Genomic DNA, 115,343 nt, shown 5'->3' with positions numbered 1-115,343 from the left:
CGGCGCGTGGCCGTCTCGCACACGCCGGCCAGGACGGGCACGGATCCGCCCGCGAGGTGCACGGCTGCGCGGAGCACGGTGTCGCGCTGCGCGGCGTCGAGGTAGCCGACCTCGCCGGACGAGCCGAGCACGAACAGGCCGTGGACGCCGCCCTCGAGCTGGCGGGTGACGAGCCGTTCGAACGAGGCGAGGTCGAGCTCGCCGTCCTGCGTCAGGGGCGTGACGAGGGGCGGGACGATGCCGTGGAAGGTGGGTGTGGACACAGGGGATCTCCAGGTGCGGTTCGGACTGCGGACTGCGGACTGCGGACTGCGGGGTGCGGGTGCGGGGGATGTCGTGGGTGGTCGGGCAGCTCTAGAGCAGGCTCGGAGCGGCTCCCAGGAGGGTGCGGGTGTACTCGTGGCGCGGACTCTCGAAGACCTGGGCCGACGGACCCTCCTCGACGATCTGGCCGTAGTACATGACGACGATCCGGTCGGACACGTAGCGGACCGTCTGGATGTCGTGCGAGATGAACACCAGGCCCAGGCCGAGGCTCGCCTTGAGGTCGGTGAGCAGGTTGAGGATCTGCGCGCGCACCGAGACGTCGAGGGCGGACGTGGGCTCGTCCGCGACGATCACGTCGGGGTCGAGCGCGAGGGCCCGCGCGATGGCGACACGCTGACGCTGTCCGCCCGAGATCTGGCTGGGCAGCACCTCGAGGGCCGACTCCGGGAGCCCGACGAGGCGGATCAGCTCGCGGACCCGCTCCCGGCGCTGGGCCGGGGTGCCGATGCCGTGCACGTCGAGCGGGTCCCGCAGCGCGTCCTTGACGAGCATCCGCGCGTTGAGCGCCGTCGCCGGGTCCTGGAACACGACCGAGACGGCGCGGCCCATGATCTTGCGGGCGGCGGGCGACCGGCGCGTGACGACCTTCCCCTTGAACAGGACGTCGCCGCTCGTGGGCTTCTGCAGGCCGACCATGACCTTGGCGAGGGTCGACTTGCCGCAGCCCGACTCGCCGACGATCCCGACGGTCTCGCCACGGCTGATCTGGAAGTCCACGCCGTTGACGGCGTGCACCCGGTCCGGGCGGAACAGCGTCCCGGTGCGCGCCTTGTGCACGACGTGCACGCCGCGCAGCTCGATGACGGGCGTCTCGGCGCTCATCGGGTTCCCCCGCTCATGAGGGCGGACCGCTCGGCGGCGGCAGCCGCCCCCTGGTCCGCATAGAGGTGGTCGGTCCCGGGCAGGTTGCGCATGACCGGCCGGACGTCGGGCCGGGCGCCGGGTCGGGTCGAGCGGGCCGCGAACCGGTCACCGGTCGCGAAGTCACGCGGCGAGGGGACGGTGCCCGGGATCTGGTGCAGCCGGCCCGAGCCGCTCTCGATCGAGAGCACGGATCCGAGCAGCCCCTGCGTGTACTCGTGCTGAGGCTCGGTCAGGAGGCTCGACGTGCTCGCCTGCTCGACGACCTGCCCGGCGTACATCACCGTGACCCGGTGGGCGAGCTCCGCGACGAGCGCGAGGTCGTGGCTCACGAAGACCATCGCGAAGCCCAGCTTCTCGCGCAGGTCGTTGAGCAGGTCGATGACCTGGGCCTGCACGGTGACGTCGAGGGCCGTGGTCGGCTCGTCCGCGACGACGAGGCGCGGGTTGCGCGTCAGGGCCATCGCGATGAGCACGCGCTGGCGCTGGCCGCCCGACAGCTCGTGCGGGTAGCTCTTGAGCGTGCGGTCGGGGTCGAGCCCGACGAGCCCCATGAGCTCCTCCGCCGTGCGCGTCCCACCCCGACGGGTGAGCTGCTTCAGCTGGCTGCGGATCAGCATCGACGGGTTCAGGGAGCTGAGCGCGTCCTGGTAGACCATCGCCATGTCGTGACCGCGCAGCGCGTTGCGCTCCCGGGGTGACATCCGGAGCAGGTCGCGGCCGTCGAACAGGATCTGGCCGGTGACCACCGCGGTCTTCGGCAGCAGGCCCATGATCGCGAGGCTGGTCAGGGACTTGCCGCAGCCCGACTCCCCGACGAGCGCCATCGTCTCGTGCGGCCGGACCGTGAAGCTCACGCCGTCGACCACGGCGACGTCGCCGTGCCGCTCGGGGAACCGGATGCTGAGGTCCTTGACCTCGAGCAGCGGCGCCGCGGCGCCGCGGTAGACGAGGCGGTCGGTCCGTGCCAGCTCACGGCCACGCAGGGTCGCGAGGCGTTCGGCGAGCGGGACGGCCCGCGTCGCGGGTGGCGCGGTCGTGGCGACCGACTCGATGCCCGACGGGGCGCCATCGGGCCCCTGGCCGTCGAGCCGGTCGAGGTCGACCAGCATCGTCCCGGCGGGGGTCGTCATCGGTCCGGCGACGAGCTCGCTGAGCGGGGTCAGCTCCTCGAGCTCGACCGCGCACGACGGCGCCGGGGCGGTGGGCTTCGCGTCGGCGGGCACCTTGCGGGCCGACTGGCTGACCATCGCGTCGGTGAGGCCCTCGGACAGGACGTTGAGCGCGAGCACCGTGAGCAGGATCGCCATGCCGGGGAAGAACGTCGCCCACCAGCCGCCGTTGAGCAGCAGGTTGCGCCCGCTCGAGATGACGTTGCCCCACGAGGGTGCGGGGTCCTGGACGCCTGCGCCGATGAACGACAGGCTCGCCTCGAACACGATCGCGTCGGCGACGAGGACCGTCGCGAACACCATGATCGGCGCGATGCAGTTGCGTGCGACGTGCTTGATCAGGATGCGCGCGGTGCGCGTGCCCATGACCTGGCTCGCGGCGACGTAGTCCTCCCCGAACTGGCTGAGGACGTTGGCGCGGACGACGCGCGTGAGCTGCGGGGTGTAGAGGAACGCGATCGTCAGGATGAGGACCGGCAGCGACTTGCCGAAGACCGCGACGAACACGACGGCCAGCGCGATGCCGGGGAACGCCATGACGATGTCGAGGAACCGCATGAGGGTCTCGGTGACTGCCTTGCTGGCGGTCGCCGCGATCGAGCCGAGGATGGCGCCCGCCACGACGGCGACGGCCGTGGCGCCGAGCCCGATCGCGAGGGAGTACCGCGTGCCGAAGACGATGCGCGAGAAGATGTCGCGGCCACCACGGTCGGTGCCGAAGAAGTTGTCGCCCGACGGCGACTGCGCGGGGATGCCCGACGCCAGCGGGTTGTGGGTCGCGACGATCGGCGCGGACAGCGCGACCAGTGCGACGAGGAGCACGAAGCCGAGGGCGATGCGCGAGCCGGTCGACATCGACCGCAGGCGCAGCCCGGGGGCGGACAGCTTGGCTGTCAGTTTCTGTCGCACGGTCACACCGTCCTGATCCGGGGGTTGACGACGAGGTAGAGCAGGTCGACGAGGATGTTGACGACGACGAACGCGAGGGCGACGGTGAGCGTCACGCCCTGCACCAGCGCGGTGTCGTTCGAGGTGACGCCGTTGAGGATGAGCTTGCCCATGCCCGGCAGGTCGAAGATGACCTCGATGATGATCGCGCCGCCCATGAGGTAGCCGATCCGCAGGCCGAGCACGGTGATCGGCGTGATGAGCGCGTTGCGGAGCACGTTGCGCCCGACGACGACGACCGAGGGGATGCCGCTGCCGATCGCTGTCCGGACGTAGTCGCGGTCGAGCTCCTCGACCATCGCGGTCCGCACGACGCGCGTCAGGGACGCGGCGACGGGGACGGCGAGCGAGATCGCCGGCAGGGCCATCGACTGCAGGAAGCCGCTGAGCGAGTCGGCCGGGTTGACGTACCCGCCGCTCGGGAACCAGGTCCAGCGCAGCGCGAACTGCTGGATGAGCAGGACGGCGAGCCAGAACGACGGGGTCGCGACGCCCGCGATGGACACGACGCGGATGACCTGGTCGGGCCAGCGGTCGCGGTACAGGGCTGCGGTGACGCCGAGCAGGAGCGAGAGCACGACGGCGAGGATCAGCCCCATGAAGGTGAGCTGCATCGTCAGCGGGAACGCGTTCGCGACGAGGCCGCTGACGTTCTGCGCCGGCGGGACGGTCATCCCGAGGTCGCCGTGCACGAGCCCGACCAGGAACCGGCCGTACTGGACCAGCATCGGGTCGTCCAGGCCGTGCTGCGCGCGGTAGAGCGCCTTGGCGGCGTCGGTGGCGCTCTCTCCGAGCGCGTTGGTCGCGGCGTCGGTCGGCGCGAACCGCATCACGACGAACACCAGCAGGGTCACACCGAGGACCATGACCGGGAGGGCCACCAGCCGTCGGCCGGTCAGGCGAAGCAGGGCGATCACACGAGACTCCTCATTGAATCAGCAGTGCCGGGCCCGGGGCCGACGGCGGTCGAGCCGCCGTCGGCCCCGGGTGCGGGCATCAGGCCGAGCGGCCCACGTCGAGGAACGACAGGCCGGTCAGCGGGATCGGGCGGAAGTCCGGGAGCGCCTTGGCGTCCCACGCGCTCGGGAGCTTGCGGTGCAGCAGCGGGTACAGCGGGACCTGGGTCGAGATGAGGTCGAAGATCTGCGACCAGATCTTCTTCTGCGCCGCCTTGTCCTGCGCCTTGGACCCGTCGTCGAGCAGCTGGGTCAGCTGCGCGAACTCGGGGGCGTCCGACCAGCGGTACCGCTTGACGGGCCAGACCGAGCCCGCGTACCACCAGCGCAGCAGCAGGTCGGGGTCGTTGCCGAACACCGACGGGTCACCGGGGGCGACCATGACCTGGAGCTCGCCGGCGTCGACCTTCTTGTACTGACCGCCGGACTGCGCGATGTCGAGGGTCGTCGCGACGCCGATCGCGTCGAGGTCCTCCTTGATGAGCGGGGCGATGTCCTTGACCCAGCCGGTGTCCGTCGTGAGGAGCGTGATCGCGAGGTCCTTGACGCCCGCGGCGGCGAGCATGGACTTCGCCTTCGCGGGGTCGTACGTGTAGACCGTCTTGGCCTTGACGTAGTCGGGGTGGTCCTCCTGGAGGAAGCTCGTCGCGGCGGTCGCGTTGCCGAGCAGCCCGGTCGAGATGATCTTGTCGAGGTTCAGCGCGTAGAAGAACGCCTGGCGGACGTTGACGTCGTTGAACGGGGCGACGGACGTGTTGAACATCATGAACAGCAGGCCGAAGGACTGGACGGCCTCGGTCGTGACGACCTTGGACAGGCGGTCGACGTCGAGGTACGGGACGTCCTCGATCGCCAGGACGCGGCCCGACTCGATCGCGGTCACGCGGGCCGACGCGTCGGACAGCAGGTTCCAGGTCATCGCCTTGGCGAGCGCGGGGCGGGTGCCGGTGTACTTGTCGAACCGCTCGAACGTGATCTTGTCGTCCTTGGTGGCCGTCAGGATCTTGTAGGGGCCGGTTCCGGTCGGCAGGGCGTCGAACTTCTGCTGGTCGGCCGTGACGATCGCCTTCGGCACGATCTTGACGACCGCGATCCGCTCGGCGAACAGCGCGAACGGGTACGACGTCGTGAACGTCACCGTGGTGGCGTCCTTGGCGGCGACGGACGCGATGAACGGGATGAACTGGGAGTACAGCGAGGCGTTGGCCGGGTCCTGCACGCGCTGGAACGAGAACAGCACGTCGTCGACCGTGACGGGGCTGCCGTCGTGGAACACGGCGCCGTCGCGGAGGGTGACCTCCCACGTGGTGGGGTCGACCTGCTTCGGCAGTGCCGCACCGAGGGCCGCGTAGACGTGGCGGTCGGCGGGGTCGATCTCGGTGAGCCCCTCCATGACGTGCCAGTTCGCCGCCACGGTGACCGCCCCGGAGGTGGTCATGGGGTCGAAGCCGGTCGACAGCGGGTAGGAGATGCCGGCCTCGATGGTGCCGTCCGGGTTGATCTTCGGGGCGGCGCCGGTGGCGGCCCCGGTCGAGGTGGCACCGGTGCCTGTCGTGGAGGCCGGACCGCCGCACGCGGCGACCGCTGCGGCGACGCCGGCAGCAAGACCGAGCGTGCCGGTGAGCTTGAGGAAGCCGCGGCGGCTGGCCTCGGTGCTCAGTGCTTTCTTCATTGACTGCATCTGTGCTCCCGGAAGATAAGACGTCAGACGTCTGATGTTGGTAGGCTGATACTACGATCAAGCAACTCAGGAGGCAAGCGATGGTTGTGGACCAACCCGTGCGGGGCCCGTTCGGCGCTCCGCCGCGCGTCGAGACCACGACGGCCAACCAGATCAAGAACCTGATCCTGCTCGGTCGGCTGCGTCCAGGCGACCCCCTGCCGACCGAGACCGAGCTCTGCGCGAGCCTGGGCGTGAGCCGCTCGAGCGTGCGCGAGGCGATCCGGAGCCTCGTGGCGCTCGACATCGTCGAGGTGCGGCACGGTCACGGGACGTTCGTCGGCCAGCTGTCGCTCGCCCCTCTCGTCGAGGGGCTCGTCTTCCGCGGAGTGCTGAGCCCGGGCGACAACCTCTCGAGCCTGCGCGAGGTCGTCGAGGTGCGCATCGGCCTCGACCTCGCGATGAGCGACCGGGTCGTCGACGCGCTGCGCGGCACCGAGAATCCCGACCTGGAGGCGCTCGTCGCCGAGATGGAGGAGAAGTCACGCCACGGCGGAGACTTCCTCGAGCAGGACCGCGCGTTCCACGCCCTGCTGCTCTCGCACATCGACAACGCGCTGGTCGGGCAGCTCGTCACGGCGTTCTGGGACGTGCACGCCGCGGTCCTGCCGCTGCTCGGTGTCACTCCGTCGGATCGCCTCGACGACACCGCGCGCGCCCACGGCCTCATGCTCCGGGCGGCCCAGGCGGGTGACGTCGAGGCCTACCGCGAGGCCGTGATCGCGCACTACGGCCCGCTGCGCGCGGCCCTCGAGGATGCGCGCGCCGCGGCGCCCGCGACGACGCTGGCGCCCGTCAGACCGTAGTCGACGGCTCGACCGTCGCGGTGCTGGCCGGGGCGGACCAGCTGTCGTCCCCGGCCAGCCGCTCCATCTGCAGGGCCGCCCACGGGCTCACGGGCACGTCGCCTGCGGCGATGAGGGCCCGGAACTCGTCGGGCGTCACCCACCGGTGGTCGGCGACCTCGGACGGGTCCGGGGTCACGGTGATCCCCGCCGGGACGCGCGCGAGGAACACCGGGCAGATCTCGTTCTCGACGATGCCGTTGTCCATGACCGCGCGGTACCGGAAGTCCGGCAGCAGCGGGGTGACCTCGACCTCGCCGCGGATGCCGAGCTCGTGCCGCAGCCGCCGCAGCACCGCGCCGACGAGGTCCTCGTCGAGGCCGGGGTGCCCGCAGCACGCGTTCGTCCAGACGCCCGGCCAGGTGCGCTTGACCGGCGCGCGCTGCGTGAGGAGCACGCGGCCGTCGCTGTCGACGACGTAGCACGAGAACGCGAGGTGCAGCGGGGTGTCGGTCGTGTGGACGTCGGCCTTGAGCGCGGTGCCGATGACCGTGCCCGCCTCGTCGACCAGCACCACGTGCTCGTGGTCCGGCTCGACCGACCCGACGTGCCTGCCTGCCATCGTTGCCCCTGCCGTCGTGGTGGCCTCACCGCCGCATGAGGGGACGATCCTAGCCAGATCGGACGTCCGGGCGCCTTCTACAGCGAGACGAGCACCTGCACGATCAGGATCTTGACGATGATCCCGAGCGCGAACAGCGCGGCGTACCCGCCCTCGACTCGCTCGTCCGTGACGCGCCCGCCCGCGTACGCGAGCACCGCCGGCTGCCCGACGAGTCCCGCCAGCGCCCCGGCCGTGCGCGGAGCGCTCGCCCCGACGAACCGCCCGCCGAGCACGAACACCACCGACGAGATCCCGACGACAGCGATCGCGAGGACCACGATGCGCAGGCCGGTCGCGGTGAACGCCTGCGCGGCGAACGCCTGCCCCGACGCGAGCCCGACGGCCGCGAGGAACAGCAGCAGCCCGAGCTGGCGGATCGTGAGGTTCGCCGCGCGCGGCATGCCCCAGACCACCGGTCCGGTCCGCTCGAGGCTCCCGAGGACCATCCCGACGACGAGCGGCCCCGCAGCGGACCCGAGGGCGAAGGTCGCACCGCCCCCGAGGGGGATCGTGATGAGTCCGACCACGAGGCCGAGCGCCATCCCGATGCCGACCGTGAGCGCGTCGATCTCGGAGACCCGGTGCTCGGAGTCCCCGAGGTACCGGGACACCGCGCTGAGCTCCTCGCGCGGGACGACGGCCAGCACCCGGTCGCCCAGCTCGAGCGTGAGGTCGTCACGCGCGAGCAGGTCCAGGTCGCCGCGCAGCACGCGCGTGAGGACGCCGCCGAACCGTCCGGGGAAGTCGAGCTCGGCGACGGTGCGGCCGGCGACCTTGCGGTCGGACACGACGAACCGCCGGAAGTCGACCGAGGTGCGGTCGTCCGCGAGGTGCTCCTCGAGCCGCACGCCGAGGTGGGCGACGGCTGCGTCGACGGCCGGACGCGGGCCCACGACGACGACGCGGTCACCCGGCTGCAGCTGCTCGTCGTGGCCGACGACGCGCGTACGGCCACCCCGCTCGAGGTAGGACAGCCGGACGTCCTGGGCGGCGAACCCGGGGACCTCGCTGAGCAGCGTCGGTCGCTGCACCTCGGCGCTCGTCGCGTCGAGGCCGACCCCGGCGGCGGGCGACGGGTCGCGCGACGCGGGCCACCGGCGGTTGACGGTCAGCGCGACGACGAGGATCGCGACGGTCACACCGACCGGGTAGGCGAGCGAGTACCCGACGGCCGGTTCCTGGGTCCCGGCGGCGGCCGTCGCCGCGGCGAGCGCCGGGGTCGACGTGAGCGCCCCGGTGAACGCACCCGCGCTGAGCGGGCCGGTCAGCCCGAACGCCCCGCCGATCGCCGCCGCTGTCCCGCCCGCCAGCGCGAGGGCACCGATCCCGACCGCCATGAGCGGGAGCTGACGGCGCAGGTCGCGGACGAACGTGTTGCCCGCCGCGAGGCCCACCGTGTAGACGAACAGAGCCAGGCCGAGCGTCTGCACCAGCCCGAGGCCGGCGCCGAGCCGCTCGTCCGTCGCCCCGAGCGCGAGACCGACGAACAGGGCGCCCGCGGCTCCGAACCGGACCGGGCCGAACGGGATCGCGCCGACCGCGGTCCCGAGCGCCACGACGACGAAGATCGTCAGGAGCGGGGACCCCGCGAGCACGTCGAGGAGGGGCACGTCATCGCTTCGGCAGGCGGCGGCTGATCGTCATGGGTCGACGGTATCGGCCGCCGGGTGTGGCGGGCGGCACCGTCCCGCGGCGCCGCCGTCGGGCCCGGTCCGTACGCTGGCTCGATGCGCGCGCGAAGAGTGGTCGTCGGGGTGGTGGTCCTCGGCGTCCTCGCGGTCGGCGTGGTCGTGGGGGACCGTGCCGCTGCGTCGGCGGCCGAGCGCCGGGTCGTGACCGAGATCGAGGCGCGGATGCACGTCACCGGGACACCCCAGGTCGACGTCGGCGGGTTCCCGTTCCTGACCCAGCTCGTCGCCCGGTCGATCGACCGCACGACGGTCCACGTGGACGCCGTCACGTTCGACGGGGTCGAGGTGACGGATGTGGACCTCGACCTGCACGGGGTCTCGGTCGCCACCCCCGTCGTCGCCGACCGGCTCGTCGTCACCGGCACCCTCTCGCCGGCCACGCTCACGCGGCTCGCCGCGGACAGCTCGGGTCTCGCGATCGAGCTCGGGGTCGACGGCGGCACCCTGACCGCCTCGATGACGTTTCTCGGGGTCCCGGTGGTCGCCCTGCTGGCCCCGCGGGTCGAGGCGGGCGTGATCCGCGTCGATGTGACGACGGTGCGGCTCGGGTCCCTCGACGTCGCGGTCGACGACCTGCCGGGTGCGCTCGCGGACGGTCTGCGCGGGCTGCAGATCCCGGTCGACGGCCTGCCCGACGGCGTGCAGCTTACCGCGGTCGCCGTCGTGCCGGGCGGTGCGCGCATCACCGCGGTGGGCACCCACGTGCCGCTGACGTCCCTGCGCTGATCGGCCCGCGCTGACCGTCCCGCACTGACGGGCCCGCGCTGACGTGCCTGCGGTGCGCGGGTCGCGTGGACCGGACCGTGCTGACCCGCGCGTGCTGACCCGTCCGCCCCGGGGATCTGGTTGGCTTCGCCCCGGAGGTGATCCGTGGACCTGATCACGCAGATCTGGGAGCGCGCGACGACGACGCAGGAACCGCCGTCGGGCGAGGTCGTGCTGCTCACGGCAGGGGTGGCGCTCGTGTGCCTCATCGTGCCGACGCTGTGGCACCTGACCCGGCACGTGCTGACCATCGTCCACGAGAGCGCGCACGCGACGGTCGCGGTGCTGACCGGGCGGCGGCTCGCGGGCGTTCGGCTGCACTCCGACACGTCGGGCCTGACGCTCTCGGTCGGCAAGCCGCGGGGCCCCGGGATGATCGCGATGGCGTTCGCCGGGTACACCGGGCCGGCGGTCCTCGGGCTCGCCGCCGCGTGGGTGCTCGGTCGCGGCTACGCCGTCGGGATGCTCTGGCTGCTCGTCGTCGCCCTCGGGCTGCTGCTCGTGCAGATCCGGAACTGGTACGGGCTGTGGACGGTTCTCGTCAGCCTGGCCGCGCTCGTGGCGATCACCTGGTGGGCCACGCCGGTGTGGCAGTCGGGGTTCGCCTACGGGCTGACCTGGTTCTTGCTGCTCGGTGCCCCGCGGGCCGTCATCGAGCTGCAGTCCTCCCGGCACCGCTCGCGTGGCGCACGAACGTCGGACGCCGACATCCTCGCGAACCTGACGCACGTGCCCGGGCTGGTCTGGGTCGGGGCGTTCCTCGTCGTGACGGTCGGTGCGCTGGCCTGGGCGGCGACGCTGCTCGTGCGGTGACGCCGCTCGTCACGTAGCGCCGCTCAGGCGAGACCGGTCGTCCGAGGGTGCGGGGGCGCGCTCGGTGTCGGCGCCGGCGGGCGTCCGATCACTCGGTCGGCTTGTCCTCGGCGAGGAACTCCTTGGCCTTGCCGACGACCTGGTCGACCACCTGGTCCTGGTCGTCGCCGGTGCGTGACTTGATGGCATCCGCGGCCTTGTCGAGCGCGTCCGACGCCTGCTGCTCGTGACCCTCGAGCGCGTGCCTGCCCTTGCTCACCAGATCGTCGAGTCCCATGGGACGTCCTTCCGTCGCGCCGGACGAGCCTGTCTCGCCGACCGTGCCCCATGGAACCCCGGTGCACAGCGCGCGGCAACCGCTCGGAGGCCGGCGTCGGCCAACCGCTCGTCGGCAGTGACGACGTGCGTGCGGCTACTCGTCGATCTGGTCCGACTCCATCCGTTCGGCGAGCGACTCGTCGGCCTCGACGGCGTTCAGCACGTGGCGACCCGTCCCGGTGCGCGGGTCGGCCGGCTCGTCGATCTCGTCCGACTCGATCCGCTCTGCCATGGTCTCGTCGGTCTCGGTGACGGGGTGGACGTGCTCGGGCTCCTGCTCGTGGAGCTGGTCCGCCTCGACGCGTTCGGCGGTCGACTCGTCGGCTTCGGTGACGGGGTGGACGTGCTCCGGCTCGTGCTCGTGGAGCTGGTCCGCCTCGAGTCGCTCGGACATGGTCTCGTCGTCGGGTTCCATGAGCTACCTCGTCTCTGTCGGTGTCTCGGTCGGATCTTGTCGCCTCATCGAAACCCCGGGCCACCCGGCCCGCAACCGGCCACGGGGCTCGCGGTCCTGGCTGTGACCCTGCCGGAACCGTCGCGCGCCGGACGGGCATGTCGGTAGCCTCGACGCGATGCCTCCCGAGACCAGCGTGACCGCCACGGACCTCGAGGTCGACGCCGCCCCGGTCCTGTCCTACCCGATGGCCCACAACCGGCTGGCGGTCGTCAGCCGCATCGCCGTCCGGCACCGTGGGCCCGCCGTCGCGGGGGCGAGCGTCCAGGTCGAGGTGCGCGACGTCGAGGGTCGCATCGGCACCGCGTGGGAGCGGCTCGTGGACCTCGCGCCGGACGCCGAGACGCAGCTGACGGACATCGACCTTCACCTCGACGCGGACGCGATGCTGCAGATCGAGACGCAGCGGCCCGCGCAGGTCGTCGTCAGCGTCCTGGGCGACGGGGTTCTGCTCGCCGAGCGCTCGCTGCCGGTCCAGCTGCTGGCGGCGCGGCAGTGGGTCGCGGTCCCGCCCCTGCTCGCGACCGAGCTGCTCGCGGCGTTCGTCATGCCGAACCACCCCGCGGTCGCGGAGCTCGTCGCCGACGCGACGGCCCTCCTCGTGGAGCGCACCGGTCGACCGGTGACGGGCGCCGCGTACGACGAGGGTCCCGAGCGGGTCGACGCCACGGTGCGCGCGCTGTTCGACGCGATGCGGTCCCGGCAGGTCCGCGCCATCGAGCCGCCCGCGAGCTGGTCCGAGGTCGGGCAGAAGGTCCGGACGCCCGACGAGGTCCTCGACGGTGGGTCCGGTACGTGCCTCGACACGCTCCTGGTCCTCGCCGCCGCGCTCGAGCTGGCCGGCGTCCGCCCGCTGCTGTGGCTCGCCGAGGGATACGCGTTCTGCGGCTACTGGCGCGAGGAGGCGGCGCTCGGCGCGATCGCCCAGACCGACCCGGGCGACGTCGCGGCGATCGTGAACCTCGTCGACCTCGGGCTGATCCGGCTCGTCGACCCCGCGCTCCTCACGGTGCGCGACGCTCCCGCGACGCTGGACCAGGCGCACGCGTCGGCCTACTCGCAGTGGCTGACCGGCGACCTCGGTCGGATCCTCGGGGTGGTCGACGTGTGGCGCGCGCGGCGGGCCGGGGTCCTCCCGCTGCCGGCCCGGACCCCGGGGGCCGACGGCACCGTCGTGATCACGGAGTACCGCGCGCCGGAGCGGGCGGGGCTGCCCGAGGACAGGATGACGGGTGGCGCCCGGGGCGAGGCCGCGGTGGCGCCCGCAGCCGGTGGTGCTCCGGAGACGTCCACCGGGCCCGACGCCGCCGGTCCGTCCACCCCGCCGGTGCCCGCGCGTGTGCGGCAGTGGAAGAACGCCCTGCTCGACCTGTCCCTGCGCAACCGGCTCCTCAACTTCACGCCGCGGTCGGCCGTCGCGCTCGCGGTCCCTGCCGGTCACCTGGGCACGGTCGAGGACGCGCTGCACGCGGGCCACGCGGTGCACCTGCTCCCCGCCGACCAGCTCGACGAGGTCCAGGTCGCGCGCGGGATCCGCACCGGCCGCGACCTCCCGGACGACCAGCGCGCGGAGCTGTTCGACCAGCGCACCGCGCTGTTCACCGACCTGCCGACCGCCGCGTACGCCGGCCGGCTGCGCGCCCTCGCGTACAAGGCGCGGACGGTCGTCGAGGAGACGGGCGCCAACAACCTGTACGTCGCGTTCGGCTCGCTCGTGTGGTCGCTCGACGGTCGCGAGCTGCGTTCGCCGCTCGTGCTGGTCCCGGTACGGCTCGTGACCCGGTCGCGCGAGCGGGCGTACCGCATCGAGCTCGACGAGGCCGGTGCGAGCACCCCCAACTACTGCCTGCTCGAGAAGCTGCGGCAGGTGCACGGGCTCACCGTGCCCGGTCTCGCCGAGCCCACCGAGGACGGCGCCGGCATCGACCTGGCCGCGGCGCTGCTCGCGATGCGCACCGCGCTCGCGGCCGAGGGCCTCGGCTACCGGGTCGAGGAGACGGTCGACCTCGCCGTCCTGCAGTTCGCGAAGTACCGGTTGTGGAAGGACCTCGACGAGAACTGGTCGGTGCTCGCGGCGAACCCGCTGGTCAGGCACCTGATCGAGACGCCGACCGACCCGTTCGTGGACCCGGCCGCGCCGGCAGCGCCCGACGCCGACGCCGGCCGCACGGACCTCGACGAGCTCGCGGCGGCGTGCCCGGTCCCGGCCGACGCGTCGCAGCTCACCGCGGTGGCCGACGCGGTCGCGGGTCGCACGTTCGTGCTCGAGGGCCCCCGGGGACCGGCAAGTCGCAGACCATCACGAACCTCCTGACCCGAGCGGTCGCCGACGGCAAGCGGGTCCTGTTCGTCGCCGAGAAGCGCGCTGCCCTCGACGTCGTGCGCGCCCGGCTCGACGAGGTCGGACTGGGTCCTTTCTCGCTCGACCTGCACGACAAGGCCAGCAAGCCGTCCGCGGTCCGTGCCCAGGTCCGGGCCGCCCTCGACCACACGGTCGACGTCGACGAGCAGGGCCTCGAGGTCGAGCTCGAGACGCTGCGCGCAGCGCGGAGCGCCCTGGCCCGGTACGCCGAACGGCTGCACGCGCCGAACGGTGCGGGGCTGTCCTTCTACTCGGCGCGCACGAGCCTGCTCGCCCTCGGCGGCGGCGCGGTGGGCGGTCCCGTCGGCGGTGCGGCGCTCGGGCCCGTGCTCCCGGTGCCGATCGACCTGCTCGACGCCGCGGGGGCCACGCGGCTCGCGAGCATCCGTCGCGCGCTCGAGCTGCTCCCGGACACCGCCGAGCCGGCCCGCCCGCGGCCCGACCATCCGTGGGGGTTCGTCGGGCTCGCCGACCCGGCACGGATCGACGTCCCGGCGGTGGCGCGCGCCGTCGGTGCGGTCGACGCCGCGCTGCGGACCGCGACCGTGCACGTCGGTCCCGCGACGCCTGCCCTGGGCGCCGCGCGTCACCACGTGGACCTCGCGACGCTCGCGAACCTTGCGGCCGCTGACGGTGTGACGCTCGACGAGCTCGACGACACCCGTGCGCCCCGGTGGCGCGAGGCCGCCGAGGCGCTCGTCGACGAGGTGGCCGCGTTCGGGTCCGCGCCCCACCCCGGGCTCGAGCTCGTGGTGCCCGACGTGCTCGGGCTGCCGCTCGGCGAGCTCGCCGTCGAGGCGCACGCCGCAGCCGCGTCGAGCTGGTTCGGACGCCGTCGGCGTCTCGCAGCGATCGCCGACCACCTGCGACCCGGTCTGCGGCTGGGAGCGATCGTCAAGCCGGCCCGCGTCCCCGAGCTGACCGCGTCGCTCGCGGCACTGCAGGCCGCCGCCGAGAACCTGGCGTTCCGGGCCGAGCAGCTCGCCGGCGTCGCACTGCCCGCCACCTGGAACCCGATGGTGCCCGAGGCCCTCGACGAGCTCACGGCACAGGTCGAGTGGCTGACCTGGGCGGGTGCGGCCGTCGACCCCGACGGCGACGACCCCACCGCCGACCCGTTCGTCCGGGCCCTCCGGGAGCTGCTGGGCGGCGGGGTGCGCGGCGCGATCGCGGCCGGCACCATCGAGGGGCTCGACGAGCTCGCGCGGGCAGCCGCCGCGCTCATGACGACGGTTGCCGCGACACCCGAGCAGGTCGCGCGGTGGAGCGCGGACGTCGGCGTCGTCGGCCGCTGGATCGCGACCGCCGAGGGCAGGGCGGCACGGCCCACCCAGGACGCGACGCCGGTCCGCCGCGGTGACCGCACGGCTGAGATCGACCCCGTGCCGCTGACCCGCTGGGTCGCGTTCGTCGGGGCGCTCGAGCCGCTGCGGCACGCCCACCTGCTCGCGGCACGCGAGGCGCTGCTCCTCGGCACCGTCGACTCGACCGCCGCGGTCAACGCCCTCGGTCGGGGCGTGGCCCTGGCCTCGGCTCGTGAGCGCCGGGTGGCCACCGGGCTCGACGGTTTCGACCCCCTCGTCCAGCAGCACACCATCGAGCGGTTCACCGCGGCGGCACGCACGGTCCGCGACCTGCAGCGCGCGGCGATCCCCGCGGAGATCGTCCGGTCCCGCTCGTTCGACGCGGGATCGGCCGCCGGGCAGACCGGTGCGCTCGGTCGCGAGCTCGCCCGGCAGCGCGGCGGCCTCGGGGTGCGCGGGCTCATGTCGACGTACGGGGACCTCATCACGCGCGCGCTCCCGTGCGTGCTCGTGAGCCCCGACTCGCTGGCCCGGTTCTTCCCCGTCCAGGAGAACCTGTTCGACCTCGTGGTGTTCGACGAGGCGTCGCAGATCCGCGTCGCGGACGCCGTCGGTGCGATGGGCAGGGCACGCAGCGTCGTCGTCGTCGGCGACTCGCAACAGCTTCCGCCGACGTCGTTCGCCGAGGTCAGCGGCGGGGACCCGCTCGACGACCCGGAGGACCCCGCGCTCGGCGTCCTGACCGTGGAGGACGAGGAGAGCATCCTGTCCGAGTGCGTCCAGGCGCGCGTGCCGCGGCACTGGCTCAGCTGGCACTACCGGAGCCAGGACGAGTCGCTCATCGCGTTCAGCAACCACCAGTACTACGAGGACCGGCTCAGCTCGTTCCCCGCGCCGTCGTCCGGTGCGGCCGACCCCGGTCCCGGCGGGTACGGCGTCAGCCTCGTGCGTGTCGACGGGACGTTCCACCGGTCGGCCCGACGCGAGGACGGGACCAGCGGTCTCCTGCGCACCAACCCGGTCGAGGCCCACGCGGTCGTCGAGGAGATCCGGCGCCGGTTCGACGCCCAGCCCGGGCGGGTCCCCTCGCTCGGTGTCGTGACGTTCAACGCGCAGCAGCGGACGCTCATCGAGTCGCTGCTGCGGGACTCGGGCGACGACCGTCTCGTCGAGGCGCTCGACGGGAGCGCGCCGGACGCGACCGGGGCCGACGCCGGCGGGGCCACCTCCGCGGCGGCCAGCGGCGAGGGGCTGTTCGTCAAGAACCTCGAGAACGTCCAGGGCGACGAGCGCGACACCATCCTGTTCTCGACCGCCTTCTCCGTGAACGAGCGGGGCTACCTGCCGCTCAACTTCGGACCCCTCAACCGGGACGGCGGGGAACGCCGGCTCAACGTGGCCATCACCCGTGCGCGGCGACAGGTCGTCGTGTTCACGTCGTTCGACCCCGAGCAGCTGCGCGCCGAGGAGACCCAGAGCGTCGGCATCAAGCACCTGCGCGCCTACCTCGACCTGGCGGCGACCGGCTCCCGGACCGTCTCGGTGGCGGGGCGACGGCCTGCCGTGATCGACCGGCACCGCGAGCAGGTCGCCGACGCGCTGCGGGTCCGCGGGTTCGTGGTCCGGACCGACGTCGGGCTCTCGGAGTTCCGCATCGACCTCGTGATCGCCGACCCGGCCGCCCCCGACCGTCCGCTCGTCGCGGTGCTGCTCGACGGACCCGGATGGGCCGCACGGCGCACGGTGGGTGACCGCGACGGCCTGCCGCTCGAGGTGCTCGGACTGATGCTGCGGTGGCCCGCGGTCGAGCGCGTGTGGCTGCCCGAGTGGCTCGCCGAACCGGGCGACGTGCTCGACGACCTCATCGCTGCGGTCGAGGCGGCGGCCGCCGATGTTCCACGTGAAACCGCTGGTCAGGCGCATGTTTCCGGGCTTGTTCAGGCATCGGCTCGACAGCGAGCCGTCTCGGCGGTGCCTCAGGCAGCGCCGCCAGGCCCATCCGGGCCGATAGTTGGGTCTGAGCCGAGCGTCGAGCCCGAGCCCGAGCCCGAGCTGAGCGTCGACCTTGAGCCGAGCGTCGACCCCGAGCCGAGCGGCAGCCCTGAGCCGACGGTCCGGCACGGGCCGACGGGTCCGGTTCAGTTCGCACCGTGGGAGCCGCGGGTCGCGGGCGACCGGGCCGTTCTCGACGGACTCCCGGGCGAGCGCGCCGCCGCCCAGGTCCGCTCGGTCATCGAGGAGGTCGTCGCGGCCGAGGGACCGGTGCACCTCGACCGCCTCACGCGCCTTGTCGCGGCGTCGTTCGGGTTGCCGCGGATGGCTCCTGTACGTGCGGCCGCGATCGCGGCGCAGGTGCCGGCCGACCTCATCTGGGCCGGTGCGCCGCTCGACGATCGACCTGTCTCGAGCGAGGGCGGACTCGCGTGGGGCGACGCCGAGGCTTTCGCGTGGCCGCGCGACCTCGACCCGGCGACCTGGACCGGCTACCGCCGCGCGGCCCCCGGGACGACGCGGGCGATCGAGCAGGTTCCCCTGCGCGAGATCGCGAACGTCACGGTCGCGCTCGTCCGAGCCTCCGCCGGGGTGTCCGAGGCCGAGCTGCTGCGCGCGACTCTGGCGGAGCTCGGCAAGGCCCGCCTGACGGCGACCAACCGGACGAGGCTGCTCGCGGCGCTCGGGACCGCGGTCGACGCCGGACGCGTGCAGGTGTCGCCGGCCGGGTTCGTCACGGCGCTGTGACGGTCACGGTGCTCTGTCACGGCGCTCTGACGTCGGCGACGACGCACCGGTCGAGCTGGCGGCGCATCGCGTCCCGCTCGGCGGCCGTGACCCACAGGCCGTAGGCCGCCTTCACGCGGACCTGCCGCAGCGCGTACACGCAGCGGTAGCCGGTGTTGGGCGGCAGCCAGGTCGCGGCGTCGCCCGCACCCTTCTCCTGGTTGAGCGGACCGTCGACCGCGAGCAGGTTGGCCGGGTCGTTCGCGAACGCCTCGCGGGTCTCGGGTGCCCACTGCTGCGCGCCCTTCTGCCAGGCGTCGGCCAGTGCGACGACGTGGTCGATCTGCACGGCCGCGCTGCCGGCGCCCCGCACGAACTGCCGCACCTCGCCGCTGTACGGGTCGTCGAGCGTCCCGGCCAGCACGACGCAGTCGCGGGTCCCGGGTTTGAACGTCGCACCCGCTAGGTCCCGGGCCAGGATGTCGTTGCGCGTGTCGCAGCCGTTGCGGTCGACGTCTGCCCACGCCTGACCGAACGCGCTGCGGTCGTAGCCGGTCGTCGGCGCACGGCCTTTGACGGGCAGGGCGTCGAGCGCGGACCGTCCCGCCGCGAGGTCCGCGGCCGAGACGGGGTAGCGCGCCGCGTCGATGGCCTGCGTCCACGCGGGGAGACCGAGCCCGACGCCGACCGTCGCGACCAGGACGGCCACCCACCAGAGCGTCCGCCCGCGTCGGCGCCTCGACCGCCGCTCACCGGGCAGTCGCGGGGTCCGCCGCTGCGACCAGCGAGGGCTCCACGGGTCGCGTTCAGGGTTCGGCACCCCCGAAGGCTGCCATGCGCCCCCGACACGGCAAGAACCGGCGCCGCGAGTCGGTCAACCGGCGCCGACCGGCGCGGGGGTGTGGGTGGTCGGTCAGTTCTTGATGTCGACGCCGCCCATGATCGCGGTGATGTGCACGACGAGCTCAGGGGCGTCGGGCCCCGGCAGCTGGGATGTCTTGTCCTCCCACCCGCCGAGCAGCGGCAGCCCGCCCACCCGGACCCGCCAGGTCGGGGGGACCTTGATGTCGACGCCGCCCCAGAACACGAAGACCGAGATCTCGGCGCGGTCGACGATGTCCGCCTCACGCAGGTCGACGCTGATCCCGCCCATGATGGCGCTCAGGCTGCCGCCCCTGAAGTCGTGGCTCGTCGTGCGGCGCTCGGACCCCCACCAGATGACCGCGGAGTTGACGGACTTGTCGTCGGCCGCGCGCGTACCCAGCCCGGTCAGCACGGTAAGGCCGAAGAGGATGATCGCGATCGGCCACACGATCGACCACAGGTTGACGGTGATCAGACCCAGCGTGCTGAGCTGGAGGAAGACCCCGACGGCGATGACGGTGACGGGCCCGATCCAGGCCCGCGGCACCGACACGAGCGCGGCCGCTCCGGCCAGGACGATCACCAGCGGCCACCACGTCGCGATGAGCTCGCCGAGGTCGAGGTCGACAGCGCCGAGCTGCACGAGCAGCGCGCTCACCCCGACGGCGACGATGAGGAGACCGACAAGGACCTGGGAGAGCGGCCGCTGGTTCACAGATTCACGCTAGCGCCCCAAGGTGGTGCACAACCGGCGGATCGGCACGCACCTGGTCCCCGGCCCCGAACCACCGCCACGGCGTCGACGGCCCGCCTAGTCTGGGCGCCATGACCGCAGGTGCACCCCTCAGTCGCCGCGCGGTCCTCACGGGAGCGGCCGTCCTGGTGGGTGTCGGAGCGCTCGGCGCCGCGGGTGTCGCGACCGGCGTCGTGCCCGGATCGGCGGGGATCCGTCGCCGCCTCGGCCTCGACGGGCCCGACGGCGTGGTCCCGGACGTGGTGGCGGGCACCGTGACGACACGCAGCGTCGAGTCGGCGGCCCGCGGTACCCGGGTGAGCCTCGGGACGATGACGCCCGCGGGGGTCGACGCCGCCGGGCTCCCCGTCCTGCTCGCGCTGCACGGGCGCGGCGCGAACGCCCAGACCCTCGTCGACCTCGGGCTGCCCGAGTTCCTGACAGCGGCGGTCCAGGCCGGCGCCTCACCGTTCGCGATCGCGGCCGTCGACGGCGGAGACCGCTACTGGCACGCGGTCGGGTCCGACGACCCCCAGGCCATGCTGCGCGACGAGGTCCCCGCTTGGCTCGCGGACGCGGGGCTCGGGCCGGTGTTCGGCGCGCTCGGCATCTCGATGGGCGCGTTCGGCGCACTGCTGTGGGCACGACTCGCCGCAACCCCGCCTACGGCGGTCGTCGCCATCAGTCCCGCGCTGTTCCCCACGTGGGGTGACGCGAAGGTGCGCGACGTCTTTGTGGACGAGGCCGACTGGGCCGAGTCGGAACCGCTGCGCCACCTCGACGCGATCGACGGCTCGACCCTCGGGGTGTGGTGCGGCACCGAGGATCCGTTCGTGTCGGCCGCCCGCGAGCTCGCCGACGGGACCGGGGCGGCTGCTGCGCACTTCGACCCCGGCGCCCACACCGAGGGCTACTGGCGCCGCGTGCTCCCGGACGCGCTGGCGTTCGCCGCGGCCGAGGTTCCGCGCGTGTGAGCCGCCAGGACTGCGGCGGCCCCCGCGATCAGCGTGCCGGCACGCCGGTCGCGCACAGCCCGACGAACGCCCCCAGCTCCTCGAGGCCGTCGGGCGTCGTCGGCAGGTAGTCGGTGAGCGCCGTCGAGCGCACGGCGACCGCGCACCACTGCCCGCGGGACACCGCGACGTTGACCCGGTTCCGGTCGAGCAGGAACTCCATGCCGCGCGGCACGTCGTCGGGCGAGGACGCGGCCATCGACACGAGCACGACGGGCGCCTCCTGGCCCTGGAACTTGTCGACGGTCCCGACGCGGACCGCGCGCAGCCCGGCGGCATCGAGGGCGCGGCGAACCGTCCACACCTGGGCGTTGTAGGCCGCGACCACCATGACGTCACCCTGCTCGAGCGGCCGGTCGACCGCGAGGGCGGGAGCGTCGCGGCGCGGGTCGTGCCAGCGCCGCCCGATGACGTCGCGCGCGAGCCGCACGACCGCGTCCGCCTCCTCGACGGACGAGACCGCGTTGCCGGTGTGCTCGACCCGCACGCAGTGCACGCCCGGGTCGATCCCGTCGAGCGATCGCTCGGCGGCGGCGTCGACGCTGGTCAGCCGGCCGTCGTAGGACAGCTGCGACACGGCCGCGCACAGGGCGGGGTGCAGGCGCCAGCTGCGCGCGAGGAAGTAGCCGAGATCGTCGGGCAGGGTGTCGTGACCGTCGGTGAGCCACCCGAGGGCCGAGCGGTCGACGGGTTCGGGGTGGGTGCCCTGGGTGACCTGCGGCAGCTGCTGCGGGTCACCGAGCAGCAGGAGGTTCCGCGCCGCGACCGACACGGCGACGGTGTCGGCGAGCGCGAACTGCCCGGCCTCGTCGATGACGAGCAGGTCGAGCGGCGCACCCGGCAGCCGCTTGGCGTTGGTGAAGTCCCAGGCGGTCCCGCCGACGACGTACCCACCGGTCTGCGCCGCGTAGAACCGCCCGAACGCCGGGTCGGGCGTCAGGCTGCACCAGGGTGTGGCCGGACCGGGGGTGCCGTTGGGCTTCTTGCCCAGCTGCGCGGTTGGCACGCCCGCCCCGGCGATCGCGGTCAGCATATTCTCGACGACCGCGTGCGACTGCGCGACGACCCCGATGTGCCAGCCGCGGGCGACGAGACCGGCGATGACGCGGGCCCCGGTGTAGGTCTTCCCGGTTCCAGGCGGGCCCTGGACGGCGAGGTAGGAGCCGTCGAGGTCGAGCACCGCCGCCGTGATCGCGTCGATGTACCCGCGCGGCCCCTCGACCACGGCGGGCAGACCATTCCCGCTCCGGGTGCGCGGCGGTACACGCCGCAGCAGGTCCAGCGCGGGCTGGTCCGGCAGGCCGGGCAGTCCCGCGGCGACCCGTTCGGCGAGGGCGCGGATCACGCGCGCGATGCCCGCCGTCTTGGGGGGTGCGTTCGGGGCGAGGGCCATCGGGAGGCGGTCGTGGCGGGCGAGGGCCATCGCGGGCTGGTCCACGACGACGAGGACGTCGCGGGGCGCGCTGCGCGGACGGTCGCCGTGCAGGTCCGAGGCGCGGGCGTCGGCCGCCTCGTGAGCGGTCTCGACGCCGACATCAACCACAGTGATCCCCGCGGTCCACCCCCGGGTACCGCGCGCGCTGGTCTGCGCCCCTGGCGGTAGCGGCGCGTCGTAGAGGGCGTAGGGCTGGGCGCCGACCCGCAGGTCGCTGCCGGGCTCGATCCGCCCGACCATCCGCAGCCGACGACGCGCGGCCTTCATCCCGGGCGGCACGTGCCACGGCTCGAGGACGCCCACGGAGTCGGCGACGAACGTGCTGCGCTTGTCGGTCCACTCGTCGGGGTCGCTGAGGAGGCGGTCGTAGTGCGCCCACCAGAACGGCTTCTCCTCACGCTGGTGGTACCGCAGACAGGCCGCGAGCATCGCGACGGCCTGCTGGTCCGGGGTACGCCCGGCGACCGGCACGCCGAGCGGCGCGGGCGCCTGGAGGCTGAGGGGAGCGCGGTCGTCGGGCCCTCGGTCGTCGACGTCGGTCATGCGCCCGGGGCGCCGATGGTCCGGTTGTCGGCGAACGCGAGCAGCTCGTCGACGAGCGGGTCGCCGTCGGCCGCGGGGTCGACGACGCCATCGACCGAGTCGTCGGGCGGAGCAGGCGCGTGCGGCGTCACGCCCTGCTCAGCCGCGCGCGCGAGCAGCCAGTCGCGCAGCCGGAGCGTCGAGACGCAGTCGTACTCGTTGTAGACCGCGATCTGCTCGAGCCTCTTCTCCCAGCCGACCAGGTCGCCCGCGTCCCGCAGCGCGCACGCGTCGGCGTACTCGACGATCGAGTCGCCGGCCGTCGTCACACCGCCCTCGTCGCGGGCCGTGTCCATGTAGAGCGGCTCGAGCTTCTTGATCGAGTACGAGCGCTGCCCGGTGCGCAGGCTCGCACGGACGGTCGCGTAGAGGTCGACGAGCACGCCCCGCCGCAGGAGGTCGTCGACCTCTGCCTCACCGACCCCGTGCCGGCCGGCCAGCCGTTGGAGCGCGGACTTCTCGTAGGGCGCGTAGTGGTAGATGTGCAGGTCAGGGTGCGCAGCGAGGCGAGCGCGGACGTAGTCGAGGAAGTCGACCAGCGCCTGCTTCTCCTGGATGCGGTCGTGGGCCCAGAACGGCCGGAACACCGGCACTGCGCCGGGCGTCCCGGGTGCCTCGACCACGCCGAACAGGTACTCCAGGCCCCACACCGTCGAGTCGGGCTCGGCCCACAGCGGGTCGCCCTCGAAGTCGAAGAAGATGTCACCGGGGTCGGGCAGGGGCAGCGTGCCGACGACGTCGGGCGCGAACAGCTCGAACTCGACCCGCGGCGGTGCGGTCGGCAGTGCCGCGCCGGTGCTCGGTGCTGTCGCCGGCGCGTCGTCCGGCGCCAGTCCACTCGCGCCGGCCGGGGACTGCAGGACCTGCAGCCGGGCCTGGGCCCGCAGCGAGGTCAGGGTCGCAGCGCCGATCCCCGCCACCGACCCCGCGCTCACGGCGAGCTCGTCGATCGTGCGGATCCCGTCGTCGTGCAGGCGCGCCCGCTGCGTCGAGCGAAGGCCCGCCACGAGCAGCACGTCCCGGGTGCGCTCGATCTCCGGGGAGCACACGTCGCAGCGACCGCACGCCCGGAAGCGCGCGTCGCCCCAGGCAACCGGTGCGTCGTCGGCCACGTGGGTCGCGAAGATCGAGAGCAGGCGGTCCTCGCGCTCGCGGTAGACGGGCACGAGGTCGTCGAGGCGGTGGCTTGTCACGGTGCGGTCGCCGAGGATCAGGTGCACGTCGGGCGCGACGCGGACCCCGTCGGCGCGCAGATGGTCGCCGTACGCGGCGAGCTGGAGGAGCGCGGGGATCTTCGCGTGCCGCGCAAGCTTGGCGTCGTACACACTGTAATACGGCGCATCCGTTCCGACCTCGGCCTCTCGGTCCCGGACGAGGAAGTCGGCCCACCCGGTGAACCGGCCGTCGAAGAACCCGGCCTGGTAGATCACGTCCGCCCCGTCGCGCAGAGCGGAGAGGGTCTCCTGGTGGGCTGCCTCGAGCGCGAACCGGTCGCGCGCGAGCCGGCCCGCGGGCCGTTCGATCTCGACGACGCCCGTGCCCGCCGCGGGGTCCCACGGACCGTGCTCGTCGCGGAGCTGCTGGAGCACGCGCTGCTCGTGGGCGCCGCCGAGGACGGCCGCCCGCGCAAGCATCGCGTCGGCCGCGGCCTCGACCGGCTCGGCGCGCCCGAGCTTCGCGTCGAGCACCCGCAGAACCGCGTACTCGCAGGTCGCGGCGGCCGTGAGGTCGCTCGCGCTGTGGACGATCGCGCCGTCGTCGAGCAGGAACATGCCCCGACCGTAGCGGCCACGTCCGACGCTCGTAGGCTGGTGCGATGACCTTCGCGGTGGGCGTCGTGGTCGCGGCTCTCGTCGCCGTCGGCATCGTGCAGCTCACGTCGCATCGGAGCGCGCGGCGCGACGGCGCGGACTCGGCGGTGTCCGGGATGCTCGGCGAGCTCATCGACGTGTTCCAGCCGAGCCGCAGCAACGTGACGCGCGAGCGTGAGTGGCAGCGGACCGCCATCGTCCAGCGACCGTCCGAGGCGCCGCCGTTCGACGTCGACCTGGACGCCGGGGTCGTGCGGATCAGACCGGACGACCCCACAGACCCCGTCGCGTAGCCGCGCGTACCACCCCCTTGCGTCCCCGCGACATCTTGCACTACCGTCTACCTTGTAATACCAGGATGCAGGCGATGCACACCGAGAACGACAAGCGTGCGGCGGAGGGAGCGAGGATGGCCGTCAACGAGGCGATCCCGTCCCAGTTCCGCAAGGGCGTCGTCGAGCTTGCGATCCTCGCCCTCCTGCACGACGGCGAGGCCTACGGAGCCGAGATCGTCGACAGGCTCGGTGCCTACCCCGGCCTCGCGATCAGCGCGGGCACGGCCTACCCGCTCCTGTCCCGGCTGAAGAAGTCGGGGCTCATCACCTCGGTGTGGCGCGAGTCGCCGTCCGGGCCGCCGCGCAAGTACTACCGGCTGTCGGTCGACGGCGACGACGCGTTCGGCAGCATGGCCAAGGCCTGGGTCGACATGCGGGACGCGATGGACAGCCTCCTGCGAGGGGGGAGCAGGTCATGACGGGCAGCGACGTCTCCGCCGCGATCGACCAGTACTTCGAGCGCTTCCGGCTCGCCGTGCTGGCCTCGGGCGCGCAGGTCGACGACGACACCGTCGACGACCTTCGCGCGTACGTGCTCGAGCGCGTCGGTGCCCAGGGGAGCACGGCCGACGTGTCGCGCGTGCTCGCCGAGCTCGGCACCCCGCAGGCCCTCGCCGTCGAGGTCGCCTCGGCCGGCCCGCAGGATGAGGGCCCCCGTCGCCGGGGGATCCGGTCGCACGGTCGGCTCCTCGGGGTCCCCTACGACCTGCGCGCGCCCAGCTCGGCGCGCGACGCGAGCCGGTGGTGGAACCCCCTCGATCGCCGCATCCTCGTCCCGAAGTCGTGGGGCGTCGGGTGGAGCGTCAACGTCGGCGCGCTCGCGGTGCGGACGGGCGCCGTCCGGCCCGACGACGAGGACGTCCCCTTCGGTGCCGTCCCGCCGCGCGCGGTCGCCGCGACCCTCGCCGCTCCCGTCGCGGTCCTCGCGGCGGTGGGCGCGCTCGCCGCGGTGACCTGGCGCCGGCTGCCGCCGACCGTCCCGACGAAGTGGAGCCTGTCGGGCGACGTGACGGCCCACGGCTCGCGCGGGCCCACGATGCTCGGCCTGGTCGGTCTCGCGGCCGTCCCGACGGCGATGGCCGCTGGCGTCCACGCGCGCCGGAGCCCAGCCCTCGACCGGGTCGCGGCCTCGGCCCAGAGCCTGCTGCTCGCGACGACCGCCCTGTCGGTGCTCGCGCAGACCGTCCACACGGCACGCGGCCGCGGCGGCGTCTGGCCCCTCTGGGCAGGCCGGGCCGCGAGCGCCGCGCTGCCGTTCGCACTCCTCGTCGGGGTGTCCCGCATGGGCCGCACCGCTGAACAACGCCATGACCTGTCCACCCTCTCGATGAACGGACCTGCCGCATGAACACGGACCTGTCGACCCTGCCGGCTGGGGTGGTGGCGGTGCTGGTCGTGCTCGTCATCGTCCAGCTCGCGCTCGACGTCGTCGCCCTGATCGACCTGTACCGCCGGCCCGCGGACCGGGTGGTCTCGGGCAACAAGTGGATCTGGCTCGCGGTGATCCTGCTGGTCAACCTCATCGGCGCGATCCTGTACCTCGTCGTCGGCCGCGTGAGGACCGAGGCCGCCGTCGTCCCGCCGACGTCACGCCCAGCGCCGACGGAGAGCATCGCCGATGCGCTCTACGGCAAGCGCGACGACACCGACCCCCGATGACCGCCGCGATCCAGACGACGGCACTCACCAAGACCTACGGCGACAAGAACGCGCTCGACGCGATGGACCTCACCGTCCCGGAGGGCTCGGTCTTCGGGTTCCTCGGCGCGAACGGCGCCGGCAAGACGACGACGCTGCGCCTGCTGACCGGCCTCGCGCACCCGACGAGCGGATCGGTCGAGGTCCTCGGGCACGACGTCGCGACCGCTGGCAACGCCGTCCGCGCCGAGATCGGGTTCCTGCCCGACGTGCCCGGTTTCTACGACTGGATGACCGCGCCCGAGCTGCTGCGGTTCGCCGGCGGCCTGTTCGGCTTGGGCGGTCGGGTGCTCGACAGCCGCGTCGAGATGCTGCTCGACCTGGCCGGGCTCACCGGGGTCACGACGACGGTCGGCGGGTTCTCCCGGGGCATGAAGCAGCGGCTCGGCGTCGCGCAGTCGCTCGTCAACGCGCCCCGCCTGCTGCTGCTCGACGAGCCGACCAGTGCGCTCGACCCGATGGGCCGCAAGGACGTCCTCGAGATGATCGCCTCGCTGCGCGGCCGCACGACCGTCTTCTTCTCGACGCACATCCTGGCCGACGTCGAACGGGTCTGCGACACCGTCGCGATCCTCGACCGAGGCCGCGTCGTCGCGCACGCGCCCATCGACGAGCTCAAGGCGCGCTACGGCGCCCAGAAGGTCGTCGTCGAGGTGACCGACGGCGCGGACGAGCTCGCCGAGGAGATCGGGCGCCGGCCCTGGGCGGGTGCGGTCACCCGCGGGTCGAACGGTTCCGCCGGCGGGAACGGTGCGCCCCCGGCCATCGAGGTCACCGTGACCGACGTCGACGCCGCGCAGCGCGAGATCCCGGCGCTGGTCGCGGCCCGAAGCCTGAGGCTGGTTCGGATGGACGCGGGCGAGATGGGGCTCGAAGAGGTCTTCGTCGAGCTCGTCGGGGGTGACCGGCGATGAGCGGGACCCTCGTGTTCGCCCGCAAGGAGGCCATGGAGATCCTGCGCACGTGGCGCATCTGGGTCCTGCCCGGCATCCTGCTGTTCTTCGCGCTGACGGGCCCGCTGCTCGCGCGGTTCACCCCCGAGATCGTCGGGGCCCTCGCCGCCGACCAGCTCGGCGGCTTCGAGATCCCGACCCCGACCTACCTCGACGCCTACGCGCAGTGGGTCAAGAACCTGTCGCAGATCGCCCTGTTCGCGCTGATCATCATCTACGGCGGGCTCGTGTCGGCGGAGAGCCGGAGCGGTACGGCCGTCCTCGTGCTCACCAAGCCGGTGTCCCGCAGCGCGTTCGTCGTGGTCAAGGCGGCGGTCCATGCGGCGTTCTTCGCCGTCGTCCTCGTGGTCGGGACGCTCGTCACCTGGGGGCTCACGGCGGTCGCGTTCGGCACCGCGCCCGGATCGGCCCTGTGGTCGTCGGCGCTCGTGAGCCTCGTGCTCGGCGAGCTGTTCATCGCCCTCATGACGCTGCTGTCGACGCTCATCGGGTCCAACGCCGGGGCCGCCGGCGCGGGCATCGGCGCCTACGCGCTCCTGTCGATCGCCGGGATCTGGAAGCCGCTCGCCCGGTACTCCCCCGCGGGTCTCGGCAACGACGCGACGGCGCTCGCCGCGGGCGGTGCGGCGGACGTCCTGTGGCCGGTGGTGGCGTCGCTCGTGCTCATGGTGGCGCTCGTCGCGCTCGCGGCCGTGCTCTTCCGCCGCAAGGACCTGTAGCCGTCCCGCGCCGCGCCGCACACGCCGACGCGCTGGTCGTGCTCGGCTAGATTGCACGCCATCCACCACGCCTGTGCCCCGAGAGAAGGCCTTCATGTTGCCGTGCGCCGGGTCGGCCCGCCGGCGTCGGCGTTCCCGGCTCGCGCTGGCGGCCGTCGCCGTGATCGCGGCCGGGCTTGCGACGCGAGCGTTCGGGTCAGCGGCCGGACTCGACGTCATCGCCAAGCCCGCCGGTGATGCCTGCTACGCGGTGCTGGTCGCGGTGCTCGTCGCGCTCGTCCGCCCGACGGCGCGGACGTGGGTCGTCGCAGCGGTCGCGTGGGCGGTCTGCGCTGTGATCGAGCTCGCGCAGCTCACGGGAGTCCCCGCGCACCTGACCGAGGCGTGGTGGCCCGCGCGGCTGGTCCTCGGGACGACCTTCCACGCCCCGGACCTGATCTGGTACGCGGTCGGTGTCGCGCTGGCCGCCAGCGCGGACGTGTGGATCGGTCGCCGTGAACTGTCCCGGGTCAGTGGTGCGCCTTCGCCCCGCCGACTGAGGTCCCGGTCGTGACCCGGTCGACGATCTGCGGCGGCACGACGTCGTCGTGGTGGTGCACCGCGGTGAACGAGCCGCGGCCGCCGGTCAGGGAGCGCAGGTCGAGCACGTAGTGCGCGAGCTCGGCCTCCGGCACCAGGGCGCGGATCTCGTGGCGGCCGTCGTCCAGCGCGCTGGTCGCGGAGATGCGTGCGCGCCGCGAGGACAGGTCCCCGAGGACGTCGCCCTGGTAGGCGGCGGGCATCGTGACGGTCACCTCGGAGACCGGCTCGAGGATGACGGTCCCTGCTGCGGTGAGCGCCTCGCGGAGACCGTGGGCCGCCGCGGTGCGGAACGCCATGTCGGAGGAGTCGACCGAGTGGTACTTGCCGTCGTACAGCTCGACGCGTACGTCCACGACGGGGTACCCGTGCAGCCCGCCGGTCGCCATGGCCTCGCTGACGCCGCGCTCGACGGCCGGGATGTAGTTGCGTGGGACCGACCCGCCGACGACGGAGTCCACGAACTCGAACCCGGAGCCGCGCGGCAGCGGGGTCACGCGCAGCTGCGCGACGGCGAACTGCCCGTGCCCGCCCGACTGCTTCTTGACCTTGCCCTCGGCGTCCGCCGGCCCGGCGATCGTCTCGCGGTACGCGACCTGGACCTCGTCGGTCGCGACGTTCACGCCGAACTTGCGCGCGAGCCGTTCGAGCGCGACCGCGAGGTGGATGTCGCCCGCACCGCGCAGCACGGTCTGCCCGTGGGCGCTGCCGACGCCGCCGATCCGGTCGACGCGCAGCGTCGGGTCCTCGGCGACGAGCTTGCCGAGCGCACCGGACAGCTTGTCGTCGTCGGACTGCGTCAGGGGGCGCAGAGCGAGCCCGTACGGCGTCGGGCGCGCCGCGGGGCCGACGACGCGCACGGGCGTCGTGCCGCGCGCGAGAGCCGTGCCGGTCGGGCTCGCGGTGAGCTTCGGGACGGCCGCGAGGTCGCCTGCGACGACCTTCTCGGCGGGCAGGTGCTCCTTGCCGCGCAGGTGGAACAGGCCGTGCAGGCGCTCGTCCGTCCCGGTCGTCGTGTTGACCAGGTGGTCCTCGGCCGCGAGCGTCCCGGACAGGACCTGGATGAGGGACAGCTGCCCGACGAACGGGTCCGCAACGGTCCGGAACACGTACGCGAGCGGCTCGCCGGACGGGTCGACGTCGATGTCCAGCTTGTGGCCGTCGTCAGCCCCGCCGACCACGACGTGCCGCGGGCGGTCCGCCGGGGACGGCCCGAGCTCGCAGAGGAAGTCCGCGAGCCGGTCGACGCCGACGCCCGTCACCGCGGAACCCACGACCACGGGGAACGCCAGCCCGTCACGCACCTCGTGCGCCAGGCTGCGCTCGAGCTCGGCCGCATCCGGCATGTCACCGGACAGGTACCGCTCGAGCTGGTCGTCGTCCCCGGAGACGATCTCCTCGGCGACCTCGTCGTGCAGGCGGTGCTCCTCCTCGGCGAGCTCGGCGGGGAGCGGCTCGTCGTGGTGGCGACCGTCCGCGCTGTACGCGAGACCGTGCTCGGACAGCACGTCGGCGACGCCGTGGAACGTGTCCTGCTCACCGAGCGGCAGCTCGAGCGGAATGATCCCGGCGCCGAACACGGTGCGGAGCTGCTCGAGCACCCGGTGGAAGTCGGCGCGCGGCTTGTCCTCCTTGGTGACGAACACCATGCGCGGCAGCCCGAGGGCAGCCGCTTGCTCCCAGGCCATCTCGGCACCCGCCTCGAGCCCGTCGACCGCGCTCACGACGACGACGACGAGGTCCGCGACGCTCATCGCGGCGTCGACCCCGCCCACGAAGTCCGCGTACCCCGGCGTGTCCAGGAGGTTGACCTTGTAGGTCTCGCCGTCGGGCGCCGTCCACTCGAACGGTGCGAGGGCGACCGACAGGGAGATGCCGCGCGCGACCTCCTCGGGCTCGAAGTCGCACACCGTCGACCTGTCCTCGATACGCCCTGCCCGGGAGATGGCCCCGGCGCGCAGCAGCAGTGCCTCAGCCAGCGTCGTCTTGCCGCTGCCACTGTGGCCCACCAGGGCGACGTTGCGGATCTTCGACGTCGATACGGTGCCCATGCGGTGCTCCCTCATTGGAGACGAACCCTTGGCTCAGGCTAGCCACGTGGGCGCGCGTGTGGGGCGGGACCTTCGGTCTGGTGCGCCGCGAGTTCACGATCTGGTGCCTCTGGAGCCTCCACAGTGGTTGTTCAGACCGGTGACCTGCTCGAAAGCACCGACGCGCGGAGCTGCAGGGTGCCACCATCACCGGGACGAGGGGAGACCGATGGGCGACCGCCGCCGGTCCCGCAGGGGCTCATCCTCTGGCAGCTGCTCGCAGCCGTCGCAGCGATTCTGGTCGCACTCGTTGTCGGTGGGCTGCTCATGGTGATGCTCTCGGCGAACACTCCATGGGACGACGACTGAGCCGGTCTGAGCAACTTCATCGCCAGCCTGTTCGTCGGACTCTGCGTGACGGTGATCGTGTGGGTGACCGGTCTGGTCGGGGTGGCCCGCAGGCTGTTCCCACCCGGCGAGCGGGCGGTCGTGATCGTCGTGTCCGTGGTGGCCGTCATCGTGATCGCCGGGGTCGCCAGTCTTGAGACCGGACTGGTGAGCCGGGTCGGGGCCCCGCTGGTCGTGTCGGCACTGGCGTACCAAGCGCTGCTGCTGCTCGTGCTGGCGGTGCCGTCAATGGTGTTCCGCCTCTGGGGCCGACGGGTCGACCCCGCGCCAGGCTGCCCGCAGCGGCGGGTGCTCACTGGGGATCGAGCACGTCGCCCGTCGACGGCGCAGTCGCGGCGCCCACTCCGGTGCTCGGGCCGACGGAGTGGCACCCACAAGGGTGACGCCCAGCCCGTCGGGCCCGGCCGATCGGGTGACCCGCACCGGACCTGCCGGTCGCGAGGACCGGCGATCGCCAGGATGGTCGGGTGCCCCGCCGCCGCCTCGTCGTCGCCCTCGTGGGTGGACTGGCGCTCCTCGGCGCCGCTGCCACCTGGGCCCTCCGCCCGCCGGACGCGCTCCCGCCGCTCGCGGTCGAGACTCTGGCCCCGCCGACCGGGATCGACCTGCCCGCGCACGTGGTTGCCGGCGGCGACGACGGGACGGCGTTCTCGCTCGACGCGCCGGTCGAGGGCCATATCGGCGGCGGGACGATCTACACGATCCCGCTCGAGGGCCCGCCTGCGATCTCGTCCGTCGGCGTCGCCTGGGTGACCGCCGAGGGCCCCTTCCGGTCGCTCGACGCCTTCACCGACTGGCAGCGACGACACCCCGAGGACTCCCAGGTCGTCGGCGAGCCCGTGGTCGAGCACAGCGCGCTCGGCGCGGCCGTCCGCAAGGACCTGGTGATGACCGCCGGCGTCACGATCACCCAGTGGGCCGTGCAGCACGACGACGACCTCTACCTGGTCGAGTGGATGCACACGCCCGAAGACGACACCTGGCGCCCGACGGTCGAGGCGATGATCGCGTCCTGGCGCTGGAGTTGACCTCAGGCCCGGGCGGCAACGGCGGGTCACGTCGAGTTCGAGGCCGACGGTGATGATCGGTGCCCGGATGGCAAAGTGGTTGCTCTGGAGTCAACAATCTGGTCGCTCTGATGTCTCCAAAGTGGTCTGTCTAGAGTCTACAATCTGGTAGTTGAAGACTCAGGACCGAGGGAGACGGCGATGGACTACCGAGCGCGCGTCGTCGATGCCGAGCTGCGTCGCGCGCTTGCCTCAGCGGGCGCCATCGTCATCGAAGGGCCCAAGGCGTGCGGCAAGACCTTCACCGCACGCCAGGTCGCAGCCAGCGAGCTGCGCGTCGACACCGATCCTCGCGTCCCACCTACCATTGCCGTCGATCCGAGCCTCCTGCTCGACGGCGCGCCACCGCAGCTGCTCGACGAGTGGCAGGTCCAGCCCTCGCTCTGGAACCACGTCCGCCGCGCGGTCGACGATCGGCAGCAGCCCGGGCAGTTCATCCTCACGGGTTCAGCCACGCCCGACGACGACGCGGCCCGGCACTCCGGGGCCGGCCGGTTCGCTCGGATCAGGATGCGGCCGATGTCGCTGCTCGAGACCGGCCACTCAACGGGTGCGGTCTCGTTGCGCGCGCTGCTCGCCGGCGACGCGATCCGCACCTTGGGTCCCGACCTTGCACTGCCCGTCCTGATCGAGCGGGTCCTGACCGGCGGGTGGCCGGGGCTCCAGGGGCTCGGTCCGCACGACGCGTCGCGGGCGGTCCGCGACTACCTCGCAACTATCCAACAGGTCGACGTAGGCCGCGTCGCGGGTCCGCGGCGGGACCCCGTCAAGGTCGGGCGTGTCATCGCCGGGATCGCCCGCAACGTCGCCACGGAAGCGTCCGTCGTGACACTGGCGAGAGACGCGGCGGCGGACGGCGAGCACACCGAGCGCCACACCGTGAGCGGCTACATCGACGTGCTCGAACGCCTCATGGTCGTCGAGGACCAGCCCGCCTGGTCCACGCACCTCCGGTCGTCAGCGACCCTGCGCAAGTCTCCGAAGCGCCACTTCGTCGACCCATCGCTCGCCGCAGCCGCCCTGCGAGCCACTCCCGAGACCCTCCTCGCGGACCTCAACTTCTTCGGTCTCCTCTTCGAGTCGCTCGTCATCCGTGACCTGCGCGTCTACGCCCAGGCCGCCGACGGCGCGGTCTCCCACTACCGGGACAGCACCGGGCTCGAGGTCGACGTCGTCGTCGAGACCGGTGACGGCCGCTGGGGTGCGTTCGAGGTCAAGCTCGGGGCGAGTCAGATCGACACCGCAGCCGCGGGGCTTCTGCGCTTCCGGGACCGGGTCGACACGAGCCGCGTCGGCGAGCCGTCGGTCCTCGGGGTCATCACGCCGTCGGGTCTTGGGTACCGGCGACCTGACGGGGTGAGCGTGTTGCCGATCGGGGCCCTGGGGCCCTAGTGCTCCGATGGGCGCGCGGCAGGGACGGCTGGCCTCCCCAGGCCGATACGCTCCCTCCCAGCGGTCCGACGGACTTCCGCGTCAGCGGACATGTCCCCTCCGCACGATCATTCGTGCTGCTCAGGGGACGTCGTCGTGGACTCCGTACGTATCAGTGGACACTCGCTCGCCTCGATGGTCGACGCCCAGCCGACGGCCGTCGAGCAGATCCTTGGGGACTTCCTCGTGAGCCAAGGCCTCGGGCGCCCGGGCCGGTCAGAGTCGCGGTCGTGGCGCCACAGCCTGCCGGTGCTCGCGCGCGACCTGCGTGATGCCGGGCTCGGCGGGGTCGAGGTGCTGCTCGAGCAGAGGCTCCCGCTGAGCAGCAAGCGGGCCGACGTCCTCCTCGCCGGCGAGCACCCGACCACCGGCGAGCCGTCGTACGTCGTCGTCGAGCTCAAGCAGTGGAGCACCGCCCACCAGTTCGAGGACTCGCCGACCCTCGTCGACGTCGACGGCGCGCGGTACCGCCCCGTGCTGCACCCGTCGCTCCAGGTCGGCGAGTACGCCCGGTACTTCCGTGACTACGTGTCGGCGCTCGCGGGCGCGCCCGACTCGATGGTGGGCGTCGCGTACCTGCACAACGCGACCGACAACGGCGTCCGCGACCTGTGGACGCAACCGGCCGCTACCGAGGCCCGCATGTTCACCGGCCAACGACGCGGCGAGTTCCAGGACTTCCTGCGCGCCCGGCTGTCACCTGCGCCCGGCGCGGCCGCCGCGGACCGCTTCCTCGGGTCCGCCATCGGCCCCTCGAAGCAGCTGCTCGCGTTCGCAGCGCGGGAGATCCAGGACCGCGAGCAGTTCGTCCTGCTCGACGAGCAGCGCGTCGCCTACGAGCTGGTCCTGCGCGCCGTCGACCGGGCGCGCGTGGCGGACCTGAAGACCGTCGTCGTCGTGACCGGGTCGCCCGGGTCCGGCAAGAGCGTCATCGCGCTGTCGCTCGTCGGCGAGCTCGCCCGCCAGGGTCGCACCGTGCTGCACGCGACAGGCTCGAAGGCGTTCACCCAGACCCTGCGGCAGGTCGCGGGCAAGGGATCGACGCGGACCAAGAGCCTGTTCACCTACTTCAACAGCTTCATGGCCGCCGAGCCCAACAGCATCGAGGTCCTCGTGCTCGACGAGGCCCACCGCATCCGCGCCAAGTCGGTGAACCGGTACACCCCGAAGGGCATGCGCGAGCACGCGCGACCGCAGATCGAGGAGCTGCTCGACGTCGCACGCGTCCCGGTGTTCCTGCTCGACGAGCACCAGGTCGTGCGTCCTGGCGAGATGGGCACCGTCGCCGACATCAAGGCCCACGCCGCCGCACGCGGGCTGCCCGTCCAGCAGGTCGACCTGCGCGGCCAGTACCGCGCCGGGGGGAGCGAGGCGTACCTCGACTGGGTGCACCGCCTGCTCGGGCTCGACGTCGGCGGACCCATCGGGTGGGAGGACGAGTCGACGTTCGTCGTCGACGTCGTCGACTCGCCGACCGAGATGGAGTCGCGACTAGCAGGGAGGCTCGCCGCGGGCGTCGGCGCGCGCATGACGGCCGGCTACTGCTGGCCGTGGAGCGACCCGCGGCCCGACGGGACGCTCGTGCACGACGTCGTCGTCGACGGCTGGAGCCGGCCGTGGAACCTCAAGAGCGAGCGGTCGGTGGGTGGAGCGCCGGCGTCGTCCCTGTGGGCGTCCGACCCGGCGGGGTTCGGCCAGGTCGGGTGCGTCTACACCGCGCAGGGGTTCGAGTACCCGTGGAACGGCGTGATCCTCGGGCCGGACCTCGTGTGGCGGTCCGGGGTCTGGGTCTCACGTCGCGAGTTCACCAAGGACCCGGACTTCCGGTCGCGGACGACCGTCGACGACGCGACCTACGACCGGCTCGTGCGCAACGTCTACAAGGTGCTGCTCACTCGCGGGCTGGTGGGGACGCTGCTCTACTCCGTCGATGCGGAGACGCAGGAGATGCTGCGGGCGGTCGTCAACCCGCGGTGACGGGTCAGGACGATGCGCTGAACTGCGCGAAGCGCCGCGCGAGCCGGTCGCGATCCGGCCGGTCCTGGGTCCGCTTGGGGATGCCGATCGGTCGGCCGTGCATCTCCTGCAGCCCGTGCCGCAGCATCGGTCCGTCGACCTCGAGGAGCAGCGCCTTGTTGATGCGCACGCCGTAGTCCGGCGTGATCCCCATGAGGTTCGCGTCGTAGGCCGAGTGGTGGATCTTGCACAGCGACAGCCCGTTGGTGACCACGGCGTCGCCGGCCGCTTCCCGATCTCCGTCGATGTGCGCGGCGTCCAGCAGCTCGGGGTGCTTGAGGTCGCACACGGCGCAGCGCTGCGCGTACGCGCGCAGGACCATGCCCCGGAAGACCGGTTGGTGCAGCCGCTGCCGCACCACCCGCTCGGCGTACCGCCGCTCGGTCGAGGTCGGGTGCGCCGGGTCACGCAGCAGCTCGAGGTCGCTCAGCGCGATCGTGAAGAACCGCGCGACCGGGTCCTCGGCGATGACCGACACCGGGAACACCGGAAGGTAGACGTTCGGCTCGAGCTTCCGCAGCAAGATGACCGGGAGCTCGAGCTCGCGCGCGCGGCGCAGCTTCGTGTTGTCCCCGGCAACAGTGCCCGCCCGGTAGTCGTAGCGCCACACCCCGGGAGCGAGCTCCTTGTCGGCATACGGGCCCGACGGCGACGACACGATGGACAGTGTCGCGGCCAGACTCCTCGGGTTCCAGATCCCGCGCGACTGGTCGATGAGCCGCCACGACCTGTCACCTACCGGGAACTCCGTCAGGTCGGCGCGGCTGAGGGTGCCGTCGCCGTGCGACAACCGGGCGGCGAGGGTGTCCATCAACGACTGCCGGAACTGCCGCTCGACCTCGGTGTCCATGCGTGCAGCTTGGCACGGGCAGGACGCGGCGGAGACGCGATTCCTGAACCGCCTCGCGCGGAATCTGATGGCTCCTCGCCGCCGTCAGCGCCATGCTGGCGCCGTGCCCCTCGCCCCCCGCGTCGTCCTCCGCCGGTTCACGCCCGACGACGCCCCTGACCTGCACGCCTACCTCTCGCAGCCCGCGGCGGTCGAGTTCGAGCCGTACGGCGTCCTGAGCGCGGATGACGCCGTCCGCACCGCCACGGAGCGCGCGGCCGACGAGCGGTTCGTCGCGGTGTGCCTGGCCTCGACGGGTCGCGTCGTCGGGAACCTCTACGTCGCGCCGGACGGGCCCCCGCAGTGGCGCACATGGGAGATCGGCTACGTGTTCAACCCGCAGGACTGGGGGAAGGGGTACGCGACCGAGGCGTGCCGCGCGCTGCTGCAGGAGCTGTTCGTCGACCGGTCGGCGCATCGCGTCGTCGCGCACTGCGACCCGCGCAACACGCGGTCGTGGGCGCTGCTCGAGCGGCTCGGGTTCCGCCGGGAGGCGCACCTGCGCGCGGCGGCGAGCTTCGCGGTGGACGACGCGGGTCGTCCTGTCTGGCATGACGCCTTCGGGTACGGCCTGCTGGCCGACGAGTGGGAGCGCGCCGCCGTCGGGTGACGGCGCGCCCGCCGCCTACCGGGACTGCAGGGCGTCCAGGGCTACCGCCATCGCCGCTGCGACGCGGCCATCGAGCCGCCCGTCGGGCACGGTGATCGTGTAGCGGTCGCGCAGCGACATCCGGCGCTCGGAGGTCAGGACGACCTGGCCGTTCGGGTCGGTGAAGTCGAAGTGGAACACGAACGGCACGGGGACCTCGCCGAGGATCGGGATCAGGTCCCACACGCGGCGCAGGATAGCGAGGCCGGCGTTGCGCTCCTGCCCGACGGCGCTGACCCCGGCCGCGTCGAGGTGCCACGTCGAGCGCAGCAGCGAGGCCGCGAAGTCCTTGCGGAAGCTGCCGATCGGGAGGCCGGCTGCGTCGAAGACGTCATAGGTCGCGCCGAGGTCGAGGCGCTGGCGGGCCTTGAAGGAGAACACCGGGGTGTGCCGGTCTTCGCTCGTGTAGAACGTGACCTCCTCCTTGAAGGCCATGCGCTTCTGCTGCGCGAACGCGAGCATCGCGCCTTCCTCACCGTTCGGCCCGAGCGCCCGGATCTCGTAGCGGTTGACCATCAGGGTGATCTTCTGCGTGACAGCGAAGCGCTGGATGCCGACGAGGGCGTCGGGGGTGGCGGGGTTCACGGGGCTCCTCGGGACGGTTGGCCGCCAGGTTCTCACGATGATCGTCGGGTGCGGGTCGTGCGCCACGCGGGCCCGTCACTCCGATGGTTCTGCCGGGCGCAGCGGCGCCTCTGGCCTGTCCGTCTCCTGACCGTCACAGATCTGCGCCTTGACTTCGAGCACACTCGAAGAGCCATCATCCCTGCATGTCTGTCTCGACCGCACCGCACCCACTCAGCATCGCCGACGCCGCCCTGGCCACAGGGCTGACGACGCACACGCTGCGCTACTACGAGCGTGACGGGCTGATGCTCGAGCCGGTCGAGCGGGCGTCGTCGGGCCATCGCCGGTACACCGAGCAGGACCTGAGCTGGATCGTCATGCTCACGCGGCTGCGCGGGACGGGGATGCCGATCCGTGAGGTGCGGGCGTATGCCGAGCTGTGCCGGGCCGGTGACGGGAACGAGGTGCAGCGGCTCGCGCTCCTGCACGCCCACCGGGAACGGGTCCTCGCGCAGCTCGCGGAGGTCCGGGAGAACCTCGAGGCGATCGAGTACAAGATCGGGCTGTACGAGGGCCGGGTCGGTTCGCGGTAGCGCTTGACTTCGAGTCCGCTCTAAGGAGCACGCTCGAGACATGACCACACCACGCACCCTCTCCACCCGCACGCTCGGCAGCGCTGAGAACGGGACGGCCCTCGCCGTCTCCGCCCTGGGCCTCGGCTGCATGGGCATGTCGGCCTTCTACACGACCGACACCGCCTCCGAGACGGACTCCATCGCGACGATCCACCGCGCGCTCGACCTCGGCGTGACGCTGCTCGACACCGCCGACATGTACGGGCCGTTCACCAACGAGCGCCTCGTCGGGCGTGCGATCGCCGACCGCCGCGACGAGGTCGTGCTCGCGACGAAGTTCGCCAACGTGATCGACCCCGACGGCACCCGCCGCATCGACGGCAGCCCCGAGTACGTGCGCCGCGCGGCCGACGCGAGCCTCCAGCGGCTCGGCGTCGACCACATCGACCTCTACTACCAGCACCGCGTCGACAAGACCGTCCCGATCGAGGAGACGGTCGGCGCCATGGCCGAGCTCGTCACGGCCGGCAAGGTCCGCCACCTCGGACTGTCCGAGGCGTCGCCCGAGACCATCCGCCGCGCCCACGCGGTCCACCCGATCACTGCCCTCCAGACCGAGTACTCGCTCTGGACGCGCGACGTCGAGGCGGAGATCCTCCCGCTGCTGCGGACGCTCGGCATCGGGCTCGTGCCGTACTCGCCGCTCGGTCGAGGGTTCCTCACCGGCACGATCGCGTCACCCGACGCGCTCGCCCCCGACGACTTCCGCCGCAGCAACCCGCGGTTCACGGGTCATGCGCTGGACGTCAACCTGGCGCTCGTCGACACCGTCCGCGTCCTCGCGGGCCGCAAGGGCGTCACACCCGGGCAGCTCGCGCTCGCCTGGGTGCTCGCGCAGGGGCCCGACGTCGTCCCCATCCCGGGCACGAAGCGGATCGCGTACCTCGAGGAGAACGTCCTGGCTGACGCGGTCGAGCTGACCGCCGAGGACCTAGCCGCCCTCGACGCAGCCCTGCCGGTCGGCGCTGCGGCCGGTGAGCGGTACGCCGACATGGGCACGATCGACCGCTGACGACAGCGACCGTGCGCGGGGTCGCACCCCACGGGACGCAGCCCGACGGGCGTGACCCCGCGCATGCCCGGCCTAGGACCGGGACGGCCGGCACGCCGGAGCGTCACGCACGGGGTCGCAGGGCGATCACCCAGGCGGCCGCGGTACCGGCGCTGCTGAACGTGAAGGTGGTGGTGCCGCTGCTGCCGACGGTGGGATCAGGCGTCGAGGACAATGAGGTGTCCTGGCCGCCGACGCTCTCCCATGCCTGGCTCCAGCCCGTGGGCGGGGAGCTGGTGATGCTGATCGAGTTGAGGCCGACTCCGCCGATGAGCAGCGCGTCCGGAGTCACCGTGGTCACGCTGGGCACGACGATCGAGCTCGCGCTGCTCGTGATCACCTTGGTCGAGGCAGCGGTGTCGAACGGGGTGGTGGTGTCGACCCCGTGGAAGTCGCTGATCCCGCCGCCCCACTTCTGCGCGGCCGACAGGGTCCACGTCACGCTCGTGGGCTCCGCCGTCGGGTCGGCGACGACGTGGTAGTACACGAAGGTCGTGGCGAGCCCTCCGGGTGACAGCTTCGTGGTGAACGCCGGGCTCCACCCGTTGGGCGCCGCGGCGATGGTCGGAGCCTGGTCGGCGTTGATCTCGGCGACCACGACGTCACCGGCGACCAGTCCGGTGGGCATCGCGAGGGCCACGGAGCTGACCGCGGTCGTCGCCTGGGTCGACGTCGACGCGCCGACCGTGATGCCGCTGCTGGCGGGTGGTGCCGCCGAGACCACGACGGCACCGGTCTGGGTGACCGTCCCGGAGCCTGACGCGTTGGAGGCGGTCAGCGTGACGGTGTAGCTGCCCTCAGCGACGTAGGTGTGGCTCGGGTTCTGGCTGGTGCCCAGCGCGCTGCCGTCGCCGAAGTCCCACGACCACGAGGTCGGGCTTCCGGTGGACGTGTCAGTGAACGTCACGGGCAGCGGCGCAGCACCCGACGACGGTGTCACCGTGAAGCTCGCGGTCGGCGCGGGTGTGGGTGTGGGTGTGGGTGTCGGTGTGGGTGTGGGAGTAGGGGTCGGTGTGGGTGTGGGAGTAGGGGTCGGCGTGGGCGTCGGGGTCGGAGCGGAGTCGGCGAACCAGTACTGCTCGGTGGTGTCGTTCGAGGCCAGGATGACGAGCCCGGTCGTGGCGTTGACCGGCTGCTTGCTCGTCGTGACGTTGTTGACGTGCGCCGACGCTCCGTCTTCGATCACGGGGGTCCCCCGACCGTCGACGAAGACCGGGTTGTCCATCGACGCCGTCTTCTCGTAGATCGCACCGGCGAGGCCGGAGTAGGGGCAACCTGTCACCGAGGTCGACGGGCCGGTCATGAACACGTGGACCACGCTCGCGTCGCTGTCGAGCACGACCTGCGGTCGGGTCTGGCAGTCGGCGATGGTCGAGATCGGTGTGGAGTCGAACGAACCGGTACCCGGCTTGTAGGTCAGAAGCAGCAGCTGGGGCTCCGAGGTGCTCCCGCCGTTCAGGTCCAGGCTGGTCTTGACGGAGGCGAAGACCCGACCCGAGTCGTCCGACTGCAGGGTCTTGAGGTTCAGGTGGTCGTCAGCCTGGTGCGGGCCGCGGACGGCGCTGCCGACGTGCCACGACGAGGCGGCGGTCGGCGACGTGCCGTCGGTGCGCCAGGCCCACCACACGGTGCCGGTGAGCTGGTCGCTCCACATCACGCCGATCTTGTTGCGCTGGAACGCCACGACGGCGGAGATGTCATCTACCGAGGGTGTCGGGTCGCTCGCACCGGGGATCACGAAAGGTGCCGGCCAGCTGGTGCCGCCCACGGCCGAGCCGTTGACGTAGGTGGTTGCTGTGTAGCCGGCGGTCGAGCTGCCGGCGACCTGCACCCACGTCGCCCAGATGGCGCCGGTGGAGTCCTCGTCGATCGTCATCGACTCGGTCGAGTAGTTGCTGATGGTCGTCGGGAAGCCGGGGTCGAGCGTGTAGGTGCCGTCCGCATAGCTGTACCGCCTGAGTTTCGCCGGCTGGCCAGACTTCGAGACCTTGGGCGAGCTCATCGTGGACGTGGTCGCCACGTGGGAGGCGATGAAGAGGTGGCTGCCGTCCCAGAGGGTGTCCCCGAGCGTGGTGTTGCGGGAGTCGACGAGGACGCCGGTGTCCACCCAGCTGTTGGTGGCGCGGTCGAGCCGCTCGATGTGCCACCCGCTGCTGCCGGCCCACATGTACGCCCACCACGACCCGTCGTTCCACCACAGCTTGCTCTGCGGCTTGTCCGAGGTCGGAGGGTTCGTGACACCGCTGTAGCTGGGACCCGGCGTGCCATAGGTCGCTGCTGCGTCAGCAGAGGCCGGTGCGACAAGACCGAGGGCCAGCACCAGGACGGCGCCGAGCGACAGGCGGTGCCAACGATGGATGCCCCGCGGTCTGCTCACTGTGCACCTCTGCCTCGCGGACCCTGACGATGACGATCGGCGGCGCCGCGCCCGCCAGGAGGGTCGCTGTCTCACAGCATAGTGGGGCAAAGCAGACATCAAAGGATGAAACTGTCAAGGGGCAGCCCGCCCTGTCCCTCAGCTCTTCTCGGGTGCGACCCCGCGCACGACGTCGGCAGCGAACCGGCGGTGCGACGCGGCGAGCTTCGCGCGCGCGGCCGACGACAGGTCGACGTCGAGGACGTCCGCGAGCCGCAGCAGGTAGATGAGCACGTCCGACATCTCCTCCCCCGCGCGGGTGCGGCGCGACGGCTCCGCGAACCGCTGCACGGCCCCGTCCGCGGGGACCCACTGGAACAGCTCGGCGAGCTCCCCGACCTCGCCGACGAGCGCCAGGATCAGCGACTTCGGGTCCTGGAACTGCTCCCAGTCGCGTTCGGTGCTGAACTCCCGCACCAACCGGGTCAGCTCCGCGATCTCACGTTCAGGCACGGCGTCCCTCCTCGTCCTCGGCAGCGCAAGAGTCCCACAGGCCTTGCAGCGGCCGACGGCACCGGCCAGGTCCGGGCATGACGAAGCCCCGCGGTCTGGGAAGACCACGGGGCTTCGTCGTCAGCCGGCCGGGCCGGCAGGGGGGAGCGGCCCGGCCAGACTCTCAGGGGCGACCGGTGGCGTGCTCGGCCTTGCCGTCAGCGGGAGCCGTGGGGACAGCCGTCGGGAGCGCCGTCGGCGCGGCGGTCGGGCGAGCGTCCTGACGGGCGGTGGCGCGGGCCTTGGCCTCGGCCGAGATCTCCTGGCCGTCGACGCCGCCGTCACGGGCGTCCTCGGCGACACGCTGGCCGAACGCGGACGCTGTGGGCAGGTCCGTCGGGCGCGTGGTCGGCGCGTCGGTCGAGCCCTCGGTGGGCTCGTCCGTGGCCTCGGTCGTCGGGTCGTCCGTCGGATCCGTGGTGGGCTCGGCGCTGGCCGACGACGTCGGTGCGGTGACCGAGTCGAGGGGTGCCGGGGTGGCGGCCTGGGCTGCGCCGACGGCGCCGACGGCGGCGGTCGCGACAGCAACGCCGACCACTGCCTTGCCTGCGAGGCCGAGGCTGGTCAGCTTGGTCACGACTGCTGCGAGTGCACTGGTGCTCATCGGTACTCCTTGAACTCGTGGCGGCCTGCCCGGTTGGGTGTGGCCACTCGTGGTTGGTCGTTCGGGGGGTCATCGGGTGCGGGGCGCCGGGGGATACGGGTCGGTCGGTACGAGTTTCAGCCGCGGCCCGCCGAGTGGGTCGGTTCGGGGGTCGGCGTCGGTGTGGAGGTCGTTCCGGGGTCGACCTGCCCGCTGCCGTTCGATGCGTCTGTGCCCGGCGCAGCCGCACGATCGGTGGCGTGCGCACCCTGGGCCTCGGCCGACGACGGTCCGGGCGCCGTCGTGTCGCCGGGGGCGGCCGAACCCGGGCCGTATGCGGGCACGGCGCGGTTCGACACGGCCGGCTCCGGCAGCGGCTGGCGGCCCTCGCCGCGCAGCTCGGCGCCGGTCGGGAGGTCGGTCGGTGAAGCGGTCTGCGTCGGTCGATCAGAGGCGGAGCCCGATGCACCCGGGAGGACGGCACCGCCGTTCGGCGACTGCGACGTTCCCGCCGTGGACGAGTCGTCGGAGTCGCGCTGGGATCCGGGCGCGAACACCGCGACGATGTGCCCCAGCGTCTGGGTCGCGCGCTCCTGCACGGCGTCGGGCACGGCGCCGACCGCCGCGGCGGTGCCGACCGAGGCCACCGCGACGCCGGCGGTCAGGGCGATCTTCGCAGCGAGCCCCAGGGCGGCCACGCGGCTCGTGAGCCGCCGCACGCGCACCGCGAACGGAACCGCTGTCCAGGCAGCGACCGGGATCGGTGCCGGCGCGGAGACCGCACCAGGAGCGCGGCCCGTGCGCAGCAGGGTCGCGAGGGCATCGGTCGGTCGCGGTCCCGGCACCTCGGCCGACTCACGCAGCATCGCGACGAACGCCGTCAGCGCCGGGTCGGCGTTGATCGCCCTACCCCGCAGCAGCTCTTCGTCCGAGTCCCTCACGCCCATGTCATCGTCGAAGTGGCTCATCGGGATACGCCCTCGGGCTCGACGATCTTGCGCAGCGCCGCGAGTCCCCGGTGCTGGAGCGACTTCACGGCGCCGGCCGGCTTGCCGAGCACCTCGGCGGTCTGCTCGAGCGACAGGTCGGCGACGATCCGCAGCAGCAGGACCTCCCGCTGGTCGGGCGTGAGGGTGTCGAGCAGCTCATGGACCCGGGCGGTGCCGAGCGCGTCGAGCGCGTGGTGCTCGGCCGCCGGGGTCGTGCCGCCGTCGTCGTCCAGCGTGAGCTCCACGAGCGCTGGGGCGCGGGCCTCGCGGCGCCAGTGGTCGGCGATGCGGTGGTGCGCGATCGTGAACACCCACGACCGGAACGCGGCCTGGCTGCCCGTGAAGCCGTCGAGGCCGGTGAACACCGCGAGGAACACGTCGCTCGTGACGTCCTCGATCTCGGTGACGCCCTTGTTCCGCAGGTACGCCGCGACTGGGCGGACCAGGTCGCCGTGGAGCGACTGGAACGCCTCCGGGGAGCCGCGGCGCGCCTGCGCGAGCACACGGTCGAAGTCGTCGAGCACGCGACCAGGATGCACGACGACGCTGGGAACATGTGCCGAACGGTCCCTCACGGAGCTCGGGGAGGGGCGACGACGCAGCCGGTGTCAGGAAGGTGCGTCGGTCAGGCGGACGCGTCCAGGATGTCGACCACGAAGACCAGCGTGGAGTTCGCCGGGATCGTGCCCTGCTCGGTCGCGCCGTAGGCGAGGTCCGGGGGGATGACCAGGAGGACCTGGCTGCCGACCGTCTGGCCGACGAGACCTTGGATCCAGCCGTCGATGATCGAGCCCGACGTCAGGGCCGACGTGAACTTCGACGCGCCCCACGACGAGTCGAACTTCGTGCCGTCCCACAGCCATCCGCTGTAGTTGACGGTGACGGTCTGGCCCTCGGTGACCGCGGCGCCGGCACCCTTGATGAGTGGCTGCGAGACGAGCGTCGTCGGCGCGGTACCCGTGGCGGGCGTGATCGTCGGGGTGCCGTCCTCAGCGAGCGTGACGGTCGGCAGGCCCTCGACGGGTGCGACAGCCTCGCCCTCGGCACGGTCGGGCACCGTCTTGGCGCCGACGATCTCGATGAGCATCAGCTCGGTGCTCTCGGCTCCGGGGACACCGAACAGGATCCGCGCGCCGATCTTCTGCCCGGCGAGCGCGGCGTTCATCTCGTCGCCGTTGTTCGCGTCGCCCATGGTGAGGGGGACGGTCGTGGAGCCGAAGGACGTCCCGAGGTCGGTCCCGTCCGTGCCGTTCACGGCGTAGTAGTGGACGGCGAGGATCTGGCCGTCGACCAGCTCGTCGCCGGTTCCGGGGGTGATGAGCTTCGACACGATCCCCGTGACCGCGAACGGCTGGGTGAACGTGAACACCGGCTGCGCGCCCGCGTCGCCGGCGACCGTCACGGCGTCGAGGGCGGCGACGTCAGCCGGGCTGGCGGTTGCGGCCGCTGCGGCCGGGGTCTCGGTCGGCGATGGGGAAGCATCGGACTTGCTCGTGCCTGCACAGCCGGCCAGCAGCAGCGCGAGGGCAAGGGTGGTGGCTGCCAGTCGGCGCACGTCACGGTCCTTACATGATCGGTCTCTCCACCCTCTTTCGGGCGGCGGACCCCGTGACGGTACGTGATGTACCTGGGAGCCCGCTGAGGAGTACCGCACGTTGGGGCGACAAATCATCTCGAACGGCGGTCGCTGCAGGGCTCAGGAACGGGTCGGTAGCCTCGTGCGGTGAACACCCCCGCCGCGTCCGGTCCCGCCGGTGTGCCCTCGACCGTCGCGATCGAGCCACCGAGCCCCCTCGGTCACGGCCTGCGGGTCCGCCACCTGACGATGATGGGCCTCGGCTCCGCGATCGGTGCGGGACTGTTCATCGGCACCGGCAAGGGCATCGCGATCGCCGGGCCCGCGATCCTGCTCTCCTACGTCATCGCGGGCGCCATCGTCGTCCTGGTGATGCGGATGCTCGCGGAGATGGCCGCCGCGATCCCGTCGAGCGGCTCGTTCTCGACGTACGCCGAGGCCGGCATCGGGCGCTGGGCCGGCTTCGTGATGGGCTGGATGTACTGGGTGACCCTGATCATGGTGCTCGGCGTGGAGATCACCGCCGCGGCCGGGATCATCCACGGGTGGCTGCCCGGGGTGCCGCAGTGGATCGTCGCCCTCGTCCTCATCGGCGGCTTCGCGGTCGTCAACCTCGTCGGCGTGCGGAGCTTCGGGGAGTTCGAGTTCTGGTTCGCGTCGCTCAAGGTCGCCGTCATCGTCGTGTTCCTCGTCGTCGGCACGCTGCTCGCGCTCGGCGTCCTGCCGGGCACCGACCCCGTCGGGACCGCCAACCTGCTGGGCCACGGCGGGTTCTCCCCGCACGGTCTCGCGGGCATCGCGTCGGGCCTGCTCGTCGTGGTGTTCGCGTTCGGCGGCATCGAGATCATCACCATCGCCGCCGCCGAGTCCACCGACCCCGAACGGTCCATCGCGACCGCCGCGCGCAGCATCGTCTGGCGCATCCTGCTCTTCTACGTCGGCTCCGTCGCCATCAGGGTGCTCGTCCTGCCGTGGACCTCGCCGCAGCTCATCGACGGACCGTTCGTCGCGGTCCTGGACCTGGCCGGCATCCCGTGGCTGTCGCGGCTCATGGGGCTCGTCGTCGTCATCGCGCTGCTGTCCGCGTTCAACGCCAACGTCTACGGCACGTCCCGGATGGCGTTCTCCCTGGCCGAGCGCGGTGACGGGCCGCCCGCGCTGCTGCGCGTGTCCCGGCGCGAGGTCCCCGTCGCCGCGGTCGCCGTCTCGATCGTGTGCGCGGTCCTGAGCGTCCTGCTCAACTGGCTGCTGCCCGACCGCCTGCTGGGCATCCTGCTCAACGCCGTCGGCTCGTCGCTGATCGTCCTGTGGGTGTTCATCGCCGTCTCGCAGCTGCGCCTGCGGCGACGCCTCGAGGCCGAGGGCCGCCTCGGCGTGCGCATGTGGCTGTTCCCCTACCTCAGCTGGGCCACGCTCGTGCTGCTCGGCGGCTTCGTCGCACTCATGCTGTCCGACGGCGAGGCCCGCGGGCAGCTCGCCTCGACCGCCGTGCTGTGCCTGGTCCTCGTCGCCATCTACCTGGTCCGCGAACGCGTGCGCGCCCGCCGCTGACCGTCCGACCGGACGTCAGGTCCCGCAGGAGCCCGCGACGTTGCCGCTGTTCGCCGTCGTGAAGTCCGGGTCGACCCCGGCCGCGAGCACGCGGATGAGGATGACCGTCGGCGGAGTCCCGGCAGGCTGGATGCCCTGGCTGTCGTCCTGGGTCTCGAAGACGAGCGCCCCGGCGGCGTCGGTGACCCACCAGACCTGCGACGTGGGACCCGCGGTTCCCTCGACCAGGCCGGGGTGGGCGCCACGCAGCTGCTCGAGCGTCGACCCGATGTGGATCCCTGCGGTCGTGGGGATGTCCGACCCGATGACGTCGATCCGGGAGACCCGGGTGTCGTCGGCCTCGACGGCGAACAGCGCTCGCGGCTCACCGTCCGCCCCGACGACCGGCTCGTACGTGGGGACCCACCGGCCGGGGTCGGTGCCGATCGACTCGGCCCCGATGTCCTCGCAGTACCTCGGCCTGAACTCGATCATGACTGCGCCCGGGTTGGTCGCGGGTGGCAGCCCGACGGTGAGTGGTCCGAGGCCCGACGTGCTGAGCCGGAGATCGGCCACGGCTCGGAGCCTGCGCAGGCCGCGGCCGCGCCGAGCAGGAGCCCCGCGAGGACGAGCGACCGCCCCCGACCCGACACGCGCGAGACCCCGCGGATCATGAGATCCACGCTAGTCGTCGCGCCGAATCTCGCAGGGGACGGTGTCCCGCGGTGCGGGCTAGGGTCGCTGCATGGCTACCCCCCACATCGGCGCTGAGCCGGGAGACTTCGCCCCGGATGTCCTCATGCCCGGCGACCCTCGCCGTGCCCGTCGCATCGCCGAGATGGTTCTCGACGACGCGCGGCTCGTCACCGAGGTCCGCGGCATCCTCGGGTTCACCGGCACGTTCGAGGGCCGGCCCGTCTCGGTCCTGGCGTCCGGCATGGGCATGCCGTCGATCACGATCTACGCGACCGAGCTGTTCCGCTTCTACGGCGTGCAGCGGATCATCCGCATCGGGACCGCCGGTGGCATGGCGACCCACCTCGACCTGGGCGACGTCGTCATCGCGAGCGCCGCCCACACCGACTCGGCGATGACCGCGCAGCGGATCCCGGGCATCCACTACAGCCACGCGCCGAGCTTCGCGCTGCTCTCGGCCGCCGCTGCCGCCGCCGGGTTCCGTCCCGGGGTCCGGCCCGACGGCGTCCACGTGGGCGCTGTCGTCTCGAACGACGCGTTCTACGTCGACCGGAAGACGACCAACGACCTGCTCGTCCAGTACGGGACCCTCGCGGTCGAGATGGAGGCCGCGGCGCTGTACGCGGCCGCCGACGCCGAGGGCCGCGAGGCGCTCGCCATCTGCACGATCTCCGACCTGCTGTTCCGCGACGCCGCGCTCTCCGCGGACGAGCGCGAGGAGCTGTTCGACCGCAGCGTGCGGCTCGGGCTCGCGGCCTTCGCGACCGCCTGACTGGTCGGGCCGTCGCGCCGCGGCTCAGGGTCGGTCGGCCGCCGTCGCCGCGATCTCGCGTGCCCGGAGCAGGACCGCGTCGAGCATCGGCTCGGTCAGCCGGCCCGTGAAGGTGTTCTGCTGGCTCACGTGGAAGCACCCGAGCAGGGTGAGGACGCGACCGGCCGGTCCTGCGAGCCGCACCTCGGCGCCGTGCGTGAACCGTGGCCGCGGTCGGGGGACGTCCCAGCCCTGCTCGGCGAGCGTCGTGAGCAGCGCCTGCCACCCGAACGCGCCCAGCACGACGGCGACGTCGGGCGCGACCAGCTCGAGCTCGCGGGCGAGCCACGGGCCGCAGGTGCGCCGCTCGGTCGGGGTCGGCGCGTTGTCCGGCGGGGCGCAGCGCACCGGGGCCGTGACGCGGATGCCCGTCAGGGTCAGTCCGTCGCCGGCGCTCACCGACGTCGGCCGAGACGCCAGGCCGGTGCGGTGCATGGCGGCGAACAGGAAGTCCCCGCTGCGGTCGCCGGTGAACATCCGGCCGGTGCGGTTGGCGCCGTGCGCTGCCGGGGCCAGCCCGACGACGACGATGCGCGCACCAGGGTCCCCGAACCCGGGGACGGGCCGTGCCCAGTACGTCTCGGTGCGGAAGGCCGCACGCCTGGTCTCGCCGACCTGCTCGCGCCACGCGACGAGCCGGGGGCAGGCGCGGCACTCCACGAGCAGTGCGTCGAGCTCGTCGAGATCCGCCGCGGCGCCGGCGAGTACCGGGTAGGTGGGGTCGTCGGGCGAGGGCCTCACTCGAACCGGCTGGGGTCCCCCGCGCCGACCCGCACGACCACCGGCGTGCCGTCCGAGAAGTCGACGACCGTCGTGGGCTCGGTGCCGCAGTCGCCCGCGTCGACGACCGCGTCGATGACGTGGTCGAGCTCCTCCTTGACCTGCCAGCCCTCGGTCATCGGGCTCTCGGCGCCGGGCAGCAGGAGCGTGCTCGACAGCAGCGGCTCGCCCAGTGCGCGGACGAGTGCGAGCGCGACGGGATGGTCCGGGATGCGCACGCCGACCGTCTTCTTGTTCGGGTGGGCGAGGCGCCGCGGCACCTCTTTGGTCGCGGGAAGGATGAACGTGTACGCGCCGGGCGTGCAGGCCTTGATCGCGCGGAACGCCGAGTTGTCGAGGTACACGAACTGCCCGAGCTGGGCGAAGTCCGCGCACACGAGCGTGAAGTGGTGCTTGTCGTCGAGGTGGCGGACCGTGCGGATCCGGTCGGCACCCGCATGGCTGTCCATCCGGGTGCCGAGCGCGTAGCAGGAGTCCGTCGGGTAGGCGATCAGCGCGTCGTCGCGCAGCAGGGCGACGATCTGCGCGATCGACCGCGGCTGGGGGTCGTGGGGGTGGACGTCGAAGAACTTCGCCATGCGCCGAGCGTAGGCCCGACGAGCGCAGGGACGCCCGTCAGGATGGCGGGAGCGCAGGCGTCCCGGGGTGCGCCAGCTCGAACCACACGGTCTTCGCGGGCTTGCCGGCCTCGGCGTCGTGCGCGACCGTGCCCCAGCGGGACGACAGGTGGTCGATGAACATCATGCCGCGACCCCCTTGCTGGGTCGGCACGGTCTGGCGAAGCACCGGCTCGTCGGACGTGCCGTCACGCACCTCGACCCGCGTCCGCTCCGCGTCGACATCCAGGCACAGGACGAGCGGCGGACGCGCGTGCACGACGGCGTTCGTGACGGACTCGCTGACGAGCAGCACGAGGACGTCGAGCGTGGGCTCGTCGAGACCGGCTGCCGTGAGGCGTTCACGTGCCCATCGACGCACGAGCGCGACGCGAGCGACGTCGGGCGCGATGTCGGTCTCGGCAAGCATGGCCACCTCTCCCACACAGCAGGGCTCCCGCACGACGGGGAGGCTGTCGAACCAGCGCCTTCGCTGGACCGGGTGCGACGCGTTGGACGCGTGACCAACTCTAGATCTCGCCGCGACGTTCACACGGGCCATATGTCCCTCGTCGGGTCCGTGTCGCCGACGCGCGAGGGAGCCCCCGGCGGTCAGGATGCGAGAATCACCCCCGTGCAGACCGCCATCGACCCCGCCGCCGACCCCGCACGGCGCGTCCCGAACCGTCGCGACCACCGTCGCTGGCGGCAGTACCTCGCGGACGAGCGTGCCGAGGCCGCCGTCTACCGCGACCTGGCGTCGCGGCGGACGGGCGAGGAGCGCGAGATCCTCCTGGCGCTCGCCGAGTCCGAGGGGCGGCACGAGCAGCACTGGCTCGACCTGCTCGGGGACGACGTCGGGCGACCGCTGCGCGGTGACTTCCGCACCGTCGCGCTGGCCTGGATGGCCCGCCGGTTCGGGTCCGTCTTCGTGCTCGCGCTCGCTCAGCGCGCCGAGGCGCGGTCGTCCTACGAGACCGACTCCGACGCGACCGCGACGATGGCCGCCGACGAGCGCATCCACGAGGAGGTCGTGCGGGGCCTGGCAGCGCGTGGCCGCAACCGCATGTCGGGGCAGTTCCGGGCGGCGGTGTTCGGCGCCAACGACGGTCTCGTCAGCAACCTCGCGCTCGTGCTCGGCATCGGGGCGAGCGGGGCGTCGAACAGCGTCGTCCTGCTCACCGGGGTCGCCGGCCTGCTCGCGGGCGCGCTGTCGATGGGCGCGGGCGAGTACGTCTCCGTGCGCTCGCAGCGTGAGCTGCTCGAGGCGTCGGCCCCCGGCCAGCAGACGCACGCCGCCGTCCCCCACCTGGACGTCGAGGCCAACGAGCTCGAGCTCGTCTACCGCGCCCGCGGGATGTCGGTCGAGGACGCCCGGATCCGCGCCGGGGAGCTGCTGCGCTCGTTCGGCACGATCGCGACACCGACGCTCGGCGTCCCGCGCGTCAGCCCGGAGCAGGTGACCGGCCCCGACGGTGACTCGCGCGCCGCGGGAGTCCCCGTGGCCGACCTCGTCGACGAGCACGAGGCCGTCGGGACGGCATGGGGTGCGGCCGGGGCGAGCTTCTGCTTCTTCGCGTCGGGCGCGATCATCCCGGTCCTGCCCTACCTGTTCGGGCTCGGCGGCCTGCGCGCGGTGCTGGTCGCGACGTTCCTCGTCGGCCTCGCGCTGCTCTGCACGGGGGCGGCCGTCGGCGTGCTCTCGGGCGGCCCGCCGGTCCGGCGCGCACTCCGCCAGCTCGCCATCGGGTTCGGCGCTGCGGCGACGACCTATGTGCTCGGACTGCTCTTCGGCGCGAACGTCTGACCGCGTCGCGGCATCACGAACCGTCCCATTTGCCCGGTTCCCTGGAATTGCTGCGATGGCGAGCCTAGGCTCGAAGCGTCGGGCGGAGTCATCCCGCCGACCGCGGTCTCACGTCGGCACGGGAGGACCGCACGGATGAGGACGAGAGCAGCATTCCTGGTCGGAGCCGGGGTCGGGTACCTCGTGGGGACACCGGCCGGGCGCCGCCAGATCGAGCGGATCACGGCGCGGGCGAATGCCCTGCTGGGCGAGGATGGTCCCTGGGCGGGGCCCGTCCGGGCGCGACCCGGCGGCAGGCGCGGGCGTGTTGCGCCGACCGCCGCGCTGAGCAGCAAGGTGGTCGAGGCGGCGCGTGCCGCCGCGCGTGCGGCGGCCGCTGCGGCGCCGAGGATCGTCCGACCCGTGCCCCCGCGACCGTCCGAGCGCCAGCTGAGCTACCGGATGCCGGCGCAGCGTTCGCCCGCCCGGGACTGGGACTGGGACGGGGACGGGGACGGTCAGGCGAACCCATCGGACTCGTGACGGCGCGCGCACCGGTCCGTCGATCAGACCATCCATGAGGAGGACGCGCCCGAGGCGGGGATGCGCCGGAGGCGACCGGACCCGCAGCTACCCCAGGGCGCCGAGCGACGCGCGCAGGTTGGCTGCCGCGGTCGAGCGGTGCGCCGCGAGCCAGTCGCCCACGTAGCCGCGCGGCGCGATCTCGACGAGCAGCACCAGGCACATGTACAGCCGGTACAGCTCCAGCCGGGTCGCCCCTGAGGCGGTCGAGAGCCCGAACGTCCCGCCTGCGGCCGCATAGCCGTCGAGCAGCGGGGCCGGCGCCGGGCCGCGGCCGAGCTGGTCGGCGCCCGCGAGCTCGAGCAGCGGGTCGCCCCACACCGACCGCTCGGTGTCGATGACGCCGAGGAGCGCGCCGGTCGTCGTGTCGACGAACAGGTTGCCCGCCCACAGGTCGGTGTGGACCAGAGCGGGCACCCTCACGTCGTCGAGCACCGCACGGTGCCGGTCGAGGGCCGCCCTGATCTCGTCGGACGGCAGCGGGGTGCCCCATCGTGCGGCGTCGTCGAGCAACGCCTCGACCATGGACTCGAACGCCTCGGTCCAGGTCGCCGCGTGCAGACCCGCGTCAAGGTTCGGGTACCCGAACCGCTCGCCGTGCACCGTGTGCAGCCGGGCCATGAACGCCCCCAGCTCACGCTGGACGACATCGGCCACGACCGGGTCGAGCTCCCCCGCGTCGACGAGCGGGACGCCGTCGAGGTGGCTGACCACCAGCACGTCGCTCGGCAGCACCGTGCGGCTCAGGTCCGTGAGCAGGACGCGTGGCATCAGCAGGTCCGGACGGTCGGCCGCGAGCGCATAGACGGCCGCCTCGGTGCGCAGCAGGTCGAGCTCGTAGCGCAGCAGCCGGTCGGTGTCGGTCGGCGCGGTCTTCACCACGACCCGCGTCCCGTCGCCGAGCGTCACCCGGTACGTCGTGGCGAACATGCCGCCCGTGAGGAGCTCGACGCGGTCGAGGGGTCCGAGCGGGTGCAGCACCGTCGCGAGGTCGCGCACCGTCTGCTCGGGGACGACGTCGGGCCCGGTCACAGCGGGTCCACCGCCAGCGGGCCTGCCTCCGCCGGGTCCGCCTCCGTCTTGTCCGCCGCGGTCAGGTCGGCGGCGCGAGCCGGCGCCGTCACGGGCTCGTCGACGAACATGAGCTCCGAGGTCGCGGAGCGCAGCGTCCCCAGCGCGGCCGCGGTCGCCCCGAGGACCGCGAGGGCGGCGACGACGACGACGAGGTACCCGCCCCGCGACCCGTCCGCGTCGATGGCGAGCCCCGCGATCGACGCACCGAACGAGACCCCGACGCCGAGCATCGTGCCGACGAGTGCGAGGCCCTCGGTCAGTCGCGCGCGCGGGACGAAGCTGCGGACCAGGCTGTTGCCGTTGATGATCGTCGGCGCGATCGCGAAGCCCGCCACGAACATGACCCCGGCAAGCACCGTCATCGACGTGACCAGCACGAACAGGGACGCGCCGAGCGCGAGGGCGACCGTCCCGAGCACGAACCGGCGCCACAGCGGCGCCGTCCAGTGGCGAGCTCCGTAGAGCAGCCCGGCGATCATCGACCCCAGCGCGAAGACCGCGAGGACCACGCCGGCCAGCTCGGGGTGACCCTGCTCGCCCGCGAACGCGACGGTCGCGACGTCCGTCGCCCCGAAGATGGCGCCGACCGCGGCGAACACGAACGCGAGGACGACCATGCCGCTCGAGCGCATGACGGACCGGGTCCGGGCCGCCCCGACCGGGCGCGCGACGTGCGGCGGCTGCGTGGCGTGCAGGCCGAGGAACCAGTACCCGCCGACGACCAGCCCCGTGACCGACACGACGAGCGCCGCCACGGGTGACACCCCGGCCGCGAGGGTCGTGGCCAGGACAGGCCCGACGACGAACACGAGCTCGTCGAACGCCGACTCGAGCGAGTACGCGGTGTGCAGCTCGCGCGGCGTGTGCACGACGTGCGACCACCGGGCGCGGACGAGCGACCCGAACGACCCCATCGTGGCGCCCGTGACCACCGCGGCGACGTACAGCCAGCCGACGGGCAGCTGCAGGGTCGCGGCGACCGCGAGACCGGCCAGGCCCACCGAGGTCACCGCGATCGCGGGACGCATGACGCGCGCCTGCCCGTGCCGGTCGACGAGGCGCGCGAGCCGCGGGGAGCAGAGCGCCTGGGTCAGGACGTACGCCGCCGAGACGCGCCCGGCCAGGGCATACGAGTCGTAGCCCGCCACGACGACGAGCACGATCCCGATGCCCGCCATGGACATCGGCAGGCGGGCGAGGAGCCCGGACGCGGAGAAGGCCAGTGCGCCCGGCCGGGCGAGCAGGGTGCGATAGGGCCGGAACACGGCCTCAGTGTGTCATCGCCCGGGGGCTGGCCGGACGCGTCCGCGTGCCACATGATCGGGGCATGGACGAGCTCACGGTGACCGACAACCGCGCCGACGGACAGTTCGAGGCGCGCGACCGCGACGGCGCAGTGCTCGGGTTCGCCGCCTACGTGCTGGACGCGGACGCCGTCGTGTTCACGCACACCGAGGTGGTCGAGGCGGCCGAGGGGCGCGGTGTCGGGTCGACTCTCGCGCGCGGCGCGCTCGACCAGGTCCGGGCGTCCGGGCGGCAGATCGTGCCGCTGTGCCCGTTCATCCGCGCGTACGTCGCACGGCACCCGGAGTACCGGGACCTCGTCCGACCTGTCCCGGACCCGGTCGACTGAGGCTCAGCCGAGCGCGTCCGACACGACGTCCTTCGCGGCGACCTGCACCTGCGCGAGGTGCTCGGGGCTGACGAACGACTCCGCGTAGATCTTGTACACGTTCTCGGTCCCGGACGGCCGGGCGGCGAACCACGCGTTCTCGGTGGTGACCTTGAGCCCGCCGATCGCCGCGCCGTTGCCGGGCGCTGCGGTCAGCTTCGCGGTGATGTCCTCGCCCGCGAGCGTCGTGGCCGTGACCTGCTCGGGCGACAGCTTGCCGAGCGTGGCCTTCTGCTCGAGGGTCGCCGGGGCGTCGACCCGCGCGTACCAGGACTCCCCGAACTTCGCGACGAGGTCGGCGTGGTGCTGCGACGGCGACCGCCCGGTCTTCGCGAGGATCTCCGAGGCGAGCAGCGCGAGGATGATCCCGTCCTTGTCCGTGGTCCAGACGGTGCCGTCCTTGCGCAGGAACGACCCACCGGCGGACTCCTCGCCGCCGAACCCGACCGAGCCGTCGAGCAGGCCTGGGACGAACCACTTGAACCCGACGGGCACCTCGAGCAGGCGCCTGCCGAGCGAGGCCGCGACCCGGTCGATGAGCGACGACGAGACCAGGGTCTTGCCGATCGCGGCGTCCGCGGGCCAGCCCGGGCGGGCCCCCGAGTACAGGTACTGGATGGCGACCGCAAGGTAGTGGTTGGGGTTCATGAGGCCGGCATCGGGCGTGACGATGCCGTGCCGGTCGGAGTCCGCGTCGTTGCCCGTCGCGATGTCGTAGGGGGCGTTCTCGCCCATCGCCGCGACCAGCGACGCCATGGCGGACGGCGACGAGCAGTCCATCCGGATCTTGCCGTCCCAGTCGAGCGTCATGAAGCCGAACTGCGGGTCGACGCGCGGGTTCACGACCGTCAGGTCGAGGCCGTACCGCTCCCCGATCGCGGCCCAGTACTCGACCGACGCGCCACCCAGCGGGTCGGCGCCGATCCGCACGCCGGCCTCGCGGATCGCGTCCATGTCGATGACGTTCGCGAGGTCGTCGACGTACGCCGCCATGAAGTCGTGGCGGTGCGTGGTCTCCGCGGCGAGGGCGTCCGTCAGCGAGACGCGGCGGACCTGCCCGACGCCGGTGCGCAGCAGCTCGTTGGCGCGGGCGGCGATCCACCCGGTCGCGTCGGAGTCGGCCGGACCGCCGTGCGGCGGGTTGTACTTGAAGCCGCCGTCACGCGGGGGGTTGTGCGACGGGGTCACGACGATGCCGTCCGCCAGCCCGGTCAGCGCACCCGCGGCAGCGCCCTCGACGTGCGTGCGGACACCCTCGGTGCTCGTCGCGCCGTTGTGGAGCAGGATCGCGTGCGAGACGGCGGGCGTCGGCGTGTACGAGTCGCGGGCATCGATCGCCACCTCGACTCCCGCGGCGGCGAGCACCTCGAGCGCGGTCTCCCAGGCGGGTAGCGACAGCGCGTGGGTGTCCCGACCGATGAACAGCGGGCCGTCGGTGCCCTGCGAGCGCCGGTACTCGATGATCGCGGCGGTGATCGCGACGATGTGCGCCTCGTTGAAGGCGCCGTCGAGGCTCGACCCACGGTGCCCGCTCGTCCCGAACACGACGCGCTGCGCCGGGTCGTCGAGGTCGGGGACGCGGTCGCGGTACGCGCCGAGCAGCGCATCGACGTCGACGAGGTCGGACGGTTGGGCGAGAGTTCCGGCGCGCGGGTCCATGCCCTGATCCTGCCACCCGCAGGCTCACGCTCGCCGGGCGTAGCGCGCGCACGGTCCGGTAACCTCGACGACCATGGCCTCTGCTGCAACCTCCGGTTTCGTCCTCCGTCCCTTCGAGGGCCTCCCGGGTGAGCCGGACTGGGTCGCGCTCAAGGAGATCGTCCCCGCGGCGACCGCGACGGCCCGCACCACCGCCGAGCACGGCGCCCGCGAGGTGCTCGTGACGACGGTCCTGCCGATGGGGTGGCAGGCGCTGCACCGCGCGGACGGCGTGATCCTGCTGGCGCTGCAGACCTCGCGCGGTTCGGGCGACGCGAGCCGTGACCTGGCCGCGGCGCTGCTCGAGGCCCTCGAGATCGAGCCCGGCACCGCGGTCCAGACGGCCGGCCTGCCCGGACCGGGCCCCCGCCTGCAGGACGTCCTCGACCTGTCGGTCCCGTTCGAGGTCACGATCCAGCCCGGCTACAGCTACTGGCTCGCCCCCGACATCGAGGTGACCGCCGAGCTGTCGAGCGCGATCGAGGAGGCCGACGCGGGCATCGTCCCGACCGTCAAGCTCGCCGCAGCCGAGTCGGCGTACTGGGCGCGGCTCGGCTCGCGCGAGTTCCTGCGCTGGGCGCAGCCGCACGACGAGCAGCAGGTCCTCGACGCGCTCGCGCGCCTGCACGCCAAGCGTGAGTCCGGGTTCGACGACGCGAAGTTCGTCGGCTACTTCCGCGCGAGCGGGATCGTCGTGCCGGTGTGGGAGCTCGCCCCCGGCACCGAGGGCGCCGAGATCGAGAAGCCCGTCGCCGACTTCCTGCCGCGGTTCACCGCGGCGCTCGCGGACGACTCGCCGCTCGACGCGAACGCCCGCCGCGCCCGCGCGGGCCTGGTGGCCCGGCAGGTCACGCTGCGCTGACCGCACCCTCGCCGGCGCCCCTGCCCGCGCCGGACCGCCCCGGCACCGGGGCCCGGCGCCGGGCCCCGGCGGTGGTCCGGCCGGTGGCTCGCTAGGCTGGGCGGGTGACCCGGAAGCGCGGGAATTCCGCCGACAACGACCAGGCGGACGTGACGCCCGCGTCGGACGATGCCGCCGTGATGCCCGCAGCCACCGAGGACGCCACGGAGACCCTCGCCGAGGACCTCTCCGCCGCCGACGGGTCCGCCCCGACGAAGGTCCGCGCACGTCGCGCGTCGCGTCGTCGCGCAGGCAGCATCGAGCCGCTGACCGAGGCGACGACGAAGGAGCCGGGCACCCGGTCGCGGCAGCGCGTCGCTGTCGTCATCCCCGCCAAGGACGAGTCCCGGCGGATCGCCGCGACGGTCCGCGCAGCGCGCGCGATCCCCCGGGTCGACCTCGTGCTCGTGGTCGACGACGGCTCCGAGGACAGCACGCAGCACGTCGCGCGGGACGCCGGCGCCGTCGTCGTGCGCCACTCGCACAACCGTGGCAAGGCCGCCGCGATGGAGACCGGGGCGGCCGTCGTGGCGATGCGCGACACCCCCGACCGACCGCCGCGCCTCCTGCTGTTCATCGACGGAGACCTGGGCGAGTCGGCCGTGAACACCGCACCGCTCGTGCCGCCGGTCCTCGAGGGGTCCGCCGACTTCTCCATCGCGCTGCTGCCGCCCCAGGTCGGCGCGGGCGGCCGGGGGATCGTGGTCGGTGCGGCCCGCCGTGCCATCGCGGCGATGACGGGCTGGACGCCGACCCAGCCGCTGTCGGGCATGCGCTGCCTGACCCGTGAGGCGTTCGAGGCCGCGACCCCGCTCGCGCGCGGGTGGGGTGTCGAGACAGGCATGACGATCGACCTGCTGCGGCAGGGGTTCACGGCCGTCGAGGTGCCGTGCGAGCTGCGCCACCGACCGTCGGGCACCGACCTGCGGGGCCAGCTGCACCGCGCCGCGCAGTACCGCGACGTCCAGCTGGCGGTCAACGCCCGCAAGGTCCGCCGCGCCGCGGGGGCGATCCGGTCGACCCTGTCGCCGGGGGCGTCACCACCGATCACCCACCGTTGATCACCTGCTGCTGATCACCTGCTGCTGATCAGCCGCCGCTGACCGGTGCCAGGCCCGGGGCCGAGGTCGTCTCTGGGCTGGGTCGCAGGTGGATCAGCCAGTTCGCGCTGATCGAGGCGAGCAGCGGCACGACCAGGGCCACGCCGAGCGCCGGGATGAGGATGCCCGAGTCGTTCAGGGCGAACCCGATCGCCATCGTGACGGCGAGCGCGGTCAGGCCGGGGCGCAGCATCGGGGCGTGGGTGCCGAGGCGGTTGAGCGGAGCGCGTGCGGAGAGCCATCCGTAGGAGCCGCCGTCGGGCGCGACCACGGCCTTGCGCAGCGGCCGGCCGAGGACGAGGACGACGAGCACGAGGCCTGCGACGGCGAGCAGCGTGAGCTCGCTGCCGACGAGGATCTTGAGGTTCTGCGCGAGCTTGCGCTCGACGACCTGCCACGCGCCGCCGTCGAGCACGGTCTCGACGAACCGGCCCAGGTGCGTGCGGGAGTCGGCCGGGCGCAGGTAGTCGACGACAGCGAACGCGGTGACCGTCAGGGCGCCGGCGCCGAGGACTCCGAGCGTCCGCCACCAGTTCAGTCGGATCCCGGCGGTGAGCAGCGCCAGGACCGCGAACCCGGGCACGAGCGCGGGTGGTCCGCCGAAGTCCGCTCCGATGGACGGGAGCCCGTCGAGCGCGGTGGTCACCAGGCCGATGAGGACGACGACGCCCGCCGCGAGCCTTCGTCGCCCGCGCACGACGAGCGGGTTGGCGAGCGCCACCGCGAGGAGGATCGACGCGGCCGCGACCAGCGCGAACGCCGTGTTGTTGAAGCCGTAGAACCGCCCCGCGACGAGAGCCTGCGGTCCCATGAGCGAGGACAGCTGGAGCCGTGCCCCGGCGGCCACGTCGACGCAGATGACGGTGACGGTGATCGCGGCCACGATGCCCAGCGGAGCGAGCACGGCGTCGCGCCACGGCGGGACGAGCGCGACGGCCGTGATCACGAGGACCCACGCGACGATCGAGGCCGCGAGCGCGTAGGACGGCGGTGAGGCGCGCCACCACGGTGTGAGGTTCGCGAGGAACGTCGAGACGGGGATCGCGGCCACCGCCACGCCCAGCATGCGCAACGGCCGCAGCACCGTGCCCGGGTGGCTCAGCGCCGCCACGACCCGTCGGCCCTGGCCGGGCCAGCGCCTGTCGAGCACGCGGCTCCACCAGGCGAGGACCCGCCCGTTGAGCCCGATGGTCACCAGCAGGTAGAGCAGCAGGTTGATGCCGACGAGGGTCAGGTAGAAGACCCGGATGAGGGGTCGGGCGGCCTGCGCGTGCCGGTTCGCGTCCACCAGGGTCGCGACGCGTGCGCTCGCCACGTGCGGGTCCGCGACGGTCGTCAGGGGCGATCCGATGAGGGCCCCCTGCGGGGCGTCGTCGCGCAGGCCCAGAGCGCTCAGCACGGTCGGCGTGATGTCGGTGGACTGCAGGTAGCCGGGCTGGCGCGTCGAGCGTGAACCGAGGAGCGTCCCGGCGTACGTGCCGTCGCCCTCGGAGGCCGGACCGCTCGCGACGGCGAGCTGCAGCTGTGGGCTGCGCCCGGAGTCGGCCAGCGAGACGACGAGCACGGTGACGTCGGTCTTCGACGCGCGGACTGCCGCCAGGACGGCACGCACGCGGGCGTCGATGGCCTGCGCCTGCTCGCTGCGGGTCGGCTCCATGACCGCGATCACGGCGTCGAGGTCGGACGTGAGGTCCTCACCGTCGGGCCCGATGACGACGGGCTCCCCGGCGTCTGCCGCGTCGGCCGGCACCCGGTCGCGCGTCGTGTAGCCGGGGTCGCGCACCGACCCGGCGTCGACGACGACGAGGTCCGAGGTCGTGAGCGAGTCACGCACGGCCGCGAGGAGCCGGGTCGGGTCGGTCGGCAGGCGGAGGTGGGTGCCGACGGTCGTCCCCGTCGCGTCGGCGAGGGCGATGGCGGCTCCTGGGCCGATGCCGGTCACCGTCGCGCCGCCGGCGGCAAGGGCGTCGCCGAGCAGCCCGACGTGCGCGGAGAACGAGCCGGTCGCGGCGGACTCGACGTAGTCGGCCCATCCCGGCACGGCCGAGCCCTCGACGGGCTCGTGCAGGCGTCGGCACGTGCCGTCCGGCGACTGCAGGTCGGCGGCGCGCGTCCCGCTGGACACCGCGAGCCAGCCGTCCGCGGGGCAGGACGACGGCCGCACGCTGCGAACGACGGTCGTCCCCACGGCACCCTCGCGCGACAGGCTCCACAGCGCGGGGGTCGTGAGCGAGCCGAGGTCGTCCCAGCGCAGGCCCGTCACCCCGACGAGCACGACCGGGGAACCTGTCCCGACCGAGGCTGTGCCTGACGACGCGGCGCTTCCCGCCGACGCGGCCGCGGGGGCAGCGGGCACGGTGAGCAGTGCGAGGAGCCCGACGAGGCCCGCGATCACGCCGACCGTCAAGCGCCGCCGGGCGCGGGTCGCGCGAGGCGGCCGGGTCGCGCGAGGGGGTATCGGCACCGCTCAAGACTACGGTCGCACTAGGCTCGCACCGCTTTCGCCGCCGCATCCCCGCACCACCGGAGGGCAGATGTCCGTCCCGCGCTACGCCTACCTCGGCCCTGCCGGGACGTTCACGGAGGCGGCTCTCCGCCAGGTCGTCGGCCCGGACGACGCCCTGTACATCCCGCAGGTCGACGTCGTGTCCGCGATCGAGGCAGTCCGTTCGGGCGCGGCAGACTTCGCGGTCGTCGCGATCGAGAGCACCGTCGAGGGCGGCGTCACGGCGACGCTCGACTCGCTCGCGGTCGGTACGCCGCTCGTGCTGCTGCGCGAGGTGCTCGTCCCGGTCGACTTCACGCTCGCCGCCGCTCCCGGGACGGACCTCGCGGACGTACGGCGCGTGGCCGCGCACCCGCACGCATGGGTGCAGTGCCGCCGCTGGCTCGCGGCGCACCTGCCCGGCGCGGTGCACGTCCCCGCGACCTCCAACACCGCCCCCGCCGCACTCATCGCCGACTCGCTCGTCGTCGAGCTCGTTCCGGCCGGTGACCGCGTTGCCGGAGGCCCGCTCGGGTTCGACGCGGCGCTCGTGCCCCCGGCGGCCGTCGAGCCCTACGGTCTCGCGGTGCTCGCGGACCACGTCGCGGACAACCCGTCGCTGGTCACCCGGTTCGTCGTGGTCGGCCGCCCCGGCGCGGTCCCCGCGGCGACAGGAGCCGACAAGACGACCCTCGACGTGCACCTCCCGAGCAACGACGCCGGTGCGCTGCTCACGATGCTCGAGCAGTTCGCGGTCCGCGGCGTGAACCTGTCACGCATCGAGTCCCGGCCCGTCGGCGACTCGCTCGGCCGGTACTCGTTCTCGATCGACGCCGAGGGGCACATCGCCGAGGAGCGCATGGGCGAGGCGCTCATGGGGCTGCACCGGGTGTGCCCGCACGTGCGGTTCCTCGGCTCGTACCCGCGTGCCGACGACGTGCGCGCGACCGTCCACATCGGCACGTCCGACCGGGACTTCCTCGACGCCCGCGAGTGGCTCGGGCAGCTGCGGGACGGCCGCGCGCACTGAGGTCCGCGCACCGAGGTCCGCGCGCTGAGGTCTGCGCACTGCGCTGCCGCACTGCACTGCCGCACTGCACTGCGCTGCGCGCCGGCGTCTCCCAGCGGTCAGGGCGTCGGCACCCGCACGACGAGCCCGCCCGCCTGGATGCGCGCCGACAGGGCCCGCGCCTTGCCGATCACGTCGCCGTCGACCTGCACGTGCTCGGGCGTCGAGACGCGGACGAGCACCCGGCGGGCCCGGGCGTGGTCGATGCGGCCGATCTTCGCGGGCAGCTCGGCGCGCACGCCAACGCCCTGGAGCACGACCTCGCCGAACAGCTGGGCCCACCCGGCGACCCCGCCGCGGGTGTCGATCGCGGCGACATCGAGCCAGCCGTCGTCGAGCACCGCGTCGGGCAGCAGCGTCAGCCCGCCGGGGAGCCGCCCGCAGTTGCCGACGAGCAGGCTGCGCAGCCGCAGCGCGGTCGGCGGCCGGTCGTCGAGCCGCACGAGTGCGCGCAGCCGACGACCGTGCAGGTGCCGCACGCCGGACATGAAGTAGGCGATCCACCCGACCCGCGCCTTGAGGCCGTCGTCGGTGTCCGCGACCATCGCCGCGTCGAAGCCGAGACCCGCGATGACGAGGAAGATGTGCTCGCGCGGCTCGTGGTCGCCCGCGTCGTCGGCAGGTCCTGTGTCGGCGGGGCCTGTGTCGGTCGGCCACCGCGTCGGGTCGAGCTCGGCCGTCGGGTCGAGCTCCGTCGGGTCCAGGTCCGATCCGGCGCTGCCCGGCTGTCGGGGTGCAGGTTCAGGTCCGCCGTCGAGGATGCGCACCCAGCCCACGTCGATCGGCTTGTCGATCCCCGTCAGCGCGATCTCGAGCGCCGCCAGCGGGTTCCCGATGGGCAGGTCGAGGTTGCGGGCGAGCAGGTTGCCGGTCCCGAGCGGGAGGAGACCCATCGGCACGCCGGTGCCGACGAGCCCTGCGGCCACGGCCCGGACGGTCCCGTCACCCCCCATCGCGACGACGACGTCGGCCCCGGCCGCGACGGCCTGCCGGGCCTGCGCGACCCCCGGCTCCGCGACGGTCGTCTCGAGCCACAGCATCTCGGGCATCCTGCCGTCGGCCACCGCGGCGAGGATCTCCTTGCGGAGCATCTCGACGTCGGGCTTCGACGGGTTCGCCACGAACGCGACGAGCCGTCGGGGCGGTTCGGCCTCATCGACGCCCTCGGGCGTGTCGCCCGTCGACTGCGAGGACCGGCCGTCGAGGCCGAGGCGCCCGCGCAGCTCCTGCTGGCGGCGGTACAGGACGATCCCGAGCACGAGAGCGGCGGCGGCCAGCACGGCGGCCGCGATCGCGACCCACGCCCACCAGCTCATGGTGGTCAACCTAGGCGCACCGCGACCCGCAGCACATCCCCGGCCCTTCGTCCTACCCCGGCGTCGTGCCGGGTCGTCCGACCGGGTCGTCCTGCCGCGCCGTCCTCGCTCGTCCCACCGCGACCACGCGGCCCGCCGCGCCCGTCCGGGCATTCCTCGCGCGGGTCGTTACGCTCGTGGGGTGATCGACCTTCGACTCCTCCGTGACGACCCCGACCTCGTGCGTGCCAGCCAGACCGCTCGCGGGGACGACCCGGGCCTCGTCGACCAGGTGCTCGACGCCGACGCGCGCCGCCGTGCTGCGCTCACCGACTACGAGAAGCTGCGGGCCGAGCAGAAGGCGCTCGGCAAGCAGGTGGCCGCCGCGCAGGGCGAGGAGAAGCACGCACTGCTGTCGCACGGCAAGCACCTCGCGGACCGGGTCAAGGCGCTGCAGGGGGATGCCGACGCTGCCGAGGTCACGGCGAGCGAGCTCGCCCGGTCGATCGGCAACGTCATCGAGGACGGCGTCCCCGCGGGCGGCGAGAACGACTACGTGGTGCTGCGTCACGAGGGCAAGCCCCGCGACTTCGAGGCGGAGGGGTTCACGCCCCGCGACCACCTCGAGCTGGGTGAGATGCTCGCCGCGATCGACACGGAGCGCGGCGCGAAGGTCTCGGGCAGCCGGTTCTACTACCTGACGGGGGTCGGCGCGCGGCTCGAGCTCGCGCTGCTCAACGCGGCCGTGGACCTCGCGCTGCGGGCGGGGTTCACCCCGGTCATCACCCCGACGCTGGTCAAGCCCGAGATCATGGCGGGCACCGGGTTCCTGGGCGCGCACGCCGACGAGATCTACCGGCTGGAGGCCGACGACCTGTACCTCGTCGGGACGAGCGAGGTCGCCCTCGCCGGGTACCACTCGAACGAGATCCTCGACCTGTCACGAGGGCCGAAGCGCTACGCCGGCTGGTCGGCGTGCTACCGCCGCGAGGCCGGCTCGTACGGCAAGGACACGCGCGGGATCATCCGCGTCCACCAGTTCCACAAGGTCGAGGCGTTCACGTACACGACCGTCGAGGACGCCGCCGCCGAGCACCGCCGGATCCTCGCCTGGCAGGAGGAGATGCTCGCGCTCGCCGACGTCCCGTACCGCGTCATCGACACCGCGGCAGGCGACCTGGGCATGAGCGCCGCGCGCAAGTACGACTGCGAGGCGTGGCTGCCGACCCAGCAGCGGTTCCTCGAGCTCACGTCGTCGTCCAACTGCACGACGTTCCAGGCCCGACGCCTGGGTATCCGTGAGCGCACCGCGACGGGGGAGATGCGTCCCGTCGCGACGCTCAACGGCACACTCGCGACGACCCGCTGGATCGTCGCGATCCTGGAGAACCACCAGCTCGCCGACGGTTCGGTGCGCGTCCCCGCGGGGCTGCGGCCGTACCTGGGCGGGCTCGAGACGCTGGACCCGGTGACATCGTGAGCCATCCCCGTACGCCCTCTGACCTGCTGGTCGCCCTGGACGTCGACGGGACGCTGATGTCCTACGACGGGGTGATCTCCCCCGAGGTCCGCGCCGTCGTCGCGGACCTGCTCGCCGCGGGCGCGCACGTCGTGCTCGCGACCGGTCGGTCGGTCGTGGCGACGATGCCCGTCGCTCAAGAGCTGGGGATCGAGCGCGGCTGGGCGATCTCCTCGAACGGCGCCGTGACGGCCCGCCTCGACCCGGACCTCGAGGGCGGCTACGAGTTCACCGACGTCATCACGTTCGACCCCGAGCCCGCGCTGCGGGTGCTCGCGATGGAGCTGCCCGACGCGCTGTACGCGGTCGAGGACCTGGGCCGCGGGTTCCGGGTGAGCGCACCGTTCCCGGACGGTGAGCTGGGCGGCGAGTTCGAGGTCGTCGGGTTCGACGAGCTCTGCGCCCGTCCGGCCACCCGTGTCATCATGCGTAGCCCCGACAGCACCCCCGAGGAGTTCCACGAGCTCGTCCAGCGGGTCGGGCTCCACGAGGTCACGTATGCGGTCGGCTGGACGGCGTGGCTGGACCTCACCCCGGGCGGGGTGTCGAAGGGAAGCGCGCTCGAGGAGCTGCGGCGTTCGCTCGGCGTGCAGCCGTTCGCGACGGTGGCGATCGGCGACGGCGGCAACGACCGCGAGATGCTCCAGTGGGCCGCGCGCGGCGTCGCGATGGGGCACGCGCCCGATGACGTGCGGGCGGTTGCCGACGAGGTCACGGGCACGATCGACGACGACGGTGCCGTCGAGGTGTTGCGGAGCCTGCTCGCCTGACAGCCGGGCTCGCGTGATCCCTTACGCTCGGTCGGCATAGCCTGTTCGACCGGACACCACACCAAGGACGGCGTGACCGTGAACCCCGGGATCAGCGACGTCGCTCGCGCGGCCGGCGTCTCGACCGCGAGCGTCTCGCGCGCTCTGCGCGGGCTTCCCGGTGTCACCGAGGCGACGCGCGCCCGCGTGCTCGAGACGGCGCACGCGCTCGGGTACGTCGCGTCCCCGTCGGCAGCGAGCCTCGCGTCGGGGCGCATGCGCACGGTCGGCATCCTCACCCCGTGGGTCGACCACTTCTTCCACGCCGCGGTCATCGAGGGTGCCGAGCGCGCGCTCCGGCCGCTCGGGTTCGACGCGTTGCTGCACACCTTCGACGCCAACCGCGGTCGCCCTCGACGCGCCCTTGACGCGGTCGCCCTGCACCGCCGGGTCGACGGGATCCTCGTCGTCGGCGTGGCCCTGGGTCCGGACGAGATCGCGGCGATCGACGCCGTGGGGGTGCCCGTCGTCTACGTCGGCTCGGGTGCGCCGGGCAGCGTGCTGGTCCGCATCGACGACGAGGCCACCGCGCGCGCGGCGACGGCGCACCTCGTGGGGCTCGGTCACCGGGTCGTCGGCCACCTCGCGGCGTCGTGGGACGACGGCCTGCCCGACGACGTCCGCCACGCGGCCCCGGCCTGGCGGCGGCTGCGCGGGTGGCGCGAGACCCTGCGCGAGGCCGGGCTCGACGCGGTGGAGGACCTCGTCGTCACGGGACCCGACGGGGTCGCGGGGGGCCGTGCGTCGGCCGCCCAGCTGCTCGACCGCCGTCCGGACGTGACCGCCCTGTTCGCGGCGACGGACGAGCTCGCGATGGGCGCGGTCCTCGCCGCGCGGGAGCGCGGACTGCACGTACCGGGTGACCTGTCGGTGATCGGCGTCGACGGTCACCCCCTGGGTGAGCTGGTGAGCCTGACGACGATGGCGCAGCCGGCGGTCGAGCAGGGGGCCGCGGCGGCGCGCGCGCTGCTCGACGTCGTCGTGGGGCTCCCGGTCGACGACGACATCGTGTTCCCCACGCGCCTCGAGGACCGTGGGTCGACGGCGCCGCCCCGGCTCGTGCCGCGGTAATCCGCTGCCGCAGCGTTCCGTGACGGAATCGTGACCCCATCTGGACAGATACCGCTTGCAAGTCCGCTGAGTAAGCGCTTGCATCAGGTGGGGCGCACGAACCGTGTGCGGGCCAGGGCTGCAGCGAAGCGTGACCCTGACCAGCGCGGAGATGTGTTCACCAGCCTTGACCGGCACCGATCGGCCGGACCGGCTCTGATCGGCACTGCAATGACGCGGAGGTCACATGAACGGCAAGCGCAGGCACACAGGGCGCATCGCAGTCGCGACGGGGGCGAGCCTCCTCATGCTGCTCGCAGCGTGCTCGAGCGGCGGCACGAGCTCGACCACGACCACAGGAGCCACCAGCGGCACGACGGCGAGCGGCGAGTGTGCCGCGTTCGCTGCGTACGGGGACCTGAAGGGCAAGACGGTCGATGTCTACACGGGCATCGTCACGCCCGAGGACCAGCCATACATGGACTCGTACAAGCCCTTCGAGGACTGCACGGGCGCGAAGATCAACTACGTCGGTGACAAGGCCTTCGAGACCCAGATCCTGGTCCGGGCCAAGGCCGGGAACCCGCCGGACATCGCGATCGTCCCGCAGCCGGGCCTGCTCCAGCAGCTCGTCGCGACCGGTGCGGCCAAGCCCGCCCCGCAGGCAGTGTCGGACAACGTCGACAAGTTCTGGGGCGCGGACTGGAAGGCCTACGGCTCGGTCGACGGCAAGTTCTACGCCGCTCCCTCGGGTGCCAGCGTGAAGTCGCTGGTCTGGTACTCCCCGTCGGAGTTCACGGACAACGGCTACAAGGTCCCGACGACGCTCGACGAGCTCAAGAAGCTCTCGGACACCATCGCGGCGACCGGCAAGAAGCCGTGGTGCGCGGGCATCGGCTCCGGTGAGGCCACCGGCTGGCCGATCACCGACTGGATGGAGGACTTCATGCTCCGTCTGTCGGGACCTGACGTCTACGACCAGTGGGTCACCCACAAGATCGCGTTCAACTCGGCAGCCCCGACCGCCGCGCTCGACGCCGTCGGCTCCTACCTGAAGAACGACGCATACGTCAACGGCGGGCTCGGCGACGTGAAGAGCATCGCGACCACGACGTTCCAGGACGGCGGCCTGCCGATCCTCGACGGCAGCTGCTCGTTCCACCGCCAGGCCAGCTTCTACGCCTCGAACTTCCCGAAGGGCACGAAGGTCGCCGAGGACGGCGACGTCTACGCGTTCTACCTCCCGGGCGTCAAGGCAGCTGACCACCCCGTGCTCGGCGGTGGCGAGTTCAACCTGGCGTTCTCCGACCGTCCCGAGGTGCAGGCCTTCCAGACCTACCTCTCCTCGGACCTCTGGGCGAACACCAAGGCGAAGATCAGCTCGGAGTCGACCGGTGGCGGCTGGATCAGCGCCAACAAGGGTCTCGACGTCGCGAACCTGACCAACCCGATCGACAAGCTGTCGGCGACGATCCTCCAGGACCCCAAGACGGTGTTCCGTTTTGACGGTTCTGACATGATGCCCGCAGCCGTTGGTTCGGACGCCTTCTGGAAGCAGGCGACGGCCTGGATCACCGGCCAGAGCACCCAGGACACGGTGGACAAGATCGAGGCCGCCTGGCCGAAGTCTTGACCTGACAGGCGCAGTCTGGTGTCCGGGTGGGTGTGCACCGCACGCCCACCCGGACGCCTGTCCGTTCTCCCGATGACGTGAGGAACTCGGATGGAAGTTACCGGCAAGCTCTTGACGATGGTGCTGGCGATCCTGCTGTTCGTCGCCGTGGTGGGGCTGATCCTCTTCATCGCCGGCAAGGTCGAGCACAGGCGCGGCAACCGCGTCGCTTACGTGTTCCTCTTCCCGTCGCTCGTGATGCTGGCCGTCGGGCTCCTCTACCCCGCGGCGCGCACGATCTACCAGTCGTTCTTCGATGCCGCAGGTAAGGCATTCATCGGGCTCGACAACTATCAGACGATCTTCACGTCGTCCGACCAGCTCCTCGTGCTGCGCAACACGGTGCTCTGGGTCGTGGTCACGCCGTTCGTCGCCACGGCGGTCGGACTGCTCTACGCGATCCTTGTCGACGGCGCCCGCGCCGAGGCGCTGTCGAAGGCGCTGATCTTCCTGCCTATGGCCATCTCGATGGTCGCGGCGTCGATCATCTGGAAGTTCGTCTACGCGTTCCGGCCCGACCAGCCGGGCATCAAGCAGATCGGACTCCTCAACCAGGTGGTGGTCTGGCTCGGCGGCACGCCCCAGCAGTGGACCCTCAACGCCCCCCTGAACACGTTCTTCCTCATCATCGTCATGATCTGGATCCAGGCCGGGTTCGCGATGACCTTGCTGTCCGCCGCGATCAAAGCGATCCCCGACGACATCATCGAGGCGGCTCGGCTCGACGGGGTCAACGCCTTCGGGATGTTCCGGTTCGTCACGCTGCCGAGCATCCGTCCGTCGGTCATCGTGGTCCTCACGACCATCGGCATCGGCACCCTGAAGGTCTTCGACATCGTCCGGACGATGACCGGTGGCAACTTCGACACCAACGTCATCGCGTACGAGTTCTACCGGCAGACGTTCAACGCCTCCAACCAGGGCCTCGGTGCGGCGCTGGCTGTGCTGCTGTTCATCCTCGTGATCCCGATCGTCGTCTACAACATTCGTCAGCTTCGGGCATCGGAGGCACGATGAGCGCCACCCTTCCCCCGATCGAGGTCACGCCTGAGCAGCGTGCCACCCTCGCGGGCTCCACGACGGCCCGTGCCGCGGCAAACGCGAAGAAGCGACTCACGTCCCCGCTGGCGTCGGTCATTGCGGTGCTGCTCGCCGTGCTGTGGACGATCCCGACCTTCGGGCTGCTGATCACCTCGTTCCGGCCCGAGAAGGCGATCAAGACCACGGGCTGGTGGACGTTCTTCTCCGACCCGCAGTTCACGTTCGACAACTACTCGTCGGCGATGAACTCGTCGGGAACGACGGGTATGGGGACCGCGTTCATCAACTCGATCATCATCACCATCCCGTCCGTCGTGATCCCGATCTGCCTCGCCTCGCTTGCGGCGTACGCGTTCGCCTGGATCGACTTCAAGGGTCGGGACTTCCTGTTCGTCCTCGTGTTCGCGCTGCAGATCGTGCCGCTGCAGGTCACCCTGCTCCCCCTGCTCACCCTGTACGTCAAGGCGCACCTCGCGGGCACGTTCTGGACCATCTGGCTGTCGCACTCGGCGTTCGCGCTCCCGCTCGCGATCTTCATCCTGCACAACTTCATGAAGGAGATCCCGAGGGAGCTCATCGAGGCCGCGCGCATGGACGGCGCCGGGCACGTGAAGATCTTCTTCCAGGTCATGCTCCCGCTCCTCACCCCCGCGCTCGCGGCCTTCGGGATCTTCCAGTTCCTGTGGGTGTGGAACGACCTGCTCGTCGCGCTGACGTTCGCCGGTGGCGGGAAGGTCCAGCCGATCACGGTGGCTCTCGCCAACCTCAGCGGCACACGTGACACGGCGTGGCACCTGCTGTCGGCGGGCGCGTTCATCTCGATCATCGTGCCGGTCGCGGTGTTCATCTCGCTGCAGCGGTACTTCGTCCGAGGGCTCCTCGCCGGTGGCCTGAAGGGCTGAGGACATGCAGCTCATCGCGTACGCGGACAGGCTCGGGGGGAGCCTGTCCGCGTTGCGCGACGTCCTCGACGGTCCGCTCGCCGGGCTGTTCACGGGCGTGCACGTCCTGCCGTTCTTCACGCCGTTCGACGGCGCCGACGCGGGGTTCGACCCGGTCGACCACACCGCGGTCGACCCGCGCCTCGGGTCGTGGGACGAGGTCCGGGCGCTCGCGGACAAGTACACGGTGATGGTCGACCTCATCGTCAACCACGTGTCGGCGGACTCAGCGGAGTTCCGCGACGTCCTGGCTCGCGGGGACGCGTCGCCGCATGCGGGCATGTTCCTCACGATGTCCGACGTCTACCCGGATGGCGCGACCGAGACCGAGCTCGTCGGGATCTACCGGCCGCGCCCGGGGCTCCCGTTCACGGTGCTGACGCTGGGGGACCGTCGGCGGCTCGTGTGGACGACGTTCACGAGCCAGCAGATCGACCTGGACCTGACCGACCCCGCGGCCCGCGCGTACCTGGACCGCGTGCTGACCACGCTGGCCGACGCCGGCGTCACGATGGTGCGGCTCGACGCGGTCGGCTACGCGGTCAAGACGGCCGGCACGTCCTCGTTCATGACCCCGCAGACGTTCGCGTTCATCGACGAGCTCACAGCCCGGGCGCGCGAGCTCGGGATGCAGGTGCTCGTCGAGATCCACGCGCACTTCGAGCGGCAGATCGCGATCGGGTCGGCGGTGGACCGCGTGTACGACTTCGCCCTGCCGCCGCTGCTGCTGCACGCGCTGTCGACGGGGGATCCCGCTCCGCTGCACCGCTGGCTCGACGTGCGCCCCGCGAACGCCGTGACGGTGCTCGACACCCACGACGGCATCGGCGTGATCGACGTGGGGTCCGACCAGATGGGCGAGGGGCGCCCGGGCCTGCTGACCGACGACCAGGTGCACGCGCTCGTCGAGGGAATCCACGAGCGCTCGGGTGGCCAGTCGCGGCAGGCGACCGGGTGGGCCGCGTCCAACCTGGACGTCTACCAGGTCAACTGCACCTACTACGACGCGCTCGGTCGCGACGACACCGCCTATCTCATCGCGCGCGCGGTGCAGCTCTTCACGCCCGGGATCCCGCAGATCTACTACGTCGGCCTGCTCGCCGGGCACAACGACATGGACCTGCTCGCCGAGACCGGCGTCGGCCGTGACATCAACCGGCACCGGTACACGCCCGACGAGATCACGCGCGAGCTGGCCCGCCCGGTCGTCGCCGCGCTCGCGGGCCTCATCCGGTTCCGCACGGCCCATCCGGCCTTCGCCGGCACGTGCGAGGTGAGCGGTCAGGGCGACACGTTGACGCTGACCTGGACCGACGGTGGCCAGTCGGCCTCGCTGACCGTCGGGTTCGGGGCCCCGCACGCGACGCTCACGTGGACCACTGCCGACGGCGCGACCCGTGCGTGCGACGACCTCCTCGCCCTGTCCGAGCTCTGGCCGCCCGCTTCGCCCGCGTGAGGTAGCGCGCACTAGCGTGTGGGCGTGCCCCTCCGCCCCGGTCAGGTCCTGGACGGGGTGCCCGCGCCCGCGCTGTTCGTCGCATCCGGGCTGACGCAGTACCTCGGGGCCGCCGTCGCCGTCGGCCTGTTCGGCCAGCTGCCGGCTGCGACCGTCGCGTGGCTGCGGATCATCGTGGCCGCCGCGGTGCTCATCGTCTGGCGCCGCCCGTGGCGGACCCGGTGGGAGCGCGCGGACCTGGTGGCGATCGCGCGGTTCGGCCTCGTGCTCGCCGGCATGAACGTCGCGTTCTACATCGCGATCGACCACCTGCCGCTCGGCACCGCCGTGGCGATCGAGTTCCTCGGCCCCGTCGCGGTCGTCGCCGTGACCGGCCGCGGCTGGCGCGAACGCGCGGCGATCGTGCCAGCGGCCGTCGGCGTCGTGCTCCTCGCCGGGGTCACGCTGCGGACGCAGGGCGGGCGGAGCGTCGTCGTCGGGCTGGTCGCGATCCTCGTTGCGGCCGCGCTGTGGGCCGGGTACATCGTGCTCGGGCGGCGGGTCGCGAACCGGGGGGCGCACGGTCAGGGCGTCACGTCGCTCGGGCTCGCGATGGCGGCGGGCGGTCTCGTGTTCGCACCGTTCCTCGCGGGCGGCGCGCTCCCCGTGCTGCACGACGTGCGGCTCGGTGGCCTCGTCGTCATGATCGCGGTCTTCTCCTCGGTCGTGCCCTATGCGGTCGAGCAGGTCGTGCTGCGGCGCGTGAGCGCGGCGACGTTCGCCGTCCTGCTCGCCCTGCTGCCCGCGACCGCGGCCGTCGTGGGCGCGGCGACGCTGCGCCAGCTGCCGCACTGGCTCGACCTCGTGGGCCTGCTGCTGGTGTCGTGCGCGATCGCGCTGACGTCGCTCAGAGGTACTGGCCCGGCCCGTCGTGCTCGCCGCCGGGCACCTGCTGCACCGACAGGATCTGCGCGCCCGGACCGCCCGGGATCGCCCGACGCATCTGCGTGAGCTGTGCCTGCGCAGCCATCTGCTGCGCGACGAGCGCGGTCTGGATGCCGTGGAACAGCCCCTCGAGCCAGCCGACCAGCTGGGCCTGGGCGATCCGCAGCTCGGCGTCCGACGGCGGACGGTCGTCGTCGAACGGCAGCGTGATGCGGTGCAGCTCCTCGAGCAGGTCGGGGGAGAGCCCGTCCTCGAGCTCCCGCAGCGACCGCTCGTGCACCTCGGCGAGCCGGGCTCGGGCGTTGTCGTCGAGCGGCGCGCTGCGGACCTCGTCGAGCAGCTGCTTGACCATCGTCCCGATCCGCATGACCTTCGCGGGCTGGCCGACCATCACCGACGGGTCCTCCTGGGGGGAGTCCTCACCGGCCTGGACCACCACCGGCTCGTCATCGGTCCCGCTCGGGGTGCTCTCGCTCATGAGCGCATTGTCGTCGGTTCGGGTGCGGCCCGCACGGTGCGGAGCCTCGCGCACCCGACCTGCACCGCGACGCTAGGGTTGAGACATGACCTGGCTGACGATGCCCGCCCACGCCCGTTGGCTCGAGCAGGAGACGGACCGGCTGCTGTCGTTCGGCGTCGCCTCCCGGCGCGAGACCGGTGGGTTCGCCCGGCTCGACGACGACGGTGCCCCGGTCGCCGGTCCGACGGAGCTGTGGATCACGTGCCGGATGACCCACGTCTACGCCCTCGGTGTGCTGCTCGGCCGGCCGGGCTCGGCGGCGCTCGTCGACCACGGGCTCGCGGCTCTCGACACGGTCTTCCGCGACGCGCAGAACGGTGGCTGGTTCACCGAGATCGGTCCCGACGGCGCGACCGACGACACCAAGACCGCCTACCCCCACGCGTTCGTGGTCCTCGCGACGGCGAGCGCGACGGCCGCCAACCGTCCCGGCGCGCGCGCGCTGCTCGACGAGGCGCTCGCGGTCTCCGAGCTGCGGTTCTGGGACGACGAGGCCGGCATGGCCGTCGAGAGCTGGGACCGCGCGTTCACGACGCTCGACCCGTACCGCGGCGTCAACGCCAACATGCACACCGTCGAGGCGTACCTCACGGCGGCCGACGTGACGGGCCACCGGATCTGGCTGGACCGCGCGGTGCGGGTCATCGAACGAGTCGTCCACGGGTTCGCCCGCGCGAACTCGTGGCGCATCCCCGAGCACTTCACGAGCGACTGGCACCCGAACCTCGAGTACAACATCGACGCCCCCGCCGACCCGTTCCGGCCGTACGGCGCGACGATCGGGCACTGGCTCGAGTGGTCGCGCCTCACGCTGCACGCACGCGCCGCGATCACGGCGCGCGGCGACGTCGCCCCCCTGTGGATGCTCGAGGACGCCATCTCGCTCTTCGACGCCGCGGTCGCGGAGGGCTGGGACGTCGACGGCGCACCCGGCTTCGTCTACACGGTCGACTGGGAAGGCATGCCCGTCGTGCACGAGCGCATGCACTGGGTGGTGGCCGAGGGCATCGGGGCGGCAGCCGCGCTGCACGCCGCGACCGGCGACGAGCGCTTCGACACCTGGTACGCGACCCTGTGGGACTACGCGGCCCACTACCTGATCGACCCGGTCGGCGGCTCGTGGTGGCACGAGCTCGGCACGGACAACCGGGTGTCCCGGACCGTCTGGGCGGGCAAGGCCGACCTGTACCACTCCGTGCAGGCCACGCTGATCCCGCGGCTGCCGCTGACCCCGGTCATCGCCCCCGCGCTGGCGGCCGGCGCGCTCGACTGAGCTCCGGCTCGACTGAGCTCCGGCTCGACTCGGCTCCGGCTCGACCGACCCCAGCGACGGTGTGACGGCTGCTCGCGCGTCAGGGCACGAGCAGGAGCTTGCCGAAGACTGCACCGGACTCGAGCATCCGGTGGGCGTCGCCGGCCTGGTCCAGGGGCAGTCGGGCGTGCACGACCGGCCGCACCCTGCCGTCGTCGAGCATCGGCCACACGTTCGCCCGCACGGCCGCGACGATCGCGGCCTTCTCGGCCGCCGGCCGGGACCGCAGCGTCGTGCCGGCCACCGTCAGGCGGCGGGCGAGCAGGAGCCCGAGGTCGATCTCGGCGCGGGCGCCACGCTGGAGGCCGATCACGACGAGGCGGCCACCCGTTGCGAGCATCGCGAGGTTGTCGGCAAGTCCGCCCGCCCCCAGCACGTCGAGGACGACGTCGACCCCACGACCGTCGGTCGCTGCCAGGACGGCGCCCACGACGTCGTCCACGTGGTGGTCGATCGCGAGCTCTGCGCCGAGCTGACGGCACCGCTCGGCGCGTTCGGTCGATCCCGCGGTGGTGATGACCCGCGCGCCGAGCGCCGCCGCGATCTGCACCGCGACGGAACCGACCCCGCCCGAGCCGCCCTGCACGAGCACTGTCTGTCCGGCCCGGAGGCCACCGGTGTCGACCAGGTTCGTCCATGCGGTGCACACGGCCTCGGGGAGCGCGGCCGCATCGACGAGTGTCACCGAGGCGGGCACGGGCAGCAGTTGACCTGCGGCGACGGCAACACGTTCGGCATACCCGCCGCCCGCGAGAAGGGCCGCGACCTGGTCCCCGATCTGCCATCCGCCGGCGTCGGACAGGGCGGCGTCCGGGCCGAGGCCGACGACGATTCCTGACACCTCGAGACCCGGCCAGGCGGGAGCTCCCGGCGGCGGCGGGTAGAGCCCGGCCCGCTGCAGCAGGTCGGCGCGGTTCACCCCGGCAGCAGCGATCTCGACGACGACCTCGCGGGGTCCGGGCACCGGATCGGGGACCTCGGCCACCTCGAGGGACTCGTACCCACCAGGGGACCTGACGACGACTGCGCGCATCCACCGAGAGTAGGTCGCCAAGACTTGGTGCACGGGTGGGTGAGGTCGTGACAAACTCACGTCCGGGCTAATGGTCTGCTGTCCAGCAGCCGATGACATGTCAGCGGTGACCCGTCCCTTGTGGGCTGGGCCGCCGGGCGTCGTCGGTGCGACGCCCGAGCCGGTTGAGGGAGAGAGGTCGACATGCTGCGCAGGCTTGGCATCCGCGCCAAGGTTCTGGCGGTTCTCGCCGTGCCCATCATCGTGCTGCTCGCGGCAGGTGCGTACATCTCGGCCAACGCCATCCAGAAGGCCCAGATGGCAGCAGCGTCCTCCAGCGTCGTCGCGACGCTCGATGCCTACGGGCCTCTGAGCGCAGCGCTCCAGACGGAACGTGCGCTGTCGACATCGACGGTCCGGGACAAGGGCGCGGTGGCACAAGCGCGCTCTGTCACCGACAAGGCGCTCGCCGCCGTCAAGCCGTTCACGGCGTCCGTCGACCTGAGCAAGTTCCCGACCGCGGTCGTCCAGATGTTCTTGGCGTCCCAGCAGGCCCACAACGTCGACCTGCTGGACGTCCGCAAGGCCGTCGACACCGACACGAACGCGACGGTCATCGCGAACAAGTACGACGGGATCATCGCGAGCCAGATCGACCTCGTCGGTCAGATCTCCGAGGCGCTCGACAACCGCGAGCTCGCGGGCTACATCAAGGCGTACCACTCGCTCGGGCAGACTGCCGACAGCCTCTTCGCCGAGTACTCGCAGGGTCTCGGGATCATCGGCAGCAAGGCCCAGTCCGCCTCCGCGGTGCGAGACTTCAACACCCAGACCTCCACGACCGAGGTCTACCGCACAGGTCTGCACCTCGACATCGAGGCCATCGGCAACCCCCAGCTCGTGCTCTCGAAGTCCGACCCGACCTCGTCGTTCACTCGTGAGCGCGTGCTGATCGCCTCCGGCATCTCCGGCGCGACCATCGGCGTCGACCCGGCGGACTGGTCGGTGGACATCCAGACGCAGCTCAAGCACCTCGACGCGTTCCGGGCGGACCTGCTCACCCGGGCCCTCGATGTCGCCCAGTCCGACGAGGCGGCCGAGCGCAACACCGCGTTGGTGACGATCGCGGCCTCGGTGCTCGCCACCGTGCTGTCGCTGCTCTTCGCCCTCGTCGTCTCCCGAAGCATCGTCATCCCGCTGCGGCGCCTCACGGTCGCGACGGCCGAGGTGCGCGAGCAGCTGCCGACCCTCGTCGAGCAGATGGCCGTCCCGGGCCAGGGCCCGTCCCTCGAGCTCGTGCAGATCCCGGTGACGTCGTCCGACGAGGTCGGCAAGCTCGCCGCCTCGTTCAACGCGGTCAACTCGACGACCCTGCAGATCGCCCAGGAGCAGGCCGCCCTGCGTGGGTCGATCGCGGAGATGTTCATCAACGTCGCGCGCCGCGACCAGGTGCTCCTCAACCGGCAGCTGTCGTTCATCGACTCGCTCGAGCGTTCCGAGGAAGACCCGAACGCCCTCGCGAACCTGTTCCGCCTCGACCACCTCGCCACCCGGATGCGCCGCAACGCCGAGTCGCTGCTCGTCCTGGCCGGCATCGACAGCGGTCGCCGCGTCCGCGACGCGATGCCGCTGTCCGACGTGGTCCGCACCGCCTCGTCCGAGATCGAGCAGTACGACCGCATCGAGCTCGAGCTTGCGGTCGACCCGCAGATGCACGGCTTCAACGCCCTCGGCGCGGCCCACCTGCTCGCGGAGCTCTTTGAGAACGCCACCGTGTTCTCCGAGCCTGAGACGCCAGTCGAGGTCAAGACGGGTGTCGTCCGCGACCACGTCGTCGTCCAGATCGTCGACCACGGCCTGGGCATGTCCACCACGGAGCTCGAGGCCGCGAACCTCAAGATCCGGTCGACGTCCGCAGCCGACTCGCTCGGCGAGCAGCGCCTCGGCCTCTTCGTCGTCGGCCGTATCGCGAGCCGCCTCGGCGCCTCCGTCGTGCTCGCCAAGGGCTCGACAGGTACCGGCACGGTGACGACCGTCAGCTTCCCCGCGACGCTCTTCGAGACGAGCGAGGGTGCGCTGTACGGCACTCGGCCCGTCCAGTCGACTGCGCAGATCCAGGAGTCGGTCGTTGCCGACGCACCGCTCGCCGAGGCCGTCGACCTCGCGATGCTCACCGACGGCGAGACGTCGCTCGGTCTGCCCCGTCGCCGCCAGCGGTCCGACGAGGACTCCGCGGAGATCGCACTGCCCGGCGTCCGGGCGCTGCAGGGTCGCCCCGGCAAGACGTTCGACGAGAGCAAGATCGTCCTCCCGGGACTCGCCGAGGCGACCCTGGCCCCCGAGCTGTCGACCCGGGGAGCCGACTGGACGCCCGCCATCAGCGCAGCACCGTCGGGTGGCGGCCTGCCCAGCCGGTCGCGCGCCACCAGTGCGTGGCAGGCGCCCGCAGACGCCGCGGCCGCCCCCGCGGCTCCGGCCGCACCCGAGGCTCGCGCCGGACTGTTCTCCGGGTTCCGCACCCGTGGTGAGCTGCCCGCGCCCGCTCCGGCGGACGTGCCGGCAGTTCCGCACCAGCACACCGAGAGCGAGCTGCCCTCGGCCTTCACGATCCCGGGTCTCGCGCCCGACGACGACGACGACGCACCCGTCGAGGAGGCCCCGCAGTGGGCCCCCACGTGGGCGCAGTCTGCGGAGCCCCTGCTCGGCGCACGGACGATCGAGCCGGACGCCACCGAGGAACTGGCCGGTGGCTCGCACGAGCACCTCGGCCACCCGGTGGAGCCCGTCGAGGCATGGTCACCCGTGCAGGCCTGGGACGAGCCCGTCGACGAGCAGCCCGCGGCGTTCCGCACGGTGGACCACGGAGCGCACGCGGCCCCGACCGGCTCCTGGGACGCGCCCGCGGCAGCCTGGTCCGACGCGCCGGCGCAGGACGTCGTCGCGGACGCGGTCGAGCCGCACGTAGAGCAGCCCGCGGAGTACGTAGAGCAGCCCGCGGAGTACGCCCCGCAGCCCGTCGTCGCCGAGGTGACGCACGAGCCGCACCTCGTCACGCCGCCCTCCTCGTACTCGGAGTTCAGCGCGTTCAGCGGCTCCGACGACCGGAGCTCGCGCTACAGCACCTCCGGTCGCTCCGACTTCGCCCCCATCGGCTTCGGTCCGGTGCTCGACGAGGCACGTGCCTGGAACGCCGGCGAGCCTCACCATGAGCCCGTCGTGGCCCCCGAGCCGGTCGCGATCTCTCAGGTGCCCGCCGAGCCCGTCGCCGAGCAGCCGGCATGGGACGCGCCCGTCGTCGCTGACCACACCTGGGACGCCCCGGCACCTGCAGCTGACGCCGACTGGAGCGCGCCTGCCCCTGAGGCCGCATGGGAGGCTCCCGCTCCCGCTCCTGCTCCTGCTCCCGAGGCTGCGTGGGAAGCCCCCGCTGCCGAGGCCGCCTGGGACGCACCCGTCGCGCAGTCCGCGTGGCAGATGCCCGTATCCGACACCGCCTGGCCGGCGCCCGACGGCGAGGCGCAGTGGACCGCGCCCGAGGTCGAGCCGCAGCAGGCGAGCTGGACCATCCCCGCCCTCGCCGAGGACGAGCCCGTGGCCGTCGAGGCCCCGGCACCCGTCGAGGCGACCGCGCCGACCGAGCGGCTCGACCCGGTCGAGGCCGAGCTGCTCGCCGAGTCGGCAGCGCGTGAGCCGGACCCCTTCGCGGCGCCCCACGTCGTGACGGGCACGCCCGCCTGGGCCGCCACGACCGCGCCCGCTGCCCAGCCGCTGCCGGACTTCACCCAGCTGCTCCAGGGTTCGCAGCCGGCCGCTGACCAGTCGAAGGCCGGTCGCCGCAAGTGGGGCATCTTCGGCAAGCGCAAGGCTGACGAGGCGGCGGCTCCGGCCGCGGCCGGAGCCGCGGCCCCGGCGTCGAGCTTCGCGCGTCCGTTCGAGCCGACGTTCGCACCGGCCCCGGTCACCGAGCAGCCGCAGCGCTCGTCCGCCTGGTCCGCTGCCGAGACTGCCGCTCCTGCGCCGTTCATCCGCCCGAACGAGACGTTCCCGTCTCCGGAGCAGGCGCCCGCGCCGACGGGGTTCCCCGCGATCCCCGAGTCCGTCCGCACGTCGACGAACGCCACGTGGTCGCCGCCGTCCGAGCCGGTCGAGCAGGCGCCTCTGCACGGCGCTCCGCACCAGGTCGGGTCCTTCTTCGGGTCCCGTACCGCTCCGGCGCGGCCGGCCACACCGTCCTGGTCGCCCGACCACGCCCCGCGCGCCGCCGAGCCGAGCGCCCCGCAGCCCGCGTCGCAGCCGTCGGCCCCGCACCGCATCGGTGCGCTCGACGACGAGGTCGCGGCGATGCTCGCGCTCCGCTCCGACATCCAGGAGCAGGCGTTGTCCGAGCTCAGCCAGCTGTCGGCGTACCGTCCGAGCGCGCCGACCAGCGGCTCGACCAGCGCCTCGCTCGCGAAGCGCGTGCCGCAGGAGATCCCCGCCTCGCCGGAGTTCGTGCAGGCGGTGGTCGGGACACCCGATCGCGACGCCGAGCAGCTCCGCTCGCGATTTGCGAGCTACCAGTCCGGGACCGCACGCGGTCGCCGGGCAGTGGTGGAGCCCACCGGGCCGGCCACGCGCGTAGACGACGACCCCTTGGTCGATACTGACCAGGCGAACACCCCGCCGGCACCGTCATGGTGACGACATTGACCGCAGTCAACTCCGGCTGCCACCGCAAGGAGGAAGTGTGACAGCTCTCAGCACAGAGGCAGCCAACTTCGGCTGGCTCCTGGACAACTTCGTCCGGACCGTGCCCGGGACCCGGCACACGCTGGTCGTGTCCGCGGACGGTCTTCTCATGGCGATGTCAGAGAAGCTCGACCGCACCAGCGGCGACCAGCTCGCAGCCATCGTCTCCGGCATGTCGGCGTTGACCCGCGGTGCCTCGCGCCAGCTCCGTGCGGGGGAGGTGCGACAGGCGATCATCGAGATGGACCAACTCTTCCTCTTCCTGATGAGCGTCTCGAACGGCTCGGTCCTCTCGGTCGTGGCTGAGGCCAGCTGCGACGTCGGCCTCATCGGCTACGAGATGGCCATGCTGGTCTCTCGCACCGAGGCGACCCTGACCCCGCAGCTCATCAGTGAGATGCGCGGCCAGCTCCCGACCGACGGCGCCACTCGGACCACGGTGGGCTGAGGCGGCCATGAGCGATCACATCGAGTACGAGGCCCGAACGGTCCGGCCCTACGCCGTGACCGGCGGGCGCGTGCGGTCGGCACGGTCCGACCTTCCGCTCGAGGCGCTTGTCGAGCTGCTCCCCGGCGCGGCTGCGAGTCGCGGGCTGACCCCCGAGAAGCGTGCGATCCTGCAGCACGCCAGCTACGACTACATCTCCATCGCCGAGCTGTCCGCCCTTCTGCACATGCCCTTGGGCGTCGTGCGGATCCTGGTGGCCGACCTCTCCGATGCCAAGTTCATCCGTGTTCACACGTCACAGCCGGTGGAAGTCAACACCGGCCAGTCCCCCGCCCTGTCCCTGAGCGTGCTGGAGAGTGTTCTCAATGGCATTTCCGCCCTCTGACGCTGCCGTCGCCGCTCCGGCGGGGATTCCCGGAAGCGTTGCCCCCACAGTCGTCAAGATCGTCGTTGCCGGTGGCTTCGCCGTCGGCAAGACGACCTTCATCGGGTCCATCTCGGACATCGAGCCGCTGAACACCGAGGCGTCGATGACCGAGCACTCCGTCGGCGTCGACGACGCCGGTGGCGTCTCCGACCGCAAGACGACCACGACGGTCGCGATGGACTTCGGTCGCATCGCACTGCCGGGTCACCTGTGGCTCTACCTGTTCGGCACGCCTGGCCAGGACCGGTTCCTGTTCATGTGGGACGACCTGGTGCGCGGCGCCATCGGCGCGGTCGTCCTCGTGGACACCGACCGCCTCGACCAGTGCTTCCCCGCGGTCGACTACTTCGAGAGCCGTGGCATCCCGTTCGTCGTCGGCGTCAACTGCTTCGACGGCGTCGCGAAGCACCAGCTGAACGACGTGCGTGAGGCACTCGCGATCCCGCCTCACGTCCCGGTGCTCTACACGGACGCGCGTTCCCGCGCGGCCACCAAGCAGGCGCTCATCGCGCTCGTGCAGCTCGCGATGGAGCGGCTGCGCAGCGGTTCCTGAGACAAGTGGCACGGTCCGGCCGGCAGCCCCGTGGGGTGCCGGCCGGACGTGCGTCCGGCACGTGATGTGACGCGGCGGCCGGACGGATCCGAGCGGGCCGTGCCCGCCGATAGGTTGGTGCTCGTGCGGATCTACGTCGACGGGTCGGCGCTGTGCCGGTACCTGCTCGACACCGACGAGGCGGCCGCCTGGCGGTCCTGGGTGGCGACGCGGGAACCGTCCCTCCTGACGAGCCCGCTCGCGCTCACGGAGCTCCGGCGCGTGGCCGACAGGGGCGGTCCCCGGCTGCGTGCAGCCGCGCACGACGTCGCCGAGCGGCTGGAGATCGTGCGGTTCTCGGACCAGTCCCTCGAGTGGGCCACCCGTGTCACGTCGGTGCTGTCGCCGTTCGGGGCGCTGCACCTGGGCATCGCCGTCGCGCACCCGGACGTGGCAACCGTGGCGACGTACGACGCGCGGCTCGCCGCGGTCGCCGCGCTCCACGGTCTCGAGGTCGTGACTCCGGGACGGCCCGAGGGTTGGTGGGACCGTTCGTAGCCGTTGCCCGACGGCGGCATGCCAGAATGGCGGCGCACTGGAGGGCTGGCTGAGCGGCCGAAAGCGACGGTCTTGAAAACCGTTGGGGCGGGACAACCCCGTCCTCGTGGGTTCGAATCCCACGCCCTCCGCCACACGGGTCGCTCGGGCCGGACGTCCTGGTCCGTCGGCCCGAGCACCGCCATGATGGTCCGGTGCCTACGCAACCCCCCGACGACGAGCTCGAGCTCATCCGACAGTCCGGCGTCGCCCTGCGCGTCGGACGTCTGAGCCTGTCCGCCGGAACCGGCAGCTACCGGGTCAAGGCGTCGATGGCGCGGGTCGCTCGCGCGATGGGCGTCGAGCGCCACGAGGCGCACGTGACGCTCACCGAGATCACGACGACGTCCCACCGCGGCAACAGCTTCCGCACCGAGGTCGCCGAGGTCCGCTCGATCGGCATCAACGCCGACCGGCTCGCCAAGCTCGAGGTGCTCGCGTCCGCGCTCGAGCGCCGGGCCGTCGTCAACGCGCGCCCCGTGACCACGGACGAGGTCACCGAGGAGCTCGACCGGATCACCGTGACGCCGCCCCTGTACGGGCCGGTCCGCAACGCGCTGTGGTCGTCGATCGCCTGCGTGGGGTTCTCGTTCCTCAACAACGGTGGGCCGATCGAGATGGCCTGCGTGTTCGTTGGCGCGGGCCTCGGCCAGCTGCTGCGCCGCGCGATGCTGCACCGCGGCTACAACCAGTTCGGCGTGACGATGCTCGCGGCCGCGGTCGCCTGCATGGGCTACCTGACCCTGGTCCAGGGGCTGCACTGGCTCGGCGCGACGAACGCGCTGCACCAGGCCGGGTACGTCTCGGCGGTCCTCTTCCTCATCCCCGGGTTCGCGCTCGTCACCGGTGCGCTCGACCTCGCGAAGCTCGACTTCTCCGCTGGCGTCGCGCGGCTCACGCACGCGTTGATGCTGCTGACCTCCGCGGCCCTCGCCGTCTGGGGCGTCTCGGCCATCGTGGGCCTGTCGCCCGAGCCCGGGAAGCGGATGGCGGTGTCGGCCGGGGTCCTGCTGCTCCTGCGGTTCGTGGCGAGCTTCGTCGGGGTGCTGGGGTTCGCGCTCATGTTCAACAGCCCGTGGCCGATGGCGCTGGCCGCGGCGGGCGTGGGGATGGTCGCGAACGTGGTGCGGCTCCTGCTGGTCGACGTCGGCGTCGTCACGCAGGCGGCGGCCGCGGGTGCGTGCCTGCTCGTCGGGCTCATGGCGGCGTGGGTGGCACCCAAGATGCGCGTGCCGCGGATCACCATCTCGGTGCCCGCCGTCGTCATCATGGTGCCCGGTGTGACCGCCTACCGGGCGGTGTTCTACCTGGTCAACGGGGACACCACCCAGGCGCTCGCGTACGGCGTCCAGGCAGGCCTCGTCGTCGTCGCGATCTCCATCGGGCTCGCTGTGGCGCGCATGCTGACCGACCAGGCCTGGGCCTTCGAGCGGTAGCGGGCGGCCCCGGGGACCCGGCTTTGGTCCAGGGCTGTCGGCCCGGTAGCCTGTGCTGGCTTGGAGACGTCGCATAGCCCGGTCTAGTGCGCGACCCTGCTAAGGTCGTGAAGGGGTAACCCTTCCGTGGGTTCAAATCCCACCGTCTCCGCTCTTCTCGGCCCCGGTCCTCACCGACCGGGGCCGAGTGCGTTTCGCCGTCGGTTTGGGCACAGGGCCGCGGGACGGTATCGTCATCCCCGGCCCTTGGGCCATGCGCCCGTAGCTCAATGGATAGAGCATCTGACTACGGATCAGAAGGTTGGGGGTTCGAGTCCCTTCGGGCGCACAGTGAAGTGAGGCCCCCGATCGGCGGAGACGCTGGTCGGGGGCCTTCGCGTTGGGGCGGGGAGCCTGGTCGGCTCCGACCATGCCCGATGGCACAATCACGACTCAACGGCAGCAGAGCTGCCCGCGGCCTCCGCCCGCGCCACCACCGTGACGTTCGCGGCTAGCCTGGACCGGTTGTCTGTCTGAGTCGATCCGTAGGAGATCAACATGTCGGTAGTCCCGACGGTCACCGAGCCCCAGGCGGGCAACGACGTGCGCGCGGCCATCATCGAGGGTCGAACCGCCCTGGGCATCGAGCTGGGGTCCACCCGGATCAAGGCCAGCCTCGTCGGCCCCGACGGTGCGGCCCTCGCGAGCGGCAGCCACGACTGGGAGAACCAGTTCGTCGACCGGATGTGGACGTACTCGCTCGAGTCGGTGTGGACGGGCCTGCAGGAGTGCGTCGCCTCGCTCCTCGCCGACACCGAGCAGCGGTACGGCGTGCGCCCGACGACCTTCGGCGCCCTCGGCGTCTCGGCGATGATGCACGGCTACCTGGCGTTCGATCGCGACGGCGAGCTGCTCGTCCCGTTCCGGACCTGGCGCAACACGACCACGGAGCGCGCCGCGGCCGAGCTCTCGGACCTCTTCGGGCACAACATCCCGCTGCGCTGGTCGATCGCCCACCTCTACCAGGCGGTCCTCGACGACGAGCTGCACGTTCCCGAGCTCGCTTCGTTCACCACGCTCGCCGGCTACGTCCACCGCCGTCTGACCGGGCGTCACGTGCTCGGAGTCGGTGACGCGTCGGGCATGTTCCCGGTCGACCCAGCGACGCGCACCTACGACGCCCGGATGCTGGCGCAGTTCGACGGGCTGGTGGCCGAGCGGCGCCCGGACCTGCACCTCGCGGAGCTGCTGCCGCAGGTCCTCGTCGCCGGGCAGGAGGCTGGCCGGCTGACCGAGGAGGGTGCCGCGCTGCTCGACCCGTCCGGCACGCTGTCGGCCGGGATCCCGCTGTGCCCGCCCGAGGGCGATGCCGGCACCGGCATGGTCGCGACGAACGCGGTCACGCCGCGGACCGGGAACGTCAGCGTCGGGACGTCGATCTTCGCGATGGTCGTGCTCGAGCGCCCGCTCGAGCGTGTCCACCACGAGCTCGACCTGGTGACGACACCGGCCGGTGACCTCGTCGCGATGGTGCACTGCAACAACGGCGCGAGCGAGCTGGGCGCCTGGGCCGACCTCTTCGGGCGGTTCGCCACCACGCTCGGGCACCCCGCCGCGCCGGACGCCGTCTTCGGCGCGTTGCTGCGCGAGGCGTTGGACGGCGAGGCCGACGGCGGCGGGCTGCTGGCCTACAACTACCTGTCGGGGAGCCGATCACCGGCCTCGCCGAGGGGCGCCCGCTCGTCGTGCGCGCCCCGGACAGCCGGTTGACGCTCGCGAACTTCATGCGCACCCAGGTCTACGCCGCGTTCGCCACCCTGAGCCTGGGCATGCGCGTGCTCGAGGCGGAGGGCGTCCAGCTGGACGCCCTGTTCGCCCACGGCGGCATGTTCCGGACCGCAGGCGTGGCCCAGCGGCTCCTGGCCGCCGCGGTCCGGGCGCCGGTTGCCGTCTCGACGTCGGCGAGCGAGGGCGGGCCGTGGGGCATGGCCGTTCTTGCGGCCTACCTGCGCGTGGCGGCTGAGCAGGACCTCGGCACCTTCCTGCGCACCCACGTCTTCGCGACCGCCGACGTCGACGTCGTCGAGCCGGACGCCGCGGACCTCGCGGGGTACGCCACCTTCCTCGACCGCTACGTCGCCGGGCTCGCCATCGAGCGTGCCGCCGTGGAGGCGACCGCCTGAGCAGCGGGTGCCTGGGAATGGAGCACCGTTGTCGCGGGGTTGAGGGCTGAATGGGCCTCTACGACATCACCTTCCTCCGGATGGACGGTTCGCCGACGTCCCTCGCCGAGCACCGCGACGACGTCGTTCTCGTCGTCAACGTCGCCTCCCGCTGCGGTCTGGCGCCGCAGTACGCCACGCTGGAGGTTCTGCACGAGAAGTACAACGACCGGGGCTTCACCGTCCTGGGCTTCCCGAGCAACCAGTTCCTCCAGGAGCTGTCCACCAACGAGGCGGTCGCAGAGTTCTGCTCGACGACGTACGGCGTGACCTTCCCGGTCCTCGACCGGGTCAAGGTCAACGGCCGCGGCGAGCACCCCCTGTACACCGAGCTGAAGAAGACGAAGGACAGCGAGGGCAAGGCCGGCCGCGTCACGTGGAACTTCGAGAAGTTCGTCGTGCTCCCCGGTGGCGAGGTGCATCGGTTCCGGCCGCGCACGCTGCCCGACGACCCCGCGATCATCGACGTGATCGAGAGCCACCTCCCGGGCTAGCGAGGGCCCCACCAGGTGCGGACGGCCACCAGGAGGCTCCCGAGAGAACGCGTCGGCGCCGCGTCCGCCGGTTCAGGTGGGAACAGGTCGCGGTACTCCGGCGAGGCGACCACCCCGTGCAGGCACGGGTCGGACCTGGCCCACCCCTTGAGCGTCGGGTCCTCGAAGGCCGACTGAAGGCAGGAGAGGGCCTCGGTGAGCCAGGTCGTGTCACCTTCCGGACGGTCGACGGTCACGGTGAAGTCGTAGGCGACCCCGTACGCGCACGCGCGGTTGTACTGAGGGGTCGGGCCGGGGGCGGCGGGCACAGACCGGATCTGTTCGGCGACGGCGAGCGGATCAGCGCCGGTGGCGATGGCGTTCGAGACAGACATCGCCTCGCGGGCTTCTCGCACCAGGTTGAGCAGGGTCAAGGCCAGAGGGCGGTCCTTGACGGACTGGCCGGCCCCCAGGGCCCGGCCCGGCCCGTCCTCCTCCGACTCCCATGGCTCCAAGAGGTCCTTGAGCTCGTCGAGAGCGGCGATCGACTCGCCAGTTCGATCCGCCATGTCACCCGCCCCCTCGCGGACCGCTTGCTGCGCACGGTTCCCGAGGGCCGCCGCGTAGGCGTACCTCGCCCGCCACCCCAGCGGGAGGTCGAGGTAGTCCGGCGGCAGCATCTGGAGCAGCGAACCCCAGCCCTCGACGTAGGCGTTGTCGGTGATCGACTTGCCCGCGAGCCGCGTGCGGACCAGGCCGTATTGCGCCTGCATGTTCTCGGGGTTGGACTCGACGGCCTGCACCAGGAGTCGTCGTGCCGTCGGGTCGGTGTAGAGGCGCCGAGACGCGACCGCGGTGCGCGCGACGCTGTCCCAGCGCTTGGCCCCGTAGAGGCGAACAGGGTCGGCGATCGCCGGGCGGATCTGCATCAGGACCCAGGCGGCGATCGCCGTCGCGAGGTCGCGCATCGACGTCGCGCGGTCCTTGTCCGCGTAGTCGCCCCCGTTGATCACCTGGCGCCCCAGCTCGGACCTGCCCCGAGTGAGCGTGACGACGGCGATCGGCGGGCCGCTCGCGGGCCAGTGCACGTGCGTGGACACCGTGAGGTCGATCCCGGGGGTGAGCATCTTCCAGATCGTGATCGCGGCCGTCACTGCCGTGTTCGACGACAGCTTGAGGACCGTCGCCACGGGCGACTCGATGAGCTCCGTCGCCGGCTGGCGGACGATGCTCATGGGCGCGCCACCTGCGAATGCCGAGAACTCCGCTGCGACGAGCGCCGTCAGGTCCGAGAGGTCGGCGTCCTTCGAACCCGTGGCCGGCTGGAAGGCGAGTCGCCGCCTGTCGGCCTCAGCCCATGCCAGGAGCGCCGTCCCCGTCCCCAAGAGGAGTACCAGTGCAGCTCCGGACGCCTGGGTGTGGCCGGCAGCCCAGCGACGGACCTCACTGGAGAGCACGACGACGTCAGTCCCGTGGCCCAGTGCACCGACGAGAAGAGCTGCGGCAGCCACTGCGGCACCCCCGAACGCGATCAGCGCCCCCGCTCGAAGGCGTCCGACCGACTTCTTCCGCGGCTTCAGCGGATCGCGGATCAACGTGCTGCCGACAACTCCGAGCACCATGATGACCGCGACCGTGAAGGCGCCGATCTCGAACCACGGGAGGAGGGTCCCTGAGATGGCGGCAGTCAACCGTTGGGGTGGCGACTCGGCCCGCAGCCTGGCGACCTCGGCAGTGCCGAGCTCGCCGCACTCCTTCGTCGACTCGACCCCCGCGGCGGCAGCGTAGAGCGCTGCTGCGGTGTCGATCTCCCCCGCGGCGAGACGTGCCGCCGCCGCCGAGCAGAGGGACGGCGCAGCCGCGGCATCCAGCGCCTCGTCCACCGCCTGGGCGACCGTGTTCTGCGGGTCGAGCGCGAGGGCGATGCTGATGGGACCTCGAGCGTCGTCCGGCCGCGGCGGGGTCTCGTCCATCAGCGCCTGACCCACGGCAGCAAGGCGGGCGGCCGTCTTCTCGCGTTCCTCGATGGCGGCCACGCCGCGCTCTGCGCAGGTCGCATCCAGGAGCGCGTACAGCGATCGCGCCTGGGCCAGCTCGCCGTCGCTCACGAGCCCGTCAGCGACGTCGCATGCGCTCGGGCCGACGTCGGCCGCCCGAGCCACCGACGAGGCCGAGACGGCGAGGCCGCCAGCGACGACCGCGACAGCGAGGACGCAACCGAAACGGCGCATACCGGACGTTAGCGCTGCGGGGACGATCGTGGAACGACGTGACGCAGGTCGGTGGCCCCTGAGCTGCCATTCGCCGATAGGTTACATGAACCTATGTCAAACTGGACTAATGATCGACATCTTGGTCCTCGCGGTCTTGCGGAACGGGCCTGCGCACGGGTACGAGCTCAAGCGCCGCGTCGAGCGGCCGACGCTGCGTCCGTTGAGCAACAACTCGCTGTACCCGCTGTTGAGACGCTTCGAGGAGAGCGGCGCGGTGACGAAGGAGGTCCAGACCACCGAGGGGCGCCCCGCACGCAACACGTACGCGATCACCGCGCAAGGTCACGTGCTGTTCCACCAGCTCATCACGACACTTGCACCGGACCAGGCCGCACGGGACGAAGACTTCCTCGTGCGCGTGGGGTTCTTCGCTGAGATGTCTGCTGATGAACGGGCAGGACTTCTTGCGGCACGCGACGCTGCGCTTGACGTGCTCATGGAGCGGGCGACCGCGCTCCTCGGCCAGGTTCAGGATCCGGCCGGGTGGCGACACCGTTCCATGGGGTACCTGCTGGACCGACTGGCCCGTGACCGGGCCTTTGTCGCCGAGCTCCGTGAGGCTGCGGCTCTCGACGCCGGTGCGTCGTGACGAGCACCGGCGTCGAAGGACGGGCCGCGACTGCGCACGCCGAGCGGGGCACTGGTCCGGTCACTCTCGGTGCGGTCGCGAGGTTCGGCCTCCTGGTGGGGCCGGTGTTGAGCATGCTCGACTCGAGCGTCGTGAACGTGGCGGTTCCCGTCATCGCCGAGGACTTCGGTGCGGGGCTGCGGGCCGTGCAATGGGTGGTCAGTGGGTACCTGCTGGCCTTGGGGCTGTCGTTGGCTGCCACGTCCTATCTCGCCCGGCGGTACGGCACGCTGCGGGTGTACGTCGTGAGCGCCGTCGCCTTCGTGGTCGTGTCCGCAGGGTGTGCGGTCTCGCCCACGGTCGAGGTCCTGATCGGGCTGCGGGTGATGCAGGGACTCGCTGGTGCGCCCCTGGTTCCCCTGGCCCTGAGCATCCTTCTCGGTGGCGCTGGTGTGCGACAGAGCAAGATCCCGGTCTCGGCCGCACTGGTGCTGTTCCTCGCGCCGGCGTTGGGCCCATCCCTCGGGGGACTGCTGCTCCTGGGTGGGGACTGGCGGTGGATCTTCCTGGTCAACGTGCCCATCGGCGCGCTGGGGGTCGCGGCGCTCAGGCGGGTCCCTCGCGGTGTGGGGTCAGCTGCGCAACCTGACACCCCGTTCGACCCGGCAGCGTTCGCCGTCCTCGCCGTCGGGCTGGTCGCGGCGCTCTTCGGTGCGTTCGAGGGGACCGCCTCGGGGTGGCGCTCCCTCGAGTCCGGCGGCTGCCTTGCCGCCGGGCTCTTCCTGCTCGCGACCTACGCCCTCTGGGCGCCGCGTCGTCCACATCCACCCGTGGACCTGGCCATGGTGCGCAGCCGCGGGGCGGCCCTGGGCCTGGGACTTCAGGTGATCTGCTCGGTCGTGGCATTCGGCACGGTCTTCCTGATGCCGGTCTTCACCGAGTCGGTGCAGGGACACACCGCACTGGCGACGGGAGTCGCGCTGCTGCCGCAAGGTCTCCTGATGGGCGTGGGTACCTACGCCGGACAGCGCCTGTCCGCGCGCCTGCCGCTGCGCACCTTGGTGACCGGCGGATTCGTCGTGCTCGCGCTGGCGAGCGTCTTCCTGCTGGCGCTGGAGGTGTCGACTCCGCTGTGGGTCGTTGCGGCGATCCTGTCGGGGCGGGCTGTCGCGGTCGGCTTCGTCACCACACCCCTGCTGGTGGCGATGCTCGGCCCGCTGACCGAGAACCAGCTCGCCGACGGCAACACGCTCTTCTCCATCGCGCAACGGATCGGCGGGTCGGTCGGCGTGAGCCTGCTGGCTGCGACGGTGGCCGGCGCCACAACTCCGGCAGCCGCCGTGGACCGCTTTCACGCGGCCGGGGCCATCCTGATCGCGCTCGCGGTCCTGGCGGTGGTCGGCGCACTCTTCCTCCGCGACATCGGGCCCGTGCTCCCCGACGGGCTCGCCTCGGTGAGCGGCGTAGGGTCCGACAGGCCCGGGCGCGGCTCCCGTCGCTCCACCGTCTAGCCTCGATCCATGGCCCGATCCATCGCGACGAACCGCATCGTCGACCTGCCCGAGCTCCTCGACTTCGTCCGCCCCCGGCACCACCTGCTGCTGGTGACCGCCCGGCGCGACGGCCGACCGCAGGTGTCGCCCCTGAGCGGCGGCGTGGATGAGCAGGGACGCATCGTCATCGCGACCTACCCCGGCCGCGCGAAGACCGTGAACGCCGAGCGCGACCCGCGCGTGTCCGTCGTCGTGCTGTCGGACGAGTGGAACGACGCGTGGGTGCAGGTCGATGGCGACGCCGAGGTGCTTCACATGCCCGAGGCCGAGGACGCGCTGGTCGACTACTACCGGTGCATCGCGGGGGAGCACCCCGACTGGGACGAGTACCGCGCGGCGATGCGGGTGCAGGGCAAGAGCCTCATCCGCGTCACCCCGACCCGCTGGAGCCCGATCGCGACGGGCGGCTTCCCGGCCGACGTCGCAGCACGCCTCGACGCCTGACGTCACGGCGCCGTCCGGGGCGTGGTGGCGACGCGGCGCGTGGCGCTCGGGTCTCGCGCCAGGTCGCGACAGCCGGGTTGTCGAGGACCTCGACGTCTAGGTCCTTGCCAGCGATACAGTCGCGATATATCGTTACTGTATCGCTGGAAGGAGCGCTATGAGAGACACACGAGACACAGACCAGATGCACCACGGCCACAGGCCGAGGAACCACCACGAGCCGTTCGGTCGAGGCCCCGGCTTCGGACCGGGCTTCGGCTCGGGGTTCGGACCAGGTCCGCACCGCCACGGCGGCCCGGGACCCGACGGCGAGGGGCGTGGACGACGACGCGGCATGCGTGCCCCGCGCGGAGACGTGCGCGCCGCCGTCCTGCAGCTCCTCGCAGAGGAGCCGATGCACGGCTACCAGCTGATGCAGCTCATCGCCGAGCGCAGCGACGGCGCCTGGCGCCCGAGCCCCGGCACGATCTACCCGGTGCTCGCCCAGCTCGAGGACGAGGGGCTCGTCGAGGTCGCCCGCGACCAGGGTCGCAAGCTCGCCACCCTGACCGACGCCGGTCGCACCTACGTGACCGACAACGCGGCCGAGCTCGGCGACCCGTTCGCCGCCCTCCGGGAGAACCTCGGCCCCCAGATCGACCTGCGTGGACCGTTCGAGGACCTCGCGAGCGCCGCCCGGCAGCTCGTCCGCTCGGGCACCGCCCGACAGCAGGAGGCCGCCCGGACGGTCCTGCGGGACGCACGCCGATCGCTGTACCTGATCCTGGCCGACGGCGTGGACGGCGTGGACGGCGTTGACGGCCGTGGCGCCGGGCCGGAGGCTCCCGGCCCGACCGCGCTCTAGGCGGCGCTCACCAGCGCGGTCACCCGCCTCAGGTGCGGCCATGAGAAGCCGATAAGGAAGGTGGGCGGTCACCCGTCCTTCGTGATCGCGGGCGCTGGTGCTATCGACGTGGGAGGCGGGAGTCATGGTCAACGCTGTGCATGCCGCCGCGTATGTCGCGGCGGCCCTGCTGCTGCTCCACGTCGGGTCCGGAGTCTGGAACCGCCGAGCAGAGCGCCCCGTCGCTTCGGTGTCCCTCGTGGGGATCGTGGCGGGAGGCGCCTGGTGGTCGCTCGCAGATGCGGTGATCGCGACCGGCGTCGGTGGACCCGCCTCAGGGATCGCCGCTGCGGCGACGTTCCCCGCGATCGGGGTGACTGTCGCCGCCTTTCTCTGCCTGGCACGCAGCGCCTCGAGCACCGACTGGGTGCCGACGCGCCGGCTGCTCGCGCTGCTGGCGATCGAACCGCTGCTCGCGACTGCGTTGGTCGCGACGAACCCCCTGCACCAGCTGTTCTACGGCGGGCCCGGCGCGACGACGTTCAGCACCCCGAACTCCTGGCAGCACGGCCCCCTGTTCTGGGTCCACACGGTCTACAGCTACGGGCTCGTCGCGATCGCCCTCGGGCTCGTGGCGCTCGGGTGGCGGCGGTTCCCCGGCGTCTTCGGACGTCAGTTCCGCAGCCTGCTCGTCGCGTCGTTGGCCCCGATCCTCGTCGTCGTCGTGGACCTCGTGGGGGCGGCAGGTGACTTCGGAGACCCGACGCCGCTCGGGCTCGCGGTCACCGCGGTGGTCCTGCACTACTCCATCCGACGGCACGACCTCATCGGGCTCGCGCCGATCGCGCGGCAGGCGCTGTTCGAGCGGGTCTCCGACCTCGTCGTCGCGATCAGTCCTCGCGGCCGGGTCATCGACGCGAACCCTGCCGCCCAGGCGCTGTGGCACGACGCGACCGGCGGCGTCGGCGGGTCGCTCATCGGCCAGACCGCGAGCGAGATCCTCCGGGCGTTGCGCGCCGAGCCGGCCGAGCTCTCGATGGCCGCGGTGCTCGCCGGGGACGACGGCGACACGGTCGAGCTCACCGTCGAGGTCGAGGGTCGGCGGGCGGACCTGGAGATCCGGGCGTCACGCCTGACGGACGGCCGCGGGCATCCGATCGGGTGGGTTCTCGTCGGCCGCGACGTGACCGAGGTCAACGCGCACAACCGTCAGCTGCGGACCCAGCTCGACCTCATCGAGGGGCTGCACCGGGACCTGGCCGAGCTCGCGAACCGCGACCCGTTGACCCACCTGCACAACCGGCGGTACGGCATGGAGTGGCTCGTCCCGCTGCTCGCGGGGAGACCGCCGGGCGACGTCGTCTGCGTGCTGATGATCGACATCGACGACTTCAAGCTGGTCAACGACCGGTACGGGCACGTTGTCGGTGACGCGGTCCTCGTCGCGATGTCGCGTCGGCTGCTGACAGTGATGCCGGCGGCCGCGCTGATCGCCCGATGGGGTGGGGACGAGTTCGTCGTGGCCATGCCGGTGGCGGACGCCACAGCCGGCGAGGCGTGCGCGCAGCGGCTGCGGGCGCTGTGCGAGTCCGAGACGTTGATCGACCGTGGTCTGCGGGTGCGCTGGACCGTCAGTGTCGGGATCGCGGTGTTCCCGGAGTCGGGCGGCACGGCGCCCGAGCTGCTCGAGGCCGCTGACCTGGCGCTGTACGCGGCGAAGATCGGCGGTCGCAACCGGGTGTGCCGGCACGAGCCCGGTCTGCCTGCGCCCAGCGCGCCGGTGCGTCCGGACGCGGCGATGCCGGCGTCGGACCCGGTGCAGTAGGCCCGAGAGCCCGCGGCCGTCGGCGCAGGTCAGCGCACGCGGCGGACGATCACGTCCCGGACCGTGTGCCCGAGGTCGAGCCCGCGACGTTCGAACTTCGTCTCCGGCCGGCTGTCCGGTCGCGGCGCGAAACCGTCGAACGGGTTCGCCAGGCCGGGGTCGGCGGCGAGGACCTGCAGCATCTCGGCGGCGTAGGGCTCCCAGTCGGTCGCGCAGTGCAGCGTGCCGCCGACGACGAGCCGGGAGCGCAGCAGGGCGACGAGCTCGGGCTGGATGATCCGTCGCTTGTGGTGCTTCGTCTTGTGCCACGGGTCGGGGAAGAAGATGTGGACCGCGTCGAGCGAGCCGTCCGGGATGCGGCGTCGTACGAGGTCGAGGGCGTCGCCGTGCGCGACCCGGACGTTGGTCGTCCCGGCCGCCTCGACCAGTGTGAGGAGGCGCGCGATGCCGGGCAGGTGCGCCTCGACGGCCAGGTAGTCACGGTCGGGGTCGGCGGCCGCCATCGTGGCGGTCGCCTCGCCCATGCCGGAGCCGATCTCCAGCACGACCGGTGCGGTGCGCCCGAACAGCTCGTCCGTGTCGAGCGAGCCGTCGGCGCGCAGCGGCATGCGTCCCTGCGCCTCGTCGTGCACCGAGAAGCCGAGCCGAGGGAACAGGCGCATGAGCGCGTCCTGACGGCGCACGCCGAGCGCGGCCCGCCGCGGGTGGAACGTCCGTACGGGGTCGTTCTCTGAAGCGGCCACGTGCCGGAACGCGTTCGGGTCGAAGGCCACGACCTCAGCCTACGGACAGTGACAGGTCCGCGATCCCGTCGACCGTCGGCCCGGGGGCAGCCGGGCCGACGGCCGACGGCCACGGCGAGCGGGTCAGGCGGGCGGGCTCGACGGGTCTGTCGTGGACATGAGGGCGAACGTCTCACCAGCCGGGCCCCGCAGCACGGCGAGGCGCCCGTAGGGGGAGTCGGCAGGCGGGGACACGACCTGGCCGCCCAGCTCGACGGCCCGGGCGGTCGCCGCGTCCGTGTCCGAGACCGCGAAGTAGGTGGACCAGGCGGGCTGCTCATCTGCCGGGGTCTCCGGACCGAGCTCGCCGATCCCACCGACGGCCCGACCGTCGAGGTCGAGGGTCGCGTAGGTGAAGCCGGGCCCGCTCATGTCGCTGAACGCGTACGGGAAGACGGCACCGTAGAACTCCTTCGCGGCGGCGAAGTCGCGGGTCATGAGCTCGTTCCAGACCTGCGCGCCCGGCTCGTTCACGACGTCCGCGCCCGTGTGCCGGCCCGACTGCCAGAGCCCCACGACGGCACCGGTCGGGTCGGCGAGGACCGCCATCCGGCCGAGGTCCATCACGTCCATCGGCTCGGCGAGCAGCGTCCCGCCCGCCGCCGTCACGCGCTTCGCGGTCGCGTCGAGGTCGTCGACCGCCAGGTAGGTCGTCCAGCCGACCCGGGACCCCGGCATCACGTCGCCGACGCCGGCTGCGGCGCGCCCTCCGACGCGCGCGGTGGAGTAGTTGCCCGTCTCCGGGGCACCCTCGTCAAACTCCCACCCGAGCAGCGGTCCGTAGAACGCCTGGGCGACCTGGTGGTCCGGAACCATCAGGTCGACCCACGCGGGCGTGCCCTCAGGCCAAGGATCCGTGTGGATGCTCATGAGTCCTCCTCGTCGGTGGTCCGGGCCGATCCACCCGGAGCTCACATCACAGCACCGGCCTGTGACACGCGGAAGACTCCGACAGCCCTGACGGGACGGAGCCGCGATGCCACCGGGACGCAGCGGGGACGCACCGCGGGCCCCGGACGCGACACAGCCCCGGGACGGTGGTCGTCCCGGGGCTGTGGCTGACCCGCGTGCGGGCCGGTCGTGCGCGTGTCAGGCCGCGGCGCGTCCCAGACCGCGGAACTGCCAGCCCGCCGAGCGCCACTCGGCCGGGATCAGCTTGCCGCGCGCGTCGATCACGCGGGCGACGTTCGCGAGCGACGCCAGCTTCTCCGGGTGCGCGTCGACGAACTGCGACCACTCCGTGAGCACGAGCAGCACGTCGCTGCCCTCGACGGCCTCCTCGATCGACGTCGCGTACGACAGCGTCGGGAAGCTCTTGCGTGCCGTGTCGCCGGCCTGCGGGTCGAAGACCGTGACCTGCGCGCCGCGCAGGTGCAGGGCCGCGGCCACGTTGAGGGCCGGCGAGTCGCGCACGTCGTCGGTCTCGGGCTTGAACGCGGCACCCAGGACGCCGATGCGGCGGTTGAGGACCGAGCCGCCGCACGCCTCGAGCGCGAGGTCGATCACGGCCGCGCGCTGGCCCATGTTGATCTCGTCGACCTGCTGCAGCAGGGCCGCGGCGCGGTGGGCCCCGAGCTCGGTGGCGCGGTGCATGAGCGCCCGGATGTCCTTGGGGAGGCAGCCGCCGCCGAAGCCGAGGCCGGCGTCGAGGAACTGGCGCCCGATCCGCACGTCGTGGCCGAGCGCGTCCGCGAGGACCGTAACGTCGGCGTCCGCCGCCTCGCACACCGCCGCGATCGCGTTGATGAACGAGATCTTCGTGGCGAGGAACGCGTTCGCGCTGACCTTGACCAGCTCCGAGGTGGGCAGGTCGGTCATGACGACCGGCGTGCCCTCGGCGATCGGGGTCGCATAGACCTGGCGCATGGTCGCCTGTGCACGCTCGCTCGCACCGCCGACGACGATGCGGTCGGGGTGCAGCGTGTCGTTGACGGCCTTGCCCTCGCGCAGGAACTCGGGGTTCCAGACGAGCTCGACGTCCACGCCGGCCGGGGCGAGCTGCGCGACGAGCGTGCGCAGGCCCGCTGCGGTGCCGACCGGGACGGTCGACTTGCCGACGATGAGGGCGTCCTTCGTGAGGTTGCGGGCGACCGTGCTCACGGCCGACTCGACGTAGCTGAGGTTCGCGGCGTGGCTCGTCTTCTGCTGCGGGGTCCCGACGCAGATGAAGTGCACGTCACCCCATGCGGCGGCCGCGGCGAGGTCGGCGCTGAAGTGCAGACGGCCGGTCGCGAGCTGCTTCTCGAGCAGCTCGGGCAGTCCGGGCTCGTAGAACGGGACCTTGCCCGCGGCGAGCGCCTCGACCTTGTGGACGTCGGTGTCGACGCCCATGACCTGGAAGCCCAGCTCGGCCATCGCGACGGCGTGCGTCGCCCCGAGGTAGCCGGTGCCGTACACGCTGATGCGCAGCATGGGGGTCTCGTCGAGGGGGGTGGTGCTCATGTCGGTCTCGTGCAGCAGGTCGGTCACGGTGTCTCCTCGGGCGTGGCGGTGGGCGTGGCGGTAGCGGTGGGTGTGGCGGTAGCGGTGGCGGTGGGGGTCGCCGTCGCGGTGGGTGTCGCGGTGGGTGTCGCAGTGGCCGTCGGGGTGGGCGTCGGCGTGGCGGTGGGCGTCGGGGTCGCGACGACGTCGGGCGACGTCTGGGGGTCTGGCTCGACCGACGGGCCCGCGGCGAGCAGCTCGCCGCCGAAGGCGTTGACCGGGTCGTTGAGCCCGGCCGCGAAGGCCTCGAGGGTGTTGAGCCGCGAGTCGACGCGCCAGTCGTTCGTGATGAGCGCACCGGCCGAGTACGTCGAGACGGCCATGTTGAACCAGGCGAACCCGAGCAGGTCGGCGTTGGCGGGCTGGTGGAACGCCGCGAAGAACGACGTCACCCAGGCCGGCTTGTGGCCGCCGATCTCGGACGCGCCGACCTCGGAGAGCAGGATCTTCTTGTCGGTGAGCTGGCGGAGCTGCGCGAGCGACCGGCCGAACGTGTAGTCGAACGTCCCGTTGTTGTCCGCCTTGTACGGCGGGCGGTCGTAGCCGGACAGGCCGACCCAGTCGACGTAGTCGTCGCCCGGGTAGAGGCCCGCGAGAGTGCTCTGGCTCTGCAGCGTCGCCGGGAGGTTGTTGATGATGTTGGGCGACCAGACCCAGATGACGTACTGGTTCGCGCCCTCGGCCTCGAAGATGTCGTGGACGTGCTTCCACATCGCGGCGTACTGGCCGGGGCTGTTGCCGTTGATCGACGCGCCCGAGCTCGTCTGCTCGGCCCACGGGTACCAGATGCCGTTCATCTCGTGGTCGAGACGGATCGCCATCGGCAGGCCGAGGCTCGCGACGTCACGGGCGTACTGCCGCAGGTAGTCGTCGTGCGTCCCGGCCAGGATCATCGGGAGCGTGTAGTCGGGCTCGTCGATGACGTTGTTCGGTGCGTCGCTCGGACGGGACTCCCAGGTGAGCATCGGCAGCATGCCTCGGTCCCAGGACCGGGAGACCGCGTCGGCCCGGAAGGGCTTGTCCCAGCCGCTGAAGTAGCCGACGAGGTTCGGGGTGTGCCCGAGCTTGGTGGCCGAGTCGTCGAACGTCGCGAAGTTGAACGGCGCCTGCGCGGTGTACATGCCGAAGTACCGGCTGGTCGGGTTCAGGAGCTCTGCCTTGCTCGGCGCGACGGGCTTGGTCACGACCGGCTTCCCGGACCCCGCGGGCTGCGAGGGGTTGGTGGGGTTCGCGGCGGCGGCCCCCGTGCGGCTCGCGACGGTCTTCGTCTTGGCCGTCTGGGGCGTCGTGCGGGCCTTCGACGACGGCGTGGGCGTGGGCGCTGCGGCGGCGGCTGCCTTCGCGGCCTCCGCGGCGGCGTGGGCCTCGGCCCCCTTGAGCCGGGCGGCCTGCTCCTGGGTCAGCGCGTCGCGCAAGCCGTCGGCCTGCGACCGGCTCGTCTGGAGCTCGGCGAGCATCGCCGCGTTCTCCTTGGCCAGGGCCACCTCCTTGGCGCTCGGTGCGAGCGCCACGGCCTCGGCGGAGGACGTGCCCGGGAGGGTGCCGGCCGGGGACGTCCACACGACGAGCGTGATGGCGACGAGCGCGGCCGCGATGGTGGTCGTCGCGACCCTCGCCTGGACCGTCATGCGGCCCATCGTGGGCGCCCACCAGGCGCGCCCGACGGCTGCGGCCTTCTGGGTGATCGTGGGTCGGTCAGACATACAGCAACGCCTCCAGGCTGAGCAGGGCGAGCGCGATCAGGTACGGGATCGCGGCCTTCGGGTTGTAGTGGCGCCGCGGCTGCGGGGGAGCGGCCGGTGCCTGGGCGGTGTGGGTCGTGCGGCGCTCGCGGAGCGCGACGCCGGTCGCAGCGGCGGGCGCGCCGTCGACGACGTCCACCGGTCCCGCGCCGTGCAGCGACTCGAGCTCGGCCATCAGGCCGTCGGACAGGTTCGAGGCGACGGAGCGCCGCGGGCGCAGCGTGGTCGGGCTGTCCGTCGACCCGTCGCCGCCGACGGTGAGGCCGGCGTCGGACTGCTCCGCGCTGACCCCGCCGGCGTAGGCGCCGGACCGGGTGCCCCAGCCGGACGCGTGGGCCATCCGCAAGAACCCGAGGAACCGCACGGGCATGAGGAAGAACGTCGAGGTGAGGATGAACACCGGCAGGCGGAAGAAGTCCGACGGGACCTCGTGCAGGTGGCGGATCTGACGGATCGCCATCGACAGGACCGACGACGCGACCATGAGACCGAAGATCCACAGCCAGCCGGTCTGGGCGCCGTACGAGTCGAGGATCGCCTGGTACAAGTTCGTCCCGGTCCCCGTCGCCGAGCGGTAGAGCCAGCCCAGGATCGTCCCCATGAGAAGGAACGGCAGGATGATGTCGGCGAGGAAGAAGATCGCCAGCACGGGGGCGTGGCCCAGCATCCAGGGCAGCATCCGCAGGGTGTTGTACTGGCTGCCGCGCGCCCAGCGCAGCTGCTGCTTGAAGAGCTTCTTCACCTGCAGCGGAGCGTCGGTGTAGACGAGGCTCGTGTGCTGGTAGACGGTGCGGTAGCCCTGCTTGAGCGTGAGGTTGGTCAGGGTGCGGTCGTCGGAGACCTCGAGGAAGACGCCCATGAACTGCTGGTGCATGAAGTCGTCCATGACGTGGATGAGGATGTGCCGGCGGAACGCGATCGTGCGTCCCGGAAGGCAGCCGACCTGGCCGAGCACCGACTGTGCGGGCATCGAGTAGAGCGAGCGCGAGTTCTCGAGCCAGTCCGCCCAGCGCGTGATCCACGAGCGGGTGGGGTCGAGGATGCGCTGGCGGGTGGTCACGCCGCCGACCGCGGGGTCAGCGAACGGCTTGACGAGCTCGCGCAGCGTGCCGTCGGTCCAGACGGTGTCGGAGTCGAGCAGCACCGTGATCTCGAAACGGGACATCTCGGTCCCGATCTTGACCGCGTTGCGCTTTCCGGGGATCGGCGTGTGGAACCAGCGAACGAGCGGTGCGAACTCCTCGCACACGCCCTGCAGGCCGGGATTCTGCGGGCCATTGATCACGACGAGGACCTCGTCGGGGTTCTGTTCGGTGACGCGGCGCAGGACGTCGCGGAACAGCTCGAGCGGCTCGTCGAGGACGGGCACGATGATGCTCGTGCGGGGGGAATGGTCGCCGGTGTAGGGCCGGTATCGCCGGGACAGGACGACCTTGAGGATCCACAGGGCCCACACGACGCCCGAGAAGACCGAGAAGAGGTAGATCTCGGCGTGGTCGCCGAGCGAGTGTCGCAGCTGCAGCAGGAAGATGAACATCGGGCTGACCTCGCTTGATGCCGTCGGATGGAGTGGTCACATCTCGGCGACTGTGGCGAGAGAGCAGTGGGGCGATCGCGGACGGGCGCGCCCCAGGGAGAGGTCCGAGGACCCCTCGATCCGCTCTCCGGATCATCCCTGCGACTGCTGAAAACGCCTTCCGGAAGCTCCGGTTCTTTGCCTTCAAAGGATCGCCAGGCGCGGGTCGAAAAAGCAAGCGATGACATATGCATGGCCGCCGGATGTGACCTATCCCACTCGCAGGATGCCCTGGATGTCTGCCTTTGATCGCGTTTGCGAGGTCGCCATCAATGCGACATCCGAGGAGGCATCGGCGTTTCCGGACGAGCGTCCTGGACAATAGTCCTGGTCCGTTGTCACGGCCGTGGTCGGATCGGACATTGACATTGTGACCCGGTGGTGCTGTGGACCGCCTGTGCGTGCGCGCGCTGGTCAGGAGCGCGCAGTCCCGTGCCCGAGCGGGCTGTCGCTCCGAGCTCGGGGTCGGCTCCGGCGGGGCCGGAGCCAGCCGCGGCCGGTCTGCCCGAGCGTGACGTACCAGGATGTGACCTAAGTCACAGAAGAACCTTGCCGACGGCACCAACCGGGAGCATCCTGGGCAGACGGGACACGCGGCAGTCGTCGGGGGATGGCGGGGGGTAACACCTCGTGCGGGATCTGAAGGTCATGCTCCTAGGTCCGTTCAGCGTCGCGGACGGCCCGCGATCCCTGCCTGCGCCGCTGCTGCGCAAGGCCCAGGACCTCCTGGCCCTCATGCTCATCTCCCCCGAGCGCAGCGTCCTGCGCGAGTCGGCCGCCGAGGCGCTGTGGCCCGACGCGCGCGTCGAGACGTCGAAGAAGTCGATGCGCCAGGCGCTCTGGCAGATCCACCGCACGGCCGACGACGGCGTCCAGGACACCCGACGGCTCGTGGTGAGCGACGGTGACGCCCTGCACATCAACCCCGACCGTCGGCTGTGGGTCGACGTGGCCGTGTTCCTGGAGGCTGCGCGGGTCGCCCAGGGCGTCGGGCCCGGTGCGCTCGACGCCGCCGAGCTCACCCGGCTGGCCCGCGCGGCGGACCTCTACCGCGGTCCGCTGCACGCGGGCTGCTACGACGAGTGGTGCCTCATCCCCCGGGCCCGGCTCGAGGACCGCTGCCTGACGCTGCTCGACACGCTGAGCCGCGAGCACGAACGTCGCGGCGAGCTGGACCAGGCGATCACCTGGGCCCAGCGCCTGCTCGACGTCGAGCCCGCGCACGAGCGCAGCCACCGACGGCTCATGCGCCTGTACTTCGCGACGGGCGACCGCACGCGCGCGCTGCGTCAGCTGCACCAGTGCCGGTGGGTCCTCGAGCACGAGCTCGGTGTCCGCCCGGACACCCGGACCGAGGAGCTCGGTGCGGCGATCATCGCCGACCGGCTCCCGCACGGCCGGACCGAGGACGAGGCGACGCCCGTCGCGGAGCGCGAGCTGGTCGCCGCGCTGCGCATCGAGCTCACCGAGCTGCGTCGCAGCGTCGACGCGATCGGCGCACGCCTGCGCGACGCGCCCGTCTGACCGGCTCGCGTCCCGCGGCCGAGGCCCCGTGTCCCGCGCCGGAACCCACCGCGTCCCGGACCGGGACCCACCGCGTCCCGCGACTGAACCCACCGCGCCCCGCGAGACGTCCACGAGACACCCCGGAGACGACCGGAAGACCGGGTCGGCGGACCGTTGCATGTCTGAGGTCGACCGCGCTGGACGTCATGACGCAGGACGCCGAGAGCGGAGGCCGTCGAACGCGCAGGCTGTCGAACGCGCAGGGAGCAGTCGTGGCATGTCCGAGCACGCGAGCAGGGCTGACGACACGGACGTCTCGGTCGTCGCGCGGTCGTTCGTCGTCCGGGCGCTGCTCGAGGGCGACACGACGACCGGTGGCCCCGAGGCCCGGTGGCACGGGTTCGTCACGGACACCCAGACGGGCCTGCGCAGCGCGTGGCGCCGACCCAGCGAGGTCGCGCGGTTCATGGACCGGCTGCTCGTCACGGAGCCGGCGCGCATCGCGGCCCAGCCCGCGGGAGCCCGGTTCGCACTGGGAGGACTGGCCGTGGCCGGGCCGGCGCTGACCGACGTCGTGACCGACATGCTCGCCGTGCTCGGCGAGCGGTTGCCGACGCCCGTCCCCGCCGTCCCCGCGATCCCCGACCCGAACGTGACCCTCGAACGGGTCGCCGAGAAGCTCGTCGGGCTCGGCAACCAGCGTGGCACCGACCCCACCGGCCCGCTCGGGGCGCGCACGCTGCGCGGCGGCCGGCTCGACGCCCGCGTGCGGTTCCAGGTGTGGGCGGGCACGGCCCCGGCAGCCGACGCCGCGATGCAGACGCTGCACACGACGCTGCTCGACGACGCCGACGAGCTGCGTGCCGCGGGGTTCCTCAAGCTCGCGGCGGCCGGGACGACCCTCGCGGAGCCGGTCGACACGATCCCCGCCTGGCGCAAGGCGACCAGCTTCGACGTCCTGTACGAGTACCGGTACGTCGACGAGGACGACGCCGCGAGCCTCATCGCCCGGATCCCCGTGACGACCGACCCGGAGGCGTCCGGCAGCCCGGCCCGCGAGGTCGGGACCGTCGTCGACGAGCTCGTGCGGTGGGACGAGGAGGTCGCGCCGACCCTCGTCGTGCACGGCCCGGCCGCGGTCTCCCGGGTCGCCGCGCTCACGTTCGTGCCCGGACCGCCCTTGGGCGGGACCGTGACGTTCCGCCGGACCAGCGGCAGCGGCGCGCCCGTCACGTCGTTCGGCGACCTCGACGCGTTCCTCGCTGCGACCAGCGGTGACACGCCCACGCACACCGACGCCGACGTCACGCTCGCCCCTGCGGACGCGTTCACGGCGCTCGGGCCCGCCGCCCCGGGGCCGACCCTGGGCGACTGGGACACCGACGGCACCCCCGACGCCTACACGGGCGTCGACCGCCGCCTCGACGCGCCCGTCCGGCTCGCGCACCCCACCGACCGGTTCGAGATCGCCTACGCACCGCCGCCGGGTCCCGCCACGGGACTCGACCAGACCGCCGTGGTCTACCTGAGGGTCAACCCGCCGTGACACCGGCGCCCCACGGATGGACCGACCCGTCGGAGGAGAGAAAGTCATGACAGAGCTGGTACTGCCCGGCGTCTTCATCGAGGTACGCCCAGAAGGTCTGATCGTTCCCGGTGCCATCACGGTCGGGAACGTCGGGGTCGTCGGAACCGCCGGCAAGGGGCCCGTCGGGGTCCCGCAGCTTCTCGGTGGCTACTCCGATGCCCTCACGAAGTTCGGCGCGTACGACCGGTGGGTCGACGGCGCGTCCGGCGAGCTGACCCTGACCCGCGCGCTCGAGCAGGCGTTCAAGTTCGGCGCGACCACGGTGTGGGCGGTCCGCGTGGCCGACAACACCGCGGCGGCGGCATCGGTCGACCTCGCCTCACCCGGCGGGCCCAACGTGACGATCGAGGCCCGCAGCCCGGGGACCTGGGCCAACGGCATCACGGTCGCGGTCTCCACGGCCGACACGAATGCGCTCGTGCGCGGCGAAGAGGTCACGGGCGCGCCGCTGACGCTGGCCCACACGCCCGTCGTGCCGAGCGCGGTCAACCGGATCCTCGTCCGGCCGTCCGCCGGTGGCGCCGACGCGGTCCCGCCGATCGTCTACGACACGGCGCCGAGCCCCACGCAGGTCGGTCTGGACACGACCACCGGCGCGCTCACGTTCGGCACCGCACCCGGCGCGGCCGACGTCGTTCTCGCGACGTACACCGTCGCCAAGGCGTCGGCGCGCAAGGTCACCGTCAAGCTCGGCGTCACGGCCGAGGAGACGTTCAGCGTCGTCTCGGGCGACGACCTGCTCGCCGACCTCGAGACCGGCTCGAGCCTCGTCCGGGGCGTCGGCCTCCTCAACGTCACCGAGCTGCCCGACGCGGTCCCGCCGACCCCGCTCGGCGGGGGCATCAACGGCGCAGCGGGCGCCGACTACGCCTCGGGGCTCGAGGCGCTGCTCACGGTCGACGCGCACATCATCGTCGGCGCCGGCCAGGACACGTCGTTCGGGGACGACCTCGCGGCGCACTGCGCGGTCGCGTCCGGGGATGACAACAAGCGCGAGCGCATCGCCGTCGTCGGCACCCCGCTCGGCGCGGACCGTGCGGCGTTCGTGCAGGCGACGTCCGCGCACACGCTCAACAGCGACCGCGTCGTGCTCGTCGGGCCCGGGATCGTGTCCGACGACCGGTCGCAGACCCCGCCGCTCAAGGTCACCCTGCCGGGGGCCTACGCCGCGGCAGCCGTTGCGGGACTCATCTCCGCGGCGCCACCGCACATCAGCCTCACCAACAAGGTGCTGGCGGTCGAGGACCTCGAGTACGCCCTCAACAGCGCCGAGCTCAAGCAGCTCGTCCTGAGCCGCGTCCTCGCGCTCGAGAAGCGGCAGGGGTTCCGGGTCGTGCGCGGCATCACGACGTCGACCATCACGGCGTGGACGCAGATCACGACCCGCCGCATCGTCGACTACGCCAAGTACGGGGTCCGCAGCGCGGCCACCCCCTACATCGGCCTCCTCAACAACCAGCGGGTGCGGGGGGCCCTGCGTGCGACCATCAACAACTTCCTGGCGCAGATGGTCCTCGACGAGATGCTCGTCAGCTACGAGCTCGACGTGCACGCCTCGCGCGACGACGAGATCCGCGGCATCGCCCTCGTCGACCTCGTGCTGCGACCCACGTTCAGCATCGACTTCATCAAGGTGACGATGTTCCTCGAGTAAGGACGCCCCATGGCACTGACAGAAGTCTTCACCGGGAAGAACGGCACGCTCACGCTCGCCAGCGAGGACACCCCCGAGGGTGCCGACGCCAAGGCGGTCGTGGACACGTACGCGATCCAGACGGTCGGTCGCCTGACCGACGTCGCGGTCAAGGTCGACACCGCGCTCAAGGAGTTCTACGAGGTCGGGCGACGTCACCCGGTCTCGCTGAGCCCCGGGGACATCGCGATCTCGGGCACCGTCGGCCGCGCGTACGTCAACGGCGCGCTGCTCATGCTGCTGCAGGGTCGCGGGTCCTCGCCCACGGCGTTCGCGGAGCCGTACGTCCAGCCGTCGTTCACCATCACGCTGCGGCTCGCGGACCCGGCCCGTCCGTCGAACTCGCTGACGCTCGAGATCGGGGGCGTGAAGTTCGAGAACTGGCGCTTCACGGTGCCCGAGGACGAGTTCGTGATCGAGAACCTGTGCTTCCGCGCCCTGACGATCCGTGCGATCGACCGGGACGGCGGCGCGGGTGCTGCGGGCGGCGGCGAGGCGGCCCCGACGGCCGTGGCGTTCGCCTCCGAATGACACCGAGTGACACCGGGCGATCCCGAATCACAGGGAGGTGGCACGCATGGCCCTGACGGCGGAGGACCTGCTGGCCGGCAGCGCGCTCACCCATGAGGTCGAGCTGCCGCCCGGCGGTCCGGTGGGTGCGGTGACGGTCCGGCCGCTCACCGTGCGGGACGTCCAGCTCGTCGCGCACGCGGCGAAGGACGACCGCGAGCTCGCGGCCGGGCTGATGATCGCGCGGGCCGTCGTCGAGCCCGTGCTCACCGTCGAGCAGGCCGGTCGTCTCCCCGCCGGGCTCGCCCGCTTCCTCGTCGACACCATCAACGAGCTCAGCGGGATCGAGACCCCACGGGACCGGCTGGCCGAGCTGGTCCAGGCGCCGCTCGCCAAGGCCTGCTTCGTGCTCGCCGAGGAGTTCGGCTGGACGGCCGAGGACGTCGCCGGCATGACCATCGGTCAGATCCTCATGTACGTCGAGATGACCGGACGGGCGTCGGAGGTCGCATGAGCGCCGACCGGGTGCGCAGCGGCGCACGCGCAGGGCTGCCGGGCGTCGGGACTCTCGACGCCGCGGGCGGTCCGGTGGCGTGGTGCCGCGACACCGTGCGGGCGACCCGCCGGGTCGGCGACCTCGACGCGCGGCTCGACGCCGTGTGCGCGCGGGCACCGCGGACGCCCGCGCTCGTCCGGGGGCCGGTGCTCGGTCATGCGCTCGACGACTGCCTGCGCCGGCTCGACCGGGGCGAACCGCTCGGGGTCGAGGATGCTGCCGGGACCGGGACCTGGGCGCGCGAGGGGTCGGGGACCGGGTGGGACGGCGCGTCGCATCGTCGGCCGTGGGGACGCGGCGAGGCGCACCCGTCGGGCGGCGTCGTGGACCCCGCGCCGAGCCCGCGGGCACGGCCGTTCGGCCGGGTCGGTCCCGCGTCGGTCCTCGCGCCGCCGCGGGGGCCGGCGAGCGCGGCGTCCGGCGGGTCCGAGAAGCCAGGGTCGCGCGGTGCCGCAGGGGTGCACCGCCTGGGCTCGGCGGACGGCACACGCGTCGGGGGAGCCGTCACCGTCGACCGGCTGCGGGCGCTCGCAGGTCCGGTGACGCTGCGCGCCGCGGCGGGTCCGCCCGCCCACGACCGGTCGCAGGAGGTGGGCCGTGCTCGGCGGCGTGGACCGGGGACGGAGGCGTCGCCCGCGCCGGGGCCGCGGTCGGTGACGGGTCCCGAGCATGCCGTCGTCGTCGCGGCTCGGGTCCTGCGCCGGATCGCCGGTCGCCCGGGCTCGGCCGTCGAGCTGGCGCGGAGCCTCCCTCGGCCCGACGCCGGACCGGCCGACCAGACCCTCGTCGACCTCCTCGCGCGCTGGTCGACCTGGCGTGCCCTCGGGGCGGACCTGACGGATGACGAGTCGTCCGACGCCCGAGACGCCCGCAACACCCGCGACGGCACCGCGGCCCCCGGCGGCGCGCGTCGGCGGCGCCGCGGACGCGGTCGGGCGGAACCCGGCGCGCCCGCCGGTGACCGCGTCGGCACGACCGGCGGACCAGAGCCGGCCCCCGCGCGCCTCCCGACCACCCCGCGAGCCGACGAGCAGCTCGTGCGCTCACCGTCCCGGTTCGGCGAGCAGCCGACCCGCCCGCGTCGCCTCACGGACCTCGTGGACCCGCCGCCCGACGAGGACGCCGCCGGCGACGCCGGACCGGGCACCGACGGGGTCGGGCTGCGCCCGGGGCTCGCCCGCGTGGCCGTCGACACGTCGGCCGCGACCGGGGTCGGCGGCACCGTGCCGACCGTGTCGGCCCCCGAGCTCGAACGGGTCCTCGCGCGCGTCCTGCGGGACGCCGCCAGCCGGCACGGGATCGAGGTGTGACATGCGTCCGACGCTGGCCGGGACCGAGCTGCCGCAGGTGCAGGAGCTCACGACGAGCGACCTGCGCGCCGTCGCGGAGCACAAGGCACCCGGCAAGGACGGCAGCATGCTGCAGAACCTCGGGCGCGCGCCGACGGCCGTCACCGTGCGGGGGGTCGCGACCGATCCCGCGGCGCTCGACCTCGTCGAACAGCTCAAGACCGACCTGCGGACCGGGCAGCCCGTCGCGTTCGTCGCCGACATCACGACCGACACCACGATCGAGCAGGTCCTCATCGACGACCTGCAGGTCCGTCAGCTCGCCGGGCGGCCCGACCGCTACGCGTACGTCCTGACGCTGCGTGAGTACGTCGAACCGGTCGAACCCGAGTCCAGCGCCGCGCTCGACGCGGACATCGCCGCGGACGCCGGCGCCCTCGTCGACGGCCTGCTCGACGGGCTCGACATCGCCGTGCCGTTCGCCAGCGGGCTCGACAGGTTCGTGACCCCGCTGACCGACATGCTCACCCGGCTCCAGGCCTTCCGTCAGGCGAGCAGCCCGTAGCGGGCCGCCGACCACCACCGGCGCACGCGCCGGACCCCCCCACCGATCGAGACCGAGGAGCACACCATGGCCGACCAGAACCTCTTCGAGCAGCTCAAAGGGGTGCTCACCGAGTTCAAGACGTTCCTCGACCAGAACGTCGCGACGATCAAGCCCGCCATCCAGGCGATCGCCGCGCTCGTGCCGCAGGTCACCGAGCTCATCGACCTGCTCACCGGCCTGCTCGGCAAGCTCAAGACCGAGCTGAACAACCTCGACGTCGGCGCGATCCCCGGGCTCGGTGAGGTGGCCCAGTTCACCGGCATGATCCCGGCGTTCCTCGACGCGGCGAAGAAGATCCTGCCCGACGAGGCCGCGAGCATCGACTCCATCGCGTCGGTCGCCGACGTCGTCACCGGCCTCCCGTCCGTCGACGCGATCAAGGCCGAGCTGATCAGCCTCATCGACGCGATCTCGACGCACCTCAACTCGCTGAAGCCCTGACAGCCGAGCCCGCGACCGAACGGAGGGACCGTGGTCCGCCCGATGCTGGGAGACCTCGAGCTGGAGCAGGTGCAGCTCGTCGAGTCCGACGAGGACCAGGTGGTCGTGCGCCACCGCGTCCCCGCGCTCGAGGGCGACTTCCTCCAGGACCTCGGTCGGCGCGGTGCGCGGGTGTCGCTGACCGGCGTGCTCACGGCGCCGGACACGAAGGACAGCCTCGCGGACCTGCGCACCCGGTTCCACGCGGGCGACCCCGTCCCGTTCGTCTCGGACATCACCTCCGCGACGGCCGTCGACCAGGTGCTCGTCGAGCGCATGGACGTCCGCGAGCTGGCCGGCCGCCCGAGCATGTTCGAGTACCACCTGACGCTGCGGGAGCTCACCGAGGCCGAGCCGGTCGACACCGAGGAGGTGATCGTCCCGCCGCCACCGCCGCCCACGGTCACCGACGGCAAGCTCGCGGTCACCGTGGTCGTCGAGGGCGACCCCGGGTTCGACATGGACCGCGTGAAGGTGTCGGTCACGGGTACCGAGGAGAAGTCCGGTGCGTCCCTCGACCGGCAGCTGACGAACCGCACCCGCCCGGACACGTGGTTCGAGGACCCGTTCCCCGCGGGCCAGTACACGGCGTCGGCGCTGGTCGACGACAACGCGACACCGACCGGTCAGCGCGAGGTGCTCACGGGCTCGACGGAGGTGCGGGTCGTCGAGGGGGCGACCGCGACCGCGACGATCACGCTGCGACGCGGCGGCAGGATCGGCACCGTCTTCGTCATCACCTTCCACTTCGACAAGTCCTTCGTCGAGCCGTGCATGCGCCACGTGCTCCAGCGGGTGCTCGAGTTCTCGGGCGCGCACACCGACCAGAAGCTCCTCATCGTCGGCGACACGGACCTGACCGGCAGCGACCAGTACAACCAGGCGCTGTCCGAGCGTCGGGCGCGCGCGACCTTCGCGATGATGACGTTCGGCAGCGACCCGGACCGGTCGGTCGCCGAGTGGGACGCGCTGCGCAAGGCCCGCCCGTCGGGCACGATCACGACGGTCGCGGACACCTGGGGCACCCGCGAGTACCAGCTGATGCTGCAGGACCTCGGCCGGTTCACGGGCAACGTCGGCGGCGACCCAGCCCTGACCGACGCGGCGGTCCGGCAGTTCCAGACCGACCACGGCCTCGCGTCCGACGGGATCGTGGGCGACGACACCTGGCCCGTGCTCATCCGCGAGTACCTCGCGCACGAGCCGCTGGACCTGCCGACCGACCGCCTGCTGAAGAACGCGAACGAGACGGGCTGCGACAACGGTCCGCTGCGCTGGCTCGGCTGCGGCGAGCAGGACCCGGTGCGCAGCACGCAGGACGCGTGGCGCCCGAACCGGCGGACCGAGCTGATGTTCGTCCACGAGACGGCGATGGGCGTCCAGGTGCCGAGGCCGGTCACGCTCGACCTCGTCCCCGAGGGTGCGGGCGGCGGCGGCTGGTGCCTCGACGACGGCACCGCGACCGCCGTCGACGCGTTCGTCGTCCCGTGGGGGCAGCCCGCCCCGACCCCGCCCGGCCCGGCCTGGTTCCGCACGCCCGCCGAACCGGGCACGTTCCCCGTCGCGGGCCGGATCACGTTCGAGGACGGCACGCCCTTCGCGTTGCGCACCTACGTGCTGACCGCGCCCGACGGCGAGTACCTCAACGGCGAGGTCCCCGCGACGGGCTCCACCGCGCACGCGGGCACGCCGATCAAGGGGCGGACCGACGCCGACGGGAACCTCACGTTCCCCGGACCGCAGCCCCAGAAGGGTCCGGGCCTCTCCACGATCGCGGTCGACGGACCGTTCCTCGTACGCTCGCGGACGCAGACGCTCACCGACGTGCGCGGCAACGCGACCTGCTTCCGGCTCGACGGCTCCGCACCCGCGGACATCGTCGTCGTGGACCGCGCGGTCGCGTCGGTGCAGCCGAGCATCACGGGCGACACGGTCGTCGTCGTCCGCAAGCCGCACACCAACCCGGCCCGCCGCCAGGTCGTGCTGCACGCGTCGACCGGGTTCACCGGGTCGGGGCGCCTCGACCGGTCGAGCGACACCATCCGGTTCTTCGACGCGGCGGCCGGCGGCAACGAGCTGACCTTCGACGGCGTCGACACCGTGTTCACCGACACGCAGCTGGCCGCGGGGGTGACCCTGTTCGCCGAGGGGCGCACCGCGAGCGCCGCCCTCGACGACGTGACCCTGACCCTCGCGCTCACCGTCGGCGGGACCCCGGGGCTGAGCACGACCCGCACCCTGACGTCGGTCGAGCTGACCCTCGACCTGCACGCGAGCCGGACCGCCGTCGGGGTCGACCCGGCCGCGCTGTCCGAGGCGGCGAAGATCGACCCGGGCCGGTTCGTGCAGGTCCAGGACGCGGGTCGGCATGCGGGCCGCGCGATGCTGACCGTGCGCCGGGCCCGGCCCGCAGCGTTCACGGGCACGCTCGTGCTCAGGTCGCTCGACGCACGCACCCGCGTGTTCGCGGCCGCCGACGAGGTCGCCGCCCCCGCCCAGGTCGCCGTCGTCCCCCCGGTGAACCTGCCGAACGCCGCCATCCCCGCCGCCGGGACGCGCTTCTGGGTCGAGGGGGCCGCGGTGAGCGGCGGGCTGCGCGACACGGTCCTGCAGCTCGGCATCGACGGGCTCGAGCCCGACGGTGACCGCGTCCAGCTCACCGTCGTCGAGCTGAGCAACCTGACGATCACGATCCCCGCGACACCCGCGCACTCACCGCGGCTCACCAACTCGCCCGTCGCCCCGCACGTCGTCCCCGGGACGGCAGTGCCCGTGCCCGCCGACTTCGACGAGAACCCGACCGCCAACCCGCCACTCGCGCTGGTCGAGGGCTCGGTCGCCGTGGCCGCGCCGATCACGCTCGCGGTCACCGTCCGGCCTGCGGGCGTGCCGGTGCGATGGAGCGCGCAGCGCGCCCAGGGCGTCCCCGCGGCCGACGGAGGCGACGACGCCCCCGCCATCGTCGCGCTGCACGCCGCGGCCGTCCCGACGCTCACGCAGGACGCGGTCAACCCGCTCGCGGCCACGATGCTCACGGACAACGCCGGCACGTTCCACGTCCGTCCGTTCGTGGACGGCAACGGCAACGGGACGTACGACCACCACATCGACCGCGAGCCGAGCATCATCCGCAACGTCGTGCTGGGCCGGGCCACGCTGTTCCTCGACAGCTCGGTGGCGCGCAGCGCCAACTTCGCGGTGCTCCCGGCCGGCGGCGGCATCAGGGTCACGTCCGGGGCGTTCGACATCGCGGCGCCCGCGACGGCCGCGATGCACATGAACGCCCAGGTGGACGTCGTCACCGGCGGCGCCGACGGTCGCCGCGTCATCGCCCAGTACTTCGGTGGCTGGATCAACAACGAGACGGCGGTCGAGACGATCTTCGGGACGTTCGTCGACCCGGCCGGCACGGTCCACGCCGACCCGACGGTGTTCGCGTCGAACCTCGCCGCGGCGACGGGTGGCGCCCCCGGCAACCGCATCTTCATCCCGGGCAACCCGGCCCCCGCCCTGATCGCCCCGCCGCTCCTCGACTCCGGTCGCGGAGCAGGGGTCGTGGGTCGCGGCGGTGACTCGGCGACGCTCACGCGCAGTCGCATCCGCACGCGCACGGCCCTCGCGGTCGGCCAGCGGTGGATCGTCGAGTCGGTCGACAGCCCCGGCGACGGCGAGCCGGCGGCGCGCCCGTCGTTCCCGACGGCCACGCTGCGGCGCTTCCACTTCGGGCTGACGTTCTCCTCGACGCTCGGGCTCTGGACCAACCGGACGGCCGTGAGCGGTGCGACGGGCGACCCGGCCGACCGGACATACGCGGTCGTGCTCGAGGTGCGCTGGACCCAGGCCGGCGAGTGGACCATCACCCCGGCGACCGGTGCCGTCGGGGTCGTCACGGCGCCGACGACGGCGATCGGGGGCACGACGCCGACGACGCCCGCCGTCGCGGCGGTCACGACCCCGGTCGAGGTGCGGTTCCCCGCCTCGACGGACCAGCTCGCGAGGGACGGGCGGACATGACCACCTACGCCGTCATGTCCGAGGTCCTCGACGCCGCGACCATCGTCCAGGTCGTGGTCGACGACGCCGCGCTCGGCGACTGGACCCCCGAGCCCGGGACGAGCTTCCAGCAGCGCACCGGCACGGTCACCGTCCGGCTCGCCGACGTGCTCAAGGGGCGCATCACCGAGCCTGTCGGCACGAGCGTCACGATCGACGTCGTGCTGCGGCGGACGGGCGGCACCCGGCTCGGCGACGTCGAAGGGGTGTGGTCCCACGTCCCGACCGACCCCGGCGCTCGCCTCGTCGCGTTCTGCGACGCCGGGACCCGGACCCTCGGGCCCGCTCTCAGCGAGCAGCACTGCCAGCGGCTCATCGTGTCCGGGCCGGTGCTCGCGGACCTGCGGCTTGCGATCGGGCTGCAGCGCCGCTCCCCGACGGCGGACCGGCTGCTGGCCGAGGCCGAGCGGCAGCGCGCCGCCGGGGGAGCGGTGTTCGCGCGGTACGTGTGGGTCGCCGCCCGCGAGGCCGTGCGCGCGAGCCTCGAGCGTTTCGACCGGCTGATACGCGTCGCCGAGGACCCCGCGACGCGCGTCGAGGCGCAGGAGACCTACCTCGTGAGCGCGTACGAGGAAATCACGTTCACCCGCGCCTACCCGGCCGAGCACCGTGCCCGGCTCGCCCGGGCGATGCTGGCCAGCACCCTCGACCCGCGGCTCGGCGAGCTGCGCTCGACGCTGCTCGGCGTCTACGTGCCGAACCTGATCGCGACCGCCGGGCCGGGTCCGCTCACGGCCGACGACGTGTTCGGTGCCGAGCCAGCGCCCGGGCCCGGGCGTGCGGGTGCCGTGGCCGGGCCCGCAGCAGGCGCCGCCCCAGCTGGGGCCGCCGGGCCCGCAGCCGCGCCGGACCTCCGCGACGCGCTGCGCGCCGAGCTCGACGACCCGCGCGACCCCGCGACGACCAGCGCCGTGCTGCGCGCGTGGCTCGACGGCTCCGACCCGACCGACGGGGAGGGCTGACCATGCTCCGGCCCGCCTACCGCGTGACCATCGGCGACCACGTCGTCGACACCACCGCCGAGCCGCGCGCGAGCACGGTCGTCGAGCTGGTCGTCCGGCTCGACATGGACACCCCCGCGGACGAGGTGACGATCGTCCAGGGGCAGGTCGGCGGGCTGCGTGCCGTGCCCGGCGACGACCTGTCGATCGAGCTCGGGTACGCCGACCCCGACGCCGGGCTCGTGCGGGTCCTCACCGGGACCGTGGTCACCGTCGAGCCGGACCTGTGCACGGTGCGCGTCGTCGGGCACTCGCGGGCCGACGCGCTGCTCCGCACGCGCCTCGACCGCACGTTCGAGGACACGACGTACGGGGACGTGGTCCGTGCGCTCGCGGCCGAGGCCGGGGTCGACGTCGCGCGCGTGGAGGACGGGCCGCAGACCAACGCGTACGTCGTCGACGGTCGCCGGGACGCCGCCCGGCACATCCGCGACCTCGCTGTGCTCGCGGGGTTCGACACCTACCTGACCCCCGAGGGCGGGCTCGTGTTCGAGGCGCTCGCCGGGAACCGCACCGTGCACGTCCTGAAGTACGCCGAGCACGTGCTCGAGGCCTGCCTCACGCGCGCCCGGCCCGCAGCCGGGACGGTCGAGGTGTTCGGGGAGAGCCCCGGCGCGTCGAGCGGCGACGAGTCCTGGGCGTGGCTGACCAGCGACTTCACGCCGTACCGCGCGAGCGCCGGCACCGGGACGCCCACGCTGCTGCTCGAACGGTCGGCGGTCCGCACCGCGGCGGCGGCCTCGACCGCGGCGACCGCTGCGCTCGACGCGCTGACGACCGCGGCGCTCCGTGGCCGCGTGCGCATCCAGGGCCGCCCGCAGGTCGCGCTCGGCGACCTCGTCCGGCTCGAGCGCTTCCCCACGCGCGCCGGGGTCGACGAGCTCGACGGGAACTACCAGGTGCGCGCGGTCGAGCACCGGATCACCAAGGCCGAGGGGTTCGTGACCGACGTCGACCTGCGCAGCCTCACCGGCGCGGCCGCGCAGGCAGCCGCCGCGACGCCGGGGTCCACACCGACCACCACACCGACCGGAGGTGCGTCATGAGCACGATCGTCGACACGATCGCCGCGATCGTCCGCCACGAGCTCGCGGCCGTCCGCACGACCGAGCTCGGCGTCGTCGAGGACGTCCACCCGCACTCCGGCGCGGGCGACGACGACAACTACGGCGTCGACGTGACCCTCAAGAACAGCGGGCTCGCCCTCAAGCGCGTACCGGTCGGCACCGGCCACATCGGCACCGTCGGGATCCCCAACGTCGGCGACCTCGTGCTCGTCGCGTTCGACCACGGCGACGTCAACAGCCCCGTCGTCATCGCGCGCCTGTACGACGACGCGGACCGACCGCCCCTGTCGACCACCGACGAGATCGTGCTGCGACTGCCGCTCGCCGCCGACGACGACGCGAGCGTGCTCGCCGCGCTGCGCAACCACCCCGAC

99 protein-coding genes, 3 tRNA genes and 1 pseudogene (2 of these 103 only partly in view) are annotated in these 115,343 nt (G+C 72.5%); 64 read left to right on the top strand and 39 right to left on the bottom strand.

Translation table 11 applies throughout. The features are described from left to right. The 5 genes from DDP54_RS07415 to DDP54_RS07395 form a co-directional block, all read right to left on the bottom strand. Positions 1-263, bottom strand: the 5' portion of a protein-coding gene (locus tag DDP54_RS07415; protein WP_109131202.1) for a dihydrodipicolinate synthase family protein. It extends 661 nt beyond the left edge of the window; the window shows 263 of its 924 coding nt (coding positions 1-263); the start codon lies at positions 261-263; its stop codon lies beyond the left edge, outside the window. A gap of 91 nt (positions 264-354) precedes the next feature. Further along, entirely contained in the window at positions 355-1,149 is a 795-nt protein-coding gene (locus DDP54_RS07410; RefSeq protein WP_109131201.1) for an ABC transporter ATP-binding protein, read from the bottom strand. Beyond that, entirely contained in the window at positions 1,146-3,269 is a 2,124-nt protein-coding gene (locus tag DDP54_RS07405; RefSeq protein ID WP_242448283.1) for a dipeptide/oligopeptide/nickel ABC transporter permease/ATP-binding protein, read from the bottom strand. Before DDP54_RS07405 ends, DDP54_RS07410 begins: the two co-directional genes overlap by 4 nt. A gap of 2 nt (positions 3,270-3,271) precedes the next feature. Further along, the gene (locus DDP54_RS07400; RefSeq protein WP_109131200.1) at positions 3,272-4,225 is read right to left on the bottom strand and encodes an ABC transporter permease; all 954 of its coding nucleotides are present in this window, start codon (positions 4,223-4,225) and stop codon (positions 3,272-3,274) included. A 79-nt stretch (positions 4,226-4,304) separates the two neighbouring features. Beyond that, positions 4,305-5,936, bottom strand: a complete 1,632-nt coding sequence (locus DDP54_RS07395) for an ABC transporter substrate-binding protein (RefSeq protein WP_347338500.1) — start codon at positions 5,934-5,936, stop codon at positions 4,305-4,307. Between the two features lie 89 nt (positions 5,937-6,025). Between DDP54_RS07395 and DDP54_RS07390 the strand changes: the two genes are divergently transcribed. After that, entirely contained in the window at positions 6,026-6,790 is a 765-nt protein-coding gene (locus DDP54_RS07390) for a GntR family transcriptional regulator (RefSeq protein ID WP_109131198.1), read from the top strand. Here DDP54_RS07390 and idi read toward each other — a convergent pair. Further along, positions 6,780-7,391: an isopentenyl-diphosphate Delta-isomerase gene (gene idi / locus DDP54_RS07385; RefSeq protein WP_109131197.1), complete on the bottom strand. Its 612-nt coding sequence runs from the start codon at positions 7,389-7,391 to the stop codon at positions 6,780-6,782. The genes DDP54_RS07390 and idi overlap by 11 nt on opposite strands. Positions 7,392-7,468: 77 nt before the next feature. After that, positions 7,469-9,043, bottom strand: coding sequence for a TrkA C-terminal domain-containing protein (locus DDP54_RS07380; protein ID WP_109131196.1), 1,575 nt, complete (start codon positions 9,041-9,043; stop codon positions 7,469-7,471). Positions 9,044-9,160: 117 nt separating this feature from the next. Here DDP54_RS07380 and DDP54_RS07375 point away from each other — a divergent pair, with 117 nt between their 5' ends. Then, positions 9,161-9,850 carry a DUF2993 domain-containing protein gene (locus DDP54_RS07375; protein WP_146192382.1) on the top strand — a complete coding sequence of 230 codons (690 nt, stop codon included), beginning with the start codon at positions 9,161-9,163 and terminating at the stop codon, positions 9,848-9,850. Between the two features lie 144 nt (positions 9,851-9,994). Continuing rightward, complete coding sequence (locus DDP54_RS07370; protein ID WP_109131194.1) at positions 9,995-10,702, top strand: M50 family metallopeptidase; 708 nt, start codon at positions 9,995-9,997, stop codon at positions 10,700-10,702. Positions 10,703-10,790: 88 nt separating this feature from the next. Here DDP54_RS07370 and DDP54_RS07365 read toward each other — a convergent pair whose 3' ends face one another. Together DDP54_RS07365 and DDP54_RS07360 are read right to left on the bottom strand one after the other, a co-directional pair. Further along, positions 10,791-10,979, bottom strand: coding sequence for an antitoxin (locus tag DDP54_RS07365; RefSeq protein WP_109131193.1), 189 nt, complete (start codon positions 10,977-10,979; stop codon positions 10,791-10,793). A 135-nt stretch (positions 10,980-11,114) separates the two neighbouring features. Continuing rightward, complete coding sequence (locus DDP54_RS07360; RefSeq protein ID WP_109131192.1) at positions 11,115-11,435, bottom strand: hypothetical protein; 321 nt, start codon at positions 11,433-11,435, stop codon at positions 11,115-11,117. Between the two features lie 157 nt (positions 11,436-11,592). Between DDP54_RS07360 and DDP54_RS18585 the strand changes: the two genes are divergently transcribed. Continuing rightward, positions 11,593-13,788, top strand: a complete 2,196-nt coding sequence (locus DDP54_RS18585) for a DUF4011 domain-containing protein (protein ID WP_242448282.1) — start codon at positions 11,593-11,595, stop codon at positions 13,786-13,788. Continuing rightward, positions 13,773-17,879, top strand: a complete 4,107-nt coding sequence (locus DDP54_RS18900) for a DUF3320 domain-containing protein (protein WP_347338531.1) — start codon at positions 13,773-13,775, stop codon at positions 17,877-17,879. The genes DDP54_RS18585 and DDP54_RS18900 overlap by 16 nt, the downstream gene beginning before the upstream one ends. A gap of 16 nt (positions 17,880-17,895) precedes the next feature. Here DDP54_RS18900 and DDP54_RS07350 read toward each other — a convergent pair whose 3' ends face one another. Both DDP54_RS07350 and DDP54_RS07345 read right to left on the bottom strand, forming a co-directional pair. After that, positions 17,896-18,507 carry an HNH endonuclease family protein gene (locus DDP54_RS07350; protein WP_242448443.1) on the bottom strand — a complete coding sequence of 204 codons (612 nt, stop codon included), beginning with the start codon at positions 18,505-18,507 and terminating at the stop codon, positions 17,896-17,898. 264 nt (positions 18,508-18,771) lie between these two features. Beyond that, positions 18,772-19,437 carry a DUF5668 domain-containing protein gene (locus tag DDP54_RS07345; RefSeq protein WP_109131190.1) on the bottom strand — a complete coding sequence of 222 codons (666 nt, stop codon included), beginning with the start codon at positions 19,435-19,437 and terminating at the stop codon, positions 18,772-18,774. A 110-nt stretch (positions 19,438-19,547) separates the two neighbouring features. On the opposite strand from DDP54_RS07345, the gene DDP54_RS07340 reads away from it, so the two are divergent. Next, positions 19,548-20,429, top strand: coding sequence for an alpha/beta hydrolase-fold protein (locus DDP54_RS07340; protein ID WP_109131189.1), 882 nt, complete (start codon positions 19,548-19,550; stop codon positions 20,427-20,429). A gap of 28 nt (positions 20,430-20,457) precedes the next feature. Here the strand turns inward: DDP54_RS07340 and DDP54_RS18575 are convergent, their stop codons facing one another. Further along, positions 20,458-22,446, bottom strand: a complete 1,989-nt coding sequence (locus DDP54_RS18575; protein WP_242448281.1) for an ATP-binding protein — start codon at positions 22,444-22,446, stop codon at positions 20,458-20,460. Beyond that, complete coding sequence (locus DDP54_RS18570) at positions 22,443-24,257, bottom strand: TM0106 family RecB-like putative nuclease (RefSeq protein ID WP_242448280.1); 1,815 nt, start codon at positions 24,255-24,257, stop codon at positions 22,443-22,445. The genes DDP54_RS18575 and DDP54_RS18570 overlap by 4 nt, the downstream gene beginning before the upstream one ends. 44 nt (positions 24,258-24,301) lie before the next feature. On the opposite strand from DDP54_RS18570, the gene DDP54_RS07330 reads away from it, so the two are divergent. The 7 genes from DDP54_RS07330 (at position 24,302) to DDP54_RS07300 (ending at position 28,554) form a co-directional block, all read left to right on the top strand. Further along, positions 24,302-24,589: a DUF6191 domain-containing protein gene (locus DDP54_RS07330; protein WP_109131188.1), complete on the top strand. Its 288-nt coding sequence runs from the start codon at positions 24,302-24,304 to the stop codon at positions 24,587-24,589. A gap of 74 nt (positions 24,590-24,663) precedes the next feature. Beyond that, complete coding sequence (locus tag DDP54_RS07325) at positions 24,664-25,050, top strand: PadR family transcriptional regulator (protein WP_242448279.1); 387 nt, start codon at positions 24,664-24,666, stop codon at positions 25,048-25,050. Then, complete coding sequence (locus tag DDP54_RS07320) at positions 25,047-25,979, top strand: DUF1648 domain-containing protein (RefSeq protein ID WP_109131187.1); 933 nt, start codon at positions 25,047-25,049, stop codon at positions 25,977-25,979. Before DDP54_RS07325 ends, DDP54_RS07320 begins: the two co-directional genes overlap by 4 nt. Continuing rightward, the gene (locus tag DDP54_RS07315; RefSeq protein ID WP_109131186.1) at positions 25,976-26,290 is read left to right on the top strand and encodes a PLD nuclease N-terminal domain-containing protein; all 315 of its coding nucleotides are present in this window, start codon (positions 25,976-25,978) and stop codon (positions 26,288-26,290) included. The genes DDP54_RS07320 and DDP54_RS07315 overlap by 4 nt, the downstream gene beginning before the upstream one ends. After that, positions 26,287-27,243 (top strand): ABC transporter ATP-binding protein, encoded by a 957-nt coding sequence (locus DDP54_RS07310; RefSeq protein WP_146192381.1) that lies wholly within the window; start codon positions 26,287-26,289, stop codon positions 27,241-27,243. Before DDP54_RS07315 ends, DDP54_RS07310 begins: the two co-directional genes overlap by 4 nt. Beyond that, the gene (locus DDP54_RS07305; protein WP_109131185.1) at positions 27,240-28,001 is read left to right on the top strand and encodes an ABC transporter permease subunit; all 762 of its coding nucleotides are present in this window, start codon (positions 27,240-27,242) and stop codon (positions 27,999-28,001) included. Before DDP54_RS07310 ends, DDP54_RS07305 begins: the two co-directional genes overlap by 4 nt. A gap of 94 nt (positions 28,002-28,095) precedes the next feature. Beyond that, positions 28,096-28,554, top strand: a complete 459-nt coding sequence (locus DDP54_RS07300; protein ID WP_109131184.1) for a DUF2809 domain-containing protein — start codon at positions 28,096-28,098, stop codon at positions 28,552-28,554. On the opposite strand, the gene DDP54_RS07295 is transcribed toward DDP54_RS07300, so the two are convergent. Beyond that, complete coding sequence (locus DDP54_RS07295) at positions 28,511-30,631, bottom strand: elongation factor G (protein WP_109131183.1); 2,121 nt, start codon at positions 30,629-30,631, stop codon at positions 28,511-28,513. The two genes, DDP54_RS07300 and DDP54_RS07295, sit on opposite strands and share 44 nt — an antisense overlap. Before the next feature lie 854 nt (positions 30,632-31,485). Between DDP54_RS07295 and DDP54_RS07290 the strand changes: the two genes are divergently transcribed. The 3 genes from DDP54_RS07290 to DDP54_RS07280 all read left to right on the top strand — a co-directional run bounded on the left by DDP54_RS07290 (position 31,486) and on the right by DDP54_RS07280 (position 35,493). Beyond that, the gene (locus DDP54_RS07290) at positions 31,486-32,046 is read left to right on the top strand and encodes a hypothetical protein (protein WP_109131182.1); all 561 of its coding nucleotides are present in this window, start codon (positions 31,486-31,488) and stop codon (positions 32,044-32,046) included. Between the two features lie 180 nt (positions 32,047-32,226). Then, positions 32,227-33,477, top strand: coding sequence for a DUF4143 domain-containing protein (locus DDP54_RS07285; protein ID WP_109131181.1), 1,251 nt, complete (start codon positions 32,227-32,229; stop codon positions 33,475-33,477). 135 nt (positions 33,478-33,612) lie between these two features. Then, positions 33,613-35,493 (top strand): DUF2075 domain-containing protein, encoded by a 1,881-nt coding sequence (locus DDP54_RS07280; protein WP_242448278.1) that lies wholly within the window; start codon positions 33,613-33,615, stop codon positions 35,491-35,493. A 4-nt stretch (positions 35,494-35,497) separates the two neighbouring features. Here DDP54_RS07280 and DDP54_RS07275 read toward each other — a convergent pair whose 3' ends face one another. Continuing rightward, positions 35,498-36,382, bottom strand: a complete 885-nt coding sequence (locus DDP54_RS07275) for an HNH endonuclease (protein WP_109131179.1) — start codon at positions 36,380-36,382, stop codon at positions 35,498-35,500. A 103-nt stretch (positions 36,383-36,485) separates the two neighbouring features. Between DDP54_RS07275 and DDP54_RS07270 the strand changes: the two genes are divergently transcribed. Further along, positions 36,486-37,031 (top strand): GNAT family N-acetyltransferase, encoded by a 546-nt coding sequence (locus tag DDP54_RS07270; RefSeq protein WP_242448277.1) that lies wholly within the window; start codon positions 36,486-36,488, stop codon positions 37,029-37,031. Between the two features lie 15 nt (positions 37,032-37,046). Here the strand turns inward: DDP54_RS07270 and DDP54_RS07265 are convergent, their stop codons facing one another. Then, the gene (locus DDP54_RS07265; protein WP_197711332.1) at positions 37,047-37,655 is read right to left on the bottom strand and encodes a hypothetical protein; all 609 of its coding nucleotides are present in this window, start codon (positions 37,653-37,655) and stop codon (positions 37,047-37,049) included. Positions 37,656-37,840: 185 nt separating this feature from the next. Here DDP54_RS07265 and DDP54_RS07260 point away from each other — a divergent pair, with 185 nt between their 5' ends. Both DDP54_RS07260 and DDP54_RS07255 read left to right on the top strand, forming a co-directional pair. After that, positions 37,841-38,230 (top strand): MerR family transcriptional regulator, encoded by a 390-nt coding sequence (locus DDP54_RS07260; RefSeq protein WP_109131178.1) that lies wholly within the window; start codon positions 37,841-37,843, stop codon positions 38,228-38,230. Between the two features lie 40 nt (positions 38,231-38,270). Beyond that, the gene (locus tag DDP54_RS07255; protein WP_109131177.1) at positions 38,271-39,284 is read left to right on the top strand and encodes an aldo/keto reductase; all 1,014 of its coding nucleotides are present in this window, start codon (positions 38,271-38,273) and stop codon (positions 39,282-39,284) included. A 103-nt stretch (positions 39,285-39,387) separates the two neighbouring features. Here the strand turns inward: DDP54_RS07255 and DDP54_RS07250 are convergent, their stop codons facing one another. The 6 genes from DDP54_RS07250 to DDP54_RS07225 all read right to left on the bottom strand — a co-directional run bounded on the left by DDP54_RS07250 (position 39,388) and on the right by DDP54_RS07225 (position 45,358). Next, complete coding sequence (locus DDP54_RS07250) at positions 39,388-41,700, bottom strand: PKD domain-containing protein (protein ID WP_197711331.1); 2,313 nt, start codon at positions 41,698-41,700, stop codon at positions 39,388-39,390. Between the two features lie 138 nt (positions 41,701-41,838). Further along, complete coding sequence (locus DDP54_RS07245) at positions 41,839-42,192, bottom strand: nucleotide pyrophosphohydrolase (RefSeq protein WP_197711330.1); 354 nt, start codon at positions 42,190-42,192, stop codon at positions 41,839-41,841. Positions 42,193-42,355: 163 nt separating this feature from the next. Continuing rightward, positions 42,356-42,835, bottom strand: coding sequence for a hypothetical protein (locus DDP54_RS07240; RefSeq protein WP_109131175.1), 480 nt, complete (start codon positions 42,833-42,835; stop codon positions 42,356-42,358). A gap of 116 nt (positions 42,836-42,951) precedes the next feature. Continuing rightward, positions 42,952-43,782, bottom strand: a complete 831-nt coding sequence (locus DDP54_RS07235) for a hypothetical protein (protein WP_109131174.1) — start codon at positions 43,780-43,782, stop codon at positions 42,952-42,954. Beyond that, positions 43,779-44,327: an RNA polymerase sigma factor gene (locus DDP54_RS07230; protein ID WP_158274474.1), complete on the bottom strand. Its 549-nt coding sequence runs from the start codon at positions 44,325-44,327 to the stop codon at positions 43,779-43,781. The genes DDP54_RS07235 and DDP54_RS07230 overlap by 4 nt, the downstream gene beginning before the upstream one ends. Before the next feature lie 101 nt (positions 44,328-44,428). Beyond that, positions 44,429-45,358 carry an FKBP-type peptidyl-prolyl cis-trans isomerase gene (locus DDP54_RS07225; RefSeq protein ID WP_242448276.1) on the bottom strand — a complete coding sequence of 310 codons (930 nt, stop codon included), beginning with the start codon at positions 45,356-45,358 and terminating at the stop codon, positions 44,429-44,431. 168 nt (positions 45,359-45,526) lie between these two features. Here DDP54_RS07225 and DDP54_RS07220 point away from each other — a divergent pair, with 168 nt between their 5' ends. Further along, entirely contained in the window at positions 45,527-46,930 is a 1,404-nt protein-coding gene (locus DDP54_RS07220) for an amino acid permease (protein ID WP_277949585.1), read from the top strand. Positions 46,931-46,945: 15 nt separating this feature from the next. Here DDP54_RS07220 and DDP54_RS07215 read toward each other — a convergent pair whose 3' ends face one another. Then, a complete protein-coding gene (locus tag DDP54_RS07215) occupies positions 46,946-47,485 on the bottom strand; it encodes a hypothetical protein (RefSeq protein WP_109131171.1) in 540 nt (179 codons plus the stop codon). Positions 47,486-47,654: 169 nt separating this feature from the next. Here DDP54_RS07215 and deoD point away from each other — a divergent pair, with 169 nt between their 5' ends. Then, a complete protein-coding gene (gene deoD, locus DDP54_RS07210; protein ID WP_109131170.1) occupies positions 47,655-48,377 on the top strand; it encodes a purine-nucleoside phosphorylase in 723 nt (240 codons plus the stop codon). Positions 48,378-48,401: 24 nt separating this feature from the next. Here deoD and DDP54_RS07205 read toward each other — a convergent pair whose 3' ends face one another. From DDP54_RS07205 to DDP54_RS07195, 3 genes are read right to left on the bottom strand one after another with little or no spacing between them, the layout of a single operon-like run. Continuing rightward, complete coding sequence (locus DDP54_RS07205) at positions 48,402-49,157, bottom strand: uracil-DNA glycosylase (protein ID WP_109131169.1); 756 nt, start codon at positions 49,155-49,157, stop codon at positions 48,402-48,404. Next, entirely contained in the window at positions 49,154-49,774 is a 621-nt protein-coding gene (locus DDP54_RS07200) for an L-threonylcarbamoyladenylate synthase (protein WP_109131168.1), read from the bottom strand. Before DDP54_RS07200 ends, DDP54_RS07205 begins: the two co-directional genes overlap by 4 nt. A gap of 37 nt (positions 49,775-49,811) precedes the next feature. Then, positions 49,812-50,222: an ATP-binding protein gene (locus DDP54_RS07195; protein WP_109131167.1), complete on the bottom strand. Its 411-nt coding sequence runs from the start codon at positions 50,220-50,222 to the stop codon at positions 49,812-49,814. 216 nt (positions 50,223-50,438) lie between these two features. Between DDP54_RS07195 and DDP54_RS07190 the strand changes: the two genes are divergently transcribed. After that, positions 50,439-51,599: a VIT1/CCC1 transporter family protein gene (locus DDP54_RS07190; RefSeq protein WP_242448441.1), complete on the top strand. Its 1,161-nt coding sequence runs from the start codon at positions 50,439-50,441 to the stop codon at positions 51,597-51,599. A 135-nt stretch (positions 51,600-51,734) separates the two neighbouring features. After that, positions 51,735-52,121 (top strand): hypothetical protein, encoded by a 387-nt coding sequence (locus DDP54_RS07185; protein WP_109131165.1) that lies wholly within the window; start codon positions 51,735-51,737, stop codon positions 52,119-52,121. An 87-nt stretch (positions 52,122-52,208) separates the two neighbouring features. Here the strand turns inward: DDP54_RS07185 and DDP54_RS07180 are convergent, their stop codons facing one another. Next, entirely contained in the window at positions 52,209-53,192 is a 984-nt protein-coding gene (locus DDP54_RS07180) for an aminoglycoside phosphotransferase family protein (protein WP_242448275.1), read from the bottom strand. Further along, positions 53,189-54,499 (bottom strand): MFS transporter, encoded by a 1,311-nt coding sequence (locus DDP54_RS07175; protein WP_109131164.1) that lies wholly within the window; start codon positions 54,497-54,499, stop codon positions 53,189-53,191. Before DDP54_RS07175 ends, DDP54_RS07180 begins: the two co-directional genes overlap by 4 nt. Positions 54,500-54,561: 62 nt before the next feature. On the opposite strand from DDP54_RS07175, the gene DDP54_RS07170 reads away from it, so the two are divergent. Continuing rightward, the gene (locus DDP54_RS07170; RefSeq protein WP_109131163.1) at positions 54,562-54,867 is read left to right on the top strand and encodes a GNAT family N-acetyltransferase; all 306 of its coding nucleotides are present in this window, start codon (positions 54,562-54,564) and stop codon (positions 54,865-54,867) included. 3 nt (positions 54,868-54,870) lie between these two features. On the opposite strand, the gene pgm is transcribed toward DDP54_RS07170, so the two are convergent. Next, positions 54,871-56,565 (bottom strand): phosphoglucomutase (alpha-D-glucose-1,6-bisphosphate-dependent), encoded by a 1,695-nt coding sequence (pgm, locus tag DDP54_RS07165; RefSeq protein WP_109131162.1) that lies wholly within the window; start codon positions 56,563-56,565, stop codon positions 54,871-54,873. A 73-nt stretch (positions 56,566-56,638) separates the two neighbouring features. Between pgm and DDP54_RS07160 the strand changes: the two genes are divergently transcribed. Together DDP54_RS07160 and DDP54_RS07155 are read left to right on the top strand one after the other, a co-directional pair. Next, positions 56,639-57,466 carry a DUF5926 family protein gene (locus tag DDP54_RS07160; RefSeq protein WP_109131161.1) on the top strand — a complete coding sequence of 276 codons (828 nt, stop codon included), beginning with the start codon at positions 56,639-56,641 and terminating at the stop codon, positions 57,464-57,466. A gap of 104 nt (positions 57,467-57,570) precedes the next feature. Further along, positions 57,571-58,566: a glycosyltransferase gene (locus DDP54_RS07155; RefSeq protein ID WP_242448274.1), complete on the top strand. Its 996-nt coding sequence runs from the start codon at positions 57,571-57,573 to the stop codon at positions 58,564-58,566. 28 nt (positions 58,567-58,594) lie between these two features. Here the strand turns inward: DDP54_RS07155 and DDP54_RS07150 are convergent, their stop codons facing one another. Next, entirely contained in the window at positions 58,595-61,069 is a 2,475-nt protein-coding gene (locus tag DDP54_RS07150; RefSeq protein WP_146192380.1) for a hypothetical protein, read from the bottom strand. A gap of 70 nt (positions 61,070-61,139) precedes the next feature. Here DDP54_RS07150 and pheA point away from each other — a divergent pair, with 70 nt between their 5' ends. Next, the gene (gene pheA, locus DDP54_RS07145) at positions 61,140-62,120 is read left to right on the top strand and encodes a prephenate dehydratase (RefSeq protein WP_109131159.1); all 981 of its coding nucleotides are present in this window, start codon (positions 61,140-61,142) and stop codon (positions 62,118-62,120) included. A gap of 98 nt (positions 62,121-62,218) precedes the next feature. Here the strand turns inward: pheA and DDP54_RS07140 are convergent, their stop codons facing one another. Next, positions 62,219-63,475, bottom strand: a complete 1,257-nt coding sequence (locus DDP54_RS07140; protein ID WP_109131158.1) for a diacylglycerol kinase family protein — start codon at positions 63,473-63,475, stop codon at positions 62,219-62,221. A 181-nt stretch (positions 63,476-63,656) separates the two neighbouring features. Between DDP54_RS07140 and serS the strand changes: the two genes are divergently transcribed. From serS to DDP54_RS07100, 8 genes are all read left to right on the top strand, one after another. Then, positions 63,657-64,934, top strand: a complete 1,278-nt coding sequence (serS, locus tag DDP54_RS07135; protein WP_109131157.1) for a serine--tRNA ligase — start codon at positions 63,657-63,659, stop codon at positions 64,932-64,934. Further along, a complete protein-coding gene (locus DDP54_RS07130; protein WP_347338499.1) occupies positions 64,931-65,743 on the top strand; it encodes an HAD hydrolase family protein in 813 nt (270 codons plus the stop codon). Before serS ends, DDP54_RS07130 begins: the two co-directional genes overlap by 4 nt. A gap of 72 nt (positions 65,744-65,815) precedes the next feature. Continuing rightward, positions 65,816-66,853, top strand: coding sequence for a LacI family DNA-binding transcriptional regulator (locus tag DDP54_RS07125; RefSeq protein WP_242448273.1), 1,038 nt, complete (start codon positions 65,816-65,818; stop codon positions 66,851-66,853). Between the two features lie 226 nt (positions 66,854-67,079). Further along, positions 67,080-68,465, top strand: coding sequence for an ABC transporter substrate-binding protein (locus tag DDP54_RS07120; protein ID WP_109131156.1), 1,386 nt, complete (start codon positions 67,080-67,082; stop codon positions 68,463-68,465). Between the two features lie 90 nt (positions 68,466-68,555). Continuing rightward, a complete protein-coding gene (locus DDP54_RS07115) occupies positions 68,556-69,521 on the top strand; it encodes a sugar ABC transporter permease (protein WP_109131155.1) in 966 nt (321 codons plus the stop codon). After that, on the top strand, positions 69,518-70,447 hold the full coding sequence (locus DDP54_RS07110; protein WP_109131154.1) for a carbohydrate ABC transporter permease: 930 nt from the start codon (positions 69,518-69,520) through the stop codon (positions 70,445-70,447). The genes DDP54_RS07115 and DDP54_RS07110 overlap by 4 nt, the downstream gene beginning before the upstream one ends. Before the next feature lie 4 nt (positions 70,448-70,451). Next, entirely contained in the window at positions 70,452-71,942 is a 1,491-nt protein-coding gene (gene gtfA / locus DDP54_RS07105) for a sucrose phosphorylase (protein ID WP_109131153.1), read from the top strand. 57 nt (positions 71,943-71,999) lie between these two features. Further along, complete coding sequence (locus tag DDP54_RS07100; RefSeq protein WP_109132417.1) at positions 72,000-72,932, top strand: EamA family transporter; 933 nt, start codon at positions 72,000-72,002, stop codon at positions 72,930-72,932. Here the strand turns inward: DDP54_RS07100 and DDP54_RS07095 are convergent. Beyond that, on the bottom strand, positions 72,829-73,344 hold the full coding sequence (locus DDP54_RS07095; RefSeq protein ID WP_109132416.1) for a bacterial proteasome activator family protein: 516 nt from the start codon (positions 73,342-73,344) through the stop codon (positions 72,829-72,831). The two genes, DDP54_RS07100 and DDP54_RS07095, sit on opposite strands and share 104 nt — an antisense overlap. 85 nt (positions 73,345-73,429) lie before the next feature. Between DDP54_RS07095 and DDP54_RS07090 the strand changes: the two genes are divergently transcribed. Then, positions 73,430-74,659: an AGE family epimerase/isomerase gene (locus tag DDP54_RS07090; RefSeq protein ID WP_109131152.1), complete on the top strand. Its 1,230-nt coding sequence runs from the start codon at positions 73,430-73,432 to the stop codon at positions 74,657-74,659. 79 nt (positions 74,660-74,738) lie between these two features. Here the strand turns inward: DDP54_RS07090 and DDP54_RS07085 are convergent, their stop codons facing one another. Further along, positions 74,739-75,731, bottom strand: coding sequence for an NAD(P)H-quinone oxidoreductase (locus tag DDP54_RS07085; RefSeq protein ID WP_109132415.1), 993 nt, complete (start codon positions 75,729-75,731; stop codon positions 74,739-74,741). A gap of 183 nt (positions 75,732-75,914) precedes the next feature. Between DDP54_RS07085 and DDP54_RS07080 the strand changes: the two genes are divergently transcribed. The 11 genes and pseudogenes from DDP54_RS07080 to DDP54_RS07030 all read left to right on the top strand — a co-directional run bounded on the left by DDP54_RS07080 (position 75,915) and on the right by DDP54_RS07030 (position 86,573). Next, positions 75,915-80,390, top strand: a complete 4,476-nt coding sequence (locus DDP54_RS07080; protein ID WP_109131151.1) for a nitrate- and nitrite sensing domain-containing protein — start codon at positions 75,915-75,917, stop codon at positions 80,388-80,390. A gap of 46 nt (positions 80,391-80,436) precedes the next feature. Next, positions 80,437-80,886, top strand: a complete 450-nt coding sequence (locus DDP54_RS07075; RefSeq protein WP_109131150.1) for a roadblock/LC7 domain-containing protein — start codon at positions 80,437-80,439, stop codon at positions 80,884-80,886. A gap of 7 nt (positions 80,887-80,893) precedes the next feature. Further along, positions 80,894-81,271 carry a DUF742 domain-containing protein gene (locus DDP54_RS07070; RefSeq protein ID WP_109131149.1) on the top strand — a complete coding sequence of 126 codons (378 nt, stop codon included), beginning with the start codon at positions 80,894-80,896 and terminating at the stop codon, positions 81,269-81,271. After that, on the top strand, positions 81,252-81,866 hold the full coding sequence (locus DDP54_RS07065; protein ID WP_109131148.1) for an ATP/GTP-binding protein: 615 nt from the start codon (positions 81,252-81,254) through the stop codon (positions 81,864-81,866). Before DDP54_RS07070 ends, DDP54_RS07065 begins: the two co-directional genes overlap by 20 nt. Before the next feature lie 123 nt (positions 81,867-81,989). Continuing rightward, positions 81,990-82,403 (top strand): PIN domain-containing protein, encoded by a 414-nt coding sequence (locus DDP54_RS07060; protein WP_242448272.1) that lies wholly within the window; start codon positions 81,990-81,992, stop codon positions 82,401-82,403. A gap of 39 nt (positions 82,404-82,442) precedes the next feature. After that, positions 82,443-82,537: transfer RNA gene (locus tag DDP54_RS07055), tRNA-Ser, on the top strand. Positions 82,538-82,597: 60 nt separating this feature from the next. Then, positions 82,598-83,878 carry a threonine/serine exporter family protein gene (locus tag DDP54_RS07050; protein ID WP_109131147.1) on the top strand — a complete coding sequence of 427 codons (1,281 nt, stop codon included), beginning with the start codon at positions 82,598-82,600 and terminating at the stop codon, positions 83,876-83,878. A gap of 62 nt (positions 83,879-83,940) precedes the next feature. Beyond that, a tRNA-Ser gene (locus DDP54_RS07045) sits at positions 83,941-84,029 on the top strand. Between the two features lie 104 nt (positions 84,030-84,133). Next, positions 84,134-84,206, top strand: a tRNA-Arg gene (locus DDP54_RS07040). A 209-nt stretch (positions 84,207-84,415) separates the two neighbouring features. Further along, a pseudogene (locus DDP54_RS07035) lies at positions 84,416-86,040 on the top strand (FGGY-family carbohydrate kinase). A gap of 50 nt (positions 86,041-86,090) precedes the next feature. Beyond that, positions 86,091-86,573: a glutathione peroxidase gene (locus DDP54_RS07030; RefSeq protein ID WP_109131146.1), complete on the top strand. Its 483-nt coding sequence runs from the start codon at positions 86,091-86,093 to the stop codon at positions 86,571-86,573. Here DDP54_RS07030 and DDP54_RS07025 read toward each other — a convergent pair. Further along, positions 86,570-88,783 (bottom strand): hypothetical protein, encoded by a 2,214-nt coding sequence (locus tag DDP54_RS07025; RefSeq protein WP_158274473.1) that lies wholly within the window; start codon positions 88,781-88,783, stop codon positions 86,570-86,572. The two genes, DDP54_RS07030 and DDP54_RS07025, sit on opposite strands and share 4 nt — an antisense overlap. Before the next feature lie 109 nt (positions 88,784-88,892). Between DDP54_RS07025 and DDP54_RS18135 the strand changes: the two genes are divergently transcribed. The 5 genes from DDP54_RS18135 to DDP54_RS07000 all read left to right on the top strand — a co-directional run bounded on the left by DDP54_RS18135 (position 88,893) and on the right by DDP54_RS07000 (position 94,038). Then, on the top strand, positions 88,893-89,414 hold the full coding sequence (locus DDP54_RS18135; protein WP_158274472.1) for a PadR family transcriptional regulator: 522 nt from the start codon (positions 88,893-88,895) through the stop codon (positions 89,412-89,414). Beyond that, on the top strand, positions 89,411-90,904 hold the full coding sequence (locus tag DDP54_RS07015; RefSeq protein WP_109131143.1) for a DHA2 family efflux MFS transporter permease subunit: 1,494 nt from the start codon (positions 89,411-89,413) through the stop codon (positions 90,902-90,904). The genes DDP54_RS18135 and DDP54_RS07015 overlap by 4 nt, the downstream gene beginning before the upstream one ends. A gap of 9 nt (positions 90,905-90,913) precedes the next feature. Then, positions 90,914-91,390, top strand: a complete 477-nt coding sequence (locus tag DDP54_RS07010) for a PPOX class F420-dependent oxidoreductase (protein ID WP_109131142.1) — start codon at positions 90,914-90,916, stop codon at positions 91,388-91,390. Positions 91,391-91,724: 334 nt separating this feature from the next. After that, positions 91,725-92,234, top strand: coding sequence for a PadR family transcriptional regulator (locus DDP54_RS07005; RefSeq protein ID WP_242448271.1), 510 nt, complete (start codon positions 91,725-91,727; stop codon positions 92,232-92,234). 124 nt (positions 92,235-92,358) lie between these two features. Beyond that, positions 92,359-94,038 (top strand): diguanylate cyclase, encoded by a 1,680-nt coding sequence (locus tag DDP54_RS07000; RefSeq protein ID WP_109131140.1) that lies wholly within the window; start codon positions 92,359-92,361, stop codon positions 94,036-94,038. Positions 94,039-94,067: 29 nt separating this feature from the next. Here DDP54_RS07000 and trmB read toward each other — a convergent pair whose 3' ends face one another. The 5 genes from trmB to DDP54_RS06970 form a co-directional block, all read right to left on the bottom strand. After that, positions 94,068-94,811, bottom strand: a complete 744-nt coding sequence (gene trmB, locus DDP54_RS06995) for a tRNA (guanosine(46)-N7)-methyltransferase TrmB (RefSeq protein ID WP_109131139.1) — start codon at positions 94,809-94,811, stop codon at positions 94,068-94,070. A 93-nt stretch (positions 94,812-94,904) separates the two neighbouring features. Then, positions 94,905-95,690: a VOC family protein gene (locus tag DDP54_RS06990; RefSeq protein ID WP_109131138.1), complete on the bottom strand. Its 786-nt coding sequence runs from the start codon at positions 95,688-95,690 to the stop codon at positions 94,905-94,907. A 219-nt stretch (positions 95,691-95,909) separates the two neighbouring features. Beyond that, positions 95,910-97,262: a UDP-glucose/GDP-mannose dehydrogenase family protein gene (locus tag DDP54_RS06985; RefSeq protein ID WP_109132413.1), complete on the bottom strand. Its 1,353-nt coding sequence runs from the start codon at positions 97,260-97,262 to the stop codon at positions 95,910-95,912. Between the two features lie 23 nt (positions 97,263-97,285). After that, positions 97,286-99,004 carry a glycosyl hydrolase gene (locus tag DDP54_RS06975; RefSeq protein ID WP_242448270.1) on the bottom strand — a complete coding sequence of 573 codons (1,719 nt, stop codon included), beginning with the start codon at positions 99,002-99,004 and terminating at the stop codon, positions 97,286-97,288. Beyond that, the gene (locus DDP54_RS06970) at positions 98,997-100,580 is read right to left on the bottom strand and encodes a glycosyltransferase family 2 protein (protein WP_109131137.1); all 1,584 of its coding nucleotides are present in this window, start codon (positions 100,578-100,580) and stop codon (positions 98,997-98,999) included. The genes DDP54_RS06975 and DDP54_RS06970 overlap by 8 nt, the downstream gene beginning before the upstream one ends. Before the next feature lie 687 nt (positions 100,581-101,267). On the opposite strand from DDP54_RS06970, the gene DDP54_RS06965 reads away from it, so the two are divergent. The 12 genes from DDP54_RS06965 to DDP54_RS06915 form a co-directional block, all read left to right on the top strand. Beyond that, positions 101,268-102,143, top strand: coding sequence for a BTAD domain-containing putative transcriptional regulator (locus DDP54_RS06965; RefSeq protein ID WP_242448269.1), 876 nt, complete (start codon positions 101,268-101,270; stop codon positions 102,141-102,143). 259 nt (positions 102,144-102,402) lie between these two features. Further along, complete coding sequence (locus DDP54_RS06960) at positions 102,403-103,671, top strand: hypothetical protein (protein ID WP_109131135.1); 1,269 nt, start codon at positions 102,403-102,405, stop codon at positions 103,669-103,671. Positions 103,672-103,717: 46 nt separating this feature from the next. Then, positions 103,718-105,367, top strand: a complete 1,650-nt coding sequence (locus DDP54_RS06955) for a phage tail sheath subtilisin-like domain-containing protein (protein WP_109131134.1) — start codon at positions 103,718-103,720, stop codon at positions 105,365-105,367. Between the two features lie 9 nt (positions 105,368-105,376). Continuing rightward, entirely contained in the window at positions 105,377-105,937 is a 561-nt protein-coding gene (locus DDP54_RS06950) for a hypothetical protein (protein WP_109131133.1), read from the top strand. A 46-nt stretch (positions 105,938-105,983) separates the two neighbouring features. Beyond that, the gene (locus DDP54_RS06945) at positions 105,984-106,430 is read left to right on the top strand and encodes a hypothetical protein (protein WP_109131132.1); all 447 of its coding nucleotides are present in this window, start codon (positions 105,984-105,986) and stop codon (positions 106,428-106,430) included. Then, complete coding sequence (locus DDP54_RS06940; protein WP_109131131.1) at positions 106,427-107,782, top strand: hypothetical protein; 1,356 nt, start codon at positions 106,427-106,429, stop codon at positions 107,780-107,782. The genes DDP54_RS06945 and DDP54_RS06940 overlap by 4 nt, the downstream gene beginning before the upstream one ends. Before the next feature lies 1 nt (position 107,783). Continuing rightward, complete coding sequence (locus DDP54_RS06935) at positions 107,784-108,326, top strand: DNA circularization N-terminal domain-containing protein (RefSeq protein ID WP_109131130.1); 543 nt, start codon at positions 107,784-107,786, stop codon at positions 108,324-108,326. 66 nt (positions 108,327-108,392) lie between these two features. Then, the gene (locus DDP54_RS06930; RefSeq protein ID WP_109131129.1) at positions 108,393-108,809 is read left to right on the top strand and encodes a hypothetical protein; all 417 of its coding nucleotides are present in this window, start codon (positions 108,393-108,395) and stop codon (positions 108,807-108,809) included. 30 nt (positions 108,810-108,839) lie between these two features. Then, entirely contained in the window at positions 108,840-112,862 is a 4,023-nt protein-coding gene (locus tag DDP54_RS06925) for a peptidoglycan-binding protein (RefSeq protein ID WP_242448268.1), read from the top strand. Then, entirely contained in the window at positions 112,859-113,863 is a 1,005-nt protein-coding gene (locus DDP54_RS17965) for a hypothetical protein (RefSeq protein WP_146192378.1), read from the top strand. Before DDP54_RS06925 ends, DDP54_RS17965 begins: the two co-directional genes overlap by 4 nt. Positions 113,864-113,865: 2 nt before the next feature. Next, on the top strand, positions 113,866-114,948 hold the full coding sequence (locus tag DDP54_RS06920; RefSeq protein ID WP_109132412.1) for a hypothetical protein: 1,083 nt from the start codon (positions 113,866-113,868) through the stop codon (positions 114,946-114,948). After that, positions 114,945-115,343 carry the 5' end (the start) of a phage baseplate assembly protein V gene (locus DDP54_RS06915; RefSeq protein ID WP_109131127.1) on the top strand. It continues 408 nt past the right edge of the window, so only the first 399 of its 807 coding nucleotides appear in the window; its start codon is at positions 114,945-114,947; its stop codon lies off the right edge, out of view. The genes DDP54_RS06920 and DDP54_RS06915 overlap by 4 nt, the downstream gene beginning before the upstream one ends.

Source organism: Cellulomonas sp. WB94 (assembly GCF_003115775.1).
Taxonomy (GTDB): Bacteria; Actinomycetota; Actinomycetes; order Actinomycetales; family Cellulomonadaceae; genus Cellulomonas_A.
Note: the sequence above shows the minus strand (reverse complement) of the source record. Positions and strands in the feature narration are given on the sequence as shown.

What these genes read in the sequence shown, in the direction of transcription:
- DDP54_RS07410 (WP_109131201.1), bottom strand. Translation starts at nt 1,149, where the DNA reads ATGAGCGCCGAGACGCCCGTCATCGAGCTGCGCGGCGTGCACGTCGTG.
- DDP54_RS07395 (WP_347338500.1), bottom strand. Translation starts at nt 5,936, where the DNA reads ATGAAGAAAGCACTGAGCACCGAGGCCAGCCGCCGCGGCTTCCTCAAG.
- DDP54_RS07390 (WP_109131198.1), top strand. Translation starts at nt 6,026, where the DNA reads ATGGTTGTGGACCAACCCGTGCGGGGCCCGTTCGGCGCTCCGCCGCGC.
- idi (WP_109131197.1), bottom strand. Translation starts at nt 7,391, where the DNA reads ATGGCAGGCAGGCACGTCGGGTCGGTCGAGCCGGACCACGAGCACGTG.
- DDP54_RS07375 (WP_146192382.1), top strand. Translation starts at nt 9,161, where the DNA reads ATGCGCGCGCGAAGAGTGGTCGTCGGGGTGGTGGTCCTCGGCGTCCTC.
- DDP54_RS07365 (WP_109131193.1), bottom strand. Translation starts at nt 10,979, where the DNA reads ATGGGACTCGACGATCTGGTGAGCAAGGGCAGGCACGCGCTCGAGGGT.
- DDP54_RS07360 (WP_109131192.1), bottom strand. Translation starts at nt 11,435, where the DNA reads ATGGAACCCGACGACGAGACCATGTCCGAGCGACTCGAGGCGGACCAG.
- DDP54_RS18585 (WP_242448282.1), top strand. Translation starts at nt 11,593, where the DNA reads ATGCCTCCCGAGACCAGCGTGACCGCCACGGACCTCGAGGTCGACGCC.
- DDP54_RS07340 (WP_109131189.1), top strand. Translation starts at nt 19,548, where the DNA reads ATGACCGCAGGTGCACCCCTCAGTCGCCGCGCGGTCCTCACGGGAGCG.
- DDP54_RS18575 (WP_242448281.1), bottom strand. Translation starts at nt 22,446, where the DNA reads ATGACCGACGTCGACGACCGAGGGCCCGACGACCGCGCTCCCCTCAGC.
- DDP54_RS18570 (WP_242448280.1), bottom strand. Translation starts at nt 24,257, where the DNA reads ATGTTCCTGCTCGACGACGGCGCGATCGTCCACAGCGCGAGCGACCTC.
- DDP54_RS07330 (WP_109131188.1), top strand. Translation starts at nt 24,302, where the DNA reads ATGACCTTCGCGGTGGGCGTCGTGGTCGCGGCTCTCGTCGCCGTCGGC.
- DDP54_RS07325 (WP_242448279.1), top strand. Translation starts at nt 24,664, where the DNA reads ATGCACACCGAGAACGACAAGCGTGCGGCGGAGGGAGCGAGGATGGCC.
- DDP54_RS07320 (WP_109131187.1), top strand. Translation starts at nt 25,047, where the DNA reads ATGACGGGCAGCGACGTCTCCGCCGCGATCGACCAGTACTTCGAGCGC.
- DDP54_RS07315 (WP_109131186.1), top strand. Translation starts at nt 25,976, where the DNA reads ATGAACACGGACCTGTCGACCCTGCCGGCTGGGGTGGTGGCGGTGCTG.
- DDP54_RS07310 (WP_146192381.1), top strand. Translation starts at nt 26,287, where the DNA reads ATGACCGCCGCGATCCAGACGACGGCACTCACCAAGACCTACGGCGAC.
- DDP54_RS07305 (WP_109131185.1), top strand. Translation starts at nt 27,240, where the DNA reads ATGAGCGGGACCCTCGTGTTCGCCCGCAAGGAGGCCATGGAGATCCTG.
- DDP54_RS07300 (WP_109131184.1), top strand. Translation starts at nt 28,096, where the DNA reads ATGTTGCCGTGCGCCGGGTCGGCCCGCCGGCGTCGGCGTTCCCGGCTC.
- DDP54_RS07295 (WP_109131183.1), bottom strand. Translation starts at nt 30,631, where the DNA reads ATGGGCACCGTATCGACGTCGAAGATCCGCAACGTCGCCCTGGTGGGC.
- DDP54_RS07285 (WP_109131181.1), top strand. Translation starts at nt 32,227, where the DNA reads ATGGACTACCGAGCGCGCGTCGTCGATGCCGAGCTGCGTCGCGCGCTT.
- DDP54_RS07275 (WP_109131179.1), bottom strand. Translation starts at nt 36,382, where the DNA reads ATGGACACCGAGGTCGAGCGGCAGTTCCGGCAGTCGTTGATGGACACC.
- DDP54_RS07260 (WP_109131178.1), top strand. Translation starts at nt 37,841, where the DNA reads ATGTCTGTCTCGACCGCACCGCACCCACTCAGCATCGCCGACGCCGCC.
- DDP54_RS07255 (WP_109131177.1), top strand. Translation starts at nt 38,271, where the DNA reads ATGACCACACCACGCACCCTCTCCACCCGCACGCTCGGCAGCGCTGAG.
- DDP54_RS07240 (WP_109131175.1), bottom strand. Translation starts at nt 42,835, where the DNA reads ATGAGCACCAGTGCACTCGCAGCAGTCGTGACCAAGCTGACCAGCCTC.
- DDP54_RS07235 (WP_109131174.1), bottom strand. Translation starts at nt 43,782, where the DNA reads ATGAGCCACTTCGACGATGACATGGGCGTGAGGGACTCGGACGAAGAG.
- deoD (WP_109131170.1), top strand. Translation starts at nt 47,655, where the DNA reads ATGGCTACCCCCCACATCGGCGCTGAGCCGGGAGACTTCGCCCCGGAT.
- DDP54_RS07200 (WP_109131168.1), bottom strand. Translation starts at nt 49,774, where the DNA reads ATGGCGAAGTTCTTCGACGTCCACCCCCACGACCCCCAGCCGCGGTCG.
- DDP54_RS07195 (WP_109131167.1), bottom strand. Translation starts at nt 50,222, where the DNA reads ATGCTTGCCGAGACCGACATCGCGCCCGACGTCGCTCGCGTCGCGCTC.
- DDP54_RS07185 (WP_109131165.1), top strand. Translation starts at nt 51,735, where the DNA reads ATGAGGACGAGAGCAGCATTCCTGGTCGGAGCCGGGGTCGGGTACCTC.
- DDP54_RS07170 (WP_109131163.1), top strand. Translation starts at nt 54,562, where the DNA reads ATGGACGAGCTCACGGTGACCGACAACCGCGCCGACGGACAGTTCGAG.
- pgm (WP_109131162.1), bottom strand. Translation starts at nt 56,565, where the DNA reads ATGGACCCGCGCGCCGGAACTCTCGCCCAACCGTCCGACCTCGTCGAC.
- DDP54_RS07160 (WP_109131161.1), top strand. Translation starts at nt 56,639, where the DNA reads ATGGCCTCTGCTGCAACCTCCGGTTTCGTCCTCCGTCCCTTCGAGGGC.
- pheA (WP_109131159.1), top strand. Translation starts at nt 61,140, where the DNA reads ATGTCCGTCCCGCGCTACGCCTACCTCGGCCCTGCCGGGACGTTCACG.
- DDP54_RS07140 (WP_109131158.1), bottom strand. Translation starts at nt 63,475, where the DNA reads ATGAGCTGGTGGGCGTGGGTCGCGATCGCGGCCGCCGTGCTGGCCGCC.
- DDP54_RS07120 (WP_109131156.1), top strand. Translation starts at nt 67,080, where the DNA reads ATGAACGGCAAGCGCAGGCACACAGGGCGCATCGCAGTCGCGACGGGG.
- DDP54_RS07115 (WP_109131155.1), top strand. Translation starts at nt 68,556, where the DNA reads ATGGAAGTTACCGGCAAGCTCTTGACGATGGTGCTGGCGATCCTGCTG.
- DDP54_RS07110 (WP_109131154.1), top strand. Translation starts at nt 69,518, where the DNA reads ATGAGCGCCACCCTTCCCCCGATCGAGGTCACGCCTGAGCAGCGTGCC.
- gtfA (WP_109131153.1), top strand. Translation starts at nt 70,452, where the DNA reads ATGCAGCTCATCGCGTACGCGGACAGGCTCGGGGGGAGCCTGTCCGCG.
- DDP54_RS07095 (WP_109132416.1), bottom strand. Translation starts at nt 73,344, where the DNA reads ATGAGCGAGAGCACCCCGAGCGGGACCGATGACGAGCCGGTGGTGGTC.
- DDP54_RS07090 (WP_109131152.1), top strand. Translation starts at nt 73,430, where the DNA reads ATGACCTGGCTGACGATGCCCGCCCACGCCCGTTGGCTCGAGCAGGAG.
- DDP54_RS07085 (WP_109132415.1), bottom strand. Translation starts at nt 75,731, where the DNA reads ATGCGCGCAGTCGTCGTCAGGTCCCCTGGTGGGTACGAGTCCCTCGAG.
- DDP54_RS07080 (WP_109131151.1), top strand. Translation starts at nt 75,915, where the DNA reads ATGCTGCGCAGGCTTGGCATCCGCGCCAAGGTTCTGGCGGTTCTCGCC.
- DDP54_RS07070 (WP_109131149.1), top strand. Translation starts at nt 80,894, where the DNA reads ATGAGCGATCACATCGAGTACGAGGCCCGAACGGTCCGGCCCTACGCC.
- DDP54_RS07065 (WP_109131148.1), top strand. Translation starts at nt 81,252, where the DNA reads ATGGCATTTCCGCCCTCTGACGCTGCCGTCGCCGCTCCGGCGGGGATT.
- DDP54_RS07030 (WP_109131146.1), top strand. Translation starts at nt 86,091, where the DNA reads ATGGGCCTCTACGACATCACCTTCCTCCGGATGGACGGTTCGCCGACG.
- DDP54_RS07025 (WP_158274473.1), bottom strand. Translation starts at nt 88,783, where the DNA reads ATGCGCCGTTTCGGTTGCGTCCTCGCTGTCGCGGTCGTCGCTGGCGGC.
- DDP54_RS18135 (WP_158274472.1), top strand. Translation starts at nt 88,893, where the DNA reads ATGATCGACATCTTGGTCCTCGCGGTCTTGCGGAACGGGCCTGCGCAC.
- DDP54_RS07010 (WP_109131142.1), top strand. Translation starts at nt 90,914, where the DNA reads ATGGCCCGATCCATCGCGACGAACCGCATCGTCGACCTGCCCGAGCTC.
- DDP54_RS07005 (WP_242448271.1), top strand. Translation starts at nt 91,725, where the DNA reads ATGCGTGCCCCGCGCGGAGACGTGCGCGCCGCCGTCCTGCAGCTCCTC.
- DDP54_RS07000 (WP_109131140.1), top strand. Translation starts at nt 92,359, where the DNA reads ATGGTCAACGCTGTGCATGCCGCCGCGTATGTCGCGGCGGCCCTGCTG.
- DDP54_RS06990 (WP_109131138.1), bottom strand. Translation starts at nt 95,690, where the DNA reads ATGAGCATCCACACGGATCCTTGGCCTGAGGGCACGCCCGCGTGGGTC.
- DDP54_RS06985 (WP_109132413.1), bottom strand. Translation starts at nt 97,262, where the DNA reads ATGAGCACCACCCCCCTCGACGAGACCCCCATGCTGCGCATCAGCGTG.
- DDP54_RS06975 (WP_242448270.1), bottom strand. Translation starts at nt 99,004, where the DNA reads ATGTCTGACCGACCCACGATCACCCAGAAGGCCGCAGCCGTCGGGCGC.
- DDP54_RS06970 (WP_109131137.1), bottom strand. Translation starts at nt 100,580, where the DNA reads ATGTTCATCTTCCTGCTGCAGCTGCGACACTCGCTCGGCGACCACGCC.
- DDP54_RS06965 (WP_242448269.1), top strand. Translation starts at nt 101,268, where the DNA reads ATGCTCCTAGGTCCGTTCAGCGTCGCGGACGGCCCGCGATCCCTGCCT.
- DDP54_RS06960 (WP_109131135.1), top strand. Translation starts at nt 102,403, where the DNA reads ATGTCCGAGCACGCGAGCAGGGCTGACGACACGGACGTCTCGGTCGTC.
- DDP54_RS06955 (WP_109131134.1), top strand. Translation starts at nt 103,718, where the DNA reads ATGACAGAGCTGGTACTGCCCGGCGTCTTCATCGAGGTACGCCCAGAA.
- DDP54_RS06950 (WP_109131133.1), top strand. Translation starts at nt 105,377, where the DNA reads ATGGCACTGACAGAAGTCTTCACCGGGAAGAACGGCACGCTCACGCTC.
- DDP54_RS06945 (WP_109131132.1), top strand. Translation starts at nt 105,984, where the DNA reads ATGGCCCTGACGGCGGAGGACCTGCTGGCCGGCAGCGCGCTCACCCAT.
- DDP54_RS06940 (WP_109131131.1), top strand. Translation starts at nt 106,427, where the DNA reads ATGAGCGCCGACCGGGTGCGCAGCGGCGCACGCGCAGGGCTGCCGGGC.
- DDP54_RS06935 (WP_109131130.1), top strand. Translation starts at nt 107,784, where the DNA reads ATGCGTCCGACGCTGGCCGGGACCGAGCTGCCGCAGGTGCAGGAGCTC.
- DDP54_RS06930 (WP_109131129.1), top strand. Translation starts at nt 108,393, where the DNA reads ATGGCCGACCAGAACCTCTTCGAGCAGCTCAAAGGGGTGCTCACCGAG.
- DDP54_RS17965 (WP_146192378.1), top strand. Translation starts at nt 112,859, where the DNA reads ATGACCACCTACGCCGTCATGTCCGAGGTCCTCGACGCCGCGACCATC.
- DDP54_RS06920 (WP_109132412.1), top strand. Translation starts at nt 113,866, where the DNA reads ATGCTCCGGCCCGCCTACCGCGTGACCATCGGCGACCACGTCGTCGAC.